Source organism: Kiloniella laminariae (assembly GCF_027214005.1).
GTDB classification, from domain to species: Bacteria; Pseudomonadota; Alphaproteobacteria; order Kiloniellales; family Kiloniellaceae; genus Kiloniella; species Kiloniella laminariae_A.
On the sequence record NZ_JAPWGY010000001.1, the window covers coordinates 631,308 to 742,344 of the forward strand.

At 54.1% G+C, this 111,037-nt stretch carries 121 protein-coding genes and 1 pseudogene (2 of these 122 only partly in view); 68 read left to right on the plus strand and 54 right to left on the minus strand.

Translation table 11 applies throughout. The features are described from left to right. The 3 genes from O4H49_RS02815 to O4H49_RS02825 form a co-directional block, all read left to right on the plus strand. Nucleotides 1-933, plus strand: partial view of a flavin monoamine oxidase family protein gene (locus O4H49_RS02815; protein ID WP_269421895.1) — the 3' portion only. Its footprint begins 204 nt before the window's first position; 933 of the gene's 1,137 nt are visible here — the last part of the coding sequence; the start codon falls outside the window, past its left edge; the stop codon is at nt 931-933. Nucleotides 934-1,068: 135 nt separating this feature from the next. Further along, entirely contained in the window at nt 1,069-1,893 is an 825-nt protein-coding gene (locus tag O4H49_RS02820; protein WP_269421896.1) for a phytanoyl-CoA dioxygenase family protein, read from the plus strand. A gap of 121 nt (nt 1,894-2,014) precedes the next feature. After that, nucleotides 2,015-2,725, plus strand: a complete 711-nt coding sequence (locus tag O4H49_RS02825) for a trimeric intracellular cation channel family protein (protein ID WP_269421897.1) — start codon at nt 2,015-2,017, stop codon at nt 2,723-2,725. A gap of 92 nt (nt 2,726-2,817) precedes the next feature. On the opposite strand, the gene O4H49_RS02830 is transcribed toward O4H49_RS02825, so the two are convergent. After that, nucleotides 2,818-3,099 carry a hypothetical protein gene (locus O4H49_RS02830; protein WP_269421898.1) on the minus strand — a complete coding sequence of 94 codons (282 nt, stop codon included), beginning with the start codon at nt 3,097-3,099 and terminating at the stop codon, nt 2,818-2,820. A 509-nt stretch (nt 3,100-3,608) separates the two neighbouring features. On the opposite strand from O4H49_RS02830, the gene O4H49_RS02835 reads away from it, so the two are divergent. After that, complete coding sequence (locus tag O4H49_RS02835) at nt 3,609-3,896, plus strand: coiled coil domain-containing protein (protein WP_269421899.1); 288 nt, start codon at nt 3,609-3,611, stop codon at nt 3,894-3,896. Between the two features lie 127 nt (nt 3,897-4,023). Next, a complete protein-coding gene (locus O4H49_RS02840) occupies nt 4,024-4,500 on the plus strand; it encodes a hypothetical protein (protein WP_269421900.1) in 477 nt (158 codons plus the stop codon). Nucleotides 4,501-4,719: 219 nt separating this feature from the next. Here the strand turns inward: O4H49_RS02840 and O4H49_RS02845 are convergent, their stop codons facing one another. Both O4H49_RS02845 and O4H49_RS02850 read right to left on the minus strand, forming a co-directional pair. Then, the gene (locus tag O4H49_RS02845; protein ID WP_331283737.1) at nt 4,720-5,478 is read right to left on the minus strand and encodes a Stf0 family sulfotransferase; all 759 of its coding nucleotides are present in this window, start codon (nt 5,476-5,478) and stop codon (nt 4,720-4,722) included. A gap of 6 nt (nt 5,479-5,484) precedes the next feature. Further along, nucleotides 5,485-7,080, minus strand: a complete 1,596-nt coding sequence (locus O4H49_RS02850; protein ID WP_269421901.1) for a tetratricopeptide repeat protein — start codon at nt 7,078-7,080, stop codon at nt 5,485-5,487. 254 nt (nt 7,081-7,334) lie between these two features. Between O4H49_RS02850 and O4H49_RS02855 the strand changes: the two genes are divergently transcribed. The 5 genes from O4H49_RS02855 to O4H49_RS02875 all read left to right on the plus strand — a co-directional run bounded on the left by O4H49_RS02855 (nt 7,335) and on the right by O4H49_RS02875 (nt 14,184). After that, nucleotides 7,335-8,510, plus strand: coding sequence for a multicopper oxidase domain-containing protein (locus O4H49_RS02855; protein WP_269421902.1), 1,176 nt, complete (start codon nt 7,335-7,337; stop codon nt 8,508-8,510). Further along, nucleotides 8,507-9,709 carry a ZIP family metal transporter gene (locus O4H49_RS02860; protein WP_269421903.1) on the plus strand — a complete coding sequence of 401 codons (1,203 nt, stop codon included), beginning with the start codon at nt 8,507-8,509 and terminating at the stop codon, nt 9,707-9,709. The genes O4H49_RS02855 and O4H49_RS02860 overlap by 4 nt, the downstream gene beginning before the upstream one ends. A gap of 367 nt (nt 9,710-10,076) precedes the next feature. Further along, a complete protein-coding gene (locus tag O4H49_RS02865) occupies nt 10,077-11,777 on the plus strand; it encodes a putative bifunctional diguanylate cyclase/phosphodiesterase (protein WP_269421904.1) in 1,701 nt (566 codons plus the stop codon). A gap of 85 nt (nt 11,778-11,862) precedes the next feature. Further along, nucleotides 11,863-13,641 carry a CHASE domain-containing protein gene (locus O4H49_RS02870; RefSeq protein WP_269421905.1) on the plus strand — a complete coding sequence of 593 codons (1,779 nt, stop codon included), beginning with the start codon at nt 11,863-11,865 and terminating at the stop codon, nt 13,639-13,641. A 12-nt stretch (nt 13,642-13,653) separates the two neighbouring features. Then, the gene (locus tag O4H49_RS02875; protein ID WP_269421906.1) at nt 13,654-14,184 is read left to right on the plus strand and encodes a response regulator; all 531 of its coding nucleotides are present in this window, start codon (nt 13,654-13,656) and stop codon (nt 14,182-14,184) included. A 126-nt stretch (nt 14,185-14,310) separates the two neighbouring features. Here the strand turns inward: O4H49_RS02875 and O4H49_RS02880 are convergent, their stop codons facing one another. Beyond that, entirely contained in the window at nt 14,311-15,033 is a 723-nt protein-coding gene (locus O4H49_RS02880; RefSeq protein WP_269421907.1) for a VIT1/CCC1 transporter family protein, read from the minus strand. Between the two features lie 113 nt (nt 15,034-15,146). Further along, complete coding sequence (locus O4H49_RS02885) at nt 15,147-15,947, minus strand: substrate-binding periplasmic protein (RefSeq protein WP_269421908.1); 801 nt, start codon at nt 15,945-15,947, stop codon at nt 15,147-15,149. Between the two features lie 277 nt (nt 15,948-16,224). Between O4H49_RS02885 and O4H49_RS02890 the strand changes: the two genes are divergently transcribed. Then, nucleotides 16,225-16,782: a PAS domain-containing protein gene (locus O4H49_RS02890; protein WP_269421909.1), complete on the plus strand. Its 558-nt coding sequence runs from the start codon at nt 16,225-16,227 to the stop codon at nt 16,780-16,782. A 3-nt stretch (nt 16,783-16,785) separates the two neighbouring features. Here O4H49_RS02890 and O4H49_RS02895 read toward each other — a convergent pair whose 3' ends face one another. Continuing rightward, nucleotides 16,786-17,442 carry a CatA-like O-acetyltransferase gene (locus O4H49_RS02895; protein WP_269421910.1) on the minus strand — a complete coding sequence of 219 codons (657 nt, stop codon included), beginning with the start codon at nt 17,440-17,442 and terminating at the stop codon, nt 16,786-16,788. A gap of 260 nt (nt 17,443-17,702) precedes the next feature. Between O4H49_RS02895 and O4H49_RS02900 the strand changes: the two genes are divergently transcribed. Together O4H49_RS02900 and O4H49_RS02905 are read left to right on the plus strand one after the other, a co-directional pair. Continuing rightward, nucleotides 17,703-18,254 carry a GNAT family N-acetyltransferase gene (locus tag O4H49_RS02900; RefSeq protein WP_269421911.1) on the plus strand — a complete coding sequence of 184 codons (552 nt, stop codon included), beginning with the start codon at nt 17,703-17,705 and terminating at the stop codon, nt 18,252-18,254. Next, nucleotides 18,254-18,463: a hypothetical protein gene (locus O4H49_RS02905; RefSeq protein ID WP_269421912.1), complete on the plus strand. Its 210-nt coding sequence runs from the start codon at nt 18,254-18,256 to the stop codon at nt 18,461-18,463. Before O4H49_RS02900 ends, O4H49_RS02905 begins: the two co-directional genes overlap by 1 nt. Here O4H49_RS02905 and O4H49_RS02910 read toward each other — a convergent pair. Beyond that, nucleotides 18,460-18,996, minus strand: a complete 537-nt coding sequence (locus O4H49_RS02910) for a peroxiredoxin-like family protein (protein WP_269421913.1) — start codon at nt 18,994-18,996, stop codon at nt 18,460-18,462. The genes O4H49_RS02905 and O4H49_RS02910 overlap by 4 nt on opposite strands. Before the next feature lie 267 nt (nt 18,997-19,263). Between O4H49_RS02910 and O4H49_RS02915 the strand changes: the two genes are divergently transcribed. Further along, entirely contained in the window at nt 19,264-20,199 is a 936-nt protein-coding gene (locus tag O4H49_RS02915; RefSeq protein WP_269421914.1) for an AraC family transcriptional regulator, read from the plus strand. A gap of 25 nt (nt 20,200-20,224) precedes the next feature. Here the strand turns inward: O4H49_RS02915 and O4H49_RS02920 are convergent, their stop codons facing one another. Then, a complete protein-coding gene (locus O4H49_RS02920; RefSeq protein WP_269421915.1) occupies nt 20,225-20,884 on the minus strand; it encodes a LysE family translocator in 660 nt (219 codons plus the stop codon). Nucleotides 20,885-21,372: 488 nt separating this feature from the next. Here O4H49_RS02920 and O4H49_RS02925 point away from each other — a divergent pair, with 488 nt between their 5' ends. The 4 genes from O4H49_RS02925 (at nt 21,373) to O4H49_RS02940 (ending at nt 24,918) form a co-directional block, all read left to right on the plus strand. Continuing rightward, nucleotides 21,373-22,239, plus strand: coding sequence for a LysR family transcriptional regulator (locus O4H49_RS02925; RefSeq protein ID WP_269421916.1), 867 nt, complete (start codon nt 21,373-21,375; stop codon nt 22,237-22,239). Nucleotides 22,240-22,591: 352 nt separating this feature from the next. Then, entirely contained in the window at nt 22,592-23,233 is a 642-nt protein-coding gene (locus tag O4H49_RS02930; RefSeq protein ID WP_269421917.1) for a PAS domain-containing protein, read from the plus strand. Between the two features lie 291 nt (nt 23,234-23,524). Further along, nucleotides 23,525-24,163, plus strand: a complete 639-nt coding sequence (locus O4H49_RS02935) for a PAS domain-containing protein (protein WP_269421918.1) — start codon at nt 23,525-23,527, stop codon at nt 24,161-24,163. 221 nt (nt 24,164-24,384) lie between these two features. Further along, nucleotides 24,385-24,918 carry a PAS domain-containing protein gene (locus tag O4H49_RS02940; protein ID WP_269422275.1) on the plus strand — a complete coding sequence of 178 codons (534 nt, stop codon included), beginning with the start codon at nt 24,385-24,387 and terminating at the stop codon, nt 24,916-24,918. Nucleotides 24,919-25,024: 106 nt separating this feature from the next. On the opposite strand, the gene O4H49_RS02945 is transcribed toward O4H49_RS02940, so the two are convergent. Then, on the minus strand, nt 25,025-25,369 hold the full coding sequence (locus O4H49_RS02945; protein WP_269421919.1) for a hypothetical protein: 345 nt from the start codon (nt 25,367-25,369) through the stop codon (nt 25,025-25,027). A gap of 512 nt (nt 25,370-25,881) precedes the next feature. On the opposite strand from O4H49_RS02945, the gene O4H49_RS02950 reads away from it, so the two are divergent. After that, nucleotides 25,882-26,349, plus strand: a complete 468-nt coding sequence (locus O4H49_RS02950) for a PAS domain-containing protein (protein ID WP_419715206.1) — start codon at nt 25,882-25,884, stop codon at nt 26,347-26,349. An 89-nt stretch (nt 26,350-26,438) separates the two neighbouring features. Here O4H49_RS02950 and O4H49_RS02955 read toward each other — a convergent pair whose 3' ends face one another. Together O4H49_RS02955 and O4H49_RS02960 are read right to left on the minus strand one after the other, a co-directional pair. Then, complete coding sequence (locus O4H49_RS02955) at nt 26,439-27,008, minus strand: hypothetical protein (protein ID WP_269421920.1); 570 nt, start codon at nt 27,006-27,008, stop codon at nt 26,439-26,441. Between the two features lie 262 nt (nt 27,009-27,270). Beyond that, nucleotides 27,271-27,732, minus strand: coding sequence for a hypothetical protein (locus tag O4H49_RS02960; protein WP_269421921.1), 462 nt, complete (start codon nt 27,730-27,732; stop codon nt 27,271-27,273). 436 nt (nt 27,733-28,168) lie between these two features. Between O4H49_RS02960 and O4H49_RS02965 the strand changes: the two genes are divergently transcribed. After that, on the plus strand, nt 28,169-28,330 hold the full coding sequence (locus O4H49_RS02965; protein ID WP_269421922.1) for a DUF1737 domain-containing protein: 162 nt from the start codon (nt 28,169-28,171) through the stop codon (nt 28,328-28,330). 242 nt (nt 28,331-28,572) lie between these two features. Here O4H49_RS02965 and O4H49_RS02970 read toward each other — a convergent pair whose 3' ends face one another. Further along, nucleotides 28,573-29,541: a LysR family transcriptional regulator gene (locus O4H49_RS02970; RefSeq protein ID WP_269421923.1), complete on the minus strand. Its 969-nt coding sequence runs from the start codon at nt 29,539-29,541 to the stop codon at nt 28,573-28,575. A gap of 126 nt (nt 29,542-29,667) precedes the next feature. On the opposite strand from O4H49_RS02970, the gene O4H49_RS02975 reads away from it, so the two are divergent. After that, on the plus strand, nt 29,668-30,354 hold the full coding sequence (locus O4H49_RS02975) for a type 1 glutamine amidotransferase domain-containing protein (protein WP_269421924.1): 687 nt from the start codon (nt 29,668-29,670) through the stop codon (nt 30,352-30,354). 130 nt (nt 30,355-30,484) lie between these two features. Here the strand turns inward: O4H49_RS02975 and O4H49_RS02980 are convergent, their stop codons facing one another. Next, on the minus strand, nt 30,485-30,943 hold the full coding sequence (locus tag O4H49_RS02980) for a hypothetical protein (protein ID WP_269421925.1): 459 nt from the start codon (nt 30,941-30,943) through the stop codon (nt 30,485-30,487). A 260-nt stretch (nt 30,944-31,203) separates the two neighbouring features. Here O4H49_RS02980 and O4H49_RS02985 point away from each other — a divergent pair, with 260 nt between their 5' ends. Beyond that, nucleotides 31,204-32,220, plus strand: a complete 1,017-nt coding sequence (locus O4H49_RS02985) for a homoserine dehydrogenase (protein WP_269421926.1) — start codon at nt 31,204-31,206, stop codon at nt 32,218-32,220. A 76-nt stretch (nt 32,221-32,296) separates the two neighbouring features. On the opposite strand, the pseudogene O4H49_RS20625 reads toward O4H49_RS02985, so the two are convergent. Continuing rightward, nucleotides 32,297-33,078, minus strand: a pseudogene (locus tag O4H49_RS20625) (IS5 family transposase). 316 nt (nt 33,079-33,394) lie between these two features. Between O4H49_RS20625 and O4H49_RS03000 the strand changes: the two are divergent. Then, entirely contained in the window at nt 33,395-33,565 is a 171-nt protein-coding gene (locus O4H49_RS03000) for a hypothetical protein (RefSeq protein ID WP_269421929.1), read from the plus strand. Continuing rightward, on the plus strand, nt 33,562-34,230 hold the full coding sequence (locus tag O4H49_RS03005; protein ID WP_269421930.1) for a Fic family protein: 669 nt from the start codon (nt 33,562-33,564) through the stop codon (nt 34,228-34,230). Before O4H49_RS03000 ends, O4H49_RS03005 begins: the two co-directional genes overlap by 4 nt. Nucleotides 34,231-34,861: 631 nt before the next feature. Here O4H49_RS03005 and O4H49_RS03010 read toward each other — a convergent pair. Next, nucleotides 34,862-35,695, minus strand: a complete 834-nt coding sequence (locus tag O4H49_RS03010) for a hypothetical protein (RefSeq protein ID WP_269421931.1) — start codon at nt 35,693-35,695, stop codon at nt 34,862-34,864. A gap of 504 nt (nt 35,696-36,199) precedes the next feature. On the opposite strand from O4H49_RS03010, the gene O4H49_RS03015 reads away from it, so the two are divergent. The 4 genes from O4H49_RS03015 to O4H49_RS03030 all read left to right on the plus strand — a co-directional run bounded on the left by O4H49_RS03015 (nt 36,200) and on the right by O4H49_RS03030 (nt 39,859). Beyond that, entirely contained in the window at nt 36,200-37,135 is a 936-nt protein-coding gene (locus tag O4H49_RS03015) for a dihydrodipicolinate synthase family protein (protein WP_269421932.1), read from the plus strand. Nucleotides 37,136-37,140: 5 nt separating this feature from the next. Beyond that, entirely contained in the window at nt 37,141-37,368 is a 228-nt protein-coding gene (locus O4H49_RS03020; RefSeq protein ID WP_269421933.1) for an aldehyde dehydrogenase family protein, read from the plus strand. Nucleotides 37,369-37,392: 24 nt separating this feature from the next. Continuing rightward, nucleotides 37,393-38,766 carry an NAD(P)/FAD-dependent oxidoreductase gene (locus tag O4H49_RS03025; protein WP_269421934.1) on the plus strand — a complete coding sequence of 458 codons (1,374 nt, stop codon included), beginning with the start codon at nt 37,393-37,395 and terminating at the stop codon, nt 38,764-38,766. Nucleotides 38,767-39,061: 295 nt separating this feature from the next. Next, nucleotides 39,062-39,859 carry a DNA helicase gene (locus tag O4H49_RS03030; RefSeq protein ID WP_269421935.1) on the plus strand — a complete coding sequence of 266 codons (798 nt, stop codon included), beginning with the start codon at nt 39,062-39,064 and terminating at the stop codon, nt 39,857-39,859. Here O4H49_RS03030 and O4H49_RS03035 read toward each other — a convergent pair. Beyond that, nucleotides 39,825-41,033 carry a PLP-dependent aminotransferase family protein gene (locus tag O4H49_RS03035; RefSeq protein ID WP_269421936.1) on the minus strand — a complete coding sequence of 403 codons (1,209 nt, stop codon included), beginning with the start codon at nt 41,031-41,033 and terminating at the stop codon, nt 39,825-39,827. The genes O4H49_RS03030 and O4H49_RS03035 overlap by 35 nt on opposite strands. Before the next feature lie 192 nt (nt 41,034-41,225). Between O4H49_RS03035 and O4H49_RS03040 the strand changes: the two genes are divergently transcribed. Next, nucleotides 41,226-42,200: an AraC family transcriptional regulator gene (locus O4H49_RS03040; RefSeq protein WP_269421937.1), complete on the plus strand. Its 975-nt coding sequence runs from the start codon at nt 41,226-41,228 to the stop codon at nt 42,198-42,200. Between the two features lie 128 nt (nt 42,201-42,328). After that, nucleotides 42,329-42,619 carry a putative quinol monooxygenase gene (locus tag O4H49_RS03045; RefSeq protein ID WP_269421938.1) on the plus strand — a complete coding sequence of 97 codons (291 nt, stop codon included), beginning with the start codon at nt 42,329-42,331 and terminating at the stop codon, nt 42,617-42,619. Nucleotides 42,620-42,748: 129 nt separating this feature from the next. Here O4H49_RS03045 and O4H49_RS03050 read toward each other — a convergent pair whose 3' ends face one another. Next, the gene (locus O4H49_RS03050) at nt 42,749-44,431 is read right to left on the minus strand and encodes a hypothetical protein (RefSeq protein ID WP_269421939.1); all 1,683 of its coding nucleotides are present in this window, start codon (nt 44,429-44,431) and stop codon (nt 42,749-42,751) included. A gap of 17 nt (nt 44,432-44,448) precedes the next feature. Continuing rightward, nucleotides 44,449-45,519 (minus strand): hypothetical protein, encoded by a 1,071-nt coding sequence (locus O4H49_RS03055; protein ID WP_269421940.1) that lies wholly within the window; start codon nt 45,517-45,519, stop codon nt 44,449-44,451. A 651-nt stretch (nt 45,520-46,170) separates the two neighbouring features. Between O4H49_RS03055 and O4H49_RS03060 the strand changes: the two genes are divergently transcribed. Continuing rightward, nucleotides 46,171-48,333, plus strand: coding sequence for a sensor histidine kinase (locus O4H49_RS03060; protein ID WP_269421941.1), 2,163 nt, complete (start codon nt 46,171-46,173; stop codon nt 48,331-48,333). After that, nucleotides 48,330-49,799 carry a hybrid sensor histidine kinase/response regulator gene (locus O4H49_RS03065; RefSeq protein ID WP_269421942.1) on the plus strand — a complete coding sequence of 490 codons (1,470 nt, stop codon included), beginning with the start codon at nt 48,330-48,332 and terminating at the stop codon, nt 49,797-49,799. Before O4H49_RS03060 ends, O4H49_RS03065 begins: the two co-directional genes overlap by 4 nt. Nucleotides 49,800-49,833: 34 nt before the next feature. On the opposite strand, the gene O4H49_RS03070 is transcribed toward O4H49_RS03065, so the two are convergent. From O4H49_RS03070 to O4H49_RS03080, 3 genes are all read right to left on the minus strand, one after another. Beyond that, the gene (locus O4H49_RS03070; protein ID WP_269421943.1) at nt 49,834-51,732 is read right to left on the minus strand and encodes a methyl-accepting chemotaxis protein; all 1,899 of its coding nucleotides are present in this window, start codon (nt 51,730-51,732) and stop codon (nt 49,834-49,836) included. 228 nt (nt 51,733-51,960) lie between these two features. Further along, on the minus strand, nt 51,961-53,016 hold the full coding sequence (locus O4H49_RS03075; protein ID WP_269421944.1) for an alpha/beta hydrolase family protein: 1,056 nt from the start codon (nt 53,014-53,016) through the stop codon (nt 51,961-51,963). 118 nt (nt 53,017-53,134) lie between these two features. Continuing rightward, nucleotides 53,135-53,926 carry a class II aldolase/adducin family protein gene (locus tag O4H49_RS03080; protein ID WP_269421945.1) on the minus strand — a complete coding sequence of 264 codons (792 nt, stop codon included), beginning with the start codon at nt 53,924-53,926 and terminating at the stop codon, nt 53,135-53,137. 157 nt (nt 53,927-54,083) lie between these two features. Between O4H49_RS03080 and O4H49_RS03085 the strand changes: the two genes are divergently transcribed. The 5 genes from O4H49_RS03085 to O4H49_RS03105 all read left to right on the plus strand — a co-directional run bounded on the left by O4H49_RS03085 (nt 54,084) and on the right by O4H49_RS03105 (nt 59,261). Beyond that, nucleotides 54,084-54,950 (plus strand): LysR family transcriptional regulator, encoded by an 867-nt coding sequence (locus O4H49_RS03085; RefSeq protein WP_269421946.1) that lies wholly within the window; start codon nt 54,084-54,086, stop codon nt 54,948-54,950. A 157-nt stretch (nt 54,951-55,107) separates the two neighbouring features. Continuing rightward, nucleotides 55,108-56,055 (plus strand): substrate-binding periplasmic protein, encoded by a 948-nt coding sequence (locus O4H49_RS03090; protein ID WP_269421947.1) that lies wholly within the window; start codon nt 55,108-55,110, stop codon nt 56,053-56,055. 309 nt (nt 56,056-56,364) lie between these two features. Next, the gene (dctP, locus tag O4H49_RS03095; RefSeq protein WP_269421948.1) at nt 56,365-57,357 is read left to right on the plus strand and encodes a TRAP transporter substrate-binding protein DctP; all 993 of its coding nucleotides are present in this window, start codon (nt 56,365-56,367) and stop codon (nt 57,355-57,357) included. Nucleotides 57,358-57,453: 96 nt separating this feature from the next. Continuing rightward, the gene (locus O4H49_RS03100) at nt 57,454-57,987 is read left to right on the plus strand and encodes a TRAP transporter small permease subunit (protein WP_269421949.1); all 534 of its coding nucleotides are present in this window, start codon (nt 57,454-57,456) and stop codon (nt 57,985-57,987) included. Beyond that, nucleotides 57,987-59,261 (plus strand): TRAP transporter large permease, encoded by a 1,275-nt coding sequence (locus tag O4H49_RS03105; RefSeq protein WP_269421950.1) that lies wholly within the window; start codon nt 57,987-57,989, stop codon nt 59,259-59,261. Before O4H49_RS03100 ends, O4H49_RS03105 begins: the two co-directional genes overlap by 1 nt. An 89-nt stretch (nt 59,262-59,350) precedes the next feature. On the opposite strand, the gene O4H49_RS03110 is transcribed toward O4H49_RS03105, so the two are convergent. Beyond that, nucleotides 59,351-59,803 carry a DUF4399 domain-containing protein gene (locus tag O4H49_RS03110; protein ID WP_269421951.1) on the minus strand — a complete coding sequence of 151 codons (453 nt, stop codon included), beginning with the start codon at nt 59,801-59,803 and terminating at the stop codon, nt 59,351-59,353. A gap of 353 nt (nt 59,804-60,156) precedes the next feature. Between O4H49_RS03110 and O4H49_RS03115 the strand changes: the two genes are divergently transcribed. Beyond that, entirely contained in the window at nt 60,157-60,720 is a 564-nt protein-coding gene (locus O4H49_RS03115) for a GNAT family N-acetyltransferase (protein WP_269421952.1), read from the plus strand. Nucleotides 60,721-60,932: 212 nt separating this feature from the next. Beyond that, the gene (locus O4H49_RS03120; RefSeq protein WP_269421953.1) at nt 60,933-61,607 is read left to right on the plus strand and encodes a hypothetical protein; all 675 of its coding nucleotides are present in this window, start codon (nt 60,933-60,935) and stop codon (nt 61,605-61,607) included. A 78-nt stretch (nt 61,608-61,685) separates the two neighbouring features. Here O4H49_RS03120 and O4H49_RS03125 read toward each other — a convergent pair whose 3' ends face one another. Beyond that, nucleotides 61,686-62,024 carry a hypothetical protein gene (locus O4H49_RS03125; protein ID WP_269421954.1) on the minus strand — a complete coding sequence of 113 codons (339 nt, stop codon included), beginning with the start codon at nt 62,022-62,024 and terminating at the stop codon, nt 61,686-61,688. A gap of 318 nt (nt 62,025-62,342) precedes the next feature. Between O4H49_RS03125 and O4H49_RS03130 the strand changes: the two genes are divergently transcribed. The 8 genes from O4H49_RS03130 to O4H49_RS03165 all read left to right on the plus strand — a co-directional run bounded on the left by O4H49_RS03130 (nt 62,343) and on the right by O4H49_RS03165 (nt 68,675). Continuing rightward, nucleotides 62,343-63,023 (plus strand): hypothetical protein, encoded by a 681-nt coding sequence (locus tag O4H49_RS03130; protein ID WP_269421955.1) that lies wholly within the window; start codon nt 62,343-62,345, stop codon nt 63,021-63,023. Between the two features lie 5 nt (nt 63,024-63,028). Further along, entirely contained in the window at nt 63,029-63,664 is a 636-nt protein-coding gene (locus O4H49_RS03135; protein ID WP_269421956.1) for a hypothetical protein, read from the plus strand. A gap of 167 nt (nt 63,665-63,831) precedes the next feature. Continuing rightward, nucleotides 63,832-64,500 (plus strand): hypothetical protein, encoded by a 669-nt coding sequence (locus tag O4H49_RS03140; protein WP_269421957.1) that lies wholly within the window; start codon nt 63,832-63,834, stop codon nt 64,498-64,500. Between the two features lie 44 nt (nt 64,501-64,544). Further along, entirely contained in the window at nt 64,545-65,159 is a 615-nt protein-coding gene (locus O4H49_RS03145) for a hypothetical protein (RefSeq protein ID WP_269421958.1), read from the plus strand. 237 nt (nt 65,160-65,396) lie between these two features. Continuing rightward, nucleotides 65,397-66,374 (plus strand): NAD(P)-dependent oxidoreductase, encoded by a 978-nt coding sequence (locus O4H49_RS03150; RefSeq protein WP_269421959.1) that lies wholly within the window; start codon nt 65,397-65,399, stop codon nt 66,372-66,374. A 42-nt stretch (nt 66,375-66,416) separates the two neighbouring features. Next, on the plus strand, nt 66,417-67,007 hold the full coding sequence (locus O4H49_RS03155) for a hypothetical protein (RefSeq protein WP_269421960.1): 591 nt from the start codon (nt 66,417-66,419) through the stop codon (nt 67,005-67,007). Between the two features lie 7 nt (nt 67,008-67,014). Then, nucleotides 67,015-68,058, plus strand: coding sequence for an SEL1-like repeat protein (locus tag O4H49_RS03160; protein WP_269421961.1), 1,044 nt, complete (start codon nt 67,015-67,017; stop codon nt 68,056-68,058). 86 nt (nt 68,059-68,144) lie between these two features. After that, a complete protein-coding gene (locus O4H49_RS03165; RefSeq protein WP_269421962.1) occupies nt 68,145-68,675 on the plus strand; it encodes a GrpB family protein in 531 nt (176 codons plus the stop codon). Between the two features lie 70 nt (nt 68,676-68,745). Here O4H49_RS03165 and O4H49_RS03170 read toward each other — a convergent pair whose 3' ends face one another. From O4H49_RS03170 to O4H49_RS03185, 4 genes are all read right to left on the minus strand, one after another. Next, complete coding sequence (locus tag O4H49_RS03170) at nt 68,746-69,288, minus strand: histidine phosphatase family protein (protein WP_269421963.1); 543 nt, start codon at nt 69,286-69,288, stop codon at nt 68,746-68,748. A 181-nt stretch (nt 69,289-69,469) separates the two neighbouring features. Continuing rightward, on the minus strand, nt 69,470-70,255 hold the full coding sequence (locus O4H49_RS03175; protein WP_269421964.1) for a hypothetical protein: 786 nt from the start codon (nt 70,253-70,255) through the stop codon (nt 69,470-69,472). A 211-nt stretch (nt 70,256-70,466) separates the two neighbouring features. Further along, the gene (locus O4H49_RS03180; protein WP_269421965.1) at nt 70,467-71,294 is read right to left on the minus strand and encodes a substrate-binding periplasmic protein; all 828 of its coding nucleotides are present in this window, start codon (nt 71,292-71,294) and stop codon (nt 70,467-70,469) included. Nucleotides 71,295-71,445: 151 nt separating this feature from the next. Then, nucleotides 71,446-71,787: a hypothetical protein gene (locus O4H49_RS03185; RefSeq protein ID WP_269421966.1), complete on the minus strand. Its 342-nt coding sequence runs from the start codon at nt 71,785-71,787 to the stop codon at nt 71,446-71,448. A 281-nt stretch (nt 71,788-72,068) separates the two neighbouring features. Here O4H49_RS03185 and O4H49_RS03190 point away from each other — a divergent pair, with 281 nt between their 5' ends. From O4H49_RS03190 to O4H49_RS03200, 3 genes are read left to right on the plus strand one after another with little or no spacing between them, the layout of a single operon-like run. Next, nucleotides 72,069-72,836: a substrate-binding periplasmic protein gene (locus O4H49_RS03190; RefSeq protein WP_269421967.1), complete on the plus strand. Its 768-nt coding sequence runs from the start codon at nt 72,069-72,071 to the stop codon at nt 72,834-72,836. Between the two features lie 36 nt (nt 72,837-72,872). Further along, nucleotides 72,873-73,010: a hypothetical protein gene (locus O4H49_RS03195; RefSeq protein WP_269421968.1), complete on the plus strand. Its 138-nt coding sequence runs from the start codon at nt 72,873-72,875 to the stop codon at nt 73,008-73,010. Further along, nucleotides 72,988-73,866 carry a hypothetical protein gene (locus O4H49_RS03200; RefSeq protein ID WP_269421969.1) on the plus strand — a complete coding sequence of 293 codons (879 nt, stop codon included), beginning with the start codon at nt 72,988-72,990 and terminating at the stop codon, nt 73,864-73,866. The genes O4H49_RS03195 and O4H49_RS03200 overlap by 23 nt, the downstream gene beginning before the upstream one ends. A 109-nt stretch (nt 73,867-73,975) precedes the next feature. Here the strand turns inward: O4H49_RS03200 and O4H49_RS03205 are convergent, their stop codons facing one another. The 10 genes from O4H49_RS03205 to O4H49_RS03250 all read right to left on the minus strand — a co-directional run bounded on the left by O4H49_RS03205 (nt 73,976) and on the right by O4H49_RS03250 (nt 82,905). After that, entirely contained in the window at nt 73,976-75,235 is a 1,260-nt protein-coding gene (locus O4H49_RS03205) for a hypothetical protein (RefSeq protein ID WP_269421970.1), read from the minus strand. A gap of 141 nt (nt 75,236-75,376) precedes the next feature. Continuing rightward, nucleotides 75,377-75,895 (minus strand): hypothetical protein, encoded by a 519-nt coding sequence (locus O4H49_RS03210; RefSeq protein ID WP_269421971.1) that lies wholly within the window; start codon nt 75,893-75,895, stop codon nt 75,377-75,379. Between the two features lie 61 nt (nt 75,896-75,956). After that, nucleotides 75,957-76,859, minus strand: coding sequence for a hypothetical protein (locus O4H49_RS03215; protein ID WP_269421972.1), 903 nt, complete (start codon nt 76,857-76,859; stop codon nt 75,957-75,959). A 146-nt stretch (nt 76,860-77,005) separates the two neighbouring features. Beyond that, the gene (locus O4H49_RS03220; protein WP_269421973.1) at nt 77,006-77,527 is read right to left on the minus strand and encodes a hypothetical protein; all 522 of its coding nucleotides are present in this window, start codon (nt 77,525-77,527) and stop codon (nt 77,006-77,008) included. Nucleotide 77,528: 1 nt separating this feature from the next. Then, entirely contained in the window at nt 77,529-77,999 is a 471-nt protein-coding gene (locus O4H49_RS03225) for a hypothetical protein (RefSeq protein WP_269421974.1), read from the minus strand. A gap of 5 nt (nt 78,000-78,004) precedes the next feature. After that, entirely contained in the window at nt 78,005-78,544 is a 540-nt protein-coding gene (locus O4H49_RS03230) for a hypothetical protein (RefSeq protein ID WP_269421975.1), read from the minus strand. Then, on the minus strand, nt 78,541-79,101 hold the full coding sequence (locus O4H49_RS03235) for a hypothetical protein (RefSeq protein WP_269421976.1): 561 nt from the start codon (nt 79,099-79,101) through the stop codon (nt 78,541-78,543). The genes O4H49_RS03230 and O4H49_RS03235 overlap by 4 nt, the downstream gene beginning before the upstream one ends. A 60-nt stretch (nt 79,102-79,161) precedes the next feature. Continuing rightward, the gene (locus O4H49_RS03240; protein ID WP_269421977.1) at nt 79,162-80,526 is read right to left on the minus strand and encodes a hypothetical protein; all 1,365 of its coding nucleotides are present in this window, start codon (nt 80,524-80,526) and stop codon (nt 79,162-79,164) included. A 55-nt stretch (nt 80,527-80,581) separates the two neighbouring features. Beyond that, nucleotides 80,582-81,844, minus strand: coding sequence for a hypothetical protein (locus tag O4H49_RS03245; protein ID WP_269421978.1), 1,263 nt, complete (start codon nt 81,842-81,844; stop codon nt 80,582-80,584). A 221-nt stretch (nt 81,845-82,065) separates the two neighbouring features. After that, nucleotides 82,066-82,905, minus strand: coding sequence for an XRE family transcriptional regulator (locus O4H49_RS03250; RefSeq protein WP_269421979.1), 840 nt, complete (start codon nt 82,903-82,905; stop codon nt 82,066-82,068). Nucleotides 82,906-83,394: 489 nt separating this feature from the next. Between O4H49_RS03250 and O4H49_RS03255 the strand changes: the two genes are divergently transcribed. Together O4H49_RS03255 and O4H49_RS03260 are read left to right on the plus strand one after the other, a co-directional pair. Beyond that, entirely contained in the window at nt 83,395-83,613 is a 219-nt protein-coding gene (locus O4H49_RS03255) for a hypothetical protein (protein WP_269421980.1), read from the plus strand. A gap of 26 nt (nt 83,614-83,639) precedes the next feature. Then, complete coding sequence (locus tag O4H49_RS03260) at nt 83,640-84,434, plus strand: hypothetical protein (RefSeq protein WP_269421981.1); 795 nt, start codon at nt 83,640-83,642, stop codon at nt 84,432-84,434. Between the two features lie 101 nt (nt 84,435-84,535). On the opposite strand, the gene O4H49_RS03265 is transcribed toward O4H49_RS03260, so the two are convergent. The 7 genes from O4H49_RS03265 to O4H49_RS03295 all read right to left on the minus strand — a co-directional run bounded on the left by O4H49_RS03265 (nt 84,536) and on the right by O4H49_RS03295 (nt 87,478). Beyond that, nucleotides 84,536-85,063 (minus strand): hypothetical protein, encoded by a 528-nt coding sequence (locus tag O4H49_RS03265; RefSeq protein ID WP_269421982.1) that lies wholly within the window; start codon nt 85,061-85,063, stop codon nt 84,536-84,538. Between the two features lie 141 nt (nt 85,064-85,204). Beyond that, nucleotides 85,205-85,519, minus strand: a complete 315-nt coding sequence (locus tag O4H49_RS03270; RefSeq protein WP_269421983.1) for a TM2 domain-containing protein — start codon at nt 85,517-85,519, stop codon at nt 85,205-85,207. 36 nt (nt 85,520-85,555) lie between these two features. Beyond that, a complete protein-coding gene (locus tag O4H49_RS03275; protein WP_269421984.1) occupies nt 85,556-85,903 on the minus strand; it encodes a Rap1a/Tai family immunity protein in 348 nt (115 codons plus the stop codon). Nucleotides 85,904-85,927: 24 nt separating this feature from the next. Further along, nucleotides 85,928-86,290 carry a Rap1a/Tai family immunity protein gene (locus O4H49_RS03280; protein ID WP_269421985.1) on the minus strand — a complete coding sequence of 121 codons (363 nt, stop codon included), beginning with the start codon at nt 86,288-86,290 and terminating at the stop codon, nt 85,928-85,930. Between the two features lie 12 nt (nt 86,291-86,302). Continuing rightward, a complete protein-coding gene (locus O4H49_RS03285) occupies nt 86,303-86,656 on the minus strand; it encodes a Rap1a/Tai family immunity protein (RefSeq protein ID WP_269421986.1) in 354 nt (117 codons plus the stop codon). A 90-nt stretch (nt 86,657-86,746) separates the two neighbouring features. After that, a complete protein-coding gene (locus tag O4H49_RS03290; protein WP_269421987.1) occupies nt 86,747-87,061 on the minus strand; it encodes a TM2 domain-containing protein in 315 nt (104 codons plus the stop codon). Nucleotides 87,062-87,097: 36 nt separating this feature from the next. Beyond that, a complete protein-coding gene (locus O4H49_RS03295; protein WP_269421988.1) occupies nt 87,098-87,478 on the minus strand; it encodes a Rap1a/Tai family immunity protein in 381 nt (126 codons plus the stop codon). A 95-nt stretch (nt 87,479-87,573) separates the two neighbouring features. Here O4H49_RS03295 and O4H49_RS03300 point away from each other — a divergent pair, with 95 nt between their 5' ends. The 4 genes from O4H49_RS03300 to O4H49_RS03315 all read left to right on the plus strand — a co-directional run bounded on the left by O4H49_RS03300 (nt 87,574) and on the right by O4H49_RS03315 (nt 91,268). Beyond that, nucleotides 87,574-88,989, plus strand: coding sequence for a hypothetical protein (locus tag O4H49_RS03300; RefSeq protein ID WP_269421989.1), 1,416 nt, complete (start codon nt 87,574-87,576; stop codon nt 88,987-88,989). Continuing rightward, nucleotides 88,952-89,452 carry a hypothetical protein gene (locus tag O4H49_RS03305; RefSeq protein ID WP_269421990.1) on the plus strand — a complete coding sequence of 167 codons (501 nt, stop codon included), beginning with the start codon at nt 88,952-88,954 and terminating at the stop codon, nt 89,450-89,452. Before O4H49_RS03300 ends, O4H49_RS03305 begins: the two co-directional genes overlap by 38 nt. Further along, a complete protein-coding gene (locus tag O4H49_RS03310; protein ID WP_269421991.1) occupies nt 89,449-90,405 on the plus strand; it encodes a hypothetical protein in 957 nt (318 codons plus the stop codon). Before O4H49_RS03305 ends, O4H49_RS03310 begins: the two co-directional genes overlap by 4 nt. 209 nt (nt 90,406-90,614) lie before the next feature. Next, nucleotides 90,615-91,268: a hypothetical protein gene (locus tag O4H49_RS03315; RefSeq protein WP_269421992.1), complete on the plus strand. Its 654-nt coding sequence runs from the start codon at nt 90,615-90,617 to the stop codon at nt 91,266-91,268. 67 nt (nt 91,269-91,335) lie between these two features. Here the strand turns inward: O4H49_RS03315 and O4H49_RS03320 are convergent, their stop codons facing one another. Then, nucleotides 91,336-92,226, minus strand: a complete 891-nt coding sequence (locus tag O4H49_RS03320) for a hypothetical protein (RefSeq protein WP_269421993.1) — start codon at nt 92,224-92,226, stop codon at nt 91,336-91,338. 391 nt (nt 92,227-92,617) lie between these two features. Between O4H49_RS03320 and O4H49_RS03325 the strand changes: the two genes are divergently transcribed. Beyond that, a complete protein-coding gene (locus O4H49_RS03325; protein WP_269421994.1) occupies nt 92,618-93,535 on the plus strand; it encodes an SEL1-like repeat protein in 918 nt (305 codons plus the stop codon). A gap of 192 nt (nt 93,536-93,727) precedes the next feature. Here O4H49_RS03325 and O4H49_RS03330 read toward each other — a convergent pair whose 3' ends face one another. Beyond that, nucleotides 93,728-94,441 (minus strand): hypothetical protein, encoded by a 714-nt coding sequence (locus tag O4H49_RS03330; RefSeq protein WP_269421995.1) that lies wholly within the window; start codon nt 94,439-94,441, stop codon nt 93,728-93,730. A 502-nt stretch (nt 94,442-94,943) separates the two neighbouring features. Between O4H49_RS03330 and O4H49_RS03335 the strand changes: the two genes are divergently transcribed. The 5 genes from O4H49_RS03335 (at nt 94,944) to O4H49_RS03355 (ending at nt 99,088) form a co-directional block, all read left to right on the plus strand. Continuing rightward, entirely contained in the window at nt 94,944-95,771 is an 828-nt protein-coding gene (locus O4H49_RS03335) for a bifunctional allantoicase/(S)-ureidoglycine aminohydrolase (protein WP_269421996.1), read from the plus strand. Nucleotides 95,772-95,820: 49 nt separating this feature from the next. After that, nucleotides 95,821-96,171 carry a hypothetical protein gene (locus O4H49_RS03340; protein WP_269421997.1) on the plus strand — a complete coding sequence of 117 codons (351 nt, stop codon included), beginning with the start codon at nt 95,821-95,823 and terminating at the stop codon, nt 96,169-96,171. Between the two features lie 103 nt (nt 96,172-96,274). After that, a complete protein-coding gene (locus tag O4H49_RS03345; protein WP_269421998.1) occupies nt 96,275-97,084 on the plus strand; it encodes a tetratricopeptide repeat protein in 810 nt (269 codons plus the stop codon). Nucleotides 97,085-97,223: 139 nt separating this feature from the next. Beyond that, complete coding sequence (locus O4H49_RS03350; protein WP_269421999.1) at nt 97,224-98,138, plus strand: tetratricopeptide repeat protein; 915 nt, start codon at nt 97,224-97,226, stop codon at nt 98,136-98,138. Nucleotides 98,139-98,278: 140 nt separating this feature from the next. Continuing rightward, entirely contained in the window at nt 98,279-99,088 is an 810-nt protein-coding gene (locus O4H49_RS03355; protein ID WP_269422000.1) for a tetratricopeptide repeat protein, read from the plus strand. A 55-nt stretch (nt 99,089-99,143) separates the two neighbouring features. Here the strand turns inward: O4H49_RS03355 and O4H49_RS03360 are convergent, their stop codons facing one another. Beyond that, entirely contained in the window at nt 99,144-99,293 is a 150-nt protein-coding gene (locus O4H49_RS03360; protein WP_269422001.1) for a hypothetical protein, read from the minus strand. A 182-nt stretch (nt 99,294-99,475) separates the two neighbouring features. On the opposite strand from O4H49_RS03360, the gene O4H49_RS03365 reads away from it, so the two are divergent. Then, nucleotides 99,476-100,009, plus strand: coding sequence for a hypothetical protein (locus tag O4H49_RS03365; protein WP_269422002.1), 534 nt, complete (start codon nt 99,476-99,478; stop codon nt 100,007-100,009). 219 nt (nt 100,010-100,228) lie between these two features. On the opposite strand, the gene O4H49_RS03370 is transcribed toward O4H49_RS03365, so the two are convergent. From O4H49_RS03370 to O4H49_RS03380, 3 genes are all read right to left on the minus strand, one after another. Next, nucleotides 100,229-100,627, minus strand: coding sequence for a VOC family protein (locus tag O4H49_RS03370; protein WP_269422003.1), 399 nt, complete (start codon nt 100,625-100,627; stop codon nt 100,229-100,231). Between the two features lie 170 nt (nt 100,628-100,797). After that, nucleotides 100,798-101,769, minus strand: coding sequence for a TraB/GumN family protein (locus tag O4H49_RS03375; RefSeq protein WP_269422004.1), 972 nt, complete (start codon nt 101,767-101,769; stop codon nt 100,798-100,800). 81 nt (nt 101,770-101,850) lie between these two features. Then, nucleotides 101,851-103,143, minus strand: coding sequence for an aldose 1-epimerase (locus tag O4H49_RS03380; RefSeq protein ID WP_269422005.1), 1,293 nt, complete (start codon nt 103,141-103,143; stop codon nt 101,851-101,853). A gap of 189 nt (nt 103,144-103,332) precedes the next feature. On the opposite strand from O4H49_RS03380, the gene O4H49_RS03385 reads away from it, so the two are divergent. The 4 genes from O4H49_RS03385 to O4H49_RS03400 all read left to right on the plus strand — a co-directional run bounded on the left by O4H49_RS03385 (nt 103,333) and on the right by O4H49_RS03400 (nt 107,555). Beyond that, nucleotides 103,333-106,011, plus strand: coding sequence for a PAS domain-containing protein (locus tag O4H49_RS03385; RefSeq protein ID WP_269422006.1), 2,679 nt, complete (start codon nt 103,333-103,335; stop codon nt 106,009-106,011). 63 nt (nt 106,012-106,074) lie between these two features. After that, nucleotides 106,075-106,281: a hypothetical protein gene (locus O4H49_RS03390; protein WP_269422007.1), complete on the plus strand. Its 207-nt coding sequence runs from the start codon at nt 106,075-106,077 to the stop codon at nt 106,279-106,281. Nucleotides 106,282-106,523: 242 nt separating this feature from the next. Then, a complete protein-coding gene (locus O4H49_RS03395; RefSeq protein WP_269422008.1) occupies nt 106,524-106,958 on the plus strand; it encodes a recombinase family protein in 435 nt (144 codons plus the stop codon). A 51-nt stretch (nt 106,959-107,009) separates the two neighbouring features. Next, complete coding sequence (locus tag O4H49_RS03400) at nt 107,010-107,555, plus strand: hypothetical protein (RefSeq protein ID WP_269422009.1); 546 nt, start codon at nt 107,010-107,012, stop codon at nt 107,553-107,555. Nucleotides 107,556-107,581: 26 nt separating this feature from the next. Here O4H49_RS03400 and O4H49_RS03405 read toward each other — a convergent pair whose 3' ends face one another. The 3 genes from O4H49_RS03405 to O4H49_RS03415 all read right to left on the minus strand — a co-directional run bounded on the left by O4H49_RS03405 (nt 107,582) and on the right by O4H49_RS03415 (nt 109,832). After that, on the minus strand, nt 107,582-108,307 hold the full coding sequence (locus O4H49_RS03405) for a hypothetical protein (RefSeq protein WP_269422010.1): 726 nt from the start codon (nt 108,305-108,307) through the stop codon (nt 107,582-107,584). Between the two features lie 87 nt (nt 108,308-108,394). Further along, entirely contained in the window at nt 108,395-109,336 is a 942-nt protein-coding gene (locus O4H49_RS03410) for an alpha/beta hydrolase family protein (protein WP_269422011.1), read from the minus strand. 262 nt (nt 109,337-109,598) lie between these two features. Next, nucleotides 109,599-109,832, minus strand: a complete 234-nt coding sequence (locus O4H49_RS03415) for a hypothetical protein (RefSeq protein ID WP_269422012.1) — start codon at nt 109,830-109,832, stop codon at nt 109,599-109,601. Between the two features lie 415 nt (nt 109,833-110,247). Between O4H49_RS03415 and O4H49_RS03420 the strand changes: the two genes are divergently transcribed. After that, nucleotides 110,248-110,523: a hypothetical protein gene (locus tag O4H49_RS03420; protein ID WP_269422013.1), complete on the plus strand. Its 276-nt coding sequence runs from the start codon at nt 110,248-110,250 to the stop codon at nt 110,521-110,523. A gap of 22 nt (nt 110,524-110,545) precedes the next feature. Here O4H49_RS03420 and O4H49_RS03425 read toward each other — a convergent pair whose 3' ends face one another. Beyond that, on the minus strand, nt 110,546-111,037 hold the 3' portion of the coding sequence (locus O4H49_RS03425; protein ID WP_269422014.1) for a helix-turn-helix transcriptional regulator. The gene runs 195 nt beyond the window's last position; the window shows 492 of its 687 coding nt (coding positions 196-687); its start codon lies beyond the right edge, outside the window; its stop codon occupies nt 110,546-110,548.

Genomic DNA, 111,037 nt, shown 5'->3' on the forward strand with positions numbered 1-111,037 from the left:
GTTTTTGGCGGGCGGGTCAGGAAGACGACGGATTTTACCGACTTCCCGCTTGATCTGGGGGCTGAATGGATCCACAGCGATGAACCGCAGGAACTCTTCCGGGAACTGCTGGACGATGAAGACATCAGGTTTGAGGCTGACTTGCTGGCCTACCAACCCGCAGAATTTATCTGGGAAGAGGGCAGGCTGGAGAAAGAACCCTCGCTTTACACGCTGGAGTACAAGTTTAAAAATACCACCTGGCATGATTTTCTCGATCTGTATCTTGCCCCCGCCAGCAGGGGGAAAATCCATTACAACAGCCCGGTGACAAAGATCGATTACGCCGGGACGCGGACGCTTGTCACAACCGGGAAGGGCGAGGTCTTTACAGCGGATCAGTTGCTCGTGACGGTGCCTCTGGGCGTGTTGAAGGCTGGGATGATCGCCTTTTCACCACCACTGCCCCCGGAAAAAGTCAAAGCGATCAGGGATATTTCCTTCCCGCCGGGCCTGAAGGTCTTTTTCGAGTTTTCAGACAAGTTCTATCCCGATGCGGTCGAGACGCCAGAGCGCTATTATTACGATGCCGCCTTTGGCAAAGACACAGCGCGCCATATCCTCGGGCTGTTCTGCGTTGGCGAAGGGGCCGAAAGCCTGATTGCGCTGCCAGATGAACAGGCGGTTGTGGCCACTGTTCTGGGGGAGCTTGACCGGATCTTTGCGGGCAAGGCTTCTGCGCTCTATCAAAAACACATTGTCCAGAACTGGTCTGCCGAACCCTATGTCCGCGGATCTTATAGCCATAACCGGAACGACCCGCTGCGCCGGGCGCTTCTCGCGCCTTTGGGAGAGAAAGTGTATTTTGCGGGTGAGGCACTGGATGAATATTTTGACTCCACGGTCGATGGCGCGGCCTTTTCCGCGCTGTCGGTGCTGGAGGAAATGATCTGACGGACGCCGCTGTCCTCGGATAAGAGAGTGCGCCAGGGGATGAGGATGCAAAAAATGTTGACGGCAGGCTTTGGCTATAAGAGCCTGAGATCACAGGATAATAAGCAAGCATTATAAAAGCGGGGAAAAACAGGGATGAGGCCATCAGTCAGTGATCTGATTACATCTGCGGATATCGAAGCCTATCAGCGCGATGGCGCGGTGTGTATTCCCGGCCTCTTTGACGGCTGGGTCGATACGATCATTGAAGCGATCGAGCAGAACATGCGCGCGCCCGGCCCCTATGCGGCTGATAACCTCAAAGCGGGCGAGCAGGGGCGGTTTTTTGATGACTATTGCAACTGGCAACGCATTCCGGAACTGGCAAAAATCATCCAGGAGTCGCCCGCTGCCGAAGCTGCGGCACGGTTGATGGGGTCAAAGCGGGTGCAGATTTTCCACGACCATGTGCTGGTCAAGGAACCGGGCACCGCCAAGCCGACACCCTGGCATCAGGATGCGCCCTATTATTTTGTCGAGGGCCGTCAGACCCTGAGTTTCTGGATCCCGGTTGATCCGGTGCGCGAGGCCTCGCTGCGGCTGGTTGCCGGATCGCACCGCTGGGACAAGATGGTGCTGCCGACCCGCTGGCTCAACGAGGACAGTTTTTATCCCGATCAGGAAGATTTCCTGCCCGTGCCGGACCCTGATGCCGAGCCGGAAAAGTACCCGGTGCTGGAATGGCCCATGGCCCCGGGCGATGCGGTGGCGTTTGACTATCGCACCCTGCACGGCGCGCGCGGCAATCTGGCAGGCAGCCGCCGCCAGGCGCTGTCACTGCGCTTTGTCGGCGATGATGCGCGCTATGTCACCCGTCCGGGCCGGACCTCGCCCCCTTTTCCGGGACACGATATGAAAGACGGGCAGATCCTGCGCGAAGACTGGTTCCCGGTGGTGTGGCCAGTGGTGCAGCAGGAGTAAGGCTTTTTATATTGCCTGTATTACGTCCTGAATTAAGACGACGGTAGCTTTTCCGGGGTATAGATCAGGATAGTGTTTTGGACAGGATGCCCGGATACCGGGCGTGCGGGGGAGAGAAGCTATGGAAATCCTGAGCTGGGTGGATTACGCGGGGGTCGCGGTTTTTGCCGCCACGGGCGCGCTGGCGGCCTCGCGCAAACAGCTGGATTTTATCGCCTTTGTCTTTCTGGCAGCGACCACCGGCATTGGCGGCGGCACCCTGCGCGATGCCATTCTCGGCCTGACCCCCGTGTTCTGGGTGCAGCAGGAAATCTATCTCTATATCTGCGTTGTTGTGGCGGCGGTGGTGTTCTTTACCGCGCACCGCTTTGAATCGCGCTATCGTCTGTTGCTGTGGCTCGATGCCATCGGCATGGCGATTTTCTGCGTCAAGGGTGCCCAGATCGGACTGGCGGCGACGGGATCGCCGACAGCCGCTGTGGTCACGGGGATTTTGTCTTCGACCTTTGGCGGGGTGCTGCGCGATATCCTTTCGGGTGAACAGTCGGTACTGATGCGCCGGGAAATCTATGTCACCGCCGCGCTCTTTGGCTCTGCCGTCTGGGTTTTGGGCGACTATATCGGCAGCCTGTTCGGCGAGCGGCTGGGCCAGTACCAGCACCTGAGCCAGGAAATCGCCTCGGTCGCCGGCTTTGCCGTGGCGCTGTTCATCCGTGGCGGCGCCCTGTACTGGGACTGGAAAATGCCCAACTACAAAAACGCCCCGGGCCGCACGATCGAAGAAGTCGAGGCCCTGATCGAAAGACGCCGCCAGGAAAAAACCGGGGGCTAAGCCCCTTTGGGACGATTTGTTGAAGGGATAAGGATTTTATAACAAGGGGAAATGGGGAGGTGTCTGCGATAGGTGGTTGACCTTTATTGATGTTACCTTATCGATATTCCTTTGTATTTTTGAACCATTAGTGCGCCTGCGCCACCTGTCGATGTGGCGCCTTTGGGAACCATTCGTATCCGGCCTTTATTGCTAAATTCATTTTTTTCGATGAACTCACGCAGTTCGCGTTCTGTTGCTGGTTTGAAAGTAGTATTGTCGCTAGAAAAAGTATAACTGTAGTAACCCTTTTTATCTCCTTTAAGGCCTTTAAAGGGGTGGCATACAATTCCATCCTTATTTATTCCGATAACATCTTCCAGTATCTCTAGCACTGATCAACTCCGAAAATATAACATGGTTGTAACCGTCGTTTACCGCCCGAAGTGTGGGAGCTCGTCATACACTTCGGATCTCTTCGTAACGAATAGTCGTGTTAATAATCTAAGCTCCTTTGTAAAAGAAGTACACACATAGCGTGTATTTGTTCTTAAAGTATTATGTTGGTGTGAAGGGATAGTAGCTTTACGCCGCATTTTCCGCGCCGATGTCCGAGTGTTTTCAAAAAAAATCCTCAGGATTTTCCTTGAAATATATAGGGGAACTCTTACGTGGGGTGTAAGCTGCTTTTCGCACTGCGGGGCAAAATCCTTGTTGGTCAGGTTATATCGACTTCATCTGATGATTGAGCCGACCTTTTGATTTGTCCTGGGTCTTCCTTGGTCTTCCCCTGTGTTGAGGCATGGGGAGACGGACAGACAGTTACCCGGCACTTGCTCTGACTATCAGTGGGTGTAAGCAGCTTAAGAAGGCATGTCGTCATAACCATAGAGGAGAAATCTACATGAGTATGAAAGAAGCCTACGAGAAAAAGTTCCAGGCCCAGCTGGCTGAATGGAATGCAGAAATTGACAAGTTCAAGGCCCAGGCCGACGCCGCCCAGGGCGAGGCAGAAATCCAGTATCGCAAAAAAGTTGACGAGCTTCGCGCCCTGCAGGAAGAGTCTGCCGGAAAGCTGCGCGCGTTTAAAAATGCCAGTGATGGCGCCTGGCAGGACATGAAAAAAGGCATGGATGCCGCCTGGGACAGCTTTGAAGACGCGATGAAATCGGCGACTTCCCGTTTTAAATAACGGATGGGGTGATCCGGCTGGCACCCGCTGAAAAAGGCTCTGGCAAGGGGCTATATGCTTTATGGTACGGCGGGCTGTATCAAAAGAGTACCTTGCCAAAATTCATCAACAGTTTCAGGAGACAAGAATGAAGTTTAAGACGCTGGTTCCTCTATTGGGGTTCCTGACCATGTTTGGTGGCCTCTCCCCGGCGCAGGCACAGACTGCCGCAGACAAGGCGACAGAGGCCACAACGCTGGAGCAGGTTCAGCAGGACGCAGCAGAGTTGATGGAATCAATCAAGGGCTATAGCGCCGAACAGCGCGACGAAGCCCTGGCCGATGCCCAGGAAGGACTGGACAGTCTGGATCGGGAAATTGACGCACTGGAAACCCGGATAGACAAAAACTGGGACGAAATGGACCAGGCCGCGCGCGAACAGGCACGCGAAAGTCTTCGCGCCTTGCGCAAACAACGCACAGAGCTGGCCCAGTGGTACGGTGAGTGGAAAAACAGCTCGGCTGATGCCTGGGACGAGGTCAAAAAAGGTTTCTCTGAGGCCTATCAGTCCCTGAGTGACTCCTGGGGTGAAGCGGTCACGGAATTCGACGAAACAACTGAATAATCCCGGACACGTTGCGCTGCCGCCATTGTTACAGGGGGGCAACAGCGGCGTTTTTCGATAGAAATTTTATCTGACAACGGGCCAGCAGGATGATTTCCTGCCTGGCCCGTTCGCGGTTCCGTTTATGCACGAAAAATGCAGGCAGGCAAGAGCGGAAGCATGGACCACAGCCCCATTCGACGACGCCCCCGCTGTTGCGGTTTCTGGCTTGCGACAGTGTTATCCTTCGTTTTCGTTCTGGAAGCGTTGGGCCCAGGAACGGTTGATTTCATCGGACAGCCGGGCGGTGGGCAGGGGTATGATTCTGGCAATCGAGCCGTCCAGACCAAGTTCTTCGAGTATTCCCGAAAGGATTGCCGAGGGATCACGGGACAGATCGTCGTAGGTAATCCGCAGGGGCGTTATGCCCTCACGCTTGAACCAGGATGTCCAGTTCTCGTCATCCACTGTCATATCATTGATATGCCGGGCAATTGCCACTGCATCATAGGCAGGTTGCTGCGGAGCGGAAAGGCGCTCCAGCTCTGTCCCGTCTGCATTCCTGTGCCAAAGACCGGATTGCTCGGCCCTGAGGCGTGAAATCGCCTGTTCAAGTTTGTTGGGGCGCGTCAGGTGGATGAATAGAATTTGCCCGAAAGCCACGCGAAGGCGCTCAGCGTCGGAGGGAAGATCCGGATACAGAAAATCAAGTTTTTGCATGAAGAAGTCGAAGCTGTGCCGCTGGAGACGCAAGCCGAACAGATCGCTGTTGCCGGTCCCACAGGCCTGCGCGGCAGCAAAAACAGCGGTCAGTTGCTCTTTTTCGCTGGGATATTGGTCTGCCTGCAATCCGAAATCTTCCATCCAGGCCGAAACAGACGGTTCGTGGAAATGGGAGTCCGGCACACCGGCTTTGCCTGTCGCGGCCAAAAGCCTGCACAAAAGAGTGCTGCCGCTCCGTGGGCTTGTGCAGATAATACAGGATTGATATTGGGCCAGCTTTTTCTAGCTCCCCAGTTTGCTCAGGATGGATTCAACTTCCATGAGGTTACTGCTCAGGTCATCGGCCCAGTCGCTGTTCATCAGGGCCAGCATCAGTGTCTGGCTTTGTTCCAGTTGGGCACGGGCGGCGGTTTTCTGGTCCTGATCTAGCAGGATCATGCCGCTGTAATAGGTGGCAAAGGCGATGTAGGCCCGGTGGGCGGGCTCTTCCGGTTCGTTTTGAACAAGGGGATCGGCGTTACTGACAACGGATTGGAAGTGGGACAGAGCCGCGGTGGTGTCGCCCAGGGCCTGCTGTTCTTCGCCAAGGTTCAGATGCACTGTATAGATTGCCATGGACCAGAGATGGTTTTCCGGAGCCAGTTCCCGGAGTTCCTGCAGAGCAGCCATGGCGGCCTCAAAGTGGGTCAGGGCTGTCTGGTGGTCGGTCTGATCTGACCTGATATTACCGATCCGGTGCTGCAGGGCAAAGAGCTGGTGCAGGTTGTTTTCCCGGCTTGCCTTGTCTGCAGCCGGGCTGTTGCCAAGCTCGGCGGTGTAGAAATCAATGGCGGCCTGAAAATTGCGGGCGGCGTCGTCGGGATGGTCCTGATCACGCTGAAGATCCCCGGTCATGGTATGGAGAAGAGAGAGGTTCGCCAGCAGCAGGCTTTTGAGCTGGGGGGCGCGCTCGATCATGACCCGGGCCGTCGCCAGGGCGTTCTCGTAACTGGTAATAGCGGCTTCCTTGTTATCCTGCTGTTCGTACAGATGACCGATCGTTGAATGAAGTTTGTACTGGGAATAAAGCAGTCGGGGTTCTTCGGGGAAAGTTGCAGCAAGAACAGTGCCCCCATCCAGCGCGGCCTGATAGCTGAGCAGAGCGGCAGCAAGATCGCCTTTGCTTTCGTGGACTTCCCCGGTCTTGTTATGCAGGGCGGTCAGAATGAAATGATTGCCGATTTTGTCCGGTTCCCGAGCCAAAATTTCTCCGGCGAGCTCTATTGCCGGACGGTAAAGCTCGAGGGCTTTGTCCCACTGGTCTGTCGCCTGATAGATCTCTCCCTTGCGGTGCAGGTTGTCGCGATGGTCGGCCTGCCAGTCAAGAGAGTCCGGGGTCCTGGCCAGTGCCCGCCGGATTATTTCCTGCTCGCTGGCGAGAGCGGCCAGAGCCAGAAGAGCATTGCCCCGCCGTTGCTCCAGATTCCCGATTTGAGAATAAACACGGGCAAGATCCTGTTGCCACGCGTCGTTGTCGGGGTTTTTCTGGCTTAAAAGTTCAGCAAGGGTCAATGCTTTCTGAAGCTTGTCAAAGGCCTGATCCAGCTGGCCGCGGTCCCGGCTTTCCAGTGCCTGGCGGGTATAGTCCTTAAGCTGTCGGGCAGTTTCGATGTCAAGACGTGTTGGGGGGCAGTCAGAAAGGACGTAGGGTTTCCCAAGGTTGTCGGCGACAGTGCAGACCAGTGCAAGTCCCTGGTTGCCCGGAACAAAACCCCAGACCAGCAGGCCGGTTGCCAAAAGACCTGCCGTAATCACTTTGCCCCGATTCCGGGTCCAGTGGGGGCGGGTCCAGTGTTGTCGGGTAAAACCGCTTGATCCTGTCTGCTCTGAATTTTCCATGCCTGAAACCCCCGTTTGATACGCGTGGCCTGATTGTTTTTCGGCCTTTGCGTGTAAGAGGTGACGATATCACCCGCAAAAGAAATCGGGCAAGGGCAAAAACAGGACGGCACCAGCGAGAATTTCCGCAGTAAAATACCTGAACAACACACTCGGGATTATTGACAGATCCTGTGAAGAGGCGTACCAATTACTTATATCTGTAGCTATGGCTACATTTCTGAGTTTGTGCATGATTGCGGGTGTGGTGTTCGATGAAGTTTTTTAAATCCCTGAAGACAAAAATAACCCAGATCAAGCCGGTCAATCCGGTCAGGCGGCGCTTGCTGGGTGGCGGCTTTCTGGCGGGGGGGCTGGTTGCCTTGACGGCTTCGGGTTCAGCGCGGGCGCAGAGCCACGACAATCACTCGACACCCGAGGGCAGCGCTACAGCGCCAAAGGACCCGGCAGCGCAGGAAAAAATGCGCATGCAACATGGGGGCATGACCACAGTGGGCGAGGTTGATCATGCGCGCAACGGGTTCCATCCCGTGGAAATGCTGACCGACTGGGACCGGGGCGTGGCCTCGACCCTGCCGGATGGCCGGACCCTGCGCGAGTTCGAGATCACCGCCGAAGACAAGGAAATCGAGATTGCCCCGGGGATCTTCTTTCCGGCCTGGACCTATAATGGCCGGGTACCGGGGCCGACCCTGCGCGTGACCGAAGGCGATGTGGTGCGTATCCGCTTTACCAATAACAGCTCCATGCCGCACACCATGCATTTCCACGGTATTCACGCCGCGCGAATGGACGGGGTGCCGGGGGCGGGTGAAGCCATGCCGGGCGAAGAGTTTACCTATGAATTCGATGCCAAGCCTTTTGGCTGTCACCTCTATCACTGTCATTCCTTTCCGCTGAAGCGCCACATGCAAAAGGGGCTGTACGGGGCCTTTATCGTCGATCCCGATCCGGAAAAACACCGCGACAACCCGGCCGATTATGCGGTGGCCCGTTCGCGCCTGCTCGGCACGCCAGAGAACGATCACTGGCAGGAATTCATCATGGTCATGAACGGCTTTGATACCAACTTTGACGAAGAAAACGAGATTTACGCGGTCAATTCCATCGCCCATGCCTATAGCAACGAACCGATCCGCGTGGACAAGGCACGCCCGATCCGGGTCTATCTGGTCAATGTGACCGAGTTTGACCCGATCAACTCGTTCCATCTGCACGGCAACTTCTTTGACTATTACGACCACGGCACCACGCTGTCGCCGACACTCCGGATCGTTGATACCGTAATGCAGTGTCAGGCCCAGCGCGGCATTATCGAGATTTCCTTCGCCGAACATGAAAACGGCAACTATATGTTCCACGCCCATCAGGCCGAATTTGCCGAACTGGGCTGGATGAGCCTCTTCCAGGTGGAAGGAGAAGACGCATGAGCACCCGGCCTTCCAAATCAGGTACTTCAGCCTCCGGTCCCGGTTCGTTACGCAGTCTTGCCTGGCTCTTGTTGCCGCTGATTGGTCTCGGCCTGTTTCTGGTCCTTCTGTTTCGCAGTGATCCGCTGGCGCTGTTGTCCGATATGGCACCACCGCTGGAAGAGCTGACGGTTGAGCAGACCCTGCTGGATGACAACGGGATTACACTCTGGGTCCGGGCCGACGGGTCTGAACCGATGCACATTGCCCAGATCCAGGTCGACGGTGCCTTCTGGCAGTTCAGCCAGACCCCGGCCGGGCCGATTGACCGGCTGGATCTGGTGCGGCTGGACCTGCCTTATCCCTGGGTTGCGGGCGAGCCGCATTTTATCACGCTGATTACCAACAGCGGCACGACCTTTGATCACGAAATCGCCGTGGCGCTCCCCAGCCCCAAGGCATCGGCTGAACAGTTTATCGGTCTGGCGGTGATCGGGATCTTTATCGGGCTGGTGCCGGTGGCCTTGGGCATGCTGAGTTATCCGGCCTTGCGCCGATCCGGCAGTGGCAGCCTGCAGTTTTTACTGGCGTTGACGGTTGGTCTGCTGGTGTTCCTGCTGATTGATACACTGGGCGAGGCGCTGGAGCTGGCAGATGAAGCCGCGGGGGCCTTCAAGTCCCCGACCTTGGTCTGGGCCGCCGCCATCGGAACCTTTTTGCTGCTGCTGGTGATCGGTCGCCGCAAAGGCGAAGCCCCCACAGGTACCGGGCTGGCAGGGTATCTGTCCCTGGGCATTGGTCTGCACAATCTGGGCGAAGGTCTGGCGGTGGGTGCGGCCTTTGCCGTGGGGGAAACCGCGCTGGGGACCTTCCTGCTGGTCGGTTTTGTCCTGCATAACATTACCGAGGGTATCGGCATCGTCGCGCCGCTGGTCAACAAACGCCCGGCGACCTGGGTTTTTGTCGCTCTCGCCCTGCTGGCCGGATTACCGGCTGTCTTCGGGGTCTGGGTCGGGGCCTTTGCCTTTGCCCCGCAGTGGGCTTCGCTGTTTTTCGCCATCGGTGCCGGGGCAATCCTGCAGGTGGTCTTTGAAGTCTCGGCCTATCTGTCCCGCCGTTCTGCCGAAGCGGGAGGCAGCTGGCTGTCACTCACCAGTCTGTCCGGCTTTCTGGTCGGCCTGGCGGTGATGTACGGCACGGCATTGCTGGTGACGGCCTAGGGGATGATGGTCGGGGTATTAATCCCTGGGGCATGAACGGCCCAAGAAAGTATCGGGCCACGTAATTAACAACCTGTCAGCTTTGGGTAAATCGTCAAGCAGGGTGCGCTTTCCAAACGAAAGCGCACCCTGCTTTTTGTGTCGGCTCTTTCATCCATATTCAGAAACCGTGGTGATGATGCCAGTCCCAACCCGGGTTCAGAATCCCCCTGTTACAAGACTTCTTTCAAGCGAGTGCAACGCGATGATAATCATTTTTTAACCATTTATTCTATATGATCAAAATGTAACTTATAGTTGTGGCTAAATATATAAATTAACGGCGTATATTCTGTGCATATTTCGCACAAACAAAGGATGACGTGCCTTGAATTTATTGCTTATTGATGACGATATGGTTGATCGTGCGAATACCGTTCGTACTTTGAACCGCTCTGGTTATAGGTTGAATATTACCGAGGCAGAGACAGCGGAAGATGGACTCGGTCAGTATAAAAAAGCAACCTATGATATCGTTCTTCTGGATTATCAGCTGCCGACGATGACCGGGCTGGATCTGCTTAAACTTTTCCATTCCAATTCCCAGGAATGCCATGCGGTTGTGATGATCAGCAATTATGATGACGAAGACCTGGCGATCTCCTGCATCGAGAATGGGGCGCAGGATTTTATCCCGAAAAGCGAGCTGTCTTCTTCGCGTCTGATCCGCGCAATCATGCATGCGAAAGAGCGTTACAAGATTGACCAGCAGCTGCGTCGCAGCCATGAACAACTGAAGGTCATGGCCGAGCGGGATGCGCTGACCGGGCTGTCAAACCGCTATGTTTTTGAAGAGGCAATGACCACGGCTATTCCCCGGGCAGAGCGGCAGGGGGTTCGTCTGGCTTTGCTGATGCTGGATCTGGACTGTTTTAAAGTCGTCAATGATACCCTTGGGCATGCGGCGGGTGATCGGTTGCTGGTTGAGGTGGCCAAGAGATTAAGTTCCCAGGTTCGCGGTGGAGATCTGCTCTGTCGTCTTGGTGGAGACGAGTTCGCCATTCTGGTTGATAATTTGGTCGATCCGATCATGATGCGTCAGTTCTCTCAGCGGATTTTCTCGGCCTTTTCGACCCCCTTTATTCTGGAAGAGATCGAGTTTTCCATTTCAGCCAGTATCGGGATTGCGATCTATCCTGATTGTGCCCAGGATGCGATGCAGCTGATGAAATGCGCCGATGTCGCGATGTACCGGTCCAAAGAGAAGGGGCGCAACAGGGCAAGCTATTATTCCCAGTCGCTGCACGAAGAGGTTTCCCGGCGCATAGAGCTTGAACGCGAACTGCGTCGTGCAGCTGTTGAAAATGAATTCGTTCTCTATTACCAGCCCCAGGTCGACTGTATGTCCGAAAAGCTGGTTGGCGCAGAAGCCCTGATCCGGTGGCAGCACCCTGAAAAGGGATTGATCAGCCCGGTGGAGTTTATCCCCATCGCCGAAGAAATTGGCCTGATTCCCAAAATCGGAGACTGGGTCCTGGAGACGGCCTGTGCCCAGCTACAGCGCTGGAACAAAAACACGGCAGGTTATGGTGATAACTTTTCTATCTCGGTCAACATCTCGGCGCTGGAGCTGAACCAGCAGGGTTTCTTTGCAAAAGTTGAAAGGGTGATTGAGCAGTACGAGATATCGCCCCAATTGCTTGAGCTGGAGATTACTGAAAGCACCCTGATCAATTCCACTCCCGAAACGGCCCAGATCCTCAAAGCGCTTTCCGACTATGGCATTACGCTGTCTCTTGATGATTTTGGCACGGGGTATTCTTCCCTGTCGCAATTACAGGTCTATCCTTTTGAGGTTTTGAAAGTTGACCGCTCGTTTGTGCAATCGATTGAAGATAATGACGATGGTGCCCTGTTTCTGGAAGCCATCAATGCCCTGGCCCGGGTCTTGGGGATCAAGACTGTGGTAGAGGGCGTCGAGAGGGAAACACAGAAAATGTGGTGTCAAAAGCTCGGGTTTGACCGGATGCAGGGGTATTATTTTGCCAAACCTATGCCCACTGCCATGTTTGAAAAACAGTTCTTGTGACATCTCCTGTCAGAGATAAAGCAAGAAAACCCAGAACCGAAAGCAAACCGGGGAAACTGTGATGATTGTATCAGGGGAATTATAGATGGATGGGCTGAATGAAGCCCGCCTGTTCCACCGGGAACAGCGGAGCAAGTATCTTCGGGGGACGCGATTGCACTGGGCGCACTGGTGTGTGGTTTTCCTCTCGATTATCCTGACCGTCAGCGCCTGGTATATATCTGACCAGCAGGTTCTCCAGCGTAGTCAGGAGAAGTTTACCCGTGAGTCCAGCCAGGTGATCGAACTGGTCAAGGAACGGATGGGACTTTACGAAAATGCGCTTTGGGGCGGGGTGGCTTTTATCGACGCCAATGGGGGAGATGTCAGTTACGACGACTGGTTTTCCTATGCCAGCAGCCTGCGGATCGAACAGGTCTTTCCCGGTATAAACGGAATTGGTGTAATTTATAACATTGATCCGTCCCGGCTTGACTCTTTTCTGGAACAGCAGCGGGTGGCACGTCCGGATTTTGCCCTGCATCCTCAACACACCCAGCCGGAATACTGGCCCATTACCTATATTGAACCTGAAGGTCCAAACAAAAGGGCTGTGGGGCTGGATGTCGCTTTCGAAGCGAACCGCTATAGTGCGATTAACAAGGCCCGTGACAGCGGGAAGGCACAGATTACTGCGCCGATTGCCCTGGTCCAGGATGCGTCGAGTACTCCGGGATTTCTGTTTTATACGCCCTTTTACCGCAACGGTACAAAGCCGGCCAGTCTTTCGGAACGGCATCGTGAAATTGTCGGGGTAACCTATGCCCCCTTTACCATGTACAAATTGATGGAAGGGATACTGGATCGCCGGAAAAGGCAGCTGCTGGTCAAGATATCCGATCAGAGTGAGCAGCTTTTTGATGATATCGTCAATGCTCGGGAAGAAGAGATCAATCAGGATCCGGATCCCCTGTTTCGTCGCCAGGAAGAGGTGGCGATGTATGGTCGGGCCTGGACATTTGATATCGAATCAGACCTGTCCTTTCGGGAAAGTGTTGCCAACAGCCAGCCTGCTTTCATTCTGACCGGAGGGCTGATTATTGACAGTCTTCTGTTTGGTTTCTTTGTTTATCTGGCCCGTGGCAATCGCCGGGCTCTTTCCTATGCCGAAGAGTTGACGGTAGCTCTGGACAGTCTCAAGGAACAGTCTGTGCGGCTGGAGAAATCCAATGCCGACCTGGAACAGTTTACCTATGTTGCCTCCCACGATCTCAAGGCCCCACTGAATTCGATCAAGCAGATCGTCGGCTGGCTGGAAGAAGACTGTCAGGATGTCTTGCCTGAGGAATCAAAAAAACATCTGGAGCTGCTCACTACCCGCTGTACCAGAATGATGAAGCTTTTGACCGATCTTCTGGAATATGCCCGGATAGATCGCCGGGAATACAGCGATGAGCCGATCATCCTCAAAGATCTGACGCGGGATATTCTGTTTTTGCTTGGGGTCGAAGACAGATTTATCTGTGAGGTGCCGGAAGATCCAATCCTGATCCCGCGATCGGTCTTTGATGTTGTCCTGCGCAACCTGATTTCCAATGCCATCAAACATCACCATGACGATCACGGAAAAATCGTTATTCGCAGCGAGATCGGTGAAAACGGGCGGTTTTTCTATGTTGAGGATGACGGACCGGGAATACCCGATGACCTGCATTCAAAAGCGCTGGAAATGTTTCAGACTCTCAAGCCACGCGACCAGGTTGAAGGCAGTGGCATGGGACTGGCCCTGGTGAAGAAGCTGATTGAATATCACGGGGGCTATCTGTCCCTTGAAACCGGTCGCAAAGTCGGGACCTGCATTGTTATTTTTTGGCCACATGTCTAGCCGGAAACAAACATGGGTGCAGAGCTGAACGCCGGAACTGAACTGTCGATGATTGCTAACAGAACAACGGGTTTTCTGATGAATCGAATTACCAAAGAAGTCAGCCTGCTGCTGGTTGAAGACGATGATGTTGACGCGACCTCGGTCGAACGCAGCTTTTTGAAACAGCGGATTGGCAATTCTGTTCTGCGTGCCCATGACGGGCTCGAAGCCTATGAAATGCTCCGTCAGAAAAAAATCCTTAAACCCTTTATCATCCTGCTTGATCTTCAGATGCCCCGGATGACCGGGCTGGAGTTTCTCTCTGTCATCAGAAAAGATCCAGAATTTACAGATTCCATTATCTTTGTCCTGACAACCTCCAAGGCTGATGAAGATCTGGTTGCTAGTTATAACCATCAGGTGGCAGGATATTTTGTGAAGCAGGAAGCAGGGAAAAACTTTATTGATGTGGTGACGATGCTCGACAGTTACTGGAAAATCATCCATTTTCCTGAGTGTGCCGAGAAAAATGCCTCTTCTTTAAATACGGATTTGAAATAGGGGTCAGAAACAGGAAGCCGGGCTTCTTTCCGTGATTTACCCCAGGATTTACCCCAGAGCAGGGAAAGCTTCCTGCAGCAGGGTGCGGTGTGATCTGTCTCTCCCCTTGCTCTACGAACCTCTCTTTTACCCCACGACCCCGCGCAAGAGATATCCGACACCATAAGATACCGCGGCGGCCAGACCGCCGATCAGCAGGGTTTCACTTCCCGAGCGCCACCAGGGGGCAAGAGACCAGCGGCTTTTGACCATACCGGTGAGGAAAAAGACTGCTGCCGTCAAAAGGGCTGACGTTGTAAAGGCGTTTTCAAGTCCGAGAATAAAGGGCGCCAGCGGGATTGCGCCGCAGAGAAAAAAAGCGCTGAAGGTCACAAGAGCCGAGCGCAGGGGATCACGGGATACCGGAGAAATACCGTATTCCTCGGCCAGCATGGTGTTGATCCAGAGTTCCTCGTTAGAGGTGATTGCGTCGGTGGCTTCTTCCAGCGTGCTGCCTTGCAGACCTTTGGCAATCAGGATTTGCCGGATTTCCTCGCGCTCGCCTTCTGGTACCTGGCGGATATGTTTGCGTTCGATCTCACGCAACCTTTCGGCATCGTCCAGTTCTGATTTGGTGGCGCTATAGTTCCCGGCTGCCATGGAAAAGCCGTCGGCCAGAAGGTTGGCAACCCCGAGGATCAGGATTACCCGCAAGGAAAGCTGGGCCCCGACCACACCCGAGACCACGGCAAAGGTGGTGACAGCCCCGTCAATACTGCCGTAGACCCAATCACGCAGGTAGTTTACGGAAGTTTCTTCGGCCAGTCTGGCCTGAATGGCTGTTTGGGAATGCTCGTGTTCCAGTTTCATGACGCCCTCTTGTACCTGTTTGCCTGAAATTTTATGGGGAAGGATTTGTAAATAAAAGCAACAAGTTGTCACAGGGTATAAATGACAGGGGGGTGACAGCGTGGTGAGAGAGGTTAATTGAAGTAGGCGTATCTTGCCTCGAGATTTTTTATAAAGCCTTCGTCGTGAAGTTCGAGGATGATCCTGTTGATGTCCTCAAGCAGGGCATGGCAGGGCGAGGCCTTGCTGATCATGAAATAAACATCGTTCGAAGCAATGTTCCAGGACAAGGGGGTTATGTTTTTTGTATTCTCGGTTTCGTGAACATCCGCAATGCCGTCGTAGCGGGCCAGGACGACATAGTCAGCCCTGCCGGCCGCCAGCATTTCAATCAGGTTTTCTGTCGGTACTTCAAGGATACTCAGATGCCGGGAGGCAAACTGATCAAAATCTTTCCCATAGGAGCCGCCCATCGGGCGCAGGCCCTTGCGACCAACCAGATCACCCAGCTCTTTATAGGACGCTTCATCTCCCTTTCGGACGAAGATTGCCACTTCGTCAGTCGTCACCGGTTTGGTATAGCTGTAGATCTGGGCGCGTTCCGGGGTCCAATAGGCGCCGAGCAGCATGTCGAGCTCACCTTTTTCCAGCTGGGAAAGTACCCGGTTCCAGGTAGACTTGGGTGTTATTTTCAGCGGGATGCCCAGACGCCGGGAGATTTCCCGGGTGATATCCGGGGCAAGCCCCTGTATTCCTTCCTGCGAGTTTCCATCCGTTTCTTTGCGCATGATAACCGGATACCAGTCTGCGGCACCGTTTATCTTGATCTCTGGGCAGTTTTCGGGGGTACTTTGAGCAGGAAAAGGGGCGGCCCAAAACAGGAGAGTTGAGGATAAGAAGCCGAAGACTAAGGTAAAGTTGGCTTTAGCTATCATGATCACCCGAATGTGCAATCGCGGTTACCTGCAGAGTGATTGTAATACAGAGAGGGAGTTTTTAAAAGCAAGGTTATTTGTTTTGAAGACTTTATCGCTAGGGGGAAGTGGTCGTGCCAGCAGGGTTGAATAACATAGACCTTCTTTCATCAGTTGTTTACAAAGAGGCAGAGGGTATGACAGTATTTTTCTTGTCCTTCAGTTGTTTAACCTCTGGTTCGTAGACGGCTGGGCAAAAGGGACGAAACAGATCCAGCTTTGAGAGAGTGATGTAGGCTTGGTTGATTTCAAACACCCCAGAAGTGACCAGTTCTTCCAGTTCTGGAAAACGATCCCTCGCGAAGGTTTGGTGCCGTACCGTCAGGACTATCATCCGGAAAAAGCTGCTGCATTGCTGCCAACGATGATGATGTATGAACTGATTTCAGCCGATCATATCAAAATCCGCCTGATGGGAACGGGGATCACCCAGGATTTTGGCACGGAACGGGAAGGCAAGAATTATCTTGATTTCATCGAGCCGCAACGTCGGGAAAAAGTTTCAAAAGCCCTGTGGGAAATTGCCCGTATTCCTTGTGGCATTCGAGTTGTGGCCGAGCATCTGCTGCAAAGCGGTTTGACGGTCAAGCTGGAATCAGTCGGTTTGCCCCTGCTTAATCGCGAAGGCAGGATCAGCTGGATCCTGTTCCAGCGGAACATTCTGGGGGAACAACGCGGTCTGCCGGAACAACCCTCGGACCGGGAATTCGATCCACGCACCTATGTCCGGCTTTTCCTGCGCGACTATATCGACATCGGCGCCGGGGTGTCAGATTTCAGCGAAGAGACCCCCTGAAAGTCAGGTCGGGAAATCGCTGATGATCTTTTCCAGTTTCTGGAAGAAGCGGGCGATATGCAGGCCGTCGACCAGGGCGTGGTGGGCGGTGATGTTGACCGGAACCTGCCAGGACTGTTCTGCCGGGTGTGCGGGGTTATTTTCCGCAGAGGTGATCTTCCCCCAGGCGATGCGGGGTATACAGTCGTCCGGTCCGCAAAGGGGATGCTGCATGGCCGTGAAAGCAAGCCAGGGCAGGCAGCTGCCATAGATCCAGTCATCCCGGTGGCTGGTGTTGTCTTTCAGTTCCGGCTGGGTCTTGGCAGCGGAGACAGCAATCTGACAGCGCTGGTTGAAAAGGTCCCAGTCCTCGCAGTAGTCCACTTCACAAAAGGCAAAGCCGTCGTCTTCGATCGGGACGGTGACCGAGGGGTTGATGACTGCATGTTCGATAATATCCTCTTCGCGAAAACGGCAGCGCAGTTCCGGCACCGCATTTACAGCTTTCATCAGGCAATAGAGCAGGGCATTGAAGGGAGAAATATCAAGGCGCTGGCGTGCCAGCATAACAGGCGTGACATCAACTCTGCCTGTGATGCTGACATGGGGATTGGCGAAGCCCTTGAACAGCTGATACTGGCTGCGGCGGGACCAGCTGTTCAGATCGATCTTTTTTACCACTGGCTTGTCTCCCGCCTGTTTTGGTTCTCGGCTTAAGGTACGAAATAAGATAGGTGATCTGTGATATTTTTTCCCGTGAGAGGTGCTGCTGTCAATTGGCCAAGAGGGTTTTTCAGCACTGGTTTCCTGAGTAGACCATAAAGATCCTAAACCAGACCATTGCCCCATTCGTGTTTCTGTTACAGCTTTATATCAGGTACAGCTTTATATCAGGTACAGCTTTATATCAGGACCTATCAGGGCAAGCCGGAGGGGGAAATTTGAAAGAACTCTATAGCGAACGATTATATCTGAGGCCTTTCAGGGGAAGCGATCAGGAAGATCTTTTTCGGCTTTATGGCAATGCCGAGGTTATGGCCATTCGCAAGATCGGCACCCAGAGCCGGACCGGGAGTGATCGGCAACTGGAGATTATTCTTGACCACTGGCACCGTCGTGGCTTTGGACTCTGGGCCGTTTTTGACCGGAAGAACGGTGATTTTCTTGGCGAATGTGGGCTTCGCGAAGAGAACATGAAGGGCGCGGAAGCAAGCCGTGAGGTCGAGCTTTCCTATGGCCTGATTCCGGCTGGTTGGGGCAGGGGGCTGGCAACAGAGGCGGCAGATCTGATGATCTGCTGGGGATTTGAAGAGCTGGGGCTGCCCGCCATCCAGGCTTTTGCCCGCAGCGATAACGCCGCATCGCTCCATATCTTGCGCAAGCTCGGATTTATATACGAGAGCGACTTTCCGGAAGACGGCTATCGGATCAGCCGAACCTGTCTGAAACAGGTGGATTGGCTGAAAACAGCAGGGAAAGTACCGGTAAGGTAGTGCTGTATAAAAAAAATTTGGAAAAAAGCGCCTGGAATGCCACTGGAAAAGCCAATGCCCCCGGTATGATCGCTTGTGCGGTGATCGCCGGGGGCATTGTTTTTGGCTTCCCTGATGTGCTCGCGAACAAGGGGAAGTCAAAAACTGAAATCAGGAACAGGCGGGAAAGCCTAAACAATTCCGGTTCAGATAAAGCCAGTATCCCCTAGACTGCGCCGGTATATTCGCCGCGGCCGGGATAGTCATTGGCCAGGATAAAGTCGACGGCACCGACCATTTCACGGAAGGCGGGACGGACAAAGGGCATGGTCTGGACAGAGGCGTAATAAAGGGTCTGATCCGGGCGAACCATAAAGACACCTGGTTCAGAAAAGAGTGCAGGTTCTTCAATGCCGATCGAGGTGGTGCCACGCGAGGTGGAAATAAACAGACCCCATTCCCGGGCAAGGTTGAGGGGCAAGTCGTAGGCAAAGCGCAGATTTTTGGCTTCGATCTTGTCGGCCATCGCCTGTGTCCGTTCTTTGCCGTCAGAACTGATCGCAATGGTCTTGACGCCGCGTTCGGCAAAGTCAGGGGTCAGGCGTTCCAGTTCCTTGAGGTAATTGGCGCAGAGCGGGCAATGAAGGCCGCGGTAAAAGGTAACAAGGGTAAAGTTTGTCGCTGCATCACTGCCCAGATCAAACTGACCGTGGGACAGGGTGGGCAGGGAGAGGTTCGGGGTCTTCTGACGGGGAATCAACACGTTTATAACTACCTTTCGCGCTTGTGGCTTTTACTTTGAAATAACCGGGCAGAGGTCCAGAAAGTGCTTTCTATCTGGCACAACCAGTTCTGGTGCCAGCACAGGTGTTTGCACCGGGAGTATCCTGGAGTATCCACTGGGTCCTGTTTTGGGTCTTGTACTGGACAATTCCCTCTTAACAATAATATAGTGAACTATTGGTAACAATTTGTGCATATATGTTACCCCATAGTACCAAATTGATTTTGTTGAAACAGGAGACAGAAATTGACCGAAGAACGACCGGACCGGCTGTCAGCACTGATCAAGCGCTTTCGGGTTCATGCCAGGGTCTTTCCGCTGGCCCGGTCAAGAGAAGGGCTTCTGTCAGCTGCGCACGCCTCTTTCAACCTTCCCGAGGGAACCCGGGATATATCGCGGGGGGCATTTCCGGCTGTAAATCGGGGTGATGAACCAGCGCATTCTTCCCGGGCCAATTTCTATATTGCCCGGCGGGGGCAAATGGCCCTGAGCGATCCCCGGCTGACAGATCTGGAGGACAAGGTGCCGCTGCTGGTGTATTTCCCGCGGGGCGTTCCGGCGGGGACAGACTGTTTACAGCCAGCAGCAGAGCATGGCGCTGGAGGTCGCGATCATGTTTCAGCCCTGATCGATACCGGAGGTGAGGCCAACCCGATTGCCCTGGCTTTGCCGGATCTGGTCATTGTCCGGCTGGATCAGGCCAAAGCCCTGCAGGCCGTTACCGATATATTGCTGGAAGAGGCAACCGCGCCCCGCTGTGGTGGCTCGGCAGTGATTGACCGTCTTTGCGAGATCGTGGTGATCCGCCTGTTGCGCCATCTGATCGAAGCGGGAGAAACCCAGGTCGGCCTGTTGGCCGGACTGGCGCATCCGAACCTGTCGCTCGCGGTCATTGCGATCCATGAAAATCCCGATCACAGCTTTTGTCTGGAAGAACTGGCAGCCATTGCGGCGATGTCCCGCACGCACTTTGCCAACTCCTTTCGCAATTGCCTTGGCGTCACGCCGGGCCAGTATATTTCGAGCTGGCGTCTGACCCTGGCGCGGATGGAGCTGGGCAAGGGAACGCCCCTGAAAGTTATTGCACAACGGGTTGGCTTTTCCAGCTCCGCCGCCCTGTCCCGGGCCTACTCCCGCCACTACGGTGTCTCGCCAAGACAAGAGCAGGTCCAAAGCGCGTGATCAGATCTGTGATGTGAGGCAAAGCCTATCCGATGAAATCCGTGCTTCCGGCCCAGAGGAGCAGCAGGCCGAAGCCGACAAAAATGCAGGTGATGGCCCGGTTCATGTTGCGGATCACGGCGGGGCGGCGGAGCAGGCCTGACAGGTGCACAGCGAGCAGGGCAAAGCTGCTGAGGGAAACAAAGGACAGGGTCATAAAGGTTCCGGTCATCAGCAGAAACTGGGGAGCAATCGGTCGGGACTGGTCGAGAAAGAAGGGGAAGAGCGCCAGCAGGAAGGTCAGCATCTTGGGGTTGGTCAGACCGACCACCAAGGCCTGGCGAAACAGGACCAGGGGGGTGGGGAGGGCGTTGATCCCTGCGTCTGTGCTGTCCCGAGGAGACAGACCATCGAGTGAGACCATACCGCGGTTCCAGTTCTGGTGACCTAACCAAAGCAGATAAGTCCCGCCGGCAAGACGCAGGAAAGAGATGATTTCGGGTCTGGTTGTCACCAGTGCCCCGAGCCCCAGCGACACGGCAAGTCCGACGCAACCGATGGCGGTAATGTTGCCCAGACTGGAATAGAGCGCCTTGCGCATACCAAGAAACAACCCGTTCTTGATTGCCAGAACGATCGCCGGACCTGGGGTCAGGGTATTGGCGGCGGCGGCGAGGACAAAGGTCATCCATAGTTCCTGTGACATGATATTTTCTGCTTTGCTGTCTGCCGGTTTTCCCGGAAAATTCGCCAAAAAATTTTTCTGGAAATTTTCTGGAAATTTTCTGGAAATTTTCCGGGGTTCTGTCCGGGGTATCTGATCCGAAAGACCTTTGCCTTTACAGGGACAAGATCTTTGCTGTCCTGATCAAACAGAAAAACACGCATCAAGAATAATAGTTTGTTTTAATAAATGCATAAAATATAATGATGTGAAGTTGTTCCCCTTTAAAATCAGAGGGGGTGAGTTGATGCGACAGCCGGAAATCTCAGCCTGAATCTCAACGTGAATCTCAGCCGGAAATCCCAGCCGCTACTCAAAGCTGGCACTCACCGGGGAGTTCACAGGGAGAGGGCAGACGCAAAAGAATATAGTGCGACAAATTATGGTTGGCCCTCGTGATTATAAACCTCTGGGGAGTGGTATCGGGGGCCTCATCCCGTTTTGATCACATATGAATAAAGGCAGTATTGATGGATCTGCAATCCCTGCGCACCTTTAAACTGGTTATGGATCTGGGCAGTATTACCGCTGCGGCAGAGCATCTGCATACGGTACAGCCAAATGTTACCGCGCGGATCCGCAAGCTGGAGCAGGATCTGGGAACGGCTCTGTTTCAACGAGCCCACCGCCGGTTGATTCCAACCCATGAAGCGCATGAACTTTTGGGCTATGCGAATGCCATGCTGTCACTGGAACAGGCGGCGATGAAGGCAATCAACCCGCGCGATCAGGGGCATATCCGTCTCGGGTTCATTGATAGTCAGGCCGGACATCTGCTGCCGGGTGTTATCAGGGCGTACCAGCAGAGCTATCCCGAGGCGGAGATCGTGGTCGATTCAGGGGTTTCCGGTTATCTGAACCGCGAGGTTGAGGATTGTCGGCTGGATGCTGCTGTGGTGGTGGATCGCCGGGTGCGCAGCCGGGACCAGGACAATCTGATTACGCACAAGCTCTTTACCGAACCTTTGGTTTATCTGGCCCCGCGAAATGTGGTGTCGCTGGAAGAGGCCTTGACCTTGCCGATTATGGTGCTGGTGCAGGAGGGGGGCGGATATCGCAACTTTGCGATCGACTGGTACAGATCCCAGGATCTGGTCTCGCCAAAGGTCATGGAGATTTCAACGATTGATGGTATTGTGGCCTGTATCCGTGCAGGGATCTGTGCTTCGGTTTTGCCGCTTTCCATCGTTGAAAGCTTTGAGCTGCAGTCCCGGGTATCCCGGTTTGCATTGCCCGGAGAAGATGCGGAAATCAGTATTGTCCTGACCCACCGTCCAGAGCTGAAAGGGGACAGGCGGATTGGCAAATTGCTTCAGGTTCTTCAGGGGAACTCTTGAAAACACAGTTAATGATAAGAAAAACGGATGAAGTTACAGATTAACTGTTCTGTATTTCGAATAGAGGCGAGGGATGCCGAGAGGAGATGATGCGAGGGGGGCAGGGTGCCATATCTGCTTGCTCCTGCTTCTGTGCCTGATTTTATTATTTGTTTTCATGTATTGATCTGTTTTTTCTGGTTTGTTTTTCTGCAGGAACTTGTGTTTCTAGACCTCGTGGGGCTGGCGATGAGGCGGGAAAATATTAATTCCCGCCAAAGGAGAAAAACAAACGCTTTGTTAACCTTTCCTTTACCATATATACTAACTGTCTGTTGTCAGATGACCCGGTTCTAATCGGCGAGGAAACAAGTTGGGTGAGGCAGTATTGAAGGATTGTAGTCCTGTCGATTTCAGACACTCAAAAAGCCGGTCTCTCTTTGAGTATTGGCAAAGTTTGCCCCGTCAGGATCTGGTCCCTTTTCGGCACAGTTTTCTGCCGGAACAGGTCCCTTCCCTGTTGTCCACCATGTTGCTCTATGAGCTGGTTTCTCCCGATTTTATTAAAATTCGCCTGTTGGGCTCTTTGATTGCCGACCGCTTTGGGGCTTACCGGACCGGAACCAACTATCTGGACTTTGTCGAGCAAAGCCGTCGAAAAAACGCAGCTGGAGCCCTGTGGGCCCTGGCCAGACACCCTTGCGGCATGCGGGTCTTTCTTAAACAGGAGCTCTGGAGCGGGCGGAATGCCTTGTTGGAAACCGTTGGACTGCCCCTGTTGAACGATACTCCTGGTGGTAATCCTCTGGTCATTTTCCAAAGTAATGAGGTCTTTCAGGACCATGAAGGGGAGTTTGTCGAGAAGCGACAGATCAACGAGGTCCCGCCAGAAGGGAACTCGCTGCTTGACCGCCCCGGGCAGCCAGGATCAAAAACCCAAATCCGTTACATTCATCTCAATCGTCGGGAGTATTTTGACCTCGGCGCAGGTGTAACGGATTTTGTTGATCGCTGACAGGTAACGACTTACTCCCTGCTTCCAGATTTCCTTTTCATACCATACCTGTTTTCTTCTAATATTTTTCTGGTTTTTCCCTGTTATGGATGATGTGCTGGTAAAGCTGGCAAGCATTGTATAGCCACAGTTTTGCTTGTCATGTTGTGTCTGCGAGGATCGGTCAGATCCAGGGCTTTATGATGGAAATTTATTTAAGGCATTGGTTTTGCTTGTAATAATTTGATTTTCCGGCGAATATGGCTCCGTTTTTAAACCATGGGAACAAGGCCGTACGAAAAAGGCGGGAGAATGTTGGAGTTCAGGCATAAAAAAACCGGGATCTTTTTTGACTACTGGCGGGAATTGCCCCGGCAGGGACTGTTGCCCAGCCGCAGTGATTTCCATCCGGAAGACCTGCCTTCGCTGTTGAGCAATTTCATGATCTATGAACTGGTTTCCAGGGACTATATCAAAGTGCGTCTGCGGGGCTCGGTTCTGGGTGACCGGCTGGGGTATCATGGCATTGGGGATAATTACCTGGATCTGGTTGAGAAATCCCGCCGTTCCAAGGCGTCGGAATCTCTCTGGGCGATGGCAACCCAACCCTGCGGCATGTACGTCATCATCGAACAGGAACTCAAGAGCGGCCTGATGGTACAGATGGAATCTCTTGGACTGCCTTTTGCCAATAGCCAAGGCGAGACACCCCTGATTATTTTCCAGAAAAACGAAATTGACAGCGATCAGGCCCGGGAAGCGGAAATTGCCTCTCGAGAAGCTGCAGCTGCAGAAGACGTGTTGGAAAAAATCGGATCAGAAATGTCCAGAGGCAAAGAACCGGAAGCTGGAATACCATCGCCTGGCGATGGTGACTGCCCACGGTTTATTCGGCCGCTGGAGCGAATTTTTATCGATATCGGTGCTGGAATTTCTACATTCCGGGATTAAAAAAAGCGGAAGGTTCCTCGGCTGAAAAAGCTTAACAATATTTTATCCGGAAACAGCTAGAATTTGTATTCCTGCAGGAAAATATCCCGGACACAGATCCTGTCGTTGTAAGTTCGTCATGGCTAAAGTAGTGTTTTTACTAGAGGAAAACGCAAACGTTCAAGGTTTTTTGTTTGTCATCTGTTACTGATATTTAATGAAATGATGAGGGCAGAGAAATAATAGACTTCAGGCATCCCAACAGCCAAAGTTTCTTTGAGTACTGGTCAAGTCTTCCGCGTGAAGGTGTCTTGCCGTTACGAAGTTCCTTTCTGCCAGAGAAAATCCCCCGGCTGTTGCCGACCCTGAGTATCTATGAGCTGGTTTCCGAGGATTTCATCAAGTTCCGTCTGGTCGGCTCGACAATACGCGAACGGGTTGTCGAGAACTACACGGGAAAAAACTATCTGGATTATGTCGCACCGGAGAGACGGGCAAAAGCCAGTGCATCGCTTTGGGCCCCAATGAAACAGCCTTGTGGCATGCGGGTTTTTTCCAACTATAACCTGTCAACCGGCCGGACTATTTTCCTCGAGGTCGTGGTGTTGCCGGTATTGAATGATCTGGGCGAAAATCCGGTAATATTGCTTCAGAGCAACGAGATCAAACCACGGGATAACCGCTCGCCTGATGAAGAGGAAAACCTGAAGGTCATCACTGTGGCAGGGCGGGATTTTATTGATATTGGTGCAGGTCTGTCCGATTTCAAAGACTGAAATGCCAAAGAGTTCTGTCCGGATTTTGAATTTTGCCCAGGTTTTTCGCACGACCAGAACAGGACAAGCGCCTGATCTGGTCTGATGAAGCCGCAAGATAAGGCGCTTATTTAAAGGCCATCAGGGTGAGAGTTTTGATGACCACGATGTCTTGTGTGTTTTTTGTCTGATCGTTGTCAGCCAGGGGCTGTGTGATCTGGTGCCAGTGCTGGTGTTCCTTGTCAAACCAGTCAAAAACACCACAGAGCCAGCTCGGGGTCAGGTTTGTCAGAACTTCCCGGTGTGTCGCCCGAAGGATTTCGCTGGTACCGGGGCCTGCTTCGCTGAGATAGTGACCGGTTGGCTCTTGCCCGCTTAACTCTACCAGACGGGTGCCCCAAAAGGTCGTCTGGAAATCCTGCTGTTCGGTGATCCAGCGATTGACAATCATGGACGGCCAATAGGGCAACATTGCCCTGTTGCTCTGAACCTGTTGTATGGTCAGGATGCGCCCCTCCCGGACATGATCACAAAGAGACTGGAATGCAACAAGTTCCGGGTGGCGGATACTGTCTTCACAATTGCGCTGGATCGAGGTGATTGACCTGCTCCCTGATCAAAATTTATGGTCAAAACATCTGCATTTTCTGAGGTATCTTCTGTGTAAGTGTAGCTTGAAGTAGTAAATTTTTCTATCTGTGATTTTGAGAATTTCTTAAAATGTTTCCTATGGTAGTGGCCGATGTGACCACTCCTCTTTTCGCCAGAGTAAAATATACAAGAGGGCAGGAAGGGTGTTACTATCAAGGATCTGGAACACGGCAGGGGCTCTGAACCAGGGGGCATTCAGGGAGCCGCTATTGCCAGGAGCCGGGGTGTCAAGAGGTTGGTCCGGATCAGACAGGGGCAAAGAAGATTATTAAATTTGAGCACCCGCACAGTGTCGCGTTTTTTGACCACTGGCAAAATCTCCCGCGAGAGGGATTGCTGCCTTTACGCAGTTCTTTCCTGCCGGAGAAGGTTCCGAGACTTTTGCCCACATTGAGTATCTATGAGCTGGTTTCGCGGGACTATATAAAGTTCCGGCTGATCGGTACGGCAATCAGAGAACGCATGGGGGCAGACATGACCGGGAAGAACTACCTGGATTTTGTCGATCCTGCCCGCCGGGAAAAGTCGGCCGGATCTTTCTGGGCCGTGGTTGAGCAACCTTGCGCCATGCGGGTTATTTCCAATCACGCCATGACCTCGGGACGGCATATGTTTCTTGAGGTGCTGATGGTGCCGGTGGAAAACGACAGGGGGGAGAACCCGGTTGTGTTGTGTCAGACCAATGAAATAAACAAACCGGGAAAAGAGGAGTTTCATGACCCCGATGGCCTGAAGCTTGTCACCGTTTCAAATCGGGAATTCATTGATATCGGGGCTGGTCTTTCCAGCTTTCGCGACTGAAGCCCGGTTTTCAGACAGAAATGCTGTTGGTTGCCTCTGAAACTAAAAGGCTATTCCCGCTTTTTGTTGTACCGCCTGTTCCCGGCTTTTTATCCGGCAAAGACCAGAAAGGAAATTGTTGCGGACAATGTGTTTTCAACAGGAACTTCGCGGGTCAGCGGCAAGGTAACCTGGTCCCAGCGGCGATGGGATTTGTTGAACCAGTCAAGCTGTCCCCCCAGGTATAGCGGCTGTCCGGTTTTAATCACCTCGGCATGGGCATAGTGCAGCGTTTCTCCGGTCTCCCCTCCGGCTGAGCGGACATGCTGTCCTGTCTGTTCCAGACCGCAGGCCTCTACCAGCCTGGTGCCCCAAAAGGTAGTGAGAAAATCCTTGGCGTCACTGTCCCAGCGATTGACGATCATCGAAGGCCAAAAACCCAGAAACGGTCGGGTTTGCAACTGTTGAAGAGCCAGAGGCGCATCGTTTCTCAGCGGGTCGCAAAGCGCCATGAATTTCCTGATTTCCGGATGGGCCATGCTTTGGGGGTCGTTGCGGATAATGCTGCTTATGTCACTCTCCCCGGTTGCCGTGCCGATCAGGTGATCCGGGCGGGTATTCGGAATTTGATTCTGAAAATGAATCTGTTCAATTCGATGCTGCCGAAAGTATAGCATCATACAGGAGTATGTCACTTATTTATTCAGAAAAATTAGGCATTTAGTAAAAAATTCATATTTTACTTGCCGGGTTATTCGCCTGTGTGTTTTCAGTAAAATTTTGGTCCCTATTTTCGATTGTTGCCCTCAAGGAGGGCTTTGCGATCCGGGTCTTTTTCTGGGCCAGAGAAGAGGTATGAAAAAGGTTTCAGACAGGAAAGAGCAGGTTGGTTCCGGTGGGGAAAATCTGTTGTTCCCGGTACAGTTATCGGCCTGTCACCGGTCAGGAACCCTTCTGGTCAAAGCTGACATAGGCCAGCGTCTCACTGACCGTTCCGTTGCGCTCAAGCGGGAGAATTACCGCGTTGAGTTGCTGGAAATCTTTGTTCAGCCAGTGGATGGAGGTTGCGAGATACACCGGTTTGAGCTGTGTCATGACATCGTGATGGGCCTGCCAGAAGATGTTTTCTGTTTGGGGGAATTCACCGCGTTTGATGTATTTCCAGCTCAGGTCCATACCATAGACGGCAGCAAGGCCTGATCCCCAGTAACTGTAAAAGAAATCCTGTTTTTCCGCGTCCCAGCGGTTGAGGATAAGTGTCGGCCAATAGGAGAGAAAAGGTCTGTTCTGAATCAGGGGAATGGTCATGTATCCCTGGCCACGGACCTGATCGCAGAGCCGGAGGAATTCGACAATGTCCGGGTGGTTTATCGTGGTTTCCTGATTGAGATAGATTTCCGGCACGACGTGCTTTCTGAATAGAGTACAAACCAGTTGGCGAAGCGGTCTGAAGGGACAGCTCACGGATAACAATAAGGCGGGGAAAGGTCTTTGGGAAGGATTTTGGCAGCTGCTGCAAGGATTTATTTACTTCAAGTCCAGCTGACAAGGAGACCAGAAAACCAGCAGACAAGCCAGCAGGCAAGGGAGCAGAAAAGGCAAGAGGCAAGGCCGCGGGGAGAGGGACAGGGCGGGATCAAGTATGATATCCCGGTGACAACTCTCTCTGGAATTTTTAGATCCTTTTAATATTTTTGCGGCATAGTGACCCTGAGGCGAGCTCGCTGTGAACGTCGGTCCGAAACCGGACTTTCTGTTCTGTTGTATTGCCTTCTGAAATAATATGTGGCGCGGATTTTCGACTATTGGAATTCTGGCCATTGGACAAGGGGAAGTCGGAATGAGAGAATACAAGCTGGTTCTGGAACACAGTCAGGATGATCTGAACAAAAAGATCACTGACATGCTGAACAAGGGATGGGATGTCAGCGGGAATCTTGTCGTTGATCGGGACGATGAAGGCTTTCCCTATTTCTATCAGGCCATGATCAAACAGGGGTAATTTCTGACACAGATTTTCCTTATCTCCGAAAGCTGTTGTTCTGGGTTGGTCTATACCGGACAGGACATGATCATATCTGTCAGTAAAAGAATACGGGGGCCTTGTCACAGGCCCCCGAAAACGTGTCATTTTACCCAGTCGTTCTGCAGACCGGCATTGTGATGGTACTGGGTGATGGTACTGGTGTAAAAAATCCGGATAACAGGAACATCTGATCCGGTATTGCCTTTATATCCCCTTAATTAATCCTCCTTAATTTCTGTGCGGGGAATTTCTCTGTCCGTTATTTCTCTGCTCGTTATTTCTCTGCGGGTTCTTTTCTGCGGAGGTTGCCCGCTCCGGGGCAGTTCCTGGGCCAGATAATCAATCAACATCCTGACTTTCAGGCTTGATGCAGCCCCGGGTGGATAGACCGCAAAAAGATCCAGCGGAGCCAGTTGATAGTCTGGCAGCAGGATCTCTAGCGTGCCATCGGGCAGATCCCAGAGTTCGTGCTCTGGCAGCAGGCCGAGCCCGTGTCCCCCCAGAACAAACTGTAGCCTGGCCCCTGCGTTGTTGGTATGCACGGGGCCATTGACCCTGATCGTGTGACGTTGTCCCTCGCGGTTCAGATTGATCTGGTTTGTCTGGCGGCTGTAGACCACCCAGCCGTGCTGGGCGAGTTCTTCAGGGCTGGCTGGTCGACCAAAACGGTCCAGATAGTCCGGGGTGGCGCAGATAACCCGCTGCGCGGAACAGAGCTTGCGTGCCATCATGTTTGAAATCTGAAGCGGTCCGGCGCGAATGGCCAGATCATACCCGCCTTCGATCAGGTTGGTGATCTGGTCGGTCAGTTCCACTTCCAGATCGACTTTGGGGTAGAGTTGGCGAAAGTGGCTGAGCAGGGGCACGATGCGTTTGAGGCCAAAGTTGGTCGAGCAGGTGATGGAAACCCGGCCGGCGGGTTCGCTGCTCAGGGCCTGAAGCCGGCGGCTGGCGGCTTCGGCCTCATCGGCAATGATCTTGCAGCTCTGGTAATAGTCCTGGCCCGCGTGGGTCAGGCTGAGGCTGCGGGTGCTGCGGTGGAGCAGCCGCACACCGAGCCGTTCTTCCAGCTGTTTGACCTGGTGGCTGATCGCGGCCCGGCCAACACCGGATTTTCTTGCCGCCTCGGCAAAGCTGCCACTCTCGACCACGCGGGCAAAGGTGATCATGCCGCGGAGTTCGTCCATTTCAAGCCCTCTATTGTCAAATTATTTGATACATAATGTAAGATAAAAGGCATATTCACTTCAAGTGACTAACGAATTATCTTTGCTTCAGACGTCGATTACAGCTTCTCAAACAAGGATAAGATTATGAATATTCTGATGATTTTGACTTCCCACGAAGACTTTGGAAACAGCGGCCGCAAGACCGGTTTCTGGATGGAGGAGTTTGCCGCACCCTATTACCGTTTTCTTGATGCGGGCAGCAAGGTCACCCTGGCATCTCCACAGGGCGACCAGCCTCCGGTCGATGCAGCCAGTATGGGCGAAGACTTTCAGACAGCCGATACCCGTCGTTTTGCCGGGGATGTCAAGGCGCAGGCCCAGCTGGCCAGCACCCTGAAGCTGGCAGATATTTCTGCTGACGATTATGATGCGGTGTTCTATCCCGGCGGTCATGGTCCGCTGTTCGATCTGACCGATAATGCGGCTTCTCTGGCGCTTCTGACGGCCCTTCACAGTGCAGGCAAGCCTGTTGGTGCAGTCTGTCATGGTCTGGCGGCCCTGATCAAGGCGAAGACAGCCGACGGTACGCCCCTGGTCAAAGGTCACGAGGTGACAGGCTTTACCGACAGCGAGGAAGCTGCGGTCGGTGCCACAGACCTGGTGCCCTATTCGGTCGAGCAGGAACTGGCGAAGGCAGGCGGGAAATTCCGTAAGGCTGATGACTGGGCGAATTTTGCCATCCGGGATGGCTTGATCATCACCGGACAGAACCCGGCCTCTTCTGCTTCGGTTGCCGATCATTTGCTGGCGGCACTGAAAGAGCGGGGCTAACAGCTAACCCCTGGGTATCAGGTAAAATATCGGGCGCCTCAGAAGGGAAAGTCTCTTCTGAGGCGCCCGATTATCTTTTTTTCTGGCCGAGCTTCAGGTTGTTTCTGGTCTGCTTTAGGGAAAGTTTTTTTCAGGAAGTGCGGTCCGGCAAACCCCGGCCGTTGTTCCACCAGCGGTTCGGGTTGTTGCTCTGCGGGTTATAGGCCGCCCGGCTGGCCCAGTCTTCGCGCAGGAAAATCACCGGTTCTTCGTAATGGTGGACATAAAGAATGGCATCCATGACCTTTTCCAGCACAGCCAGATCCCGTTCGATAGAGATCTTCAGCTCGACCATGGGATAGGTTTCGGTGTTGCCGACAACAAAATCCTCGGCATGTGTTGCGGTTGTTGTGCCGGGTTCGGGGCGGGCGGTTTCCCGGCCGACGGCTGAAATGCTGGCGTTGCGTTGATAACGCCCGAAATTCAGGGGATGGACCGCCATAACCGCATCGAGGATTTTGTCGGTGTCTTCGGCTAGCGTCTGGATCTCCAGCGTCCAGACAGGCGCAAAACTTCCCGACCTGGCAGCATAGTTGGAAAGGTCTGGCATGCTTTTCTCCAGGTATGTTCTTTTTATGATCCCTGTATGTTTATATATTGTTCTATTGCTGGTGGGTTGTCAACCAGAGCAAGGCAAGTAGGAAGAGGGGGAAACATACCGGGTTTCAGCTGGAGTAAGCTTTTACTGATTTTGTCTTAGGTTGCGGCTATTGCTATTTTAATCCTGCAGGTAATCGGGCTAGTCTGTTGGCCGTGAACAGGTAACAGTTTCTGGTAACGCAGGACGTCAAAGGTAATCAGGAGTTCCTTATGATTATTCGGGCAGCACTGGTGGGGCTGGGCAGCGTCAACCGCCATCTCATGGCCATTCTGGCGGACAAAAAAGACCGTCTGCAACAGGACCATGGCGTCGAAATCCGTCTGGTGGCGCTGGTCGACAGCCGCGGGGTGGCCGTGGCAGCGGACACGCAGGGCTATGACCCGCGCGAAATCTGTACCGCCAAGGAAGCGGGGAAATCCACCGCTGACCTGCCGGGCTATCTGCCCGGGCGCAGCATGGTCGAGTTGATCGAGACGCTGGACTGTGATCTGGTTTTTGAAGCCTCGCCGGTGGATCTGGTCACGGGCGGGCCGGGGCTGGCGGTCGCGCGCAAGGCTTTGGGCCGCGGCATTGCCGTGGTGCTGGCGAACAAGGGGCCGCTGGTGCTGGCCTATCACGAGCTGCACGAACTTGCCGCCCGACATAACACCGGGCTGGGCTTCAGCGCCACGGTCTGCGGCGGCCTGCCGATCATCAACATGGGCCGACGTGACATGATCGCCGCCGATATCAGCCGTCTGCGCGGCATCTTTAACAGCACCAGCAATTTTATCCTCGGGGAAATGGCAACAGGACGTTCCTATGACGACGCCCTGGCCGAAGCTCAGCGGCGCGGCATTGCCGAAACCGACCCGAGCCTGGATGTCGGCGGCTGGGACACGGCCAACAAGCTGGTGATCATCGCCAATGCCATTTTGCGGATGAAGGTCGGATTAGGGGACGTCACGGTTGAAGGCATCACAGCGATCACGCCCGGGATGATTGCTGCCGCGGCGGCGGAGGGCAAGATCTATAAACTGGTCGCCTCTGCCGAAGGTGGCAAGCTCTCTGTCGCCCCGCTGGCCCTGCCCAAAGACGATTTCCTCGCCCATTGCGACGGCTGGGAAATGGGCGTCGAGATCCACAGTGATATCTATGGCATCATGTACCACAAACTCTGGGAACGCGAACCCACCCCCACCGCCGCCTCGATGCTGCGCGACGCGGTGAATATCTTTTGCGGGTGAGGGGGGTCGTATATGTCTCGGGTCCAGCTCATTAAAGGCACTATGTCACGGGCACAGCAATTCTTAGGGTGTGGACTCAATTGATCCAACATTTTATGGAGAACAAGAATAGCATGTTTAGAAAATTTGCTCCCTTTTTCTCAAATCTTGTTGCCAGCCGCCTCATATCCTTAATTTTACAAAAGAAACGCTCGACAATATTCCTCATTGCATAAAGGTTATTATCGTGAGGGATGGGCTTTTTGGCGTTACTTTTTGTGGGGATGACAGCCAATGCGCCTTCATCAGCGATAGCTTTTCTGATTTTCTGACTGCTATAAGCCTTATCAGCCACAATGGCCAGAGGTGGTACTTCCCAATCAAGGAAATCAGGCATCAGCTTGCTGTCATGAACGTGACCACCACTAATCGCAAGACGGATCGGGCGGCCTTTCTGATCTACGGCCACGTGAACCTTACTTGTCCGACCTCCGCGTGAGCGGCCAATACTTTCCGCCAGTTCCCCTTTTTTGACCCAGCCGCTGCGCGGTGTGCCTTTACAATAGAACCATCAATAAAAATCAGGGCGTCTTCGCATTCTTCAGCCAAAGCATCAAATATACCCTTCCAGATACCGCGTTCTCCCCAACGGACATAACGGTTATAGACCGTTGTGTGAGGGCCGTAACGCTCAGGAAGATCGCGCCATGGCGCGCCTGTGCGCAATATATAAAAAATCCCGTTCAGAATAACCCGGTCATCCCGACGCTCCGGACCACGGCCTCTTTTCGGTAGTAAAGGCTTAATAACCAACCATTCTGCATCGCTTAAATCAAATCTTGCCATATAAAACTCCCTAAGTTGGGAGTTATGAATCATAAAAACTCATATACTGCAAGGTGTTGAATTGGGTTCACACCCTAAATAAATCATTTTGGGAAGCCTTTACTTATAGATCTAGCCCATAGCTGCGTAAGACCTGAAATTAATCAAATAAGCATTCTACATATAGACGAAGGAACTTGGGTCTGCGGCCAAGAAATATTTCAAATGGCTAAATTGTTGCTATATGTATACACTTTTACAAATAAATTAAATTTATGAAAATTTTAATTCTCAAGGCTAAAAATTTGGTTTATTGACTTTATCATACAAGAGACTCAAAGATATAATATCTAGATTAATGGAGCACCCAATGACAGAAAACTTAAAACAAATGCTTGAAAGGGCAAGCCGAGTTAATTTAACCGGTGAACAAAAAGAAATACAGCGCCGTAGCTTTGCATATGGCAACGCAAATATTGAAAATGAACGGGTTACCAGAGAGATCGTAAATCAAGAAGCTGAAAAATTAGTTTCAGCATGAGTGATCCAAATCGCAACAGGCATACCGTTGCGCAAGCTTTTGAATTGGTTGCCGATCCTGAGAAAAAAGCCCGTATTGAAGCTCGCAATGTTTTGCTTCAATACGATATGGCTAAAGAGATGGTCGAAAGTGGTTTTGGCGAAGGTGCTATACCTTTCGTTTTAAGATCATCTCATATTCTTCGGTTGCATCAGAGAGCACTAAAAAACGTTGAAACATTTGCTGGGACTTATCGCAACACACCTGTTGAAATAAGCAAAAGTAAACACACGCCTCCAGAATCTTTCGAAGTAGCTTTACTCATTGAGGAGATGTGTAATTACATTAAAAGCAATGGAGATAAAACACCTGTTCATCTCTCCGCTTATGCAATGTGGAGACTTAACTGGATTCATCCATTTTCGGATGGGAACGGTAGAACATCTCGCATAATATCTTATATGGTGCTTTGTAACGCTCTAGGCCATTGGGTGCCTGGAACACGTACTATACCTGACATGATAGCAGATAATAGAAAGCCATATTATGAAGCTTTAGAGAGTGCTGATTCAAGTCTTCGAGATACTGAGATTGTTGACCTTACAGAACTTGAAGAATTATTAGCTAATTTACTTTCAAGACAACTCGTGAATGTTTTGGGTGATGCTACGGGATCTTCACTTTAAATTTTTAATTTTCTGGGCCATAATGTTTTTGATTATGGCTTATGCCTCCCCCCCTTCCAATCGGGAAAGTAAACGATATATGGGGTTCAATCATCGTTAACCCGATTGCTAGGGACTGGGCATCAGGAGGTTTTAATATAAAGTTGTCTGTACCGGTCTATTTTCTGAAACGTTGTGTCAAAGCTTTGTTGCGCGAAAAAAATCATTCCCTTTATAAGGCGCTTGATCAGCTTTCTGCCCGGGAATCTGGGGTGATTTACCTTACTTGATTTACTGACCCAACTAAATCCGGGTGATCCTCGGTTCCATTTCCCAGATTGACCGACCCTACAACCTGGCGGAAAAAGCATGTCTGGATCTTGAGGATGTTCGTTTGCCTAACTTTCTGGATCTCGGCTTCTTTGACAAGGCTTGTTGCATAAACAAGAGCAATATTCAGATTAAATGCTATTGAACTGGTGATTTTCTTTTGAAAAATAAACAATCCCGGAACAGGCTCTGATGAGCATGGTAATTTTGGCCTTTTGTCAGAGTTAGGCGAGGATAGTTCTAACCCCTTCAGGCGCTGTTCCTGCCGGACAGTTCGCCGATTGTAACGAGTGTATCGGGGCAGGAACTTTGCTGTCGGGGTCTAAAACAATGGCAAGCTGAGGGAGGTTTTCCCTTCGCTTTTGTCTGTACTCAGGCTTCCGAAGGTCCATTTGGGAATATTGACCAGGGGTGTGAAAACCTGAACCCCGTCCAGATCGTCGTATCCAAAGACAAAGAAGTTGTCTGGTTTCCAGGCGTCACTTCCGCTGATCGAAAGTGTCATACTTTCGATCTCGTGTTTAAAGAAGCGATTTGTCTCCTGGACTTCATAAAAGTTGGCCTGTGCAGTGCCATGATTGCTCTGTCCTTTGGCTTTGAGCACGCTGTCCAGATAAAGGGTGCCATTTTTCCCGACGACTTCAAGGCTGAGTTTGTTGTTCGTGCCGCTGTCGTGCGCACTTGCTGTCGTCATAAGCACAAGCAGATTGCTAAACAATAACGGGGTCGGCTGTTTAGCCCTTACCGCCGGGCTGTTCGGGCCATAAGCCCGGGGCAAGGCGGCAGAGAAGTTGCCTTCATTCGGATCGGTCGAGAGGGTAAATTTTATCTGTTTGTTATAGGCCAGGGGCTCGACTGCACCCGAGGTTGTTTCTCCCCAAAGGAAGAAGGACTCTGGCCGCCATAAATCATCGCCGCGAATTGCAATGCGGATTGATGAGTCGGTCAAGCTGTCAGGATAAATGCCCCCGGCGACATCCAGTTTGTACAGATTGGCCTGTCCCGCAGACTGGTCCTTTTGCGCCGTATCTTTAAAGGTATGGAAAACCAGATCATAACTATAGTCATTAACAATAAGTACAATGGGGCTATCGGTTGCGCTGTTTGCTACATCCCTTGTGATCATTGCCGTCCAAATAGATTTTAACATTTCCATGAAAATATCCGCCTTTTCGTAATTGAATTTAAGGATTAAAATTAAAAAATATTACACAACCAAGCATTGCAGGTATTTTTTATTTAAGCAATTCAATAGTTGTATTTTGAATTTTCAGAAGAGGTGATAATCTGGTCGCGGATAAATTTGTAGAAAAAATTTGAACGTCGGGAATAATGAAAGAAATGCCCCTTTATTTAAGCCGTTACTACGATCTTCAATGACCTTTTGATGCTGCGCGACAGGTTAAAAATATTTTTCGGCTGAAGAGAGAGGGGAGCGCATTTTAGGATAGGAAATTGGTAACAAAAGTCCGGGGCGGTATTCCGGAATAAATCAGAAGAAAGACCCCTGCCAATCTGCTGTGATCAATAGGGGGTCATTGTGATGCATTTTTATGAATACAAAATGTATACATATCTGTAATCTCTCCTCCAGACCGACTTGTTCTGTGGTTCAGCGCTACAGAATCCTGGTTGATGTACCGGATTTACAGGAGGGTGTATGACCCCGCATAAAACAACGTCCCCGATCATGACATTCGAGGGGATATATACGCCCCTTGTCACGCCTTTCCACGGGGATGGCAGCATCAATTTTGATGGTCTGTCGGCTGTGATTGAAAACCTGATCGACAAGGGCGTACATGGCCTGATCTCGGGTGGATCGACGGGTGAAAACTATGCCCAGAGCGTAGAGGAACGGCTGGAAATTGCCCGCTTTACCCGGGAGCAGATCAAGGGACGTCTGCCGCTGATGGTCGGCACCGGGGCCATGATGACGCCTGATTCAATCGCGCTGGCCCGCGGCGCGCGCGAGATGGGGGCCGATGCCCTGCTGGTGGCAACGCCGCCCTATTCGGTGCCAACAGAAGAGGAAAATGCCCACAACGCCCTGGTCATCGACCGGGCGGCTGATCTGCCGATCATGCTTTATAACTATCCCGGTCGTATGGGCGTCCCTATGTGCGAAAGCTTTCTCGACCGTGTCGGGCGCTCGCGCAATGTCTGTGCGATCAAGGAAAGTTCGGGCGATATCAACCGGGTGCATCTTCTGGCCCGGGATTATCCGCATATCCAGATGGCCTGTGGCATGGATGATCAGGCGCTGGAATTTTTCGCCTGGGGGGCGCGCAGCTGGGTCTGTGCCGGGTCAAACTTCCTGCCCGAAGAACACATCGCGCTTTATCAGGCCTGTGCGGTTGAGGGAAACTTTGACAAGGGGCGGCGGATCATGTCGGCGATGATGCCGTTGATGCGGGTGCTGGAACAGGGCGGCAAGTTTATCCAGTGTGTCAAACACGGCGTGACCCTGAACGGCATAGACACCGGGCCAATGCGCCCGCCGCTGCGCGGGTTGACCAAAGATGAGGAGTGTTCTCTGGAACAGATTGTACGGGAGTTGAAAACCACAATTGCAACAATCCAGACCGAGGGCTGATTATTTTGGCCTCGATCTTTACCAGCCACGCAAAACGAGCGATGCGCGGTGCGCGGGCGCTCAAGGCAGGCACCGTCACGGTAAACAGTTTTGGCGAAGGTGATATCACGACACCTTTTGGCGGGTATAAACAATCGGGCTTCGGCGGACGTGATAATTCTGTTCATGCCCATGATCAATATACCCGGTTAAAAACCTTCTGGTTTGATCTGGCCGATGATAGTGCTCAATAATGTTGCAGCAGACGAGATAACTGAATGACACAGCCCAGGGTTCACGGTAATCAGACGAAAACCTATACCGCAAAGCGGCTGCCCCGGCACAATGGCCTTGCTGCCTGGCGCGATATCCTGCCGCCGCTAAAGGCTGCTGCGCCACTGGAACAGGATATCACCGCCGATTTTGCTGTGGTCGGTGCGGGCTTTGCCGGACTGTCAGCGGCCCGCCGTCTGGGCCAGCTTAATCCGGGGGCAAAAATCGTGGTGCTGGAGGCCGGGGCGCTGGCCGAAGGAGCCGCCGGGCGCAATTCCGGTTTTATGATCGACCTGCCGCATGATCTGGCCTCGGATGACTATGCCGGACAGGGCGAGCAGGGCGATCGGGAAATGATCCGCCTGAACCGTCAGGCGATCGACTTTGCCCGCGAGGCCGTGGCTGAATACGGCATCAATCCGGCCTATTTTGATCCCGTCGGCAAGGTCAATGGCGCGGCCAGCCCGGCAGGCGTGGCCCACAACGCGGCCTATGCCGGACATCTGGCCCGGCTGGGTGAACCTGCCGAAGTGCTTGACGCCCGGGACATGGCCGATATGACCGGAAGCAGCTATTACCTGTCCGGGCTCTATACCCCCGGCACGGTGATGCTCCAGCCTGCTGGCTATATTCAGCAACTGGCGCAAGGGGTCCGGCAAAAGGCCACAATCTATGAAAACAGCCCGGTCACCAGCTTTGCCCGGCTTGGTCCGGACTGGCAGATCAACTGTCCGCAGGGCAAGGTGACCACGCCGAAAATTGTTCTCAGCGTGAACGGCCATCTGGAAAGTTTCGGCTTTGTCCCCGGTCGCCTGATGCATATCTTTCTTTTTGCCGCCATGACGCCGGATCTGGATACGGCTGTGCTCAAGACACTGGGCGGACGGTCCCGTTGGGGCATCACCCCGGCAGACCCCATGGGCACAACCCTGCGCCGGATTGACAGCGCCCAGGGCGGCAACCGGATCATCACCCGCAGCTGTGCAATCTTTGCCCCGGATATGCAGACCTCGCCGCGGGAACTGGCCACGGCACAAAAGGTGCTGCACAGGAAATTCGCGGCCCGGTTCCCAAACCTTTCCGGCTTGAAAATGGACTACAGCTGGGCCGGGCACCTGTGCTTGAGCAAAAACAAGGTGTCGGTGATGCGCGAGCTGGAGGAAAACGTCTTCGCCGCCTGTTGCCAGAACGGACTGGGCACCACCCGCGGCACCCTGACCGGCATGGGCGCTGCCGAGCTTGCCAGCGGCCAGACCAGCGACATCACCCGCGCCTTTGCCACACAGGCCGTCCCGGAAAAGCTGCCCCCGCAGCCCTTTTCCAGTATCGGAGCCACCGCCTACCTGCGCTGGAAAGAATGGCGCGCGGGGAAAGAATAGGGGGGCGAATAGCCCGCCTTGCTGGGGGTAATGAGGCGAGTTGGAGAGTGGGCAAGATTTTCGAACTTTACCCAATCTTGGACTTTCTGGTTTGGGTTGGGCGTGGATGAAGGCCGGTTTATGGGTATTGTATTTTTCGTTTTAATGACGATAATACTTTCTGGCCGTGGCCCGTGCCTCCCCCCTCCAATCGGGAAAGTATATGACATGCGGGGCTTTATCACCATCATTGAGCCGACTGTTGGCAGCACATAAGGAGGGATTGTGATCACTGCCCTGAACAGGAGGTTTTTACATGAAATTGTCCGCCCCTCTTTATCACCTGAAACGTCGGGCCAAAGCCCTGTCGCGTGCGAAAGCCATTCCCCTTCATCAGGCGCTTGATCTGCTTGCCCGTGAAGAAGGAATCAACAGCTGGAGCCTTCTGGTCGCCCGGATATCTGGTCAGAAACCGGAAGGGATATCCGAAGAGACAGCTGGCGTGGCTTCGGCTCAGAACCTGTTATCAAGCCTGATTCCCGGAGATCTGCTGCTGCTTGGAGCCCGACCTGGCCATGGGAAGACACGTAAAGGACTGGAGCTTATTGTCGAAGCCTTGAAACAAGGCCGCCACGGTGTGTTCTTCACGTTTGAATACAACAAAAAAGATATCGAGCATCACTTTGCAGCCATAGTAACGGCCAGCGTGGGGGAAGGGGGGAGCGAAGAGGTACTTTCCAGCCAGAATTTTGTCTTTGAAAATTCGGATAACATCAGCGCGGCCTATATCATGAAGCGCCTGGCCTCTGCAGAAAAGGGAACAGTGGCCGTCATTGATTATCTACAGCTTCTGGACCAGAAGCGGGATAATCCGGAACTCTCGGTCCAGATAACTGCTCTGCGATCCTTTGCCCGGGAAAGGGGTGTAATCCTTGTTTTCCTCTCTCAGATCGACAGATCCTTTGAGCTGACAGGCAAGCCCTGCCCGGACCTTGAGGACGTTCGCCTGCCCAATCCGCTTGACCTGGGCCTTTTTGACAGGACCTGTTTCATGAACAGGGAACAGGTCCAGATCGGAACTATACCGACTTCAGCAACAGGCCGAGGCGTTTGATGCCTTCGTTGATGGTGGCTTCGTTTGCCTGGGAGAAGCTCAGGCGCAGGGTGTTGCCGTTGGAACCGTCGGCGAAGAAGGCGCGGCCGGGGACAAAGGCGACCCGCTGGGTCTTGATTGATTCCGCCAGCAGTTCGGCCCCGTCGAGGTGTGCGGGCAGGGTCAGCCAGACAAACATGCCACCTTCGGGGCGGTTCCAGCTCACGCCCTCGGGCATGTGCTGTTCCAGTGCCGCCAGCATACAGTCGCGGCGGGCGGAATAGGCGGCAGAGATCTTGGCAACCTGTTTGTCAAAGCCCTTGGCCGCGACCTCGTGGATCGCGATCTGGTTGACCGTCGAGGAATGCAGGTCGGCGGCCTGTTTCATCAGCACCAGCTTGGAGATCACAGGCTTGGCAGCGCAGACCCAGCCCACACGCAGGCCGGGGGCCAGGGTTTTGGAGAAGCTGCCGCAATAGAGTGTCCGTGTCTTGTCGATGTGACCGTTGCGTTCGATGTCCAGCGCCAGGATCGGCGGGATCGCCTCGCCGTCATAGCGCAGGGACTGATAGGCGGCGTCCTCGATCACCGGAATGTCGAGATCGGCGGCAAGGTCAAGCAGGCGCTCGCGCCCCGCGCGGTCCAGGGTATCGCCCGTCGGGTTGGCAAAATCCACCGACATATAGGCGAACTTGATCCGGCTGTTCTTTTCCGCAGCTGTTTCACGGTATTCCTTGGCCGAGCGGTTGCTGTTGGCCACCAGGCGGTCGTACTGTGGCTCGTAGGCGTTAAAGGCCCCCAGCGCGCCCATATAGGTCGGCCAGCGCACCAACGCGGTATCGCCGGGCGACAGCAGCAGCTTGCCCAGATAGTCCAGCGCCTGTTGTGAACCTGATGTGATCAGGATGTTGTCGATGTCGCAGGGAATGCCCAGATCGGCCATCTGTCCGGCGATCCACTGACGCAAGGGCGCATAGCCTTCGCTGACGGAATATTGCAGTGCCGTGGTGCAGAGCCTGCCGCCAAGGGTATCGGCAAAGGCCTGCTGGAATTCTTCAGCGGGGAAAAGCGCGGGGTCGGGAATGCCCCCGGCAAAGGAGATGATATCCGGCTGGTCCAGCAGCTTCAGCAGCTCGCGGATTTCCGATGCCTTCATCCGCGAAGAACGCGTGGCAAATACCTTTTCCCAGTCCATGACCCAACTCCCTTTAAATGAGAGCCTAGCAGTACTTCAGGAAGCGCGATTATGTCAATAATACTGATCAACCCGAGGCGGGTTTATTGGCGGTTACATGAGAGGGCGGCAAGCTGTGGCTTGATTGCGACCTTATGGAGCTTGCGGGGGGCTTTGTCCGCTTGTTAGCTTTGTGCCATGACAGATTTAAAGATGAAACAGCAGATCCCGGATTATTGCAAAACCAATACCCTGCTTATTCCTGATTCCCTGTTTGATATGGCGGATGCCTTTCCGGTTATGACCAGTCGGGATGTGGCCAGAGGAATGACGGGAAAAATATCGGGGGATGTCGGCGGACATGCAGCGATTTTTTACAAATGCATTGCCAGGGAAATGCGGGGGATCGAGTTTTATACCTCTGCCCCTTGTCTGGCTTTTGTCCTCAGCGGTGAGGAGACCTTTACCTCATTTGATGGTGAGGAGATCCTGCTGAAAGCAGGAGAGATGCTGATGATGCCGAAAAATCTCTATATGATTTCCGACTTTGTCAAAGGTGACGGGGCGTTGCAGGCCTTTCTGTTTTTCTTTGATCAGAAAACCATCGGGGAATTTATACAGCGTGCGCCTTATCTGCCCAAACGGGCCGGGGGCGAGGAGAGGCAGGGAGAAAAGCTTGCCTTGTCGCCCTATAAAATCTCTGCCAACAGCGCGATTTCCGGCTATATGGAAGCCTTGCATCTTGTCTATAGAAACTATAGTGGAACAGCGAATCTTTTGCGTCTGAAGTTGTTGGAGCTCTTGTCGCTGGTTGATGCGTTGGATGATCGCAAACGGCTTCGAGATTTTCTCGGTTCTGCGCATAAACATGCCGAAAAACGCAATATCCGGCATCTGATGAAAGAACACTGTTTCCACAATCTCTCGGTGCAGGATCTTGCGGTACTTTCAGGGCGATCCCAGGCCAGCTTTACCCGAGAATTCAAACGTCAATACGGGGTTTCTCCGGTAAAGTGGTTGATCAATACTCGCTTGGAAAAGGCACGAGGACTCATCCGGGACAGTTCACACTCAGTCACCGAAATCGCGCTTCTGGTCGGCTATGACAATATTTCCTATTTCATCAAGGCTTTCAAAACACGTTATGGCATGACGCCGAAAAAGATGCGGGCGGAACTTCTCTGCTGAAAAAACGGTACTTTTGCCTTTTTGCGCATATTTCATCGAGTGGGTTTGTTCTATCTCTAAGGCTGTTTCAGGTCATGAAGCCGTTTTCCAGAGTGTACCTAACCAGAATGAACCTTAGGAGTGTTGCTATGAGTGTATGGGCCTGTTTGTCATTGAAGGTCAAACAAGGGAAATTTGAAAAGCTGCTGCCTTTTCTTGAGGCCAATGTTCCGAATGTACGGAAATTTCCCGGCGCGTTAAACGTGTCGATCCTGCACGACGACGAGACAGACCAGTTTCTTGTTTTCGAGGAATGGGCCTCGCGGGATGATCATCAAAAGTATATCGAGTTTATTTCGCAAAATGGTGTGATGACCCAATTGCTGGCCTTCATGGAAGGACCACCAGAAGTGAAATACTATGCAAAAGTGCCAGTGTAGTTTGCTGGAGTAATCTGATCGGAGTGATCGCCAGTGTGATAAACGCTGTTCGGGACACATACTACAGCTATGCGTCCCGAACAGACTGTCTCACGGGATTATCTTCACCGGAATAATATTCACCGGGATTTACTCCTCCTCGATTTCCAGTTCTTCGATTTCCAGTTCTTCCGGGCAACAGCAGTCGCCGAAAACTTTTTGATAAAGGAGAGCCTTGTCTTTCGGGTCGCTCAGGCTTTCGATGATGGCCAGGGCCTGTTCCATCTTGTCGTTTTCCAGATGGGCCTGTTTGTTCGCGGCTTCCTGGAGCTGGATGTTGTAACAATCCAGCGCTTCGCCCTGACCCAGCAGCGCATCGACAATAACCGATGGTGTACGCAGGATGCGGTGTTTGACGCTGAGGATAATGCCCTCGACACTTTTGTCGCGGTAAACCTGTTTCAGATCGCCGCGTTTCTTGACGTACTCGTATTTGCTTTGTGAGGCCGAAGGGTTGATGCAGTTTTTGTTGGTGCCCTTGACAAGTTCGATAAAGCTTTCGCGGTTGCCCTGATAATCCGGGATATTGCACAGGTGCTCATAGATCCGGTTTTCTTCTTTTTTGGCTTCGGCCGGGCTGTCCATAACCTGTCTGAGCAGGTTGCCGATGGAGGAGAGATTGGCGGTGCGGCGGCGTTTGCCCATGCCGTTGTCATAGATAAAACTGACCCCGTCGAGATAGGTGAGGGTGAAATATTCCTGCAGCAGCTGGCGGAAGACAAAGTTCAGCACCCGGCTGCGGTTGATGTTTTCCAGCGTGCGGGTGATGGTTTCTTCGGTGCCGCTGCTGGTGCTGGAGCTGGTCTCGGTGTTGACCTCGACCTGGCGGGCGGTGTCTGCGGTCTGGACGTGGTGATCGACCGCGCTTTCCAGACTGGAAACCTGGCTTTCTACGGCTTCGGTCGCGGTGTTGACCGATGAGGCCCCGCCGCCCGCATCGCCGCCAAAACTGACAATGCCAAGATTGACCCCGACGTTGGTTCCGGCTTCGACCGACATACTGTCGACATCGGTTTCAGAGGAACTTTCGGTCTGCTGGGTGGTGTTTTCCACGGTGGTTTGCAGCTCTTCGGTAACGGACTCGCTATAGCTGTCGAGCACGCTTTCGGCTGATTTGCTGGTTTCCTCGTTATGGGTATAGCTTTTGAGCGAGATGGTGGTGGTTTCGCCCGGCAGCAGGCTGAAGGTCTTGAGGGTCTGGCCCGCGCCATAATCCCCGAGGTACGAGGCCATCTTCATCCGCATGATCATATAGACCGCGGGCCTGGCCTGTTTGGGGCGCGGGACAAATTTCAGGCCTTGCCGACCGCTGAGACGGGTATAGAGCTGCGGTTTGTAGCCATCGTTGATCCGGTTGGCGATATAGCTGGTGGAAAAGGGCAGCTCGCCCGTGGAAACCGGAATGTTGCCCGATTTCATCACCAGCCCCGAGTTGGTTTTGCGTTTAGCGGTGACCGTTGTGGCATTGAGATTGATACTGAGGCTCTGCAGCTCGGGCAGGGGGGAATACTGGTGTCCGGTCAGAATGCTTTCGATGCTCTTGACCCCGAAGCTGTCATCTTTTTTCAGCTTGTCCAGCTCGCCCCAGAAATCGTCCCTGGTCAGTTTCTTCTCGACCGCCTTGAACTTTTTCGGCGGGATGTCGAGCTTGATAAAACTGACCACGTCATAGGTGGTCGATTGCGGCAGGTTGTAGTTGAGGATCGAGGCGGACCCCGCTTCATCCAGTTTGGTCAGGGGCTCTTTGGGGATGCATGATGTGCTGTCACTCATGGTCGATGCTCTCCTGTTTAATTGCTGTATTCTGATTTGACCGGGCAACGGCCCGTCGCGGGATCAAGGCTCCAGGCTTCGATATAGATTTCATAGGTCTGAGGGTGAAAAGCGGTGCCATCGGGCAGGGTGATGATCTTGTTTTCGATCTGGTGCATGTACTTGTCCTTGATCTGGAAATTCTCCAGCAGGCCCTGCAGTTCGGGAAAGGTCTTGTTGATCTCCTTCATGAGGCGCTTCTTGCCGGGGACCCAGCCTGGCAACAGTTCGTCGAAGGAAATACCGACGGTCTGGGTCTTTTTGTCATCCGGATCTTTTGAAAGTTCATTCCATTCAAAATCACCTTCGTCATAGCCCCAGTGTTCCCAGCTGTCGACGGTGACCTGCCAGCGGTTGAGCGGATCAGCCGGATCAGGAGGGGAGGGAGTACTGGTCACCGTGACCTTGGCGACAACTGTAATGGTCCCAAGCGCCTGTTTGATGGGCAGCTTTTCATCCGAAGGCAGCAGGATATTGAAATCGAAAAAGATAGTCTCACTTCCCCCGGAATGCAGCGGACTGATGGCGGGGGTGATGGTTTCAATTCCGCCGTCCGGGCGGGTCAGGCTTGCGCCCTTGGCCGGGTGCAAAGCCGTGGGATTATCCAGTCTTTTCTGGATCGCGCCTTCCAGAATGACCGTCGCATTGGCACAGACCAGTCCGTCGAAATTGGGCAGATTTCTGATTGTGGTTTCTGAGATGATGGCACGCCGGGCCAGGGCATCAAAGGTAAAACTGCCGGGCGCAGCAAGAGCAGGTTGGGTCTGATTGAGGTAGAGCCGCAATAACTCGGCAGCCATCTGGCTTTTCTGGTGATGTTCAAGATAGTAGGCGTACATCACGCCGATCTCGACAATATCCTTGTCGTCGACCTCGGCCAGGGTGCTGATGGCCGTCAGAAGTTCAATGGCCTTGTCAATGGAATAGCTTCGACCAAAAAGCCGTTTGAACTGGCTGTTGATAATATCTCTGGCCCATTTGGGCAGCGAGCTGCTGGCCGGGCCGAGAACCGGGGTGTCGAGAACCGGGGTGGCTGTGGGGTCTGCCATAGCGTTATGTCCCCTTCATGCCCTGACAGGAAAAGGGTCCTGATCACGGCAACCGACCTTTAGCCGGTGGTGTGTCGGGGATGCTCTCAGGTACTCTCCCGACATGGATAATGCGGATAGAACAAAGGCCTGGCAAAGCGAGCGGTATATAAAGTGAAACCCGGTTATCTGATCCCCTGCAACACATGGTTTCTTGTGGTGGCTTCTCGGGATTTCTTATCGCGATTGCTTTTCGCAATTACAGGGCCGGGAGGCTTTATTTTTGCCATAGAAGTAACAGCCATAAGTATTAAACCACAAAAACCTTGCAATAATGAAGTGAAAAAAATCCAATTTCCCGGGGAAAACGACGCTGGTTTAATATTCCCTTAAGAGCGGGCGACGCATAATTACAGCGTTTAAGCGTATGCGCTTCTGATTAAGAAAACAGGGAGTTTCATTTGGTTTTCCCATGATTTTCTTTTCAGGGGATGGATGTTGCGTCACTCACCCCCCTATGTGCCTGACCCCAATTGTCACGCTTGAGGAGCCCCAATGATGATCAGTCCAGGCAGGACCAGAAAAGCGGAAACAGTTCACCATAAGAGCAGCCTGTGAACGCCTTGGTGCAGGTTGGCTGTTGCTCTACCGATGGAGACAGGAGGAGTTGAGATGCCGGTATGGTTGAAGCTGCTTCTTGGCTTCCTGGTCTTGAGCCTCTTTCCCCTTGGCATGATGTGGCATTCTGAAAACGAGTTGGCCAGGGTGGTTGACCGTATTGGTGACGTATCAGACAGAACAGCAGGAATAACGACTGATGTTGCCTGGATGAGAAGAAATGTCGACGATACCTTTCACAGCATCAAGGAGCTGGAACAGGAGATTGAGAAAAGTATCTCTCTGGCGCGGGATATCTACAGCAAGCCGATGCAGGCCATGAGTTTTGCAAGGGCAGCGCAGAACAATTTTATCACAATAGACTATGCACTCTATAAGGGGTATCGCGAAGAAAATCTGGCAGCCGAGAAAGTCAGGATAAATAAAAAATTCGAAATCTTCCTGCGCAATTTTGCCTATGCGGAAAAGCGTTCCATTGCGGTGGGTTCCGAGCGCTATTTCACACAGATCAAGGATCTGTTGATGGAGTGGGAAGCGCAGAAGGATATTCTGATTGGCGGACAAGGAAATTATGACAGGCTCGCGCCTGTTTCGGAAAAGTTGATCGAGGCCCTGTCAACCATTGTCGAGTTTGAATCTGCTGCCGGCTATGACATTGTACTGGCCTCGGAAGACAGGATTGAGCAGGCAACAAGGATACTTGAAAATATTCAGGGCGCTTCGGAGGAAGTCCTTGCCAGTTCCGGTACAGTCCATCGCTCGGCTCGCTCTGCCTTCAGGACGACCCGGACCAACATCGCCGAGGCGGAACAGGTCCTGAAGACTAACCGGATAATCTCCAGCATCGGCACGGTGAGCAGTATGCTTATTGCGCTGGCGCTGGCGCTTAATATCATTCCGCCCATCAGGCGGGCGGAAGCTATTGCGAGCAACATTGCTGCAGGCAATCTGGAAAATGAGATCCAGACCCGGCGCAAAGACGAATTTGGCAGACTGTTTCGCGCCCTGGATATCATGCAGGGCGACCTGAAACAGAAGATGACTGTTGAGGGCGCCCGTTTGCACGAGGCCCAGGCCCGTTTGGCGCTGGTTGCCCAGATCAACGCTGCCATAGAAAATCTTCCCATTGGTGTGCTGATGGTTTCAATTGATCTCACGGTGCTGCGCTATAACCAGAATCTGTTGATGTTATACGGCCTGGAAGAGGGAGAAGTGTATACGGGCATGCCGGTGGCCGAGCTGGTCGAGACCGTTTCGATGAAGCCGATTGTCAAGGAATCTGAAAGAGAGAAATTTATCCAGAACACTCTGGATTTCTACACCACGAAAAAACCTTTCCAGATCGAACGCAGGTTTCATAACGGGATCACTGTCGATATCAGAGGGAACATCGTGGAATCTGTTGGATATGTTATCACGGTGTCGGATATCACTCACCTGAAGGAATTGCAGGAGGAGATGGTCCAGGTTGAGAAAATGGCGGCACTTGGCCAACTGGTGGCTGGCGTGGCTCATGAAATCAACACGCCAATCGGTTTGGGTGTCACGCTTTCCTCGCATCTGGAAGAGTCTGTCAAGACAGTCCAGCAGCAGTTCAAAGCCGGGTTGTTAAGGGCGAGCGGGTTTGAAAAATTTATCAGCGAAATTGCAGACGGCACCCGAATGATCTCGCAAAATCTGGGGCAGGCCTCGCGGCTGGTTCAGAGTTTCAAACAGGTTTCTGTTGACCAGCATCTGGATGAACTGCGTCCGATCAGTGTCTATGACTATGCTGAAGACGTGCTGCGCAGTATGCATGCCAAGTTCAAGCCGACACATATCAACATTCACCTGGCGGGAGAGAGAGACAAACCCATTCGGATCTATCCCGGTGCTGTCGCCCAGATCCTGACGAACTTTCTGACAAATTCCTACCTGCATGCTTTTGATGACGGCAACAGGGCAGGAAATATCATTATTACGGTGACCCAGCTCGGGGACAAGACCCGTGTGCGATACGAAGATGACGGAGAGGGGATATCGGAAGCTTACCTGAACAAAGTCTTCGACCCCTTCTTTACGACCAGACGCGGTGGGGGCGGGACTGGTCTGGGATTGCATATCGTGTACAATCTTGTCGTGCAAAAACTTAAAAGTGACATTCGCTGGGGTAGTTCCCCCGGTGTGAGTACCTGGTTTGAATTTGATCTGCAAAATATTGAGGCCAAGAGAATATGACGCAAGCTATTCATGATCCGGAGAAATCCCGCCGTGATAGGGAGGCAGCTGCTGATGAAGACAGCAAGGCTGCGGACTCTCCTGATAGCCTGAGCAAAGAGCTGTCTGAAGAAACAGACCTGTTTGGCGAGAGTATTCCCTTTGAAGAAACAGGAGATTTCGAGGACGAAGAGACAGATGATTTTCTGATGTTTGCCGAGGCCGAGACAGATCCGCTCCCCGATCCTTCCTTTAAGGAATCCTGGAATATTCTGATCGTCGATGACGATCCGGAGGTTCACGATGCGACGGTCTTTGTCCTGCGCCATTTTGAATTCAAGGACAAGGGAGTTCGCTTTCATCACGCCCTTTCTGCACAAGAGGCAAAGGTGATCCTGGAAGCGCATCCCGAGATCGAGATCCTGCTTCTGGATGTGGTCATGGAAACGCAGGATGCCGGCTTGCAGCTGGTCAAGTGGATCAGGGATGTACTCAAGAACAAGAAAATCAGAATTCTCTTGCGAACCGGACAGCCGGGGGATGCACCGGAAAAGCAGATTATCCGGGACTATGATATCAATGATTACAAATCCAAGGCCGAACTTACCGCCTCGATGCTCTTTACCTCACTCTATGCCTCTTGCCGTGGATATCATGATCTGATTACGCTTGAAAACCAGACCTTGCAGCTGGGTCTGGCGCTGGCCAACCAGCAGCAACAGAACAAGATGCAGAGCGATTTTATCTCGATGGCATCACACGAATTCAGAACCCCTGTCGCGATTATTGACAGCAGCGTTCAGCGTCTGGAGCGTCGGCTTGATGACCTGGAAAAGGATTTTGTTGATAAACGTCTCCGGCAGATCAAGGCGGCGACCCAGCGGATGTTGACGCTGATTGACAGTACCCTCAGCGCTTCGCGGATTGAAGCAGGGGAGATCGAGATCGAATTGGGATCTGTCGATCTGGCAGGGATGGTCGCCAAGCTTTGCAACAGCCAGCAGGATATTTCGGACCGGCACAAAATTACCTATGATGTAAGAGATCTGCCCCGCGACCTCCTGGCCGACCGTTCAAAGATGGTCCAGGTTTTTACCAATCTGCTTTCGAATGCGGTAAAATATGCACCGAATGCACCCGAGGTGATTGTCAAAGGCTGGGTCAAAGAGGGGAATGCCTATGTTTCGGTCCAGGATTTTGGCATCGGTATCGCCCCGGAGGACCACGACAAGATCTTCACCCGGTATTTCCGCTCGCGTAATACATCGGGCATATCGGGTACCGGTATCGGTCTCTGTCTGGTCAGCTGGCTTTTGGAGGTCCAGGGCGGATCGATCACCTTTGTAAGCGAGCTCAATGTTGGCTCAACCTTCACCGTGAAAATGCCCGTCCAGGCGAAAGAGGGCGGACCTTCCGAGTATGCAGATGTTCCGCTCTGCTCGGAAGACTGCCACTGCTGGAAGCCCGGCCCCAAAAAGCCCAAGTGAAGATATTCAGATAAATCGCCACTTTCCGGCTTTTCTACGTCGGGGAGTACCCCAGGCGCAGGTTGCCCCACTGTTTGCCGTGGACGGTGATCGGGGCGGAAAGATCCTTCATCAGGATAAAGTTGCCCCCGCCCATATCGCGCAGGTAGCTCTGGAGCAGGTAGGGGGCGGTGTTGGCCCCGGCGGCAGCCCCGGTGCGGTCGGTAAAGATCCGGCGGTTGCGGCAGTTTCCGGCATTCCAGACCGGGTCGTTCGGCCTTTGCGGATGGTTGTATTTCAGATTGTGAGTGGGCAGGTAACCGTTGACATCCACAGCGGCACAGAAGGCCACGCGGCTGTCAAAATCGAGCACCGTTTCCTGAAACTCGGGCAGCAGCTTGTCGGTGAGGGGCAGGTAACGGGTCAGATGCTGGAGGGGATTGCTGTCTTCCACGGCCTGATAATCCCGGTCAAACAGATCCTCAAGTGATATTTCTCCCTGGTCAACGGCCTGTTCAAAACGGGTGGAAATGCGCCGGGCGCTGCGGATACAGCGGGCGATAAAGGGCTGGTCGATAGCAATGTTACCGTCGAGCAGCGCCGTGATGGCAGACTGGGCCGGTGTGCTGAAATCAAAGCTGCAGCCCGTCGGAGAGACGGCGGTAATGCGGGCGGCAAAGTCACCCAGGGGCAGGAGGTTGAGGCTGACTTCCCTGTTCACCTCCGGGACGATGTTGTCAGCAGATGCGGCAGAGTTTTGGGGCGATCCATCAAAAAACAGCTGGCCGCCGGATGCTGTCATCTGGCGCAGACGGCTGTCGACAAAACCGGGAAGGCCGGGGATGGTCAATCTGCAGTCGAGATCGAAAGGCACAAACGCCGCGGCAACAGCGGCGGTTTTGTCACCGTTTTTGTCACCGTTTTTGTCATAGGTTTCGCTGTTCGTCTTCGCGGGTTCTGCTGCTGCAGGGGCATAGCTGCTGCGCACGGCGGTCTGCAGGCGCAGGTTCAGGGCTTCGACCAGTTCGTGCAGGCTGTGGGCGCTGTCCTGATGCCGGGTCGTGGTTTCTGTGACATGATTGACCTGTCCGACGACGTGCGCCATGGTCGCCGTGACCTGGCGGGTGCTGACGGCGGCCTGTTGCGCATTGCGGCCGATTTCGTTGACGGCGGCGACCTGTTCCTGGACCCGGTCGGCGACTTCAGAAGAAAAATCCTCAACCTCGCCAATGACTTTTGTGATACTGGAAATTGCCTCGACCGCCAGTCGGGTGACCTGCTGGATTTCCTCGATCTGTGCCGTGATATCCTGGGTGGCTTTGGCGGTCTGCTGTGCCAGGCTTTTGACCTCGCTGGCGACCACGGCAAAACCCTTGCCCGCATCCCCGGCCCGCGCGGCCTCGATGGTGGCATTGAGCGCGAGCAGGTTGGTCTGCCCGGCGATGCCTTCGATCAGGCGGACCACACTGCCGATACGTTCGGAGGCACTGGCCAGGGTCTGGATGGTCTCGGCAGCCTGGGTTGCTTCAGCAGAAGCGCCCTTCGCACCTTCTGCTGTCTTGGCCACATGGTCGCCGACCAGGGCGATGGAGGCGTTCATTTCCTCGGTTGCTGCTGCAACAGCATCGACATTCTGGGTCGCGGTTTCCGCATCCACTTCCAGCTGCCGCGAACGCTCGGCCACATCGTTCAGGGCCTGTCTGGTTTCCTCTGAGGCCGCGGTCATGGTTTCTCCGGCCTTCTGGGCCTGGCTCATGGTGCCTTCGAATTCTCCCTGAAGGGCATCGCCCAGGGTATGAAGATCCCGGCGGGCATGACAGGCGGCGCGACAGGCAATCAGGTGGGCTTTGCTGTAGAGCGCAGGAGAAGCGTTTTCAGCTGCCATATCAGGATAGTTGTCAAGATTTGCATGCACCATAGCTTTGCCGGGCTCAAGAATTCCTGAGCGGTTCATTTGCTTTAGACCTTTCAAAGTCTCGCAGTACCGGTTTTTATTCTTATGATTATACGAGCGGAACTGTTTTTGTTGTTCTTAAGCTCTGGTGACCCGCTGAAGAGGATCTGCTATTAAAGTTAACAAATAGTTTTCTTTGGCGGGATGGCCCTGATTCCTGTCCATCTGTGTATCCCAGGCCTGTGTATCCCAGGCCTGTGTATTCCGGGCCTGATTATTCTGGCCTGATTATTCCGTGACCAGTAGGCGGGGAGACAAAATGTCGATGATTGTGGTTGAAATCTCGGTATGCAGCGCGTCTCGGTCACGCCGACCAGGCTCCCTGCAGATGGCTTGGTCTTCGCCTTCCTCTGCCAGGATGGCAGCTCCGGCGGGTTTACAGATATTGAAAACACTGAATTGTGAGGCAGTCTCCATGATTGTGTAGCGGCTGTCCGGGATCAAGGTTGCCAGAACTGATGCGTCCAATCCAGGCGGGAGAGTGTCAGGCGCCCCCAAGTTCAGTATCGCAGTCGGGGATGTGATCGCGCTCAGGCTGTCGGGCGAAAAGACTGTCGAGAGTTCAGGATCAACCGCGATGGCGATCTTGATACGGGGATCCAGGTTGGAGCGGGCAATTCTGGTGGCATCGACCTGGTGCAGATCAACGTTGTTCTGGGCGAACCAGCGGCAGTCAAGACCCGTCCCGCCCTCATCACAGCTCTGGCTATAGCGATCAGGATCAAGTTGCGCGCCGACAAGTGAGAGAACAGAGCTGCCGCCCAGAAAGAACCCGAGAGCCCCAACCCTGTCCGGCTTGATATGTCTGGCCCAGGAGGTGTTGGTTTCAAGGTCGTCCAGCACTGCGGAAAGATCACCGGGGCGCAACCAGATTTCAGCCGGAGCAAGATGTGCATCGCTGGCGCGAAGCCGCGGCGGCTGGACAACAAGGGCGATAAAACCTTGTGCAGCAAGACGTGAACCGATCCACCCGCCAAGGCCGGGCGCTGCCCTCATCCCGCCCAGCGAGACAAGCACGACAGGAAAGGTGCCTTCGGCGATGGGGGCGTCCCTGGAGCCCTGCACACCGATAAAAAGAGGCGTATCACCGACCAGTACGGCTTCTCCTCCGGCTCCTGCCGGGTACCAGGAGGTAACTTCCAGCAGGCTTTGTCGCTCTGGTGAGGTGATCTGCAGGGTTGAAACGCCGACCAGTTCCCCGGCATTTGCTGTTTTGTCTGGATCAACGACCAGATTGACTGTGACCAGAAGGGCCAGAACAGCGCATATCCGCTTCAGTTTCATCCGTTTCACTTTCATCGTTCAGGGCTCAGGGACTGCCGTTTTGATAACGCATAAAAGTGAGTTAGGCACTTGTTTTTGCTTTTCAAGTTTGCCTGATCGACTGAAGCTATCCACTTTATTACTCGCGATAGGAAGGATCTGTCTGGTCCAGCATGGCCTTGAGCTGGTCAAAATGGGCAAAGGAGGCGTCTTTGAAATCTTCCCAGCTGCGGGCGGTTTTTTCGGCAATCTCGTCGCTGAGAATGCTGAGCTCCTGACCCGTCGAATAGGCCAGGATCAGGGTCTTGGCGGCGCGTTCCAGAAAATAGAGATCTTCAAAGGCCTCGGCGATGGTATTGGCGGCAACTGCGACACCGTGGTTGCCCATCATCATGACCGAATGGTTGCCAAAGGCGCGGGCGATACGCTGGCCTTCGGCGGCATCATCAGCCAGACCGCCAAAATTCAGATCGATGGCCATACGGTTGAAAAAGCGGGCGGTGTTCTGGTCGATCGGCTTGATTGACGGGTCCTTCAGGGTTGCCAGTGCGGTGGCATAGGCCGGGTGACAGTGCAGCAAAACCCGGGCGTTGGGCACAGCGGCATGCACGGCCCCATGAATACACCAGGCGGTAGGATCCGGCGCATCCGGGCCTTGCATGGCCTCGGGATCATCCGCATCCAGTAACAAGAGGTCGCTGGCGCAGATGGTCGAGAAATGTTGCCATTTCGGATTGAGCAGAAACTTTTTCCCGTCTGAAGACACTGCGGCAGAGAAGTGATTGCCGACGGACTCATGCCAGTCAAAATGCACCGCGAGGCGAAAGGCCGCGGCGAGATCGACCCGCAGCTGCCATTCCGCGGGATCATACGCCTTGCCTGTACGGCCAGAGATGATCTGGTTGGTGGAATGGTTGGTTATCTGGGACATAGGGTTTCTCCGGCAGAGGGGACAGCGTATTCAATCGAGGGCAGACAGCTGGTCATCAGGTGATTCTGGAAGAAGGCAGAAGCATTTACAAACGAGAAAAAAGCAGTAGTGTCATAAGTGAAACTAATGCCTGAATAATGACAAAGGAAAGCCGGGTATGAGTGGCAAGCGTCTTCCCCCGTTGAACTGGCTTCATGCCTTTGAGGCCTCGGCCCGGCAGCTGTCCTTTACCGGGGCGGCGGCTGAGCTGAACATGACCCAGTCGGCAGTATCGCAGCAGATCAAGGCGCTGGAACAGCGACTTGGCCATCCGCTTTTTATCCGTCGTCCCCGCAGTCTGTTGCTGACAGAAGCCGGAGAGCGTTATCTGCCCGTGGTACAGGATGCCTTTGACAGATTGCAGCGGGGAACCCGGGCGCTGACAGGCGAGGGCGAGGCAGAACGCCTGACAGTCCAGTGCAATATGGCCTTTTCGATTTTCTGGCTTGCCCCGCGGCTGCCCGGTCTGTTGAAACGCTTCCCCTGGCTGAGCATCAATGTGGTCCCGGAAATCTGGATCAATCAGGCTGAACCCCTGGCCCCGGTGTTGATCCGCTATGGGCGCAAGATTGAACAGGGGCTGGAAGCACGGCTGTTGTCGCGCGGCAGCTTCTATCCGGTTTGTGCCCCGGAACTGGCCGGGGCGGCGGACTGGCGCCGGGATCGGCTGTTTGACTGCAGCGGGGTTTTCTGCTGCTGGGAGAACTGGCTGGCGGATCAGGGAGAACAGTTGCCGCCGGGGCAGAACATCAACCTGGCCTCGACCTATTCCATTACCCTGAGCGCCGCGTTGCACGGGGCGGGGCTGGCCATGGGCCATGATGTGCTGGTGTCTGACCTGCTGCAAAGCGGGCAGCTGGTGCGCCCTTTCGCGCCGGAAGTGCGGATGCAGGAAGCCTATTATCTGATCCAGCCGGCGCGTCACAGCCAGACCCGGGCCAGTCAGGCCTTTGTCAGCTGGATAGAGGAAGAGTTCGGACTCTGAGCCAGCAGGGCGGGATAATATTCACAGGATTTGTTCTGGCTTTTCTGTTATGATGATCTCGTCAGTTCTTACAGACAGTTTGAGGATACCTCAGGAGAGAGCGGCATTTTACCTTTCAGCTGCAGCTTTTGAGGGGTGCCGTTTCGGAGTAGGAGAGATGATCAGGACAGCTGAAAGCGGCATTTTCCAGAAAAACCGGGAAATGACAAAAACAGGATCGCAGCCGGGCAAGCTGTTCTTCGGGGTATTGGCCCTGTTTTCGCTGTTCCTGTTCCTTTCTGCCGCGGTATCTGCCCAGCAGACAGCTCCCGATCCGTCCGCCCAGACTTCTCCTCAAATTTCCCCCCAAACTTCACCTCAAATTTCACCTCAAATTTCAGGGACAGACCCAGCCCATGGCAGTGAAACCCACCCCTTGCAGATTACGGTCGGGGAATGGCCGCCCTATATTTCAGAAAAGCTGGATCACCACGGGGCGGTTGCCCATCTGATTTCCGATATCTTTGCCGCCGAAGGCATTCCGGTCGAGTTGATATTCCTGCCCTGGGGCCGCGCCTATTCCGAAGCGGCCAACGGGAATTTTGTTGCCACCGGGGTCTGGATGCACAAGGCCGAACGCGAAGCGGATTTCCTCTATAGCGAGCCGGTTCTGAACGAGGAATTTGTGTTTTTCCATCGCGCAGACATGCCTTTTGACTGGCAGGATTTCAGCGAACTGACCGACCAGCGCATGGGCGGCGGGATCAAATACAGCTACGGCCCCGGGCTGGATGCCTATCTTGACAGCGGGCAGATCTATATGGATCGCCTGCCGACCGACCGTCAGAATTTTGAAAAACTGCTGGCAGGACGGATCAGTCTCTATCCCCAGGAAGTCAATGTGGGCTATGCGGCCTTGCGGGAAAACTTCCCCCCCGAAGTGCAGAAACTGATTACCCACCACCCGCGGCCCGTGCTGGTCAACCTGAGTTACGTGCTTTTCCCCAAAAGCCTGCCGGACAGTGTTGCGCTGCGTGACCGGTTCAACACCCGCCTGCAGATGTTCCGCAACAGCGGCCTCTATGATGTCTATATGGATGCACTCAAGGACGGCAGGTATATGTAAGCAGGGACATGTACTCTGCGCAACTGTCCTGGAAACAGACACAGATAACGGGACATAATCTTTTCTAACAATGTATTTGTCTTTTGTTGCTGATAGTTACAAAATCAATTGTGTTTTTCACATCTTTTGCACGTCAGGTTCTTTACGTGCATCTAATCCAAACTGCGCATCTGGTCTGATTTAAATCGGACCAAATCTAATATCTGGCCCTGTATTCAAAACCTTTGTTCGTGGGTGTTATGAACAGCCAAGGACTTTCAGGTGATCAGATCAACAAGCTTGCTTGATAAAAAAACAAGAGGGGAAAAAATGAAACACTGGATTTTGGGGGCCGCCGTTGCGACCGGGTTGGCCGTATCAACCACATCGGCTTTTGCCGAAAAAGTCATTCGGGTAACGTTGCAGCTGCCGGAAACCCATTCATTGGGGCAAAACTGGATGGATTTTGCCCGGATTGTCGAGGAAAAATCCGGCGGTGAGCTGAAAATCCAGCTCTTTCCCTCGGCCCAGCTGTTCAAGGATCAGGATGTGCCGAACGCGGTCGGAACAGGTGCCGTTGAGGCAGGTTCCGCTTTTATCGGGCGCTTTGCCGGCTCCGTTCCGGCGGTTGATGTGATCGCCATTCCCTTTGTGTTTGAAAATGAAAAACATCTGCGGGCTTCTGTTGCTCCGGGATCAGAACTGCGCAAGGAAATTGACGGAGCCATCGTCAAGGAAACCAATGCCAAGGTTTTGTGGTGGCAGGCCTTTGGCCGGAATATCTATCTGAACAATGGCTCGGCCATTCGCACCCCGGCAGATATCAAAGGCAAGAAAGTCCGCACCTATGGCAAGGTGCACGGCTGGACTGTCGAAGCCCTGGGCGGTGCACCGACCCTGATGTCCGGTTCGAAACAGTTTCTGGGGTATCAGCAAGGCGCGGTTGACGTCGGCATGACAGGGGCCTCTGCGGTCAAGTCGCGCAAACTGTTTGAAGTGATGGATCACATGACCCTGACTTTTGACAGCGCGATCGAGTTTGTCGCGGTGATGAATCAGGATTTCTATAACGATTTGTCTGACGCGGAAAAGGCCATCATTGATGATGCCGCTTTGGAGGTTGAAGCCAAACTGCGCGATGAAATCTATACCGAAGAAGCTGAAATCGTTGATGAAATGAAATCGGTGATGACCGTGGTTGATCTCAGCGATGCCGAGCGGGCCGAGTGGGTCGCGGCGACAGAGGGCGTTGTCACCCGCTTTGTCGAGGAAACCGGTGAAACCGGCGCTGCCTCGATTGACGCAATCAAGGCGGCAAAATAAATCCGGTTAAAACAGGTTCTGGTATCTACTGCCGGAGCCCTGGTTCCAGGCCGGGGCTCCGGGTTGTTTTTACCTCAGTGAATGCAGGAGTGAGCCATGAACAGCGCTCTGCAGCTTTTTATGCGGGGAATAGATGCCCTGTCTGATGGGGCGGGGAAAATTGCGGCCTGGTGTCTGTTTGCTATCGGGTTTTTCATCACCTATGAGGTGGTGATGCGCTACGTCTTTGTTGCCCCGACCATCTGGGTTGATGAGGTCAGTCGTTATCTGATGGTCTGGGTGGTGTTTCTTTCGTCAGCCTATGTGCTCAAGCGACAGGAGATGATCACGATCGAGGTCTTTCTCGCCGAGCCTTCTTCCCTCGGGCGCAAGCTTGCCGAAACCCTGGCGACGGTGATGTTATTGATCTTTGCAGGCACAGCGGTCTATTTCGGCTTTCAGATCTGGCTGAAATATACACTGGCCGGGCACACTACCGACAGTTATCTCGCCCCGCCAAAATGGCTGACCCATGCCCCGGTCTGGGTCGGAGGCCTGCTGTTTTCCCTGCAGGGACTGGTACAGCTGATCCGGGTCTGGCGTGACGAGTTGCCAACCCCGAAAGACAACACGCTGGAAATATCGCACTGATGGAAGCTTTTTTGATTCTGACGGCCTTGCTGGCCTTGCTGTTGTTGCGGACCCCGGTTGCGATTGCGCTGGGGGGGCTGGGGGTGATCCTGCTGGTGCTCAAGGGACTGCCGCTGGTGGCGGTGCCCCAGCGTCTGCATGGCTCGGTTGACAGCTTTGAACTGCTGGCGGTGCCGATGTTTCTCTTGATGTCCAATATTTTGCTCAAGGGCGGGGTCGGGCGTGACCTCTATGCCGCGGTACAAAGCTGGGTCGGCCACTGGCCGGGCGGGCTGGGCGTGGCGACAATCCTGTCCTGCACCCTGTTTTCCGCCATCTCGGGCTCTTCGGTTGCGACAGCTGCGACCGTCGGCACTGTTGCCATTCCCGAAATGACACGGCGCGGCTATGACCGTCCCTTTGTGTTGGGGATGCTGGCAGCCGGGGGAACTCTGGGTATTCTGATCCCGCCGTCCATTCCCCTGATTATTTACGGGGTGGTGACAGAGACATCCATCCCGCTGCTGTTTCTGGCGGGGATCGGGCCGGGGCTGTTTCTGGCCGGTGCCTTTATTGTCTATGGCCTGCTGTTTGCCCGGATTACCGGTGCGTACCAGCCGATGCCCAAAGCGAGCTGGGGCGAGCGGGGCCGGGCGTCGCTGATGGCTTTGCCGACGGTCTTGCTGGCTGTCGGGATTGTCGGGTCGATCTATGCGGGGATTGCTACCCCGTCGGAAAGTGCGGGGCTCGGTTTTGTCTTTGCACTGGTGATCACACTGGCCATGAAGCGGCTGGATTTTGCCATGCTGAAAGAAGCTGTCCAAAATTCGCTCAGCACCACTGTAATGATCCTGATCATTATTGCCGGGGCCAAAGTCTTTTCCTATGCGATTACACTCTATCTGATCCCCCAGTCGATCAGTGTACTTCTGACGGAAAACATTTCTACGCCGGGTCTGTTCGTGCTGGCTGTCGGGGCCGTGCTGCTGATCATGGGTTTTTTCCTCGAAAGCCTGTCGATGTTGCTGATCATGGTGCCGGTATTGTTGCCAGCGGTGCTTAACGTCAACATCGATCCGATCTGGTTCGGGATCTTTTTTGTCGTGCTGATTGAAACTGCGTTGATCACACCGCCGGTGGGGATGAACCTTTTTGTCATCCAGGCCGTGGGCAAGGCCAGCCTGCAGGAAGTCGCCAGGGGGGCCCTGCCCTTTGCCGGGATCATGCTGGCAACAGCGGTGTTGCTCTGGTTCTGGCAGGATCTGGCGCTCTATATTCCCTATGCGCTGCGGTGATTAACCCTTGCGGGGCATAGATGACCAGGGCTGACAGCTTGTCGTAAAGCGCCAGCCCTTTGTCATCGTCAGGTGCTCAGCGGGTCAGGTTATTCCACCGTGATGGTGATCACTTCAGAAAAGACCGGCGGGTTGTGCGGGATGTGGTCCTTGTCGGCCAGCACCAGCTGTAGCGTGTGGGTGCCGGGGGCGAGGTCCAGTGTGGTTTCGGTCTGACCGCCGCCATAGTGGATGTGATGGTCATCAGCGGGCAGATTGGCGTCAAATTCATCTGCGCCGTCTTCGCCTTCACCCAATGCCGGACGGTCGATCAGCAGGTGATGATGCCCGGTTTTTTCCTTGTCAATGCCCGCAGGCGCGACACCCATGCCGGAAAGACCAAAGATCACCTTTACCGGGGCCTTGACCGTGGCGCCGTCTTCCAGATTGACAAAATACTGCACCGTACCGGGGACAGAGGCTGTTTCTCCGGCAAAGGCTGAGCCGCTGAGGGCAAGGCTGAAGCAAAGTGACAGTGCAGAACGTGAAAGAATGTTTTTCATGTGCTTTTCCCTGATGTGGTATGAAGCCTGATGTGACGCGAGGCCTGATATGACGTGAAGCCTGATATGACGTAAAGATAGCCCGGTCAGATTATTTTCAAAGGGATCGCCCGACCCCTGTTCCGGGTCAATCCGGCGAGACGTTAACCATACTATAGTTTTATGAAAATGTGTCTTTTTAATTGACCTGTCAGATGACAGAAGCGCGTAAAGGTTGTTTTCGTTTTTGCAAGGCAGACGAAAAATGCAGGGTTGTTGGGCAGAAAAAAGGCGCTATAAAATCTTCTCGCTCCTTTGCTGATACGCCGTTTCGGCGCGGGTGTTTCCGATCTTGTTTTTTTGGGGGATCTTTGATGGCTGACTTTTTTCCTCTTTTGACTGATCGCCTTTGCTTGCGCGCCTTTCGCGCGGAAGACCTCAGCGCCTTTACCCGCTATCGCAACCAGCCCGAGGTGGCACGTTATCAGAGCTGGAGCAGTTTCACTGCCGAGGATGCCCGGCGGTTCTGGCAGGGGCAGCAGGATCTCGCCTTCAACCGGGATGACAGCTGGTTCCAGATTGCGCTGGCCCGCCGGGAAGATGATGTTCTGCTCGGCGATATCGCGGTGCATTTTTTTGACAATGGACAGCAGGCCGAACTGGGCTTTACCCTCGACAGCGATCACCAGCAACAAGGCTATGCCCGAGAAGCGTTGGACTGTGTGCTTGATCTTCTGTTCGCGCGTCTGGACAAACACCGCCTGAGTGCGATCATCGACACGCGTAACGAAGCTGCCCGCAAGCTGCTGGAAAAATCCGGCTTCCGGCGCGAGGCCCACTACCGCGAGAATATCCACTTCAAGGGCAGCTGGTCCGATGAATACGGCTATGCCCTGTTACAATCCGAATGGCGTCAGGCCCGGGGCCGTTCCGGCTAGAAATTCTCGCTCTCCCCAAAAAGACATAGCTGAAGATAAAGCTTAAGATACTGATACCGCGCTGAACCGTAGAGAGTTTTCGCTGCGCGTTACACGAGCTTTGTGCGGTTGCCGGGTGAAATCTGGCCCTCTTGCAAAAAAATGTTGCAAGAAAGTCCGTATGCGGGAAGGCTGGGTCTGATATTTTTTTTTCAGCTTTTGCGGGTGTCGTTGTGGCTTCTCTCTTCAAGATTTTCCTGCTGTTCTGTTCACGCGAATTCAGGGATTTCTATGCCGAGAAGCAGCGACAGGGGTTGATTGAACCCGAGGTGCGCAACAGTATTACCCGCGGCGTTCTTTTCTGGCTGTTGCTGGCTCTTTTTCCCCCGTTCCTTGCCGGTGGGCTTTTCTGGCTGAACTATGCGGACTTGAGCCGGGAAATTCCCGATTTCTCGCTGCTGAGCCCTGTTATAATTTGCTTTCTGGTGGCTTGCTTTACGCTGGCTCTTGCCCGGCGGAAAATCCGCCTTCAGGAAATCCTCGCCTTTGTCTACAGCGATGGTGTGCTGCTGGACGCCCAGTTGCTCTCTTCAGATCATAAAGATTATCACTACAGCTATGTTTATGAATATTGTATGGCCGGGGAGTGGTTCCGCAAGAAGATGACTTTTCGCAGGTTTTCTGCGCCGCGAGACGAAAAGGTCGGGGACTTTGTCACCTTTATCTGTGCAGAAAGCTGCCCGCGTTTTGCCTATTATTATGATGTGGTTGATTTCTGGCGCAACTGCCTGATCCGTGACAGGGAAATGCCGGGGAGACCTGCGAGCTGGCAGGTCGATCAGCGGGCCAAAGAGCTGGAAGAACCAAAAAAACCCTTCCTCTATCCGGGGCACTCACATCGCCAATAGCCGATGTGGAAGCCGCCGTGAAAGCCACTGTGAAAGCTGGGGGAGAAGCCGGGTGGAGAAGTTGGTCCGGGTTTTTGCTCAATTGATTTTTGGCGGTGGTGTCAGCGGGGTCAGTTTGGGAACAGTTGGCGTTTGGGCGATCTCTGTTCCGCTATTGGCAGAGGGGAGCGGGGCAGGACCAAGCGGCAGCGGAAAGCCTTTTTCTCTGGTCAGCGGCACGGGTAGCGTTGGTGAGGTGGTTTGTTTCCAGTTTTCCCTGACCTTTTCGCGCCATTTGATATCGGCGACCAGGCTTTGCAGCGTCATTTTCTGTTTGTTGTCCCCGAGCGGGTATTTGGGTTCCTGAGCAGGAGAAATCTGGGGGACTGTCAGGGCGGAACCGGACAGGGCAAGCAGCAACAGGAATTTTTTTACCAACGCGACCTCATACCAAGTAAAAAGAACAGGCGAGAAAACATCCCCGAAAATCTCTCGAAAATCTTTTGGGGAAGAATCTGTTGTAGAAATGTAACGGGTGCTTCCCGGCCCCGGTCAGCAACAGATTCCCGGCAAGCGGGAAGTGGTGGAAACACAGCCGGAAATGTAAACGCGCGCCTGTTTATCGATTGTTGTTGAACCTTTCAATCCCCATTTGTGGCAGGTAGATGAAATATAAGAGATTTTCTGTACCTGGAAAACTAAATCGCCTATAGAATAGCTGCCGTGCTTCTGTTTTTTCCTCTGATGCGGGTAATTATGTCCTTTGTCTTTCGGTTCTTTCTGCTGTTTTGTTCCCGTAATTTCAGGGATTTTTATATCGAGAACGAGCGGCAGGGGCTGATAGATTCCAGAGCGCGGCTCAATTATTTCCTGCTGTTTTTCTTCTGGTTTTGCGTGGTGGCACTGGCCCTGCTAACGGCAGTTTTATTCGTCAAAAGGGCATGGGAGCTTTATACGACCCCGTTCTTGCTTGACGAGTTGACAGAGGTATTTGCCCTGTTGCTGATTGCGGGTACGCTTTATTCACACGGGCGAAGAAAAATCCGGCAACTGGAAAAAAGCGCTTTTATCTACAGTGCAGGCGCGGTTGCTGTGTCGGTGCTGGTCGACAAGGTTTCCCATAAAGGCGGGAAAGATAATCACAGCTATCGTTATGAGGTCGAAGGCAAGCCATATTGGCTGGAATGTGATTATGCAGGGGAGCGTAACATCGGGGATAAAGCCCCGGTGATTTTTGTGCAAAACCTTCCCAAAACTGTCTGTCTCTATGATCCCTCGGCTTTCCGCCGCAACTGTCTGATCCGGGACAAACCTGAACCGGGGCAAGTTTCAGGCTGGGATCTCGACGGACATCTGGCCGAAGCCGAGAAGCCGCAACAATCGTTTGTTTCTCCGGGCCGCTTTAACCGCAACGATCCCCCGTGGAAGCAGGAATAAAGCCGATGCAAGTCTTGTTCAGGGTTTTCCTGCTGTTTTGCTCCAGAGATTTTATCCGCTTTTATGCAGAAAAACAGCGGCAGGGGATGATTGATCCCGAGGTGGCGAGGGGGTATTTTTTCCGGTTTCTCGGATGGTTGATGCTCTACCTTCTCCCGGTTATCTGTATTATTTATGCATATTGGCAACCCTACATGAAGGTAAGAACCCTTACGTTTGATCTGATTTTTGGCGGTTTTTTATTGGGTTGGTACTTACTTTTCGCGATATTAAGAAAGCGTCAGCTGGAAAGAATGGTTTTTGCCTATAGTGATGCACACTTGATAGAGGCCAGACTGTTTCGACAATTCATTTCCCGGCTCTTATTTCGGACGGATCATTATGAATACACCGTCGCAGGGAAAATCTTGAAGGCAAGCCATCGTTATCATCTGATCTTTGCCCGGAGAGAGAGGCAGATTGGTGATGTTGACCCTTTTGTCTATGCGCAGTCAGCCCCGGGTTTTGCCTACCTGTATGAGCCGAAAAAGTTCAAGAGCCGCTGCCTGATCAAGGATCAACTTGCACCAGGCAAAGCCCCGGACTGGGATCTGGACGGGCGGGCAGAACAGGCAGAAAAAAGCATGATCTATCCCCAGTGATGTTCTTCCTTGATCAACAGTCGGTACCAGCGGGGGGATATATTGCAAACATTCTTCTGATCCCTGTACCCACCGGGATTTTGGCTCTATAGTCCTGCCGTTCTGATCTGGATGTTTCTAGTTTTTTCTGGCTTTGCACCCTTTCCCCTTCCTGTCACGAGTGATCCATGGCCCCCTTGTTCGAGTTTTTTCTGTTTGTTGGCGCGCGAGATTTTCTGCCCCGGTACCGGGAGCTGAAACAGCAGGGGCGGGTGAATGAGGGGGCGCGGCGTTATTATCTGATCCGCTTTTATCTCTGTACCCTGCTGGCGTTCACAGTGGCTATGGGCATGTTCTGGGTTGCGGGGATCCTTCGTCTGACAGAGGGGGTGGAGGGAGCGGGCTTTTCCCTGAGCCTGCAGTTGATAGATGACACTGCCGGGGACCAGCCTTTGGGCGGGGCTCTGCCTCTGGTTATTGCGCTGGTGATCTCGCTCTATATCTGGTGGAGCCTGATCGAGATGGTCGGCAAGATGGCTCATGTCTACAGCCGGGGCCGGGTGGCAAAAACCACGGTGATGGGCACCAAGTCGAACATGGGGCGCGGTTTTAATGTGCTACACCGTTTTGAGCTGGGCGAGCGGGTGATCGAGACCTCCTTTACCCGCCAGATCGGCCAGAAGACCTATTGGGACTGGAAAAAAAGCAACAAGGTCGAGATCCTCTATGCCGAGGACAAGCCGGAAATGACGGTGGAATACGCCAGCGGTGATGAGACGGATGATCAAGCGGAACTGGACCGGATCTTTGTCCTGCGCTGTCTCGACAGCAGCCGGACAACAGCGCCCAGGGATTGAACTGAGACGAGAGGAAGACATCTCTTTGGGGAGAGAAAGAGATCATGTATCTGCTGACTGAATTTTATCTGATGTTCTGTTCGGGGAACTTCACCCGGCTTTACCGCGAACTGAGGTCGCAGGACAATCTTGATGAGACGGTAATGAAAGGCCATCTCGGCTGGTTTTTCTTCTGGCTTGTCGTGGTGTTGGGGCTTGTGGCTTATTTTTTTGTCTGGCTGCAGCCGCAACCTGATCCGAATTTGCAGAATCTCATGGAAACAGGCAGAGGTAATGATCTGGCAGCAGGGGGCATCCTGTTCATCGGTCTTTGCTTCGGGGTTATGAATATCCGGCGGCTGGAAAAACCGTTACTGGCCTGTAGTGATGGCCGGGTGATTGACGGTTACGTTCGGGAAAGGCGTTATGTTGAGCATAGAGATAGGGATAATACAACACACCGGTTCTATCAGCTTTTTTTTGCTTATATGGCCCAAGGTAAAAGCTATCGCCTGCAAGAGACATCGACAGATAGCGTCTATCCCCATCTGCGTGAAGGCGATCTGATTGACATCATCTATGCCCGGTGTGATCCCTCGATTGCCTATCTTTACAATGAAGAGCAGTTTCACAATCATTGCCTGCGTAAGGACAAACGTTTGATGACTTTTCGCGATTAATAATCGGCGAACGTCGGTGAGAGCGAGGCAAGTTCTCTTTGCCACAGCCTTAGCAAGGTAAGCCGCTGTAAACAATTTTCAGTATTTTTTACCCTATAGTCATTAATCATCGCAGGGGCACTGACCCAGATGATATTTTAAATCTAAACCACCTGTCCCTGGATCATCTTCTCAAACATCACAGGCAAGGGCGCTGATCCAAAGGGCTGATTTACCTGCTTGCCGTTGTAAAACACCTTGTTTTCTAAAGGGATATCTGCACACTCAATCAGGAAACATCTCTCATTCTTCTCGCCTTTAAGGAATAACTCCATGGCTGTTATCGCGTTTCTCGGCACCGGATTGATGGGCTCTGGCATGGCGGGCTGTCTGCTGCGCGCCGGGCACGAGGTCCGGGTCTATAACCGCACCGCGGCGAAGGTAGCGGCGCTGTCGCAACCCGGGGGCATACTTGAAGGCGCTGAAGTGGCGTCCAGCCCGGCTGAGGCGGTGCGCGGGGCCGAGGTGATCTTTTCCATGCTCGGGGATGACGAGGCCTCGCGGGCGATCTGGAGCGGGCCGCGCGGGGTGTTGGCCGGGAAATTCCAGCCCGGTGCGCTGGCGATTGAATGCTCGACCCTGTCACACGACTGGGTGCTGGAGCTGGCAGACCTGGCGGCAAAAGCAGGGCTGGATTATCTCGATTGTCCCGTGACCGGGCTGCCCATGGCGGCGGCCAGTGGCAATCTGGTCCTGTTTTTGGGCGGCAGCAAAGCCACGATTGACCGGGCGTTGCCGCTGCTTGAGGTGCTCTCGACCGATCAGATCCACTTTGGCGAGACCGGGTCGGGTACGGCCTATAAACTGATCGTCAACCTGATGGGCTCGATCCAGATTGCCGCCGCTGCAGAAGGGCTGGTCACGGCTGAACGCGCCGGGCTCGATCTTGATCTGGTGGCAATGGCGCTGGCCTCTGGCGGCTGTGGCAGCCCGCAGGTCGCGCGCAATGCCGCGTTGATGGTCCGCGGTGAACACGACAAGGATGTGCTGTTTTCAACCCGCTGGCGGCTGAAAGACACGGACTATGGCTTGCGCTTTGCCAGCAAGATGGGGCTGGAACAACCGCTGGGCGCGGGGGCGGCCCAGGCCTTCACGGCAGCCAAAGATGACGGCTACAGCGACCTTGCCGAAAGCAGCGTGATCGAAAGCCTGCGGAAGACGTTACCGAAGAAATAGGGGGGGGCGCATTTCGTCAGCAATCCGGGGGGATTATTCTTCATGAGCTATCTGTTCTATCTGCTGCTGCTGTTTTGTCCATGGAAGTTTGACCGCTATGTGTTTCAGTTACAGCGCGAAGACAAGCTGGATAATTCGGCAATGTTTCGACATTTTATTGCTTTTGTCGGAAAATTTACTGGCTTTGCTGCCGTTGTTTATTTGGGGTTGATGATGCTGGATGTAATATCAGCCCCCTGGAGAGAGCGAGAACTTTTTCGGGGCTGGGATCAACTTTGGGGCATTCCCGTTATTCTTCTGGCTTGCACCTTCGGCTTTTTCTCTCTGCGAAGTGTACTTCGACGCGCAGAGATCTATACCATGGGGCGGATCAGACCAGCGGTATTAACAGAAAAAGAATGGTGCAAGGAGAGCGAAGGCGGGGGATCTTTTAGCTTGACCTTCAGTTATCAGGTGGGGTTGCGTCATTACCAGTTGCATAAAAGTGAGGATCAAGTCTTGGGGGCTATGTTTCAAGTCGGCTACAACTTCAACATCATCCATTCCCGCAGCAACCCCGGCGTTGCCTTTCTATATAACCGTGATGATTTTGAACGCTATTGCATCCACAAAGACAAGGTCTTGCCGGAGTGAGGGTCAGATGAAAAAAGCGAGCGGTTTGTTTTTTCTTGTTGTAACGGTTTTTCTGACCGTAACGGTTCTTCCGGGTAAGCAGGTGATATCAGCGGATCTGGACAAGGTCGCCGAGGCGCTGGAAAAAAGCGATTATGCCACGGCACTCACCCTGCTGGAACCACTGGCGGCGGCGGGGGATGCCGTGGCCCAGTACAATCTGGGGGTGCTGTACCGGGAAGGCAAGGGTGTACCCCGGGATGGCGGCCAGGCTTTCAAATGGTTCGAGCAGGCGGCGGCGCAGGGGCATGTTCCTGCGTTGAATAATCTTGGCATGGCCTATAGTGAAGGATTTGGTGTGCCCCGGGATGCGAAAGCAGCCGTCCGTTACTTCACCATTGCTGCGGAAAAAGGCAGTGCTTCTGCCCAGGGCAATCTGGGTTCTGCCTATGAAAAAGGGCAAGGTGTCGCGGTGGACGAGGAAGCCGCATTCCATTGGTATAATCTGGCCGCGCAGCAAGGCGATGTGATCGGGCAATATAATCTGGGGGTCATGTATCTTGGCGGGACTGGGGTTGCCCGTGACCCGGCAACCGCGATCAGGTGGTTTGAACTTGCGGCCAGTCAGGGCTCTGCAGATGCCCGGTACAATCTGGGACTGATCTACCATAAAGGGCTTGGCGTTCCCGGTGATGTGCGTGAAGCCATCCGCTGGTATAAACTTGCGGCGGATCAGGGGCTTGCCTCGGCGCAGTACAACCTGGCTTTTGCCTATGCACTGGGCGAGGGTGTCCCCGTGGACGGGGTTCAGGTGGTCAAGTGGCTCAGGCTTGCCGCAGAACAGGGACACGCCAAGGCGCAGTTCTCGCTGGGCAAGCTGTATCTACAGGGGCAAGGCGTCCCGCAGGACTATTTGCGGGCGCATATGTGGTGGAGCTTTGCCGTTGCCGGCGGATTGAACGAAGTGTCGGAGGGGCTGGAAATGATTGAGCGGGAAATCTCTGCAGTCCAGCTGAACGAGGCCAAAAAGCTGGCGGACAACTGCCGGGGGAAAAACTACAAGGGGTGCTAGAGGGTTAAGTGGCTGGTGTTCTCGGGGGGAGATGGCAAATCAGACCATGTCATCAGCACAGAAACCAGTGCGGGAAGGAGGAAGCAATGTCGGGACCAGAGAAATCCATCGTCGTTGTTGATTATGATCCGAAATGGCCAGAGACTTTCTTTCACCTGAAGTTGCGGCTGGAAGCGTTGCTGGGCTGTACTGTGCAGGAGATTGTACATATCGGCAGCACGGCTATTCCCGGCCTTTGTGCCAAACCCAAGATTGATGTTGATGTCGTTCTGGGAGCAGAAAAACATATCCCGCAAGCGATCGACGTGATGAAAGCAGCGGGTTATAACTTCCATGGCAACAAATATAACGATGGCATGTGGGCTTTTACCACGGGGCGTGGTTCCCGGGGAGAGCGGGTCTATCTCTGTGCGCCGGAAAATGCGACCCATGACAAGCGCCTGCTTTTTCGAGACTATCTGCGCGCCCATCCGGAAGAGGCGAGGCGTTATGGCCTGCTCAAACGCAAGCTGGCTTCGGAAACCTTACACGACTGGGACTATTATACCGGAGGCAAGGGAGCCTTTGTGACAGAGATTATTCACCGGGCAATGGCAGAGAGGGTAAAACCCGCGTAAACATTCGGAAGTTTTACACCGGAGTAACCTGTTAGGGGTGGACAGCTGTTCTTCTTGTCCCTTGTCGGGTTTATGGCAATTCGTATCTGATCACTTCGGCGTTGTCGGGCATGCGGCCGATCATTTCCTGAAAGAACAGGCCGTGACCGACGATGGCCAGCGGGCGGGTCTTGCTTTCACGCAGAACCTGGTCAAAACGACGGACCCGCTGTTGAAACACCTCGAGCGGTTCATGCGCCACGCCATGCCGATTTTCCGGGCCGTCGTGCCACCAGCGATCGGGCAGGTGAGCAAAGTCGAGCTGGGGAAAGTCCTGTGCCAGGGCATCGCGATGCCGCCCGACATCGCAGGAATTGCACAGCATCTCGTGATGTCCGGCCTGTACGCCAATCGGAGCCTGCCCTTCAAAGATCCGCAAGGCGGTCTGGATCGCACGGGTCAGCGGCGAGGTGATGACCTGCCGGATGCCAAAGTCGCGCACGATCTCTTTTGCCCGGTCCGCCTGTGCCCGGCCCAGTTCGGTCAGCGGCGCATCATAGATCAGCGCATCAATGCCATCGCGGGCGACAGCATTAAATTCGGACTGGCCGTGACGGATAAGGTAGATCGGCATGGGACGTTGTTCTGCTTTCTGATTGGGCGCTGTAATAACTAGCGGGGTGACTTATCGCTTTTACAACGATCTGTTCGCTCGGAAAAGGGAAACAGGAAGATCTTTGATATAGCCTGATAATAATGATTTTCCTGTTTCCGTTCTGAAGGAGAGAGTGTCGCCAGCGTCTATCTATCGCGAGCTATCTTTGGCGAGCTATCTCCCTCTGGACTTGATTCATGATCCTATCTTCAAAATATTGCGGAGTTTGTAGAAATTTATCGAGGGATTTATCAAGATTAGTGATGCTCTTGTCCCATAGATCTTTTGCTTTATCATTTGTTCTGTCCCAGCCTTGCTCGATAGTGGTCTCAAAACCTTTGGCAAAGTTATCAATCTGTTGTTTGGTTTTCACGAAATCGATGATTGGGGTTTCATAGACATTACCATCTTTGTCAATTGCGAGATCATCAACGCCTGGGTGGGTTCCTTGATAAATTCTCCAATAGCCTTCATTCTCCGGCATCGTGTTTGCTGGATCAAAGCCGAGTACCCGAAGCCCCAGGCTGGTGACAGAGTTACTATTAATGCCCTCATGGTCATATTCAAATTTTTGTTTATCAATCTTGCCTTTGAGTTGAATTAGATCCCGCCAACCTTCTCGGGCTTTTGTTCCTGTCATTAGGACGCGGCTCCCCCTTTGCTCAGGTGTCTGTCCTTTCCGGCTATCTATTGATTCTTGAATTGGCATAACATCAATGACGAGGAACACATCTTTAAAACCCGGACTTGAGGGGTATTGGTCATGGGTTGCAGAATAGGCCCATTCCTTGCCATCTTCATCCCGATAGACGAAATAGGAATGCCCTTTCGGGAGATTAATGGAGTTAGTTAATTTTACCGGGCGGGTCTCTACCCGGAGTTCGGGTTCAAATTTGGGTTTTGAATTGCCGTAGAGTTTTTTTGCATGATCGACTGCCTGAACCATTTTGTTGTCCTTTTGTTCTTTGGAAAGAACAAGGATCAGGCGATAGACCCCGGGTTACAATTCATCACGTGATGGGATAAGTGCGGTGGCTTTCTATGACACAAAGTCGCGTGGCTGGCGGTTCAAATTTTCTGGCAGTCAGATCACTCGTCATCGACTTGATGGTTGTGGCACAAATATATTTTTGCGATCACTCACCCTCAAAGAAGGTCTAAAACGCTGCCCGGATCTTTTCGGCACTGCCGTTCTGTTCCAGCTTGTCGAGGGCGTTTTGCAGTTCTGTCAGCAAAGCCGGGTCTGTGTTTTTGTTGCAGGCGACCCAGAGACCGATTTCGCGGATGGCGAAAATCTCTTTGACCTGTTCATACTGCTCGCCCTTGAGGATCTGCTGGCCCGATATCCGTCCCGTGCCCCAGAGATCTATCCGGCCCGACAACAGCTTGCGGACGTTGGTTTCATCGTTGGCCGGGACGAGATCGAGTTTCGGGTGTCCGGATTTTTGCAGATGTTCGGTGAAACCCCAGCCGTCAACCAGACCGACATTGTAATCGAAGGTATCCTGAAGTCGGCTCAGCCTGATCTTGCTGTCTGCGCGGGCATAGAAAGACCAGGCATCACTTGCCAGAGGCCCGACCCAGAGAAAGAGATCCTCGCGTTCTTCGGTGCGCCAGGTTGAATAGATGCAGGTCTCTGGACGGTTCCGGGCCAGAAAATATCCCCGTTTCCAGGGCAGCAGGCGAATATCGAGCTTCAGGTCAATATCTTTTGCTGCAAGGCGCAGCAGTTCTGTGGCAACACCGGTAATCTCGCCTTCGGGCCCATACATGTTCAGCGGCGGATATTCCTCTGTCACCAGACTAAGCTCTGCTGCCCGGGCGGTGCTGAGCGCGAGCAGAACTGACAACAGCAGCGCCATAAAGAGGCCGACCCACGGAGTAAAGATCCGGCCAAAGGGGCGGGCCTTCTGATCTGCTGAAACACTGTACAGACAGTCGGGGAGGCTGAAAGTAGCTGTTGGGGACCTGGGGGAAGGGGGCATTGAAACTCGGATGTTGCCTGTTGTCCGGGACGGGGGAATCTTGCCTCATAGTTCCCTGTTTATGAGGCAAGTACAAGCAGAAGCTGCGGCGCCTGTCAGATGTATAATCCGGGGGGCTGGCGGACAGCAGAGGATATCGGATAAAACCCTGTCAGCGAAGTGAAAATCCGGGAGAGAAGCTTTCCTGATAAGGCCTGATAAAAGCCGCGAAGGGACTGGCGGGTTTCGTGGCGGATTGACGGGCGAGGAGCTCTTGGGCCCGGCGAATTTCACGGTCGGTTGTCAGCAGGTAGTTGCGGATTTTCTGACACAGCGGCTGGTCATCACAGCTCTGATAGGCGCCAATGTGTGCTTTGTCATAGCCGTAAAGCTCTACCTCTCCAGCCAGCAGCGTGTCGTCTTCCAGTCCGATCGCCACCCGGACGTCGAATTCCGCTGCGACCCGCCCGCCACAGGCATAGGGAAAGGTAAGTTCCAGCCAGAGCTGCTGCATTTTGTTCTCCGCTCAATTGTGGGGATAAGGCAAATCCCACTGTAGCGTTCTCACAGAGGCGGGACAAAGTATCTGTATCCATAATGGATACTTTTGGCGATGTTGAAGATGGATTAAATTAATATTAATTATTTGTTTTTAAAAGAAATGGTCTTCTCTTGTTGGCAGTGACTTTTGATATGATACCTGTTTCCGTGATAAAGACTAAGCCGTTCGGGGGTGTTTTCCGCGGTGTTTTCCGGGACGTTTTCTCTGTATGTCTGTGGTCCGGGTGTCTGGGGATGGCTGCTCTGGCGACGGAAGCTGTTGCCCAAAGCAATAACACGATCCGTTATTGTTATAATGACTGGCCCCCCTATACCATGCAAACCGAAGGCGGGTATGAGATCAACGGCTCACAAAAAGCCCGATCCGGAGGAATCTCGGTCGAGGTGATGACCGAGGCTTCACACAGGGCGGGCTATGAGGCTGTTTTTGTTGAACTGCCTTGGAAACGTTGCCTGCAGTCTGTTCGCAATGGCGAGCTGGATGCGGTTCTGGATGCTGCACCCAGAGATGATTTTTTACAGGGACCTGCCTATAACAGCATCTATACCAATACCTTCTGGGTGTCTGACGACAGCCCGATCCATTCGCCTGATCTTGCGGCGATTGTGGCGAGAAAACCGAAGGCATTGATCGGGCTGGTCGATGGTTATGTCTATCCGGAAAACCTCCTGGCGGAAATCGAAGCGGCGGATCTCGAGATTGACTATGCGGTTGATGACCCGGCCAATCTCCACAAGCTGTCCCAGGGGCGGGTGAACATTGTTGTCGCCGATTTTGTATCGACCTTCTATTACAACTCTGTCCATCACCTGTCTCTTCGGGCGCTGCAGCCGGCACATTCCTTTGATCCGCTGTTTCCCTCTTTCCATCCGGGGCGGGTCAAGATGCAACGACGGGTGAACTCTGCGCTGGAGGAAATGACCCGCGACGGCAGCCTTGATTCGATCTATCAGGAGGCTATCGGCATATCTTTTTCAGGCCTTGGTCAGGATAATCCCTAGGTGGTTTAGGGGTGGTTCCTGTACAACCAACCGGGGATGGCAGCCGGATTAATTCTGAACCTTTTTTCCCTTGCCTCCGACAAACGCTGTAACGGCAGCAACGCTGTTGCCGCGATGTCATCAATCTATCATGTGAACGACGGGGATTATCATGTTCAGGAAAACCGGGTCTGACAGTTCTGTCCAGGCGATCAAGACGCTGATTAAGAGCGAGATGGGGAGAATCGCTGGCGGTGCCATTCTAGCCATCACGGGAATTTTTTCGGGGGCGGTTACCACGCCTGCACTTGCCTGTGAGGAAACCCTTGTCGTTGCCTATCAGGGCAGCGATGCAGGGAAACTGACCATTGCAGTCAACGATGTTGTCCTGTTGCGGGACAATCCGGGCAGCTTTGCCAACTTTGTCGTGCCAAGCCTGCTTCTCGAAGGTGAAAACACCCTTCGGGTCCGGCTGGTGGCAGACGAGGCCGCAGCGGACACAGAGGGGCAACCAAGCGCAAAAGCCGAGGTTTTCAACGCCTGTCAGGGAACCTTTCCCGAAGCGCCCGGCCAGAACCCAGATGTGATCGGCGAGATCAGTCTGGATAAGGCGGGGGAGATGGTTATCCCCTTCAGGATCAGCGGTCTGCCTGCCTATGGCTATCTTTCAGCAGAACCAAGTGATGATGCGGGATTGCTCGAGGCGATTGCCCGGCTGCGCAAGGCCGCCAGTGACGGCGATATCGCGGAATATATGACCTATCTCACGCCTTTGAAAAATGATCTGGTGACGATTGAAGGCATGCCCGCCGATCTGCTTGAAGGAATGGCAAATGATCTGTTGGGCGGGGATTACAAAGTAAGCGACCCGGGCGAATTGAGCCTGCACCCCGTTATCGGCGGACGGGCCTATCAGGTTGCCACTGCCGGGGGCGATGGCCCGTTGATCTTTGAACCCAAAGATCCGGGGAACCAGGATCTGCTCGACAAACTGGCCCAGGCCGGGATCTGGATCAAAACCGATGCGGGCTGGAAAATCCTGCGCCATTAGCGGCGATGGAAACCTGCCGTTCATACACCTTGCAGGACCAGCCTGATCCTGCGGGGTGTTGTCTGTCGGTGGTCTGGATTACGGTGTTTCCTTGTTTTGGGGCGCAGCGCTATTCAAAACGCAGCACCCCGGCGCTCTGTTCCTGTCTGTGTCGTCTGCCGGAAACCCAAAGCTGCGCCAGCCAGCCGAACAGTGCGCCAATCGGCAGGATCAGCAACAGCCAGTAGTTCAGCGTGAAGAAGAAGCTCAAATATTTATCCAGCGCACTTTGCAGGATAATGCTGTAAAAGATGCGGGTTTCCGCTTCGAATTCCGGGACATAATTGATCGTGAGTGTCAGGCTGTTGAGAGCGGGAAACGTCCCATAGAGCAAAGTGGCAACCAAGGTCGTCAGGATACCGCCGATAATGGCTGCTTGTGGTTGCTGATAACGGTCCTGCAGGAATGGCGGCAGGACCAGAAGGGCTGCAATCATGCCGCAAAGGGGAATGATTGGAACGCTTGTTGGATTCATAAAATTAAAACCAAGAATCTGTAGCAGACACAAGCCAGCTAAAAACAGGACAAACAACAGTATCTGCAGGAGAGACATCAGCCGATGGTAGCTGTGGTGACCCTTGTCAGAGCTGTTTTTGCGAATGGCGGTAAACCAGAGCAGGCCTGCGACAGGGAGAAGGGTCAGTATAATCATAAAAGGATAGTCTCCGGTGTCAAAATCCTTGATCCGGTAGAGCTCAGACTGGTTGGTGAGAAAATATATCAGCGGGAGCAGGAATAACCCGGCAAAAGCCCCGCAAAGGCCACTTGTCAAGATCGTTTCGTTATAGATATTGATCTTTGCAGGAATCGGTTGAGTGGCTGTTTCCTTGATCTTCCAGAGCGAAATGGTGTGTTTCAGACGGTAGATAAGGGCATAACAGGGCAAGACCAACAGCCAGAAGAGCGTACCTGCAGCAAGCGAAATGCCAGTAAGAACCATAAGATACCAGAGAGCCAGATTTATCTCTGATTGAAAACTTGAGAAATCTTGGTCAGAACTTCTCATGCCGGGTAGCCAGAGAGAGGACTCAGCGATGGCGAAAGCCAGATAGGCAAGAAAGCCGAACAGGACGGCGGTTTTCAGACAACCCAGCAGCAGATAGAAGGCCCTGAATTTTTCCTGCGCGAAATAGGCCGGCAGGATCAGAAATCCGGCGATCAGTCCGCCCGGCAATCCGGCCATAAAGTGCAGGGAAAAATAATAGCCATCGGGGCGCTGCATATAGTTGGCCTGATCCTCAATATAGCTGGTCAGGATAACCGGCACGACGCAAAGCAACACGGTATAGGCCGCAACAATCAAACGTAGACGAAAGGTTGGGGTTGTCACGGGGGGGCTCCGGCTGATCAGTTGTTTGAGATATCAAAAACAGAAAGCTGGAAAAAGTCGAGGGATTTTATCGCTTTGATTGCGCAGGGGCGCAGCAGAGGGCTGGGTCAGCGGGGGTGGTTATTGATTTCGCGGGCCTGATCAGCTCCAGTATTGGCTGCGGGATCCGGTGCCGTAGACCAGCTTGTTGACCAGCCAGCCCAGAGGCGCGCCGAGGGGAGCAAAGAGCAGGGCGTAGAGAGCCGGGGGGACCAGATTTTCACCGAGGGTGGAGAGAAATGCCTCGTTCATGTAGCCGCTTTCGAAGTGGGGCAGCAGCACCAGCTGGATCAGCAGCAGCAGGAAGGCCGCCAGACCACAGGTCAGCACCCCGCCCCAGATTGCCCGGCCGGGTTTATAGGCGCGGGCCGAGGTGTAGGCAGGGAATACCAGAAATCCGGCAATAAAGCTGCCGGGAACAACCCAGAGATCATCCAGCGAGAAGACAGCGAAGAAGGCCGCAATATCCGGCTGGCTCTGTCCTGCTGTCTGGCCCGTAACAAAGGCATCGCGCACCGCAAGCGTCAGTAACGCGTGCAGGCCGCTGTAGAGCAGGTAGCCGATGATGACGCAGTAGAACGCCAGAACAAGTCGGAGAAGCAGGGTCGGTGTCGATTTCATTCTGCTACAGAAGCAAATTATCCCCGATAAGTCGAGAAGTCTTTAGGATAAAAGGTTTTTTTTATTCTGTTTTCGCCAGTTGGCTCCGGTGACGGCGATAGCGATAATAAACAAAGGGCAGACACAGCAGTCCGACGACAGGGCCGAGCGGCAGGGCAAGTTGCAGGACAAAGGGGATCGAGTAAAAACTTTCCCAACTCGGCAGGGTCTGTTTGATCCCGGCGTAAAACAGCGAATGCAGGGCCAGAGCCGTCGCAAACAACATGCCCGCAGCAAGCGTGCTCAGCAGCCCGCCAGCAAAAACCGCAAAGGGGCGAAAGTCATGCCGGGAATGAAAACGGGCAAGAATGCTGTAACCGGATAAAAAACAGCAGCAGGCAAAAAGCAGGAAATAACCGGGGCCGTCTGCAAACAGGGGGAAAAACAGCAGGGCGAGAACGGCGGCAAAAAGCCCGCAAGCGGTTTTGTCTTTACCGGCTGTCGTGATCAGAGCCTGGCTTTCCGGCAGGTGACGGCGCATAAACAGATAAAACAATCCTGCGGCCAGAGACCCCGGAATAGCCCAGGCAAGCACCAGGGAAAGACTGTAGATCGGCAGGGCAACAAGCCTGAACTGTTCGAAGTCTTCGGGGGATCTCAGCAGACGATATCCGGCAAAGAGGTACAGCACGGCTGCTGTGATCATGCCACCGCCAAACAGGGCTCGCGCCAGATTGTGCTGCGGGGTGTCAAGGAAACGGGGCAAGAGCCAGAACCCACAGAGGAAGAGGATGAGGAAGAGGGTGGGGATCAGGCCCGGGATCACGAGATGGTCTTGATCGAGCAAAGTATAAGGCACTTGCGGGTCTTTGCGGAAGATGCCGTAGACAAAACTTCCCCCCAGACGGTAAAGCAAAAAGCCGACCAGCGTGACATAGAGCGCTGAAAGCAGCGGCAGATACAGAGGGTGTCCCGGTTTTATCATGGTTTAATGGCTCCGATGTGGGGGCAAGTGATCCTGCCCTTGCAAAAGGGTTTTATCGGAAGGCGAAGTGTTTTTAGTCTCACCGTATTGTTTATGCATTGTTTTTGCGGGATTTATTTTTGGCGGCTGATCTTTTTGTCCTCTCCCTAGAGGTTGTCCCACATTTTCATGAAACTTCGTGGCAGTTGCAACAGTACTTGCAGGACAAGCCCGACAAAGGCCCCGAGGATCAGAAAGGGGATGAGTTCAAGTAACGAGACGAACAGAAGGGGGCCGATCATTTCCGTCATGTCGTGGCCTGTGTCCAGAGGTATATATTGATCCGGGACACTGTTGGAGTTGAACAGGGCAGGTCCAAACTGCAACCAGAGACGGGTAAAGCTGTTAAGCAGCGAGGCGCAGGCCGCGATCAGACCGCCGTAAAGAAAGGCCCGACCCGGGCGAAAGTCCTCTTGCGCCTGGCTCCGGGGGAAAAAACAGCTCCCGGCGAGAAAAAATATCAGCAGGAACTGGACATCCTGCACAAGAAAACCATCAAAAAGTTCTTTGCGCCCGAAACTGGACATGACGAGGGGGAAGCTGAAGTAGTAATCAGTCAGCCGAAACAGTGCGTAGGCGGGGAGGGTGAAAACAAGCCCGAGAACCAGGGGCCGGATCAGTCCGTACATATCAGCTCCCTTGCCGTTTGCGCAGCAACAGCCAGTCGAGCAGAACGGCTGTCAGACCGCCAATCAGGGCGAGACCGCTGGACCCGATCAGGATGATGCCGAAAACCGTGCCGTGGGCCTCGGTGAAATCCTGACCAGAATGGAGCAGCGTGATCGACAGCAGCAGGATCACGATCCCGGCGGTACAGAAGGTGGTGAGCAGGCCACCGAGAAAAGCCCGCCCCGGTCGCCAGCGATCAAGCGAGAAAAACCGCGGCAGGACCAGCCACCCCGCCAGCCCGGCAGAAAGCGCCAGGGGCAGCGGTTCAAAAAATCCGGCAAAGGGCAGGCTGCTGGCCCCGGCAAGCAGGCCAGCGCAGATTGCGCAGGTGAGTTTCTCATTGGCAGAAAGCGCCCGCGGTGGCACCCCCCAATTGCCAATCGGCGGCAGGGGGGCAGGTTTTTCAAAGGTTTTGGGAGATCGGGATGTCATGAGGATCACTCAAACACATTGCTGTCGACAGGCGCGTTCTCTTCCCGTTGGCGGCTCAGGCGACGGTTGAGATAGATCGCCACAGCCCCGATGACGGGGGAGAAAAAAACAGAGATCACGAAAGAGGTATAGATAAACCAGAAGGCGAGGCCTTCTGCTTCCCATTTTCCGACCCAACTCACTTCTCCCGCTGCTGCTTCAAGGAAGACGACGATGAGAAGTCCATTGAGAAATGCTGCTGCGGGGCCAGCGGCGACGGTAATGAGAAACCCGCCGATAAAAGGGACGAAGACCCGGCTGTTATCACGAAAGAAAAAGAACGGTAACAGCAGATAGGCAAGCAGAAAACCGACGAGCATCAGGATGGGGATTATCACGTAATGGGAAACATAAGGTTCGGTTGGGGAACTGGTGTTGAGGACTAGTAACAGGAAGCTCAGAATAGAGAGTGCCGGAAAGACAATCCCGGCCATGACGAGGCCGCAGGTCATTCTCTCGCGCTGGGTCGGCGGGATGCGATCTGAGAGGGAGGAGTTACGGGTCATTTGCGGTCTCTGCTATTGCGGCGGCGGGTCAGGACAAAGTTGAGCAGGAGAGAGAGGAAGGCGACGAGAGGGCTGGGAATAACCGCGATCCAGAAACCGACAATCATGGAAAAGATGAATGTTGCCTCGCCCATATACCCGGGGTCGCTGTCTTCATGGAAGATCAGGTAAGAGAGCAGCCCAGCCAGCACGCCTGTGGTCAGAGTGGTTATAAAGCCCCCGATTAGCGGGAGAAGGATGCGCCATTTATGCCAGAAGAAAAAGGCGGGTAACAGGACTGATCCAATGACGAAGGCAACAAGCGGCCACACCAGCCACGGGGCGATGTCTTCGACCAACACTGAAAGTATCTCGTTATAACCGGATGAACCGTAGATCTCCGAGCCGTATTGGTCGGCAATAAGCAGGACAAAAACCCCCGCCAAGATGAAGCCACAGATCGCCCGTTCACACCAGGTTGGCTGGATGCGGGACCCCTTCGGACGCGGCATCTGTCCTGCAGATGTTTCGGGCCTTTCTGGCGGGATGCGATCTGTGGGGGAGGATTTACGGGTCATGCTGTCTGCTGTCTCGTCTGGTTGTTTGGTCTGGTTATTATTTAAGCGGGCCGGGGGCCCTTATTCAAAGGCTGTGGTGTCGAAGACCGGGTTTTTCTGTCGGCGGCGGAAGAGCAGCCAGTCAAGCAGAACGGCTGCCAGACCGCCGATCAGGGAAAAGGGCAGGGAGATCACCATGCCGATGAGCGCCATAGGGATGAGGAAAGCAAGGTCCTCCGGGGCAAATTTTTCGACCAGGGTGAAGAGCAAAAAAGCTGTTATTCCTGCAGAGGCAACGGTGGTCAGCGCGCCGCCAAAAAAGGCCCGAAAGTATTGCCAGCGGTTTCGCGAGAAAAATCGTGGAAGTATCAGGTACCCGGCGCTCATGCCCCCGACAATAAAGGGTAGGGACGGCAGGTCGCTTTTGATCAGCCATGCTGTAAACACGGCAATCGTTGCGGTGTAGACCCCGGCGAGCAGCTTTTCCCACAGGGCGATGCCTTGCAGATCCAGAGCCGGGCGGGAAAGAGGCGGGGGCGTCAGGAAGCTCAGGTCCTGACTTCCGGGGCCGGATACAAGATCAGATCCAGCAGAAGTGTTCTGTGTTTTCAGGCGTGCCTGTTGGGTATAGAGCAGGGCATGTGTCGCCCAGGCCGTTCCGGCGAGCAGCGGGACAAAGATATAAAACCAGCCGAACAACGTGAAAAAAGCCAGGCCCTGGATAATTTCACCAGCCAGGGATAGCTCTGCCAGTGTTCCCTGGCTGTAGTTCTGGGCAAAGGTGAGATAACCGCCGAGGACGAATTGGGCAAGAAGGATGGCAAGAGCCGCCCCGGTCATGGCAAGCAGAGGCCGATAGGGCGGGAAACCCTGCTGGTTTCGGGGCGCGTCGCTGTTCTTTTGAAAGGCCAACAGGGCAAAGAGCCTCCCCGCAAGGTTGGCGGGGAAGGCCCCCGGTGCAACAAAAGCAGGCAGGAAACAGAAGCCGGCGAGAAAACCGATAAAGGGGATTTCGGCAAGTATAGGCAAGAGATAGTAGAACTCTGTCACACTGCCCATGGCGACAAGGGAGAGCCCGAACAGAACAATCAGCAAAAGACAGAACAGGCTGACCAGCCAGCCAGGGGTCAGACCCTGCCCCCGGTAATGGCTGGGGGGCCGTGCCTCTTCCGCCTGCCCGCCAGTGGGAACCACAAAGTCATCAGCCGGAACCACAAAAAAAAACCGCCGCAGCCAGCGCAGCAGAAAAAAGCCGCCTGCCAGTGCCACAAGAGCCAGCAGATAGATCAGCAGGGTGAAATCCAGCCCGGCCTGGGGACTCTGGAGCCAGGTGTGGAGGTGGACGAGGTTGAGGTCAATCAGCGCGGCGAGAAGAGCCAGAATCGCGCCGGAAATGCCAAGGACCAGACGCAGGGGGAGCGTTGGTTTTACTATCACAGAAGCCATGCTGGATCAGGTGCCTTTGTCATGCAAGGGGGCGTAGAGATAAGAGGAATTACAGCTATAAATCGTGGTTACTTTGCGGCGCTGGCGGGGCGGTTGTAAAGCGGATTTGTCTGCGCCGGATATGATAGAGCAAGCCATCGAGCAGGAGGGCAGCAATACCACCAATCAAGGCAATTGGCAGGAAGAAGATCACTGCAAAGGCTGTCATATACATGACGACGAGAAAATCCCATGAAGCATGGATTGTTATGAGAAACCCGGCAATAATGCCAGCCAGCAAGATCGTCATGGCGCCTGCGAAAAAGGCGCGAAAAAACTGCCAACGGTCACGAGAAAAAAATCGCGGGAGGATCAGATAACCTGCGACAAGCCCTCCGATAAAGAAGGCAGGCTCTATGTGTCCGAATGGGAATGGAAACTGAAGCATTGTGATCACGGCAATCCCGCCGGAGAAGACGCTGGTAAGTAGTGTTTCCCAAAAGGGGACACTGTTAGCCTGCGGGCCCAGGGAGGGTCGTTTTTTTTGTTGGCGTACAAAGAGCAGGCAATGAATAGCCCAGGCAAATGGCCCGAGCAGCAGGGATAAAATACTGAGCCAGACAATACTTCGAGAGATTTCCCCGTGGAGAATATTCTCGCCGAAAAAGTTAAGCTCTCCCATCCTGCGGGCTTCGGCAATGCTGAAATAACCGACGTAGCACAGTTGGGTAAACAAGAGAGATCCCGGTACGCCTACCAGAACCAGAAGAGGCCGAAAGGAGGGAGACGCATCAGTAATATCTGTGCGGATCTGTTTGTCTGTCTTGGTTGTCCCTCTGTACAATAGACGGCACAATCGCCCGCCAGGATTGTGGCGCCGGGCATTGGGCTGGACAAAAGCAGGGAGGAAGCAGAAGCCAGCGACAAAGCCAATAAAGGGGATACTGCTACGGCCAGGCAAAAGATAGTATGGCTCGAGCATATCTATGCTTGCGAGGTAAGACAGGCCTGCGATGATGCTGAGCGTGATTCCCAGCGGGTAGAACAGATAGTAAAATCCCTTGGCAGGCGTCAGCCTGACCGGAACGGCTTTGCTCAAGGCGGAAAGGCAAGCGGTTGACTTGGACCAGTATAGTGGAAGCAAGCCAATGATCGGGCAGGCGAGAACGAGAAGATAAACCAAGAGAGCATGACTGTGCCCAGTTACACTGCCGGGCGGCCAGTGATCGGGGGGAGCCGTACTTAGTACGATCATCTGTGTAATCAACCCAAGAAATAATCCTGCGAGACCGAGGGTAAAGCGGAGGTCGAAAGACGGTTTTACTGTCTGGAGAGGCATATAGGAGGAGATGCTTTTGGTTGAGATGAGCCTGATTAGGGAATTGCAGCTATAAATCGTGGTTATTTTGCGGCGCTGGCGGGGCGGTTGTAAAGCGGATTTGTCTTTGGAACCGTTTCCGAAAGCCGATAAAACGGGAAGGTCCGGAAGGGGCGTGTCCCTTCCGGTTCTTTTTTGACCTTGTTTCTTTTGTCTACATCCTGCCGCCTATATCTTGCCGCCTACATTCTGCGGCCATACCAGATGACGCGGCCGATGATGTTGACCTCGTCGAAGGTGCGCTGGTATTCGGCGTGGTTGGCGTTGTCAGAGCTGATGCGCAGCAGGGGCGGGTCGGTGTTGGGGATGTGTTCGATGCGTTTGACCACCACGCCAAAACCGTCCCAGAGGGCAAAGATCCCCGGCGGGGTCGGGCGCTGGTCGTTGATGTCGATCATGACGCGATCACCGGAGACCAGGGTCGGGGTCATGGAATCGCCCTGGACCTCGATAATGCGGGCGGCGGTTGGCTGGACATGCAGTTCGGTGCGCAGGTATTCGCTGGGCAGGGACCAGTTGCCGCGGATGTCGTCGGCGATAGAGACATCGCCCTTGCCGTCGGGGTGGTAGGCGACCCCGGCCTCGCCGCCGCCGCCCATACCGCCGCGCACGTCAATTTCGGCAACGCTGTCGCTGCCTTTGGGCGGGCGCTGGCGCGTGCCTGAACCAGAAGAACCTGATCCAGAAGAACCCGAGCCAGAGGGGTGTTTTCTGTTCGGGTCTGTTTTTCTTGATCCAGCAGAGCTCCGGCCAGTTTCTTCCTCGTGGCTGTCCAGCTCATCATCCAGCTGGTCTCCCCTTGAGTCTCGGGCGGGCAGGTGGCGGCTGGCGCGGCTGGTATCCATCAGCTCTTTCGGGTCACAGGCCAGGGCGATGGACAGGCGCACCATCCAGAGATCGGTGAGGCGGCGGTCGCCCTTTTCCAGTTTCATGACCTGGGCCTTGGTGGTTCCGGCCTTGTCGGCGACCTGTTGCAGGGTCAGGCCCTTGGCCAGTCTGAGTTCTTTGATGCGGTTGTCCATCAGGAAATACCTGTGTCGGGGCTGGAGGAATGGGAAGTGTCCATAATGGACACAAATTAGTTTACAAAATGGATACTTTTATCTTGACTTCGGTTTCCATTGTGGATACCTATGATCTGCAGAGTCAAGAAAATAATTGAAGATCCCGTCTCTGGTAAAGTCCTCTTCGGCAAAGCCCTCTCAGGCAAAGCCGGCTTTGGTAAAGTTGGCCCTGTAACCGGACAGCCCTTTTCAAGGGGGCCGGGGAAGAGTGCTAGAAAGAGGGCCCTAAAGAGGCCGAAACCGGCGCAGGATTTGAGACGCAGAAGGGTTGTTTCCATCGGGTAGTTGCTCGGGGCTGTGTTTACAGGGTGTTTACTGTTCAAAAAAGGAACAAATCATGAATATGATTATCGTTTTTTATCTGTTTTGGCAAGTTTGGGCAAGGGGTTGTCGATAATGAAGCCAGCCCGGATCAGGCAGAGAGACAGAAAACAGGGATATCGGAAGGTGACGGGATTGTCTCTGGCACCAGTCACAACGGCCAAGGCCCGCCTGGCCCGGCGGAACGACTGGCAGGACTTTTATCGCCAGCAGCTGGCCCTCTGTGAAGAGCTGATCCACCTGCCCGAGGTCCTGCCGCCCCGGGAAATGCCCGCCCCGACCTTTATCCAGAGCCCCAAACCCGAACCAGAACCCAATCCTGAACCCGGTTTCAAAACCAGATGAACGTCTCTCAATAAGGAAAGCCAACGATGAAATACAATCCCCGTGAAGACTTCACAGCCGACAGCAGCATCGGCTTTTCCCCGGTTTCAGCCCCGCGTTTGTCAGAACCGGCCAACAAGCATGAAGCCAGCCAGAATAAAGCCAGCCAGAAGGAAACAAACCAGAACCAATCCCTTCAGGATAACAGGGGGGCGGAAAAGAGCGCGGAGAGGCTGGATTTAAATGTGTTAACTGAAATAAAGTTAACTGGTGATTTCGCGGTAAAAACTGCCCCGATTATGGAGCCTGCTTCCCTGGAACCTGCCCCTCTTGAAACGACCTCCCATGAATTGCCCCCTCTTGAGTTAACGGGGGCGCCCTTTGCGGTTTTTTCCGCGCTGGTGGTGGCCCTGGCAGAGCAGAGCCATCTGCCGCCTGAACAGCGGGCAGTGGAATATAACCGCCTGAAATGCCTCAGCGGCATGGACCAGACCCGCTCCTTTCCCAAGCACATCCAGGAACTGGTGGCCAAGGGCGCGGTGCTCTGTCTGGGTCCGCACTGCGAACGCCTTGTGACCCTGCGAATGGACCCGGCGCGGGTGGTCGCGGTCAAACGCTATGCCCGTCAGACCAGCCAGCATTCAAGGCCGCTGGTCAGCAGCGCGGTTAAAATCCGCAAGTGCCTGAGTTGCCGCAAGGAATTTGAAAGTCACTGGGCGGGCGAGCGCGTCTGTTCCCCCTGCAAGGAAGGCCCTGACTGGGGCGAACACGACGGCCCCTTTACCCCCATCGGCGACAGCGACGGCGCCGGGTTGTCCGACCTGATGACCGGATTGATCTGACGCGGTGAGATTTCGAGCTGAGATCTCGTGTTGAAATGTGCAAGGCCATGGCCTTGCGCTTTATTCGTCCTGTTCCTGCGACGGCCACTATTCCCGGTGGTCTACGACAGCGGACTGTTCAGGACCTGAAGGTTGAAAAGTCGATAGGCATGATAAAACAGCAGGATAAAAGCCGTGATCAGGCAGAAGACCGAAAAGACCCGGATCTTGCGCGACAGGCTGGGGGTGCCAGGTTTGCTTTTGATGCCGCTTTCATGGCGGGTCTGACGGCGGATCACCACCCAGACGGCGGACAGAAAACTCAGCAGCAACAGGGTGATGGCGGCAAAAACCGGCCCGGAGTGGATAAAGGGCAGCGCGTTGAGGCTGACCCCGATGCCGACGGTGAAAACCAGCAGGCGCATGGCCTCGGAGGGCGGGATATCGCGCAGACTGTGGCCCGATACCGGGCCGCTGCTTTTGGACGTCGGGACTGTGGAGGTCGGGCCGTTGGCGGAAAGGGGTGTCGGCGCCATGTGGTCCCGGTGAGACGGGGCTCTCTGGCTGTCTCTCTGGCTGTCTCTCTGGCTGTCTCTGGGGTTTTCTTTGTGGCTCTGTTCCCTGTTGCTCTGCTCTTTGTTCTGAACCATCACAAGGTACTCCTGCCGGGAAAAAAGACCGCTCTGATTCCCACTATCTTCCTGCCCCGAAGCCTTGTCAATCGGCATCGGTGGGAGAGCATTTATACAAAATTGAACAGCAGAGAATTTTTGTATAACCCGGAATCTTCCTCAACTTTTCTTTCCGATCGTGCCAGAGGAAAAAACAATGACCAGCCAGATCAGATCGCCGAGGTACCACAGTGCCATGAACCCTGCGAGGAAGATTGCCCAGTGCAGGGAGCTGAAATTGACAGTCAGAAACGCCCCGACAACCAAGAGCCAGAAAATAACAAAGCAGGCGCCACTGATATATCGGCCCAGATAAAACCGGTGCGCCCCAAACACGCCGAGAAAAAACCACAGGATAAAGGCAAGACCCATGGTTTTGCCGGCGTTTTTATCAGCCAGTTGTTGTGCAGGGAAATCCGGGGAGGTCTGGCTCATGATGTACTTGCCTTGAAGATTGAGAGAGCGGGGGTGTCACCAGTCACAGGGATAGATTTCCTTCAACAGCGCGCCGACGATATCCATGGCGGGGGCATTGTTGTCTTTGGGGGTTCGGGCGAGGTGGCTGTTGAGCTTTTCCTCCAGCCCGATTGGATAACTGCCATAGCTGCAGACCTCGCCGTCCTGTTCTTTTTGATCCCGGATGGCGAGAATGTACCCGGCGCAATAGCTGCGCAACAAGGTGCTCAGGTCTTTGCCAGGGGTGTCATGACAATATTGATTAAGTACCCTGGCGCTCAGCGGTTTGGCCTCGGCCATGGGGCTGAGCAGAGTAAGGGCAACCGTGACAATCACAGAAGAAAGGAAAGGCAGTTTGCGCATTACGGGTTCCTTGTTATTGCTGGCTCAGGTGCAGGGATCAGCCTTGATCAGGACGCTTTTGACCACGGTAAAGGCCGGAAGTCCGGCTTCCTGTGGATGGGTCTTGAGATGGGTGGCGAGTTTCTGGTCCATGCCTTCGATGTTTTGCTCGCCGCTACAGATCGCGCCGCTGTGGGCCAACTGGTCGTGCAGGGCGAGGATATAGCCCATACAGATGACCGGGCCGAGGCTGTCGATTTCGGCGCTCAGGCTGGAGTTGTCAATTTTGTTGCGGCAAAAGCGGTTGAGTTCTCCGGCACTGGTAGCTGCACTGGCCATGACCTGTGGAGGCAAAAGTGTCAACAGCAAGATCAAAGCCGCCAATATAATAGGCAGGTGCCACTTCATCGTTCTTGTCACTCAGTTGCAGGGATAGGCATTGGTCAAGGCCTGATAAGTGGCTTGGTCGGCATCAAGTTTACGGCTTTCCGGGTGGCTTTTGATATAGCCGATAATGGCATCGCGTACCTCGCCAAGAGAGGCAGTGCGGTTGCCCTGGTTGTGGCAGGAGTGCCCGAGGCTGCCCAGGTGCCCGGCGGTGGCAACAACATATCCCAGGCAATAGGCACTTTTCTGGTCAAAAAACGCGTCACTCTTTTGCGCTGTACAGGCGTCGTACAGGTCATTGCCGTCATAGGGAGCGGCCTGTGCCGGGCCATTGGCAAGAACTGCGTTGAGGAGAAGGGCGGAAAAAGTCGGGGCAAAAAATTTCATCAGAAAATACCTGTATATATGAGAGAAAGCGCGAAAGTGAGCCGGACAAAGCAGCTCTCTTGCGCGTGGGATAAGGGGGAGGGCTTTGCCTCAACTTTTCTTTCCGGCTGTGCCAGAGGAAAAAACAATGACCAGCCAGATCAGATCGCCAAGGTACCACAGTGCCATGAACCCGGCGAGGAAGATTGCCCAGTGCAGGGAGCTGAAACTGACGGTCAGAAACGCCCCGACAACCAAGAGCCAGAAAATAACAAAGCAGGCGCCACTGATATATCGGCCCAGATAAAACCGGTGCGCCCCAAACACGCCGAGAAAAAACCACAGGATAAAGGCAAGACCCATGGTTTTACCGGCGTTTTTATCAGCCAGTTGTTGTGCAGGGAAATCCGGGGAGGTCTGGTTCATGATGTACTTTCCTTGAAGATAGAGAGAGCGGGGATGTTACCGATTACAAGGGTAAATTCCTTTCAAAGCTTGAATGATAACCTCTCTTGCTGTGAGGCTATGGCTCTGCGGGTTTTTCCTGATAAAATTGACAACTGTGTCATGGGTTTCACGGGCACTGGGGAATCCAGGATAACAGGTTGCTTTTTTCACGTCGGGTCGAAGCGAAACATAGGAAATGTACCAGGTGCAGATGTCATGTTCGCGCCAGTTTTCCCGGCTGTCCATTGTGGTATAGGCGCAGCGCTCATAAAAACTGTGTCCATCATAGGCTTCATCCTCCGACAACTCATAGGCCGTCTGGTAGGATTTTTGCGAAGGTTGGTGTGGACAACCTGCAAGGAACAAGGCAGCGCCCAAAACAAACAGATATTTCAAAATGATAATTCCCCCATAACGTGTGGGTTTACTGTGCCGTTCGTCCGGCAGGCTGTCAATGATCGCGGGCTGCAAAGCCGTTTCAGGAGGGCGGCATGAGCAAGGTGTCTTCAGGTCACCCGGGCACAACAAAGCTGCCCTGGTTCAAGTTCTATCCGACGGACTGGCGGGCCGATGCGGGGCTCAAGCTCTGCTCGCTGGGCGCGCGCGGGCTGTGGATTGAAATGCTGGCGATCATGCACGAGGCCGGGGGCTATCTGGAAATCAATGGCAAGGCGGTGAACACGCGGGCGCTGGCGGCCCTGTCAGGCTGTCTGCCGGAAGAAATCACCGCGACGCTGGAGGAACTGGAACAGGCGGGGGTCTTCAGCCGCGACCGCCGGGGCCGGATCTATTCCCGCCGTATGTTACGCGATCTGAAAAAAGCCGGACTGGCCAGAAGCAACGGTCGTAAAGGCGGCAATCCAGCGCTGCGCACGCCGTCCCCGGCGCAGGGGGCAAGTGATTGTGATGTCAGGGAAAACAACGGTTCGGTTAAGGGGCCAGATAGGCAAAGGGATAAGCAGCCGGATAAACCGGGAGATAAGGTCCCGGTTAAGGCCGGGCTTAAAACCCAGAAGCCAGAAGCCAGAGTCCAGAAAGATAAAACACCTCCTGCCGGAGGTATAAAAGAGGGGGGAGCTATAAAAAATCTGCAAGCGGCTTTGGCTGAACAGGTGGAGGCGGAGGCCCCGCTCTGGCGGGATGAAGATGCTGGTGATCTTCCGGGAGAGCAAAGCGCGGGGCGGATCTGGCCAGAGCTGGCAGAGATGACCGAACTGCTGCGCGACAGCCGCTCGCCGCCAGCTGGTTCAAAGGCCGGGGCGACAGCTACAGCAGAACCGGAAACGGAAACGAGACCAGAACCAGAAACCAGACCCGTAAGCAAACCTGTAACATCCGGCAAGGCCGGGCGCGGCAGTCGGCTGGATCAGGACTGGCAGCCAAGCGAAGACGATCAGAATTTTGCCCGGGAAAGGGGGATGGATGATGAGTTATGTGCCACCGAAGCACTCAGATTTCGCAATTACTGGACCAGCCTTGCCGGGCGACGCGCCTGCAAGCTTGACTGGCACCGCACCTGGCAAAACTGGGTCCTGCGCGCGCTTGAGCCGGGAAGCCCCGGCGGCTCCAGAAACGCCGGAAGTTTCAGAAGTCACGGAAGTTTCAGAAGCTCCGGAAGCAGGTCTTTCCCGGTTTCAACCTCCCCTGGCAGCAGTCACCCCCACCGGGATCACTCCAACAGCAGTCGCTCCCACGGGGAGGAGCCCGGCTGGGGCGGCGCTGGTCAGGGCGGGGGAGCGGCTGGCGCAGGCTATCCGGGCCGGGGGGCGGGTGGCCGACAACGACCAGGCGGTTTTGACCTCGCTGAGGTCGCTGCTCGGCTGCTCGATCGGGCTGCGGCACAGGACGATCTTTCCGAAAGAGGGGGAGATGCTGGAACGGCTGGACAGCGTGACCCTGCCGCCTGATATCACCCCGGCGCAACGGGCCGAGGCAATCCGCACCCTGCGTCTGTCGCTGGCCCCGCTCAGCCGCAGCCAGACCATGCGCGAGCTGTTGAAGCTCAAGGTCAAGACCGGCAGCCGCAACATGGATGCGCAGACGCTGGAGTTGCAGCTGGAAGTCTATGCCGACGAGCTGGCGCGCTTTCCCGCCGACTGTGTGTTGCAGGTGCTGGCCGAGGTCGGGCGCGGCAAGTGGTGGCCGGAATGGGGCGAGATCGAACGCCGCCTGACCCCGCTGGAAACCACCCGCCGCCGGATCTTGCGAACGCTTGAGCTGCCGGACGGGCCACAGAAAAGTTGTCAGGTTAAAAGCTGTCAGATTACCGGGGGTGTTAAAGGCCGGGGCGCGCAACGGCTGGGGGATCTGCTGAAGCGACCGGAAACACCAGAAGAACCAGAAACACCAGAAGAACCCGACACGAGATGAACAGAAAACCCAACGACCTGCCCTTAACCGACAAATTTTCAGAGACTGTCATAAGGGCGGAAATGGCAAAGCCGCTCCATTGCCTCGACACCACAACCAAAACCGCACCACAACGACCACAATTCTTTTATGTTCCTATTTCCTGGGGAGATCGCCGGATGACACGACAGCAGAGCAACAAACCCGAAAAGAACGGCTCAACAAAAACAGCGCCGGAAAAAATCTCAACCGAACAGGCGCCAGAACTGGTGTCTCGACAGGCGTCCCTACAGGCCAGAACCGGAGCATCAACGACTGGCCAACCCGCCATGTGCAGAAAGGAGGCCGCTATCGGCAAAAAACAACCCGCCATGGCTCATAGGCAGACTGCTATGGATCACAGGCAACCCGCCACGGGTCAAAGGGCTCCTGGCACAGGCAAAAGGCAGCCCGCCACGGGCTATCTGGAAATTGTCACCGCCGAGCGCCTGACCAAAGAGGATATCATCCGCCGCAACAGCCAGCACGACAGCGACGCGCTGTTGCGGGTCGAGGCCCCGACGCTGGTTGAACGGCTCTATGACCGCGGGGTCTTTGGCCGCAAGCAAAGCCGCGACGGCGAGGCAGAAACCCGGCGCGACAACGGCCTGTGGCTGATGCAGCTCTATGACCAGCTCTATCACAGCGAAGGTGTCGGGCGCTATCAGCCCTATGGTCTGGGCGGCTATAACAGCGGGGGCGAGGCGGAGATGAGCGACGCCGAAGCCGAACTGCGTGCACTCTATCACCGCTATCTGCGCGGCCTGCCCGCCAGCACCACCCAGAGCCTGCGCTTTCTCTGCCGCGACCAGCAACTGCCCCGCGTCCTGACCGAACCCCTGGGCCAGAGCCTCGATGCGCTCAACTCCTGGCGCCAGCAAGACCGCCAGATCCAGCGCGACCGTCAGGAACAGACCGAACGGGGAGAAGGGTGAGGTCGCAGACGGCGGGGGAAGGTTGGCAGGTCTTCAAAGCACCGGAAGGGAGCTTCTCCCTTCCGGGCCATCCCGGCTTTATTCTGCCCCCTTTACTGTAAGAGTAGGCTTGCTTCCTATACTGGTGGTTCATTTCTGGACATCTCTTTTCAGCTGTATTATTGGTGATTGGGTTGATCCCGCCGTTCTAAAGCCAGAGTTTATTCCCTATGATACGCATTTTTCTCGCTCCGCTTTTCCTGTTGACCCTTGCCGCCTGTCAGACCACGAGCAGCAGTGGCAATACCACCAGTACGTCTCATGCAAATAGCTCGGGAAAGTTTCTGACTGAAATCCAGCCGCTGGAAATGAGTGGCAAGCTGAGTGGTGATTTTTCGCTTGAAAAGAGCCTGTGGAATGGCAGTTTCATCCGCTATTCTGATGAAATTCTGGCTGATCTGGAAAAAGCGAAGAGCGGCTTTGAGGAACCGGGAACGGCAATTGGCTATCTTGCTTTTGATAAACAGCTGAACATTGATCGTAACAGAGGGGTGTTTCGGCAGGAGTTTCCTGATCCTTCTATCTCTCGAAATTTCAATGCAAAGCAGAAGGCGATCGTCGGCAAGATCAGAGAGCGTCTGAGTAATGTGACGCCAGAAGAGATATCGATTGCGTCCAGCTGTCTGGCAAAAGATGAATGGACACTTCTGCCGGAAGATCACCGGGCGATCCTCAATAAAATGGCGTTGGGTGAAGACGTCGTTCCGGCTGAACTGGAACGACTCAAGGAACGCACCCGGATCAAGCGCCAGGAAAGCATGCGGATCAAATGTATGCTTGAACCCTATGGCCTCTATGATGAACTGATGGCCAGCTTGAGATAATCCTCGTCACAATACCGCAAGCGAGGAGCACCGGAGATCTCCCTTCCGAACCATCCCGGTTTGTTCCCTACTTCATTCCGAAGGTGCAGCTGGCGGCGGCGATGGCCTTGCAGAGGCTGGCGTAGAGCAGGGGAAGCTGGCGGTTATAGTCCATCTGGTCGCGCGGGGTGGTGAAACGCTGGTTGTTCCAGGCGCCCAGACCGCCAAAGACCCAGCCGTGATAGGCGGCGGAAAACAGGCGCTGTGCCGCTTCGGGATAGGCGTCGAGCAACGGGAAATCGATGTGTTCGGGAAAGCTGATCGCGCCGCCGGGTGTCAGCGGCTCAAGCGCCTGTTCAAAACAGTGCAGCCAGCTGTCATCCGGCAGCCTGCCTGCCAGGGCGCGGCCCTGTTGCAGAGTGTCGCGCAGTTCATGGCTGATGGCAGCCAGATCGGGTTTGGGCCGGGGCAGGGCCTCGGGCAGCTGTTCGATACAGCCATAGGTCACTTTCCAGAAATGCTGTCCCTTGACCTCGGGGTTGTCCACCTCCCACTTCGCGGCCCAGCGTTCGGTCTGGGGGCCGCCGTTACTCACGCTTGAGACATGGCCGGAAACCAGCAGGGTCCAGTTCCTGCCGCCGGGAACAAAGGCGGAAAGCGGGGCATTTTCAATCGGCTCTGCCGCATAGTCCAGCCAGGCCGCCTGGACCCGGCTGTGCTGCAGGTCCTCGATCCAGTCACCCAGCCCGTAACAGCGCGGCACTTCCTGTTGCTGCCCAAAGAGGTCGCTTTTGATATCGATAAAGTCAAGCGCGGTACAGTTGATCAGGCTGGCATGCCTGTCGCCCAGAGGCGCTGTTTCTGTCGTTATGCCCGCAGCCGGGGCCGTCTGTGTTGCGGTCTGTAAAGGGGAGGCTGAATTGCTCAGGGAGTTGGCCAGAGTTGAAAGAAAAACCAGCTGGTCTATTTCTCCGTACATCGTCTTGGGAAAACCTCTTTGTCTTTACCTGGCAGAGAGCAGGCGGGGAATTTGCGCCGATCATAGAGGCTGGCCCGGCAAAGGTCAAAGAGCCTGAAATTCCGCGATACCAGACCAGGGGCGAGGCTTGTGTCAGGGGGCAAAGAACCTTTTATTTTCGGAAGAGACGGGAAAGTATAACGGAACTCAAGTCATGGGTGAACGTTTCCGTCGGGATTAGGGCGTTGAGTGTTATAGCGAGATTTCAGGTTTTGTCGCTCTGGATACTGCGTTCTTGCTCTCGCGCTATGATAGTATATTTTGTCATAGGTTTCTTCTTTAACTGTTCCCGTTGTTGTCTTGCCCGGGATTCCTGTTTCCTCAATTCGGTTTCAAAGGTCTGGTTCATTACATGAAACGTCTGTTTGCTCTTTCCTTTTTCTGCGCAATTTTATTTCTGAGATATCCGGCTTTTGCTGTTGATCAAAGACAGCTGCAGGAGCTTCTTGATAAAGGGGATTATGTGACATTTTCCAGACTGATCAGACCTTTTGCGGAACAAGGAGATGCCGATGCCCAGTTCAACATGGGGGCGTTTTATGAACAGGGGCAGGGCGTCCCCCGGGATTACCTCGAGGCGGCGAGATGGTATCAGAAAGCCGCCGATCAGGGACAGGTATTTGCCCAGTACAATCTCGGGGTGCTTTACCTGAATGGGCTGGGGCTCCACGAAGATGCCGAGACGGCAATGCGGTGGTTTGACGCGGCAGCACAACAGGGAGACCCAAAAGCCCAGTTTATTCTGGGCGTTGGCTATAGTGGAGGCGAAGGTGTGCCGCAGAACAACACCACAGCTCGCCACTGGTTCCAGCTTGCGGCGGATCAGGGGAATGATTCAGCGCAGTCCTGGCTGGGCAGGTTCTATTATGAAGGGCGCGGAGGAGAGAAAAACTATGATGAGGCCCTGAAGTGGTTGCAACGTGCCGCTGACCAGGGCGTGGGCGAAGCCAAGTATCAACTGGGCAGGCTACACGAGGAAGGAAAGGCCGTGCCTCAGGACTACAAGGCTGCGTTGATCTGGTACAGCATTGCCGCGCAGCAGAAAATTGTCGAGGCACAGTTCCGCCTGGGCGGAATGTATGAAAGCGGCAAGGGAACCCTGCAGGATTACTCTCGCGCCCTGATGTGGTATAATATCGCCGCCGCCAGCGGGCATTATCAGGCAGAGATCAGTCAAGGGATTATTGCGCGCAGGCTTTCCGCCACAGAGCAGGAACGCGCGGAACGGCTGGAAACAGACTGTCTTGCGAAAAAATATATCGGCTGCTGAAACGCGAAAGTCGGAATGACAAGGCGAGTTTGCCCAACAGTCTGGGAAAAGCGGAAGGGGTCCCCCTGTTACCTTGAAACCCGCCTGTATTTTCCTCTATAATCCAAAAGCTAGTCGCTCCCACATTGAAGCAATACCGGGAGATCAATGTGCGTAGGCTGAGTGCAGGAAGGGAGCCGGCTCAATCACCGACTAGTACTTGATAAAACCTGTTACTACCCAGACTTCATTCTTTCCCTGCCTTTTAAGGCTCAGAGTTACCAGTTCTGTGGAAGTTTCTATATCAGCTCGTCTGCCATTCTCCGGGCCATACAGTTTTGTCAACCTTCCTTCCGCGAGTATCTTGGGCAGACGTTCTTTTACGAATTTCAGACCATCTATGCCGTCTTCTGCAGTGCGTTTTTCAGCGATATGGCTTAGTCCCCAGCCTTTTTTGAAATTCCTTTCCGGGTTGCCGGGGGTGCCAAGATCGATGGTAATTTCGCCAAGGTCTTCCCTGAAGAGCCTGTTTTTTGATGAGGTTCCGGTTTTAATGACTTCACTGATCTCGCTGGCAAACTCTTTCACACTTGAGGTGCTGCGACGATAGAGCGGTGTACGCGCACCCGACATGCCGAAAATGGCAGCGTTTCTTTGCGCCGTTCTGGGAAGAAGGGCAGAACCGGAAAGAAAACCACCGCCTGTCATATTTAACGCGGCATCAACCGTGTCCTGGCGGTTTATCTCTCCGCCGTCCAGTGCATGCTTGGGCAAGGCTACAGTTTTTGCCAAATCATAAACAACCTGTGGCGCTGTCCAGTTGCCCCAGTCAATATTGCCGTCAGATCCTCTACGAGGGAGAGGAATGAACGCCGGGCGGCGAATACCGGGTTCCAGACCGAAAACCTCCTGGATTTTGTCTTCCATATTCCGAGGAGAAGCTTGGTTTGGTGAGGTTTGTGAGCGCTGCTTTTGCGGCCGGGCTTTAACGGCTGCTGGATATAGTTTGCTGTAATGTTCGGTGAACTGGCTTTGTTGTGCTGGTACGAAATGTTCCTGAAGATCCTGAATTCCCAAGGAAAAAGAATCGCAGTTGAAGAGGGGAGGAACAATTCATCTGAAGAGGGATGTTGCGAAAGAGAAGAGAACGGTTCACCAACAGAAATGATACCTAGTTGTTTTACCCTCCCCCGCTTTTTCCTGCAGTGCACAGGGCCTGTTCCTCTGGCTCTGCTCTTGTGAGCCTGTTGGCGGTGGATTTTGATTGATCGCTTCCGGTTGCCCGGTTAATCCTGTTAGGCACAGTAAAAGCAGTGCGCTTTGTTTAACCGTCCGTGTATTCCTGACCCGTGTATTCCCTGATCCGGGTTTCCCACTTGACGAACCCCGCGCTGCTTATTCACGACCCACTTATTTCGAGGCCCAGAACATGTCGCACAGCTCGTATTATTCGCCCCAGGGTGGCTTGCCGCCGCAGACCCAGATCCTGACCGATCGCGCCATGTTTACCGAGGCCTATGCCGTGATCCCCAAGGGGACCATGAGCGATATCGTCACCAGCTTTCTGCCCCATTGGGACAAGACGCGGCTCTGGGTGCTGTCGCGACCCCTGTCCGGCTTTGCCGAGACCTTTTGCCAGTACATCATGGAAGTCCAGCCCGGTGGCGGCAGCACAAAACCCGAACCCAATGCGCAGGCGCAGGGGGTGATCTTTGTCGTCGAGGGCGGCCTGTCCCTGACGATCGAGGGCAAAAGCCATGAACTGGCCGAGGGCGGCTATGCCTATCTGCCCGCGGGCTGCACCTGGTCGCTGGTCAACAACACCAAGGCCCTGGTGAAATTCCACTGGGTTCGCAAGGCCTATGAAGCGGTCGAGGGGCTGGACAAGCCCGTCGCCTTTGTCACCAACGAAAAGGACATCGCCCCCACCGCCATGCCCGGCACGGACGGCAAGTGGGCGACCACGCGCTTTGTCGCGCCCGAAGACCTGCGCCACGACATGCATGTCAACATCGTCACCTTCCAGCCCGGCGGCGTGATCCCCTTTGCCGAAACCCATGTGATGGAACACGGGCTTTATGTGCTGGAAGGCAAGGCGGTCTATCGCCTCAACCAGGACTGGGTCGAGGTCGAGGCCGGTGATTACATGTGGCTACGCGCCTTCTGTCCGCAAGCCTGCTACGCCGGGGGCCCCGGCCCCTTCCGCTACCTGCTGTACAAAGACGTCAACCGCCATATGAAACTGGGCGGTCTGTAAGGGGAGTGATCAAGGCAGATCCAAAACACAGACCTATGAGACGAAAGCGATGATGCAACAGGCGGTTCCCCTTGGGAATTCTAAAGAACTCGGGAACTCTGAAGAACCTGAAAATTCCAGAGAATTGGGGAACTCCAAAGGATTTATCGTCACTTCGGTCGATAAGCTCTATCGCTCCCCGGCCTTCCAACAGGGTTATGAGGATTACCGCCGCGGGCTGCCGTTTACATACCCGCAAAAATGCAAAGGCCCCAATCCCGGTCTGAAAAGCGCTGAACAGGCCTATGAAACCGGACGGCAGTTTGCCGCCTGGCTCGGGCCGAATTTCTATCGCTCAAATCTGGTCTGCCTGAGATCCAAGTTTTCAGAAGCTGTCAGCTCCAAAAGCATCATTTTATAAACCCGGTTCCGGGTATTTTTTGTCCCTTATATCCTGCTCTCAATGCGGGTGTTTTCTGATCGCTCTCTTTACTTTAATTATAAAACCGGAATAGAGTTCGGACATGAAAAAATTCCTGATTATCCCGCTGGTTCTGCTGTCGCTTGTTTCATCCCCGAGTTGGGGGGGTGATATTGACAAGGGCCTTGCGGCTTATGAACGTGGCGATTTCGCCACGGCCTTGCGTGAATGGACCCCTCTTGCCGAACAGGGGAATGCCGAAGCCCAGTCCCTTCTGGGCTGGATGTACGCTGAAGGAGACGGCGTTCCCGAGGACGATGCGGCTGCAGCGAAATGGTACAGGCTTGCCGCCGACCAAGGGTATGTCTATGCCCAGTTCTATCTGGGGGCTGTATATGAGGAAGGAAAGGGCGTTCCCGCTGACCAGGAGGCCGCGGCGAAGTGGTACAGCCTTGCTGCCGAACAGGGATTTGCCGATGCACAGCTCAATCTGGGTGTTATGTACAGAGAAGGTCGTGGTGTTCCATTGGACAATGAATCTGCCGTGAAATGGTACAGGCTTGCCGCGGAACAGGGACTTGCCGCTGCCCAGCACAATCTGGGGGTGATGTATGACGAGGGCGAAAGCGTTCCCCTGGACGATAAGATCGCGGTTAAATGGTACAGCCTTGCTGCTGAACAAGGGCATACTGGAGCCCAAACCAATCTGGGTTTTATGTACGTCAGAGGAGAGGGTGTTCCACAGGACTACCTCTATGCCCATATGTGGTGGAATATCGCCGCAACATCAGGGGAAAGTGAGAGCGCATCAATAGCCAGAGATACTCTTGAGCAGAGAATGACTTCGGAGCAGATTGCAGAAGCAAAGAGACTTGCTGGCGAATGTGTTGGCTGGAGCTTCATGAGCTGTTGAGGGGAAGTCCCCTAACCGTAGATCTCTCCCCGATCTATCGCTATTTATCCCGTTCAGCCATTAATTTTCCGCTCTCAATGCGGGTGTTTTTCTGATCGCCTTCTTTACTTTAATTGCAAAGCCGGAATAGAGTTCGGACATGAAAAAATTCCTGAGTATCCCGCTGGTTCTGCTGTCATTTTCTTCATCCCCGGGGTGGGGTGATGATTTCGGCAAGGGCCTTGCTGCTTATCAAAATGGCGACTTTGCCACAGCCTTGCGCGAATGGACCCCGCTTGCCGAACAGGGCGATGCAAAGTCCCAGTACAATCTGGCTGTGCTGTACGACGAAGGACAAGGTGTTCCCGAGGACGATCAGGCAGCGGCGAAATGGTACAACCTGGCCGCGGAACAGGGGCATGCGAAGGCCCAGTTCAATCTGGCGGTATTGTACGACGAAGGAGAAGGTATTCCCGAGGACGATCAGGCCGCGATGAAGTGGTACAACCTTGCCGCCGAACAGGGATATGCCGCGGCCCAGTACAATCTGGGGGTGATATACGCTGAAGGAGATGGCGTTCCCCAGGACGATGCGGCTGCGGTGAAGTGGTACAGCCTTGCCGCGGAACAGGGGTTTGCCGATGCCCAGCACAATCTGGGGGTGATGTATGACGAAGGCGAGGGTGTTCCCCTGGACGATGAAGCCGCTGTGAGATGGTATCGCCTTGCCGCGGAACAGGGGTTTGCCACTGCCCAGCACAATCTGGGGGTGATGTATGACGAAGGCGAGGGCGTTCCCCTGGACGATGAAGCCGCTGTGAAATGGTATCGCCTTGCCGCGGAACAGGGGTATACCCCTTCCCAGGCCAATCTGGGCTTTATGTACCTCAATGGCGAAGGCGTCACACAAGACGATGTATTTACTCATATGTGGTGGAACATCGCCGGATCAGCCGGGGACAGTGATGCGGTCAAGGACAGAGGTATTCTTGAGAGAAGAATGACCGCTGCTCAGATTGCCGAGGCAGAGAAACTGGCCCGCGAATGTATTGCCCGGGACCTCAAGGGCTGTTGAGGGGCGGGTCTCTTCTCGCCTCCAACTTCGGCAAATGTATCTTTGCTCATCCAGCTCAGATATAAATTGTTCACCATCACTGCGGGTGTTTTCTGATCGCTCTCTTTACTTTAATTGCAAAGCCGGAATAGAGTTCGGACATGAAAAAATTCCTGATTATCCCGCTGATTCTGCTGTCGTTTTTTTCTTTCCCGGCTTGGGCGAATAATTTCAGCACGGGCCTTGCTGCTTATGAACGTGGCGATTTCGCCACGGCTTTACGTGTATGGACCCCGCTTGCTGAGCAGGGCGATGAAAAGGCCCAGTACGGTCTGGGCCAGATATACATCAAAACATATGCTGTTGCAGAGGACGGTGAGGCCGCAGCTAAATGGTTCAAGCTTGCTGCCGAACAAGGGCATGGTTCTGCTCAGTACAATTTAGGTGTGATGTACTCCGCTGGAAAAGGCGTCGCACAAGACCATAAGGCCGCGTTTAAATGGTACAGTCCTGCTGCCGAACAGGGGCATACTGGGGCCCAGTACAATCTGGGTGCGATGTATTACGAAGGAAACGGCGTTCCAGAGGACCACAAGATCGCAGTGAAATGGTTCAGGTTTGCAGCTGAACAGGGGCATGTCTCTGCGCAGTACAATCTGGGTGTGATGTACACCAAAGGACAGGGTGTTTCAGTGGACGATAAGGCTGCGTTTAAATGGTACAGCCTTGCCGCGGAACAGGGGCATACTGGGGCGCAAACCAATCTGGGTTTTATGCACGTCACAGGAGAGGGGGTCCCTCAGGATAACCTCTATGCTCATATGTGGTGGAATATCGCCGCATCGTCAGGGAAAAATGAGAAGGCAGCACAAAGCAGAGAAGTCCTTGAGCAAGAAATGACCGCTGCTGAAATTGCCGAGGCCGAGAAACTGGCCCGTGAATGTATCGCCCGGGGTCTCAAGGGCTGTTGAGGGGCGGGGCTCTCAAAGCGTACTCCTCCACCCGATCAATTACCCTTTATCCCTATCAGGCATCAATGTCCTGCTCTCGATGGTTTTTCTGGCGGCCCAGTACTGTAAAACGATCCGGAATCCGTTTGCGATTAGCCTGGCCGATAGCCAGATGTCTGATGCCGATAAGCTCCCGGTTCAAAAAGGCGTTGGTCAGCTTGTCCATTGTTTCAGACCGGAACAGATTTTTTATCTGGGGAATTAATGGCTGGTCTAAGGGGGATTACTGGATTTTTTTGGGGGCTTTTGCCATACTGGCCCTTGCTCCTGTCCCACTGTTGTCAGAACAAGCGACTTTGTCTGGCTCGCCGATTTGGACTTCGCTCGCCAAACTGAAAAGGGAACGCAATGTTTAGCCTGGAACGCTTTGTCGAAGACTGTTGCACTGCTGTGCGAAGCGATAAAACACATAAAAGCGTCGCAGAGATATTTGACCGTGCCTTTCATGATCCCTCGGCGATAACGGCTGCCCTCGGGGAACCGGAAAAGGCCGGATTAACACCGATCTATTGTTCGTCGGATGTGACTATTCTTAATCTGGTGTGGAAGCCATCAATGATAATCCCGCCGCACAATCACAATATGTGGGCGATGATCGGTGTTTATGGCGGGCGCGAAGACAATATCTTTTGGCGACGCATCAAGGACGACCCTGATGGGCGGATCGAAGCCGCCGGGGCTGCGGCGCTGAGTACGGGGGACTATACGCCCCTGGGACATGATATTATCCATTCCGTCGCAAACCCCATTACAAAACTTACGGGCGCAATCCATGTCTATGGCGGCGATTTTTTCGAAGCCGAACGCAGTGAGTGGGACCCGGAGAATTTATCAGAACAGGATATTGATTTGGAAAAGCTGAAGGCGCTGTTTAACGATTGAAAAAATTATTCCGATCCCGCTGTGATCCCTCAGGCTTCAGGGAGTGACAAGCGGACTTGAAACCCGTTTTGTTTCCAGGATGTATCTGGCGGTTATGAAGGGAGATGTGCCCAGAAACCAGCCAATAACCAGCCAATAATCAGAGAGAGGTCGCGGCAGAGAAACTGGCTCGCGTATGTATTTTCCCGGGACCTCAAGGGATGTTGAGGGCGACAGAGCTTATGCCGTCCATTCCCGGTTTTGCAGGACAACCCGATAGCCGTCGAGGTCTTCAAAGGTTTTGCCAACCACATCCCAATAGCCGTTGTAGGACGGCACCAGCCGAAAACCTGCGTCAAGCATCTGCTGGCAACAGCCCTCCCACAGCGCAGTGTCTGTGAAATAGAATACCAGCAAGTTGTCCTGGGTCGGGGCCTTGCCCGCCACCGTCCCGCGATGATGGGTGAATTCCAGATGATAATTGTGCTGTGCATGCCCGATGATCGAGCCATCAAAGCCGTTGTGCCCCTTGAATTCTCCCAGCAATTTAAACCCCAGTCCCGCCACGTACATTTGCGTGATCTCGGCCAGATTGTCGGTTGGACGGGCGATCCTGAGCTTGCTGGTAACGGGGATCATGGGGCTTCCTTTATCAAAAATCTGGGTCTAGCAAAAATCTGGGGCTAGCAAAAATCGGGTTGTCAAAGAGTTCTGTCCGGGGGGACTTTTGGGATGATTTTCGGGGAAAATCCGTTGTAGAGGTACAGGCCAACTGACCTGTATATAGCCTGCCGTAATTGTCTCCCCCCTCACTGCCGCATCGCGTTGATCCCCAGTTCCCCCAGATACCATTGCAGGGATCTTTCGCCGCCGAGATGACCGGCGCCGACGGCGATGAACGTTTTGCCCGAGCCCGCGAGGATCTGGCTGATCTGTCCGGCCCAATCCTTGTTGCGGTCATAGAGCAGGGCGGTTTTGGTTCTTTCGTCCTCGCCAAAGCTGTCGTTGAGCAGCTGGCTCAGGGTCGCGATATCGCCGGCTTTCCAGGCGGCGATCATGTCTTCGACCAGGGTTGGTTCTTCGAGGATCTGGCCAAGCAGTTCTTCGAACATGGCCAGTTCCTCATCCGGGGGAATGTCGCCGAACAGGGCGAGTTGCTGTTCCAGGCTTTCAAAATAGCCCAGCTGCAATCCGCGGCTTTTTGCTTCTGCCAGCAGGATCCGGTCTACCCCGGCCTCTGGGTCATAACCGCGCTGTTGCATCTGGATGCCGACCAGGGTAATCCCGGCCAGCCAGGGGCGGAAGGGGGCGAAGTTGTCCATGGTTTCTGGCGGCAGCTTGAGGAACTGCAACACCTGTTGATAGCGGCTGCGGGCCTCTGGGGAGAGGTCATCGGCAAAGGGTCTGCCGCTGTGATTGATGCCGTAACGCTGGATCAGCGGTTGCATGTTCTCGGGTGTGGCGTCGCCGACGGGGGCCTCGATATACAGGCTGTCGGCTGCGGCAAAGGCCTGTTGTACCACCGGGCTGCGCCATTTTACTTCCGGGGGCAGGACATGGATGGTGCCAAAGATCCAGATCTCGCTGTCGGCATCGCTGACCTTCCACAGGGCCGGACCGGGTGTTGGGGCTTCTGTTGCTGTCGCGGTCGGCAGGTTCGCAAGGAAAATACCAGAGGCAAGGCCTGCGCCGAGCAACAGGACCAGCAGAGGCCGGAACAGGTGCTGGATCCGTCGAGCGGCTGAGGCTTTGACCGGGAAAAAGGCGACAGTCGGGAACATGGAAATCTCCGGAAAAGGGAACGGCAACTTTAGCGGGATAAAATCTTTACGTTACAGAAATCCTTACGTCACTAAAAAGGCTTAATCCAGTTCTTTCGGGCTGAAGGCCATCCAGACAGACCAGCTTTCGCCCGGGGCGAGAATTTTCATGCCGCTGTCTTTGGGGGGCATGGCGGGTTTTTCTGGCGCAGCAGCGCTGAGATTGAAGGCATCGGTGATGTGCGAGACCGGCTCGACACAGAAATAGCCTTTGTTCCGGGGGGCATAGACCACCAGCCGGTCGAGATCCGCGCTGGCGCTCAGGTCCAGCTGTAGTTTCAGCGCGGGCCAGGTGATCCGGGCCTGTCCGTCCCAGGGTTCGAACAGGTTGTCACAGCGCAGCCCGGCAACGGTCCTGCCATCGCGCAGGTGCAGATGATCGGGACAGGCGATGCGCTCGGTGGGCAGGCAGGTGGCGTCGGTCATCCAGACCGCCTCGACATTGGCCTGAAGGTGAGGGCCTTCTTGCCCTTGGTCGCTTTCCTGCAGATCGGCCTGTTCATGTGCCCCTTCATATGTCGGGTCATATGTCGGGAAATAGGGGTGCAGGCCCAGACCTGCGGGCATGGGGCGGTCTGATCGGTTGGTCAGGGTCACTTCATGACGCAGATCGGCCCCGGTCAGGGTGAAGGTCTGGCTGGCGTGAAAGGCAAAGGGCCAGCCGCTTTCTTCGGGGGTGCGCCAGTGCGCCGGATCGTGCGACAGCTCCAGCGTGATGCTGTTGTCATCCTGTGCTGTCTCCTCCTGGGCCGCGACCTGCCAGAGCCGCTGCCAGCCGATACCGTGGATGCTGTGCGGGTGATCGCCAAAATTCAGCGGCAGTTGCCATTGCAGTCCGGCAAAGTTCAGGCGGCCATCGCGCAAGCGGTTGGAATAGGGGATCAGGGCAAAGGAGGCCGGGCCTTCTGGCTTTACTTCTGAGAGGGGGACTTCTGAGGGCTGTACGTCCCGGGGCAGAGCTTCAGGCGGGCGGGTCCCGGCGGAATGATCAGCAGCAACAGAGGTCTGTTGTGGCATGGGGCGGAGCAGATCAAGCGGACCACCCGGTCGCGACAATTGATAACTGGCAAGACAGCCGCCCAGCGGGGTCACGCTGAAACGGGCGGTGCCATTATCAAGGGTGATCGGGGCGGAAGAGAGCTGTTGCATGGCTGTCCTGTTCTTTGTCAGGTTTTTCTGAATTCTGGTCTTGGTTCTTGGTCTTGGTCCCTGGCCTTGATCCCTGGTCTTGATCCGGGCCGTAATTTTGCGGGTATTTTCGGGGTGCTTTCCGGGGAGGCGACAACCGATCCCTGTGGCGTGCCAGATATCCCGACTGCAACCGCTGCGGGGCAAATGTGTCCTGCTTTAAGGGGTTTGACAAGATCGGAAAGCATGCCTGAAGAGGGAAGAGCCTGATTTTCCAGTACTTATCAAAACATTTTTTCTGTAGCAGTCGAGATTTAAGGCCTTTTTAACACCGATTGTGATTTTATGGTTTTTTATATCCTGTCTCCCGTCTCCCATCTGGGTAGAGGAGTGCCTGTGTTCTCTGTTGCGAAAATTATTTCAGTCGGCTTGCTGTTGACCTTTCTGATTTTTGGAGGCTGGGCGAGTCAAATTCTGCTGGATGTCGGGAAAGACAGAGCTGCTCTTGCCGCTGTCGTGGAAAAGCGTGTGTCCTCTCTCCAACAGGCTGAAATCTTCAGCCGGGCCATGGGATACAATGGCTTTATCCATCACTATAAAAATTATCTTTTGCGCGGTGATGAAAGCTATTTTACTGCGGCCCAGCAGGATCTGGCTAAAGCGATTGTCGTGCTTGACGAACTGGAACAATACAGTGAAGCGATCGAGGAAAAACTCGCTTTTGCCGCTGTGCGGGAAACCGTGTTGCTCTATCAGAAAAATATGGCGGAATCCGCCGTGTTGGTGCGCCAGGGACTGAGGCCGTCCGAGGTGGACAAGGTTTCCCGTATTTCTGATGTCGAGGCGGAACGCGGGATCGATTTTGCCATTGGGGCGCTTCAGGACCGGTTGAGCGGTGAAGTGGCCATCCTGCGCAACACAATGGACAAAAAGGTCCAGGATATCTATCTGCTGTTTGGCCTGCTCGCGATCATGCTGCTGTCCATGACCGGGCTGGCCTATGTGCTTTTGAGGCTGGTCAAAAGCAAGGAGAAAATTACCGCCAGATTTGTCGAGGCTGACCGGATTGCCCAACAGATGCACGAGGCCGAGATTCTGGGAAAAGTCGGGTATTGGGCACTTGGCGGTGAAGGGGCCATTCTGGAATGGTCTGACGGAATTTTTTATATCCATGGTCGGGATCCGGCAAAGGGTACGCCACCGTTGGAGGTGGCCATCGGGGACTATCACCCGGATGACCGGGAAGAAATAAAGCGGCTGATCGCGAAGGCACAGCAAGATGGCGAGACGTTTGAATTTCAAAAGCGGATTGTTACGGGGGAGGGGCAGGAGAAAACGGTTTTTGTCCGGGGAGAAGTCAAGAGATCTCCGTCAGGGCAGGTGATATCCGGCGTTATGATGGATATCACCGAACAGGTGGCAATCCAGAGCGAGTTTACGGCTGTCAAACAGCGGTTTGAACTGGCCCGCAAGGCGGCGGAAATCGGGGTTTGGGAGTATGATCCTGCCACGCAGGCCCTTGCCTGGGATGAGGGCATGTTCCAGCTTTATGGGATAAAGGAGCAGGATTTCAGGGGCATCTATGCTGACTGGGCAGACCGGGTACATCCCGATGATCTGGGCCGAGCGGAAGCAGAGGTTCAGGAGGCGATAGAAAACTATCAACCCTTTAATTCCCGCTTTCGCGTGGTTCAGCCGGACGGGACGATACGCTGGATCAATGGTCGGGCCAGGGTGTTCGCTGATGATCAGGGGGTGGCAAACCGCATGATCGGGGTGAATATCGATATCACCGAGATGGTGCAGGCCGAGGAAAAGGTCCATACAGCCCTGGCCGAAGCAAAACAGGCCAATGCAGCGAAATCGGATTTTCTGGCGGTGATGAGCCACGAGATCCGGACGCCGCTAAACGCGATTATGGGTATGCTGGAACTTTTGGACAAGGACAGCTTGCCTGCTGCTGACCAGATGCTGGTCAAAACGGCGCTGTCCAGCAGTCAGCAGCTTCTGACCGTCCTGTCGGATATTCTCGATATGTCGCGGATCGAAGCTGGCAAGCTGGAGATCGAAGCCCGGCCCTTTAATGTGCTGTGGGCTTTGCAGCAGACCATGTCGCTGCACAATGGTATTGCACAGGAAAAGGGGTTGAAAGTTGACTATTCCCTGCCGGAAAACTCACCACCTGTCCTGCTTGGCGATGAAAACCGCATCCGCCAGATCATTGGCAACTTCCTGAGTAATGCGATCAAATTTACCACAAAGGGTACGATCTCTGTTGATGCAACTGTCATTCCGGCCACAGCAGAGGAGACCGATGCTGTTTTCACCATCAAGGTGACAGATCAGGGTATCGGTATTCCGGCAGAGAAAATCACGGCGTTGTTTCAGCCTTTTGAACAGATTGACGGTGGCCGCACCCGCAAATATGGCGGAACCGGGCTGGGCCTGTCGATCTGTAAACGTCTGGCCGAAGCCATGGGGGGAACTGTTGGTGCCGATAGCGAAGCAGGCAAGGGCAGCACCTTCTGGCTGCGTCTGGTGTTGCCGATCAGCCATGAGGCCAAACAGGCACCAAAGCGGGATCTGAAAGACATCCTGTTGCCGTCGCTGAAAATTCTTGCCGCTGAAGATGCAAAACCCAACCAGTTCCTGTTGATCAACATGTTGCAAAACAAACTGGGCATGGATCTGCACATCGTCGGTAACGGGGCGCTGGCCCTCGAAGCCGTTCAGCAAGACGACTATGATGTCATCCTGATGGATGTGCAGATGCCGGTCATGGACGGGGTAACGGCGACCAGGGCGATCCGGGCGCTGCAGGCCCCTTGCGCAGAGATACCGATTATCGGCCTGACCGCCAATGCCCTGACCGAACAGCAGGATGAATACCGCGAGGCCGGGATGACCTTTTGCCTGACCAAGCCGATTGACTGGCGCGAGCTGATTATCACCCTGGCATCTTTAAAAGAGCCCGAACCAGAAACGGGGAGTGAAGCCAGCGATGAAACCAGCGATGAAGCCAGTGATGAAAACGGGGCACCTCAAGAACAGCTGTCCGACGTTTCTCCGGGCTAGGTCCTTGATCAGGAGCACTGATCCTTCCTGTTTTCGCCGCGAAGCAGCAGGACCTGCAGGGAGATGGCACTGTGTGCTGGCTTGCAGGTCGGCAAGCTAGAAATCCCTTTGACTGTTCTTGTGCCGGAGCCGGGACATCCTGCAGGAAAAAGCTTCCTGCCACAGTACTTCGCGTCTGTTGCGCCCCGGCGGGAGCGGTTGCGGCCAGATATCGGTAGCTGCTTCGCAATAGGTAGAGGGAATGTCTCTTCTCTGCTGATCCCTGGCTGAAGCCGGGATTTCTCGTGGGCTGTTCTGCATGTTTCTGTTCCACTCTGGCTGTTCATACTGCGTACTGTTAAAAAATGCAGCTTGCCGCCCAAACGAGGGGAAGAGATGTCGTAAATATGGCACGAGCAGGGAAAAGCCTGATCCTGACAGGGATTGTTTTCTGATCTGGAATAATCCCGGCGTCAGGTTTATAAAAGCAACAAGAAAAGCAAAAGCTTGCAGGCAAATCTTCGGGACGTGACATGAAAATCGGTTATGCCAGGGTATCGGCAGAGGGGCAAAATCTGGCGCAGCAGGTGGCGGCGCTTGAAGAAGCGGGCTGTGAACAGGTGTTTCAGGAAGTCATCGGCTCGAACCGGGTGGTGCGCCCGGCGCTGGATCAGGCGCTGGCGCTGGCACAGGCGGGGGATACGCTGGTGGTCTGGCGGCTGGACCGTCTGGGGCGACGCACGGTCGAGCTGATCGATTTTATCCGCAGGCTCGAAGCCCGGGCGATTGATTTCCAGTCCCTGACCGAAGGCATCAATACCGCCACGCCGCTGGGCAAGATGGTCTACAGCTTTATCGCCGCACTGGCCGAAAACGAACGTGATCTGGCAATCGAGCGCAGCCTGAAAGCGGGAAAGCCGACGAAGCAGAGCAAGGCAAACGGGCAGGGGAAAAAGGCTGGGTCATGAATTCGCGATTTGCATCGTAATTATTAGATTTGAACCTCTGGGGTATGAAATATGGGAATGAAAGAAACTTTATTAGAGGTTAAGGCTAAGGGCCGACTTGTTTCGTTACATTCAAAGCCTGAAAATTGGAATAAATGCTGTGTCGGTTATGTTGATTGTGTGAGCGATGAACATGTCAGGCTTCGCGCGATTTCTGTTTATGGCGAAGCTGCAGGTTATGAAGTTCGAAGGCTATCAGAAATTTTCAAAATCGAATTTGATGGCCAGTATACTAAGAAAATTGAAAAACTGAATCAGAATCAGGGATCAGTGTTCAAAGAAGTAAAGCTGTATGAAAAGTCATCAGGCGATCTTGTTCGGGAAACACTCGAAAGTGCCCGGCATGAATCTGTCTTGGTTGTCGTGTGGGGAAATGACCCGGATGATTCATTGGTCGGTTATGTTGATAAGATCGAAACCGATTTACTGACGATAAGGCTGGTTGATGAGTTTGGCGTAGATGATGGAGTTTCCGTAATTAGATTTGAAGAGATAACAGATGTTGACTTCAATACTCGATCGGAACAGGCCAGAATTTTTTTGCACAAGAACAGGTAGTGCCGTGAATTGGTACGTTAAAACCGCTAGCTGTTGAGGTTTGTGACAGTGCCATAGCCGATCAGTTGCGAAGCCTCTTGCAGTGGAAATCTGTAACCCACGACAATCTCGGGGGCAGAAAAACAGTTGACCCAGAAAAAAGCGATATTGGCTTGGAAAGACTTGCCGGGGGTAAAGACTTCAGCCCCGTCGAGGCTGGTGATGATGGCTCCGTTCAGACCGACACTGAGCGGGATGTGCGACCAGCCACCAGAAAGTACCGGTGTGTCGCGGCCTCCTTCTTCCTTGGTCAAATAGCGGATCTTGGCATCGAAATTGAGCATGATCCCTGCGCAAGGATCCGCTTCGGCCTCCAGCGTCGTCTTTATTCTGGCTCTCACCATGGCCTGTGCTTTTGCCAGGGCCTCGGTCTGGTCATAGTCCTCAAGTATCTGCTCATTGGCGCTTTTGTAGCGTTGCTTTAACACCGTATCGAGCGAGCAGAGAATATCATGCAAGACAAGCTGACTTGCGGAAGAGGGCAGAGTGTTGCTGGCTTGCTCCTGTAGCAAGCTTTGCAGAATCAGGGCGTAGTCTTCGCTCAGATGAAGCTTGACCGACTGGTCGACAACTCTGGTTGCCTTAAGGTGAGGGTTCTGTGCTTTTGAGGACGGCATGAAGTCGGTTTTCTTGTGAAGAAAGACACTTGGGTGGGAATGGCATTCAATGCCGTGATTGTTCGACAGCTTTGCCTTCTTGCTGGAAGCTGTCAAGCAGGATGGACCTGTCGCCAAAGTGGAAACATTCCTGAAGTCAGGAGCGGGACTTTAAACTTGGGCTATGTGATTCCTGCTCCATTCTCAACGCGCGATGATTTTCAGGACGAAGTCGGTGGCTTGTTTGTGAATCTCTTTGCGGTTTATGCCTTCGGGGTCGTAGAACAGCTCGGGCTCTCTTGCTTTGTCGCTGGCGGTGCCTTCTGGCAAAAAGACATAGTGGCCGACGGTTTTTCCCAGCAGCTGCAGCTCCATGGCCGGGTTTTGCTGCTTGAGCCAGCAGGCGCAGTCCAGATGGGGCGCTTCCCGGTCGTTCTGCCCGACCAGAATACCCACAGGGACGGTGATCGATTTCAGGCTGTCGGGTTCAAAGGCCCGGACGGGCGGCGGCGGGGCAAGGGCAACCGCGGCAGTGATGCGCCCGTCTTTGTAAGACAGGTTCTGCCGATCCATGGACTGGCGAAACTTTTCCGAAGTCTCCTGTAACCGGGGCAGGGAAAGCGCCAGATCGGGAAACTCTCTCGGGCCGCTGTCTGGTATTTTCCGGCTGGCGAGCCAGTCGCGAAACAGGTCATAGCGGGTCCGCGCGCCGAGGAGCGAGAGAACGCTGTAGCCGCCCAGAGAAAAGCCGACCGCTGAAACCCGCGTCAGATCAAGCCGACCGGAAAAGGGCGCCTTTGCACCCAGCCGGTCCAGAAGAACGCTGAGATCCCTTGCCCGTTCCCACCAGCAGATAAAACCCTCTGCCATATAGGGTTCAACGCAAGTATTGCCGTGATGAGAGACCGCAAGGCAGATATAGCCCTGTGAAGCCAGTCCGCTTGCCAGCCAGGACAGGGATTGTGCCAGCCCGCCGGTACCGTGAGAGAGCAGGATCACAGGAAAGCGGTCCTGTTGATGGCTTGGGTCGTGGCCGTCGTCACTCGGGTACCAGGCGGCCCAGATCAGCGGGCGGGTGGCGGCTTCGCGCCAGTGTTCGCGCGCAGGGTCAACTTCCAGACCTTCCCGAAAGGCAACAGAATACATGCGGCGCTCTTCCCCTCAGATGAGATACAGATGTGATCTGCTGCTCACTCTACAAAGGATCGGGGTTTGTTTTCCAGTATTTTCCACCCGGGATAGCCAGCCTGATCTCGACAGATACTCGGGGAATGTTTTTAAAGGGGCAGGTTCATGCCGCAGGACAGTCAAGGGTTCGGGAAATACTCCCGGTCTGCCTGCCAGAAGAGAGAACCTCTGGCAGGGCAGCCTGAAGACCAACAAGTGTCTCTGCGCGAAGACGGGAACACTACCCCCGGTTCAGTTCCTGCAACAGGTGGCGGAATTCGCCTTCGCTGAATTCCAGATCGGGGCTTTCCTGCATGGTGTTGAGCTGCAGCAGCTTGTTGTCGAGGTAGGGACTGAGTTCCCGGTCATGTGCCCGGTAGATTTTGACCGCGGCCCGGGAAATCTGACGGGGGTTGTAACCGCTTTTCAGCTCGTTCTGTAAATCTTCGTGGAGGTTTTTTGCACTGTACGCCACTTCCGAACTCCCTGTCACAAGGTTGGGTCCCGGTGGCTTTTTCAAGGCCGTCATCAGGACCGGATTGCTGATTGAACTGGGTTCCGAACAGCCTTGTTACAGGCCGTCCCGTTGGCAAAAACTTGTCTTGTCCCCTGAAAATTCCTGTCCTTGAAGCCTGCGAACTTCACGTTACCAGCCGAAGAGCATTCCGCTTCTTGCCAGGGCTGTTAGTGCGAACACAAGCGGCGATGGTACCACTGCCAGAGAAAAGCACCAAGAGGGACAAATTCCTATAAAGCTCTTGCCGGAGGACTGTGGAATTTATTCTTGCCCTTGAAACAACCCTTCCTTGTGCAGATATGAAAAAGAACCAGCAAAGGACTGGTGGTGACGCGGTTGCGGGATAAAGGACAGAGGAGAAAAGGGGCATGCCGTGGGCGAATTGATTGGCGAGGTGATCGGCGCGGTGATCGGCGCGGTGCTGCGCGGCGTGTTCTTTCTGCTGCAGTATGTGGTTTTTGACCTGTTTTTCGAATTCCTCAGCTGGTTTTTCCGGGTCGTGGTGATGGGCTGGATCAACCTCTGGCGGCTTCCCTTCGAAAAGCTGCTGCCCCAAAGCCGCGTTCGCGTCGGCGTTCTGGCCTGCCTCTGTGCGCTGGCGTTCAACCCGGTTACCATTCCGATCGGGATCTATTACGGGGTGGTCTGATCTGAGCGCGATCCTCCCGGGCTTAATGTTCCCGTGATTCACAGCGTTCCATTTCCATGAAAGCACTGAGCCCTGTTGCCTCATCCTGAACGAACTCTTCACCTGTCAGGGTGAGGCTGGTGATGCGGTCAAACCGGAATGTCCGGAAATCCTGCCTGAGTTCGCACCAGGCGGAGAACATCCAGCCGTCGGTCAGATTCCAGATCACAAGCGGCCGCACCCGGCGGTCGGACTGTTTCCCTGCGCCGTTTTTATAGGCGATCTCCACGACTTCCCGCTTGCGGATCGCCTCGCGGAGCAGCGCCATATCAGGTGTGGCGCCATTTCTGTTCTGAATATTGTAAAAGGGGGCATCCGAGAGCTTGCGTTCTTCCGGCTGGGGCAGGCTTGCCTGGATTTTCGCCCGGGCTTCGCGGGCTGCGGCTGCCAGAACGGGATCGCCGGTGCGCTCAACGAAGGAAAGGCCAACAGCCAGCGCGTCGATCTGGTCATAGGTAAAGGTTACATTCGGCAG

Excerpts from the sequence above, each read along its gene's own strand:
- O4H49_RS02820 (WP_269421896.1), top strand. The coding sequence starts at position 1,069 with ATGAGGCCATCAGTCAGTGATCTGATTACATCTGCGGATATCGAAGCC.
- O4H49_RS02825 (WP_269421897.1), top strand. The coding sequence starts at position 2,015 with ATGGAAATCCTGAGCTGGGTGGATTACGCGGGGGTCGCGGTTTTTGCC.
- O4H49_RS02835 (WP_269421899.1), top strand. The coding sequence starts at position 3,609 with ATGAGTATGAAAGAAGCCTACGAGAAAAAGTTCCAGGCCCAGCTGGCT.
- O4H49_RS02840 (WP_269421900.1), top strand. The coding sequence starts at position 4,024 with ATGAAGTTTAAGACGCTGGTTCCTCTATTGGGGTTCCTGACCATGTTT.
- O4H49_RS02850 (WP_269421901.1), bottom strand. The coding sequence starts at position 7,080 with ATGGAAAATTCAGAGCAGACAGGATCAAGCGGTTTTACCCGACAACAC.
- O4H49_RS02855 (WP_269421902.1), top strand. The coding sequence starts at position 7,335 with ATGAAGTTTTTTAAATCCCTGAAGACAAAAATAACCCAGATCAAGCCG.
- O4H49_RS02860 (WP_269421903.1), top strand. The coding sequence starts at position 8,507 with ATGAGCACCCGGCCTTCCAAATCAGGTACTTCAGCCTCCGGTCCCGGT.
- O4H49_RS02870 (WP_269421905.1), top strand. The coding sequence starts at position 11,863 with ATGGATGGGCTGAATGAAGCCCGCCTGTTCCACCGGGAACAGCGGAGC.
- O4H49_RS02875 (WP_269421906.1), top strand. The coding sequence starts at position 13,654 with ATGGGTGCAGAGCTGAACGCCGGAACTGAACTGTCGATGATTGCTAAC.
- O4H49_RS02880 (WP_269421907.1), bottom strand. The coding sequence starts at position 15,033 with ATGAAACTGGAACACGAGCATTCCCAAACAGCCATTCAGGCCAGACTG.
- O4H49_RS02885 (WP_269421908.1), bottom strand. The coding sequence starts at position 15,947 with ATGATAGCTAAAGCCAACTTTACCTTAGTCTTCGGCTTCTTATCCTCA.
- O4H49_RS02920 (WP_269421915.1), bottom strand. The coding sequence starts at position 20,884 with ATGTCACAGGAACTATGGATGACCTTTGTCCTCGCCGCCGCCGCCAAT.
- O4H49_RS02925 (WP_269421916.1), top strand. The coding sequence starts at position 21,373 with ATGGATCTGCAATCCCTGCGCACCTTTAAACTGGTTATGGATCTGGGC.
- O4H49_RS02935 (WP_269421918.1), top strand. The coding sequence starts at position 23,525 with ATGTTGGAGTTCAGGCATAAAAAAACCGGGATCTTTTTTGACTACTGG.
- O4H49_RS02945 (WP_269421919.1), bottom strand. The coding sequence starts at position 25,369 with ATGTTGCCCTATTGGCCGTCCATGATTGTCAATCGCTGGATCACCGAA.
- O4H49_RS02955 (WP_269421920.1), bottom strand. The coding sequence starts at position 27,008 with ATGATGCTATACTTTCGGCAGCATCGAATTGAACAGATTCATTTTCAG.
- O4H49_RS02965 (WP_269421922.1), top strand. The coding sequence starts at position 28,169 with ATGAGAGAATACAAGCTGGTTCTGGAACACAGTCAGGATGATCTGAAC.
- O4H49_RS02970 (WP_269421923.1), bottom strand. The coding sequence starts at position 29,541 with ATGGACGAACTCCGCGGCATGATCACCTTTGCCCGCGTGGTCGAGAGT.
- O4H49_RS02975 (WP_269421924.1), top strand. The coding sequence starts at position 29,668 with ATGAATATTCTGATGATTTTGACTTCCCACGAAGACTTTGGAAACAGC.
- O4H49_RS02980 (WP_269421925.1), bottom strand. The coding sequence starts at position 30,943 with ATGCCAGACCTTTCCAACTATGCTGCCAGGTCGGGAAGTTTTGCGCCT.
- O4H49_RS02985 (WP_269421926.1), top strand. The coding sequence starts at position 31,204 with ATGATTATTCGGGCAGCACTGGTGGGGCTGGGCAGCGTCAACCGCCAT.
- O4H49_RS03000 (WP_269421929.1), top strand. The coding sequence starts at position 33,395 with ATGACAGAAAACTTAAAACAAATGCTTGAAAGGGCAAGCCGAGTTAAT.
- O4H49_RS03005 (WP_269421930.1), top strand. The coding sequence starts at position 33,562 with ATGAGTGATCCAAATCGCAACAGGCATACCGTTGCGCAAGCTTTTGAA.
- O4H49_RS03010 (WP_269421931.1), bottom strand. The coding sequence starts at position 35,695 with ATGGAAATGTTAAAATCTATTTGGACGGCAATGATCACAAGGGATGTA.
- O4H49_RS03015 (WP_269421932.1), top strand. The coding sequence starts at position 36,200 with ATGACCCCGCATAAAACAACGTCCCCGATCATGACATTCGAGGGGATA.
- O4H49_RS03025 (WP_269421934.1), top strand. The coding sequence starts at position 37,393 with ATGACACAGCCCAGGGTTCACGGTAATCAGACGAAAACCTATACCGCA.
- O4H49_RS03030 (WP_269421935.1), top strand. The coding sequence starts at position 39,062 with ATGAAATTGTCCGCCCCTCTTTATCACCTGAAACGTCGGGCCAAAGCC.
- O4H49_RS03035 (WP_269421936.1), bottom strand. The coding sequence starts at position 41,033 with ATGGACTGGGAAAAGGTATTTGCCACGCGTTCTTCGCGGATGAAGGCA.
- O4H49_RS03040 (WP_269421937.1), top strand. The coding sequence starts at position 41,226 with ATGAAACAGCAGATCCCGGATTATTGCAAAACCAATACCCTGCTTATT.
- O4H49_RS03045 (WP_269421938.1), top strand. The coding sequence starts at position 42,329 with ATGAGTGTATGGGCCTGTTTGTCATTGAAGGTCAAACAAGGGAAATTT.
- O4H49_RS03050 (WP_269421939.1), bottom strand. The coding sequence starts at position 44,431 with ATGAGTGACAGCACATCATGCATCCCCAAAGAGCCCCTGACCAAACTG.
- O4H49_RS03055 (WP_269421940.1), bottom strand. The coding sequence starts at position 45,519 with ATGGCAGACCCCACAGCCACCCCGGTTCTCGACACCCCGGTTCTCGGC.
- O4H49_RS03060 (WP_269421941.1), top strand. The coding sequence starts at position 46,171 with ATGCCGGTATGGTTGAAGCTGCTTCTTGGCTTCCTGGTCTTGAGCCTC.
- O4H49_RS03065 (WP_269421942.1), top strand. The coding sequence starts at position 48,330 with ATGACGCAAGCTATTCATGATCCGGAGAAATCCCGCCGTGATAGGGAG.
- O4H49_RS03070 (WP_269421943.1), bottom strand. The coding sequence starts at position 51,732 with ATGAACCGCTCAGGAATTCTTGAGCCCGGCAAAGCTATGGTGCATGCA.
- O4H49_RS03075 (WP_269421944.1), bottom strand. The coding sequence starts at position 53,016 with ATGAAACTGAAGCGGATATGCGCTGTTCTGGCCCTTCTGGTCACAGTC.
- O4H49_RS03080 (WP_269421945.1), bottom strand. The coding sequence starts at position 53,926 with ATGTCCCAGATAACCAACCATTCCACCAACCAGATCATCTCTGGCCGT.
- O4H49_RS03085 (WP_269421946.1), top strand. The coding sequence starts at position 54,084 with ATGAGTGGCAAGCGTCTTCCCCCGTTGAACTGGCTTCATGCCTTTGAG.
- O4H49_RS03090 (WP_269421947.1), top strand. The coding sequence starts at position 55,108 with ATGATCAGGACAGCTGAAAGCGGCATTTTCCAGAAAAACCGGGAAATG.
- dctP (WP_269421948.1), top strand. The coding sequence starts at position 56,365 with ATGAAACACTGGATTTTGGGGGCCGCCGTTGCGACCGGGTTGGCCGTA.
- O4H49_RS03100 (WP_269421949.1), top strand. The coding sequence starts at position 57,454 with ATGAACAGCGCTCTGCAGCTTTTTATGCGGGGAATAGATGCCCTGTCT.
- O4H49_RS03105 (WP_269421950.1), top strand. The coding sequence starts at position 57,987 with ATGGAAGCTTTTTTGATTCTGACGGCCTTGCTGGCCTTGCTGTTGTTG.
- O4H49_RS03110 (WP_269421951.1), bottom strand. The coding sequence starts at position 59,803 with ATGAAAAACATTCTTTCACGTTCTGCACTGTCACTTTGCTTCAGCCTT.
- O4H49_RS03115 (WP_269421952.1), top strand. The coding sequence starts at position 60,157 with ATGGCTGACTTTTTTCCTCTTTTGACTGATCGCCTTTGCTTGCGCGCC.
- O4H49_RS03130 (WP_269421955.1), top strand. The coding sequence starts at position 62,343 with ATGTCCTTTGTCTTTCGGTTCTTTCTGCTGTTTTGTTCCCGTAATTTC.
- O4H49_RS03135 (WP_269421956.1), top strand. The coding sequence starts at position 63,029 with ATGCAAGTCTTGTTCAGGGTTTTCCTGCTGTTTTGCTCCAGAGATTTT.
- O4H49_RS03140 (WP_269421957.1), top strand. The coding sequence starts at position 63,832 with ATGGCCCCCTTGTTCGAGTTTTTTCTGTTTGTTGGCGCGCGAGATTTT.
- O4H49_RS03145 (WP_269421958.1), top strand. The coding sequence starts at position 64,545 with ATGTATCTGCTGACTGAATTTTATCTGATGTTCTGTTCGGGGAACTTC.
- O4H49_RS03155 (WP_269421960.1), top strand. The coding sequence starts at position 66,417 with ATGAGCTATCTGTTCTATCTGCTGCTGCTGTTTTGTCCATGGAAGTTT.
- O4H49_RS03160 (WP_269421961.1), top strand. The coding sequence starts at position 67,015 with ATGAAAAAAGCGAGCGGTTTGTTTTTTCTTGTTGTAACGGTTTTTCTG.
- O4H49_RS03165 (WP_269421962.1), top strand. The coding sequence starts at position 68,145 with ATGTCGGGACCAGAGAAATCCATCGTCGTTGTTGATTATGATCCGAAA.
- O4H49_RS03170 (WP_269421963.1), bottom strand. The coding sequence starts at position 69,288 with ATGCCGATCTACCTTATCCGTCACGGCCAGTCCGAATTTAATGCTGTC.
- O4H49_RS03175 (WP_269421964.1), bottom strand. The coding sequence starts at position 70,255 with ATGGTTCAGGCAGTCGATCATGCAAAAAAACTCTACGGCAATTCAAAA.
- O4H49_RS03180 (WP_269421965.1), bottom strand. The coding sequence starts at position 71,294 with ATGCCCCCTTCCCCCAGGTCCCCAACAGCTACTTTCAGCCTCCCCGAC.
- O4H49_RS03185 (WP_269421966.1), bottom strand. The coding sequence starts at position 71,787 with ATGCAGCAGCTCTGGCTGGAACTTACCTTTCCCTATGCCTGTGGCGGG.
- O4H49_RS03190 (WP_269421967.1), top strand. The coding sequence starts at position 72,069 with ATGGCTGCTCTGGCGACGGAAGCTGTTGCCCAAAGCAATAACACGATC.
- O4H49_RS03195 (WP_269421968.1), top strand. The coding sequence starts at position 72,873 with ATGGCAGCCGGATTAATTCTGAACCTTTTTTCCCTTGCCTCCGACAAA.
- O4H49_RS03200 (WP_269421969.1), top strand. The coding sequence starts at position 72,988 with ATGTTCAGGAAAACCGGGTCTGACAGTTCTGTCCAGGCGATCAAGACG.
- O4H49_RS03210 (WP_269421971.1), bottom strand. The coding sequence starts at position 75,895 with ATGAAATCGACACCGACCCTGCTTCTCCGACTTGTTCTGGCGTTCTAC.
- O4H49_RS03215 (WP_269421972.1), bottom strand. The coding sequence starts at position 76,859 with ATGATAAAACCGGGACACCCTCTGTATCTGCCGCTGCTTTCAGCGCTC.
- O4H49_RS03220 (WP_269421973.1), bottom strand. The coding sequence starts at position 77,527 with ATGTACGGACTGATCCGGCCCCTGGTTCTCGGGCTTGTTTTCACCCTC.
- O4H49_RS03225 (WP_269421974.1), bottom strand. The coding sequence starts at position 77,999 with ATGACATCCCGATCTCCCAAAACCTTTGAAAAACCTGCCCCCCTGCCG.
- O4H49_RS03230 (WP_269421975.1), bottom strand. The coding sequence starts at position 78,544 with ATGACCCGTAACTCCTCCCTCTCAGATCGCATCCCGCCGACCCAGCGC.
- O4H49_RS03235 (WP_269421976.1), bottom strand. The coding sequence starts at position 79,101 with ATGACCCGTAAATCCTCCCCCACAGATCGCATCCCGCCAGAAAGGCCC.
- O4H49_RS03240 (WP_269421977.1), bottom strand. The coding sequence starts at position 80,526 with ATGGCTTCTGTGATAGTAAAACCAACGCTCCCCCTGCGTCTGGTCCTT.
- O4H49_RS03245 (WP_269421978.1), bottom strand. The coding sequence starts at position 81,844 with ATGCCTCTCCAGACAGTAAAACCGTCTTTCGACCTCCGCTTTACCCTC.
- O4H49_RS03250 (WP_269421979.1), bottom strand. The coding sequence starts at position 82,905 with ATGGACAACCGCATCAAAGAACTCAGACTGGCCAAGGGCCTGACCCTG.
- O4H49_RS03260 (WP_269421981.1), top strand. The coding sequence starts at position 83,640 with ATGAAATACAATCCCCGTGAAGACTTCACAGCCGACAGCAGCATCGGC.
- O4H49_RS03265 (WP_269421982.1), bottom strand. The coding sequence starts at position 85,063 with ATGGTTCAGAACAAAGAGCAGAGCAACAGGGAACAGAGCCACAAAGAA.
- O4H49_RS03270 (WP_269421983.1), bottom strand. The coding sequence starts at position 85,519 with ATGAGCCAGACCTCCCCGGATTTCCCTGCACAACAACTGGCTGATAAA.
- O4H49_RS03275 (WP_269421984.1), bottom strand. The coding sequence starts at position 85,903 with ATGCGCAAACTGCCTTTCCTTTCTTCTGTGATTGTCACGGTTGCCCTT.
- O4H49_RS03280 (WP_269421985.1), bottom strand. The coding sequence starts at position 86,290 with ATGAAGTGGCACCTGCCTATTATATTGGCGGCTTTGATCTTGCTGTTG.
- O4H49_RS03285 (WP_269421986.1), bottom strand. The coding sequence starts at position 86,656 with ATGAAATTTTTTGCCCCGACTTTTTCCGCCCTTCTCCTCAACGCAGTT.
- O4H49_RS03290 (WP_269421987.1), bottom strand. The coding sequence starts at position 87,061 with ATGAACCAGACCTCCCCGGATTTCCCTGCACAACAACTGGCTGATAAA.
- O4H49_RS03300 (WP_269421989.1), top strand. The coding sequence starts at position 87,574 with ATGAGCAAGGTGTCTTCAGGTCACCCGGGCACAACAAAGCTGCCCTGG.
- O4H49_RS03305 (WP_269421990.1), top strand. The coding sequence starts at position 88,952 with ATGCTGGAACGGCTGGACAGCGTGACCCTGCCGCCTGATATCACCCCG.
- O4H49_RS03310 (WP_269421991.1), top strand. The coding sequence starts at position 89,449 with ATGAACAGAAAACCCAACGACCTGCCCTTAACCGACAAATTTTCAGAG.
- O4H49_RS03315 (WP_269421992.1), top strand. The coding sequence starts at position 90,615 with ATGATACGCATTTTTCTCGCTCCGCTTTTCCTGTTGACCCTTGCCGCC.
- O4H49_RS03320 (WP_269421993.1), bottom strand. The coding sequence starts at position 92,226 with ATGTACGGAGAAATAGACCAGCTGGTTTTTCTTTCAACTCTGGCCAAC.
- O4H49_RS03325 (WP_269421994.1), top strand. The coding sequence starts at position 92,618 with ATGAAACGTCTGTTTGCTCTTTCCTTTTTCTGCGCAATTTTATTTCTG.
- O4H49_RS03330 (WP_269421995.1), bottom strand. The coding sequence starts at position 94,441 with ATGGAAGACAAAATCCAGGAGGTTTTCGGTCTGGAACCCGGTATTCGC.
- O4H49_RS03335 (WP_269421996.1), top strand. The coding sequence starts at position 94,944 with ATGTCGCACAGCTCGTATTATTCGCCCCAGGGTGGCTTGCCGCCGCAG.
- O4H49_RS03340 (WP_269421997.1), top strand. The coding sequence starts at position 95,821 with ATGATGCAACAGGCGGTTCCCCTTGGGAATTCTAAAGAACTCGGGAAC.
- O4H49_RS03345 (WP_269421998.1), top strand. The coding sequence starts at position 96,275 with ATGAAAAAATTCCTGATTATCCCGCTGGTTCTGCTGTCGCTTGTTTCA.
- O4H49_RS03350 (WP_269421999.1), top strand. The coding sequence starts at position 97,224 with ATGAAAAAATTCCTGAGTATCCCGCTGGTTCTGCTGTCATTTTCTTCA.
- O4H49_RS03355 (WP_269422000.1), top strand. The coding sequence starts at position 98,279 with ATGAAAAAATTCCTGATTATCCCGCTGATTCTGCTGTCGTTTTTTTCT.
- O4H49_RS03360 (WP_269422001.1), bottom strand. The coding sequence starts at position 99,293 with ATGGACAAGCTGACCAACGCCTTTTTGAACCGGGAGCTTATCGGCATC.
- O4H49_RS03365 (WP_269422002.1), top strand. The coding sequence starts at position 99,476 with ATGTTTAGCCTGGAACGCTTTGTCGAAGACTGTTGCACTGCTGTGCGA.
- O4H49_RS03370 (WP_269422003.1), bottom strand. The coding sequence starts at position 100,627 with ATGATCCCCGTTACCAGCAAGCTCAGGATCGCCCGTCCAACCGACAAT.
- O4H49_RS03375 (WP_269422004.1), bottom strand. The coding sequence starts at position 101,769 with ATGTTCCCGACTGTCGCCTTTTTCCCGGTCAAAGCCTCAGCCGCTCGA.
- O4H49_RS03390 (WP_269422007.1), top strand. The coding sequence starts at position 106,075 with ATGGCACTGTGTGCTGGCTTGCAGGTCGGCAAGCTAGAAATCCCTTTG.
- O4H49_RS03395 (WP_269422008.1), top strand. The coding sequence starts at position 106,524 with ATGAAAATCGGTTATGCCAGGGTATCGGCAGAGGGGCAAAATCTGGCG.
- O4H49_RS03400 (WP_269422009.1), top strand. The coding sequence starts at position 107,010 with ATGGGAATGAAAGAAACTTTATTAGAGGTTAAGGCTAAGGGCCGACTT.
- O4H49_RS03410 (WP_269422011.1), bottom strand. The coding sequence starts at position 109,336 with ATGTATTCTGTTGCCTTTCGGGAAGGTCTGGAAGTTGACCCTGCGCGC.